Annotated in this window: 120 protein-coding genes and 5 pseudogenes (2 of these 125 cut by a window edge); 77 read left to right on the forward strand and 48 right to left on the reverse strand. The window is 35.6% G+C overall.

What is annotated here, in order from left to right; genetic code table 11:
* On the forward strand, positions 1-1,004 hold the 3' portion of the coding sequence (locus BGI23_RS05310) for an FtsW/RodA/SpoVE family cell cycle protein (protein ID WP_070805416.1). It extends 268 nt beyond the left edge of the window; the window shows 1,004 of its 1,272 coding nt (coding positions 269-1,272); the start codon falls outside the window, past its left edge; its stop codon occupies positions 1,002-1,004.
* Between the two features lie 101 nt (positions 1,005-1,105).
* On the opposite strand, the gene BGI23_RS05315 is transcribed toward BGI23_RS05310, so the two are convergent.
* The 4 genes from BGI23_RS05315 to BGI23_RS05335 form a co-directional block, all read right to left on the reverse strand.
* Complete coding sequence (locus BGI23_RS05315; RefSeq protein WP_070805417.1) at positions 1,106-1,669, reverse strand: hypothetical protein; 564 nt, start codon at positions 1,667-1,669, stop codon at positions 1,106-1,108.
* Between the two features lie 88 nt (positions 1,670-1,757).
* Complete coding sequence (helD, locus tag BGI23_RS05320; protein WP_070805418.1) at positions 1,758-4,091, reverse strand: RNA polymerase recycling motor HelD; 2,334 nt, start codon at positions 4,089-4,091, stop codon at positions 1,758-1,760.
* A 419-nt stretch (positions 4,092-4,510) separates the two neighbouring features.
* The gene (gene prsA, locus BGI23_RS05325) at positions 4,511-5,374 is read right to left on the reverse strand and encodes a peptidylprolyl isomerase PrsA (protein ID WP_000710070.1); all 864 of its coding nucleotides are present in this window, start codon (positions 5,372-5,374) and stop codon (positions 4,511-4,513) included.
* 425 nt (positions 5,375-5,799) lie between these two features.
* Positions 5,800-5,994: a hypothetical protein gene (locus tag BGI23_RS05335; RefSeq protein WP_000172692.1), complete on the reverse strand. Its 195-nt coding sequence runs from the start codon at positions 5,992-5,994 to the stop codon at positions 5,800-5,802.
* Positions 5,995-6,112: 118 nt separating this feature from the next.
* Between BGI23_RS05335 and BGI23_RS05340 the strand changes: the two genes are divergently transcribed.
* Positions 6,113-6,448: a DUF1878 family protein gene (locus BGI23_RS05340; RefSeq protein WP_000383651.1), complete on the forward strand. Its 336-nt coding sequence runs from the start codon at positions 6,113-6,115 to the stop codon at positions 6,446-6,448.
* Between the two features lie 5 nt (positions 6,449-6,453).
* On the opposite strand, the gene BGI23_RS05345 is transcribed toward BGI23_RS05340, so the two are convergent.
* The 3 genes from BGI23_RS05345 to BGI23_RS05355 form a co-directional block, all read right to left on the reverse strand.
* Positions 6,454-7,011 carry an HTH-type transcriptional regulator Hpr gene (locus tag BGI23_RS05345; RefSeq protein ID WP_000834918.1) on the reverse strand — a complete coding sequence of 186 codons (558 nt, stop codon included), beginning with the start codon at positions 7,009-7,011 and terminating at the stop codon, positions 6,454-6,456.
* A gap of 298 nt (positions 7,012-7,309) precedes the next feature.
* Complete coding sequence (locus BGI23_RS05350; protein WP_070805420.1) at positions 7,310-7,672, reverse strand: YtxH domain-containing protein; 363 nt, start codon at positions 7,670-7,672, stop codon at positions 7,310-7,312.
* Between the two features lie 178 nt (positions 7,673-7,850).
* Positions 7,851-8,285: an HIT family protein gene (locus BGI23_RS05355; protein ID WP_001016840.1), complete on the reverse strand. Its 435-nt coding sequence runs from the start codon at positions 8,283-8,285 to the stop codon at positions 7,851-7,853.
* A gap of 562 nt (positions 8,286-8,847) precedes the next feature.
* Between BGI23_RS05355 and ecsA the strand changes: the two genes are divergently transcribed.
* The 3 genes from ecsA to ecsC are packed head-to-tail and all read left to right on the forward strand — an operon-like array spanning position 8,848 to position 11,516.
* Positions 8,848-9,591 (forward strand): ABC transporter ATP-binding protein EcsA, encoded by a 744-nt coding sequence (gene ecsA / locus BGI23_RS05360; protein ID WP_001292602.1) that lies wholly within the window; start codon positions 8,848-8,850, stop codon positions 9,589-9,591.
* Entirely contained in the window at positions 9,584-10,795 is a 1,212-nt protein-coding gene (ecsB, locus tag BGI23_RS05365) for an ABC transporter permease EcsB (protein ID WP_070805421.1), read from the forward strand. Before ecsA ends, ecsB begins: the two co-directional genes overlap by 8 nt.
* Positions 10,796-10,808: 13 nt before the next feature.
* Positions 10,809-11,516, forward strand: coding sequence for an ecs operon protein EcsC (gene ecsC / locus BGI23_RS05370; RefSeq protein WP_000634125.1), 708 nt, complete (start codon positions 10,809-10,811; stop codon positions 11,514-11,516).
* 91 nt (positions 11,517-11,607) lie between these two features.
* On the opposite strand, the gene BGI23_RS05375 is transcribed toward ecsC, so the two are convergent.
* Together BGI23_RS05375 and BGI23_RS05380 are read right to left on the reverse strand one after the other, a co-directional pair.
* Positions 11,608-11,922 (reverse strand): hypothetical protein, encoded by a 315-nt coding sequence (locus BGI23_RS05375; protein WP_029437758.1) that lies wholly within the window; start codon positions 11,920-11,922, stop codon positions 11,608-11,610.
* A gap of 115 nt (positions 11,923-12,037) precedes the next feature.
* Entirely contained in the window at positions 12,038-12,367 is a 330-nt protein-coding gene (locus tag BGI23_RS05380) for a hypothetical protein (RefSeq protein WP_070805422.1), read from the reverse strand.
* Between the two features lie 65 nt (positions 12,368-12,432).
* On the opposite strand from BGI23_RS05380, the gene BGI23_RS28930 reads away from it, so the two are divergent.
* Positions 12,433-12,561 carry a hypothetical protein gene (locus BGI23_RS28930; RefSeq protein WP_000066505.1) on the forward strand — a complete coding sequence of 43 codons (129 nt, stop codon included), beginning with the start codon at positions 12,433-12,435 and terminating at the stop codon, positions 12,559-12,561.
* Between the two features lie 9 nt (positions 12,562-12,570).
* Positions 12,571-12,771: pseudogene (locus BGI23_RS28935) on the forward strand (lipase family protein); the annotation flags it as partial.
* A 55-nt stretch (positions 12,772-12,826) separates the two neighbouring features.
* On the opposite strand, the gene BGI23_RS05385 reads toward BGI23_RS28935, so the two are convergent.
* Positions 12,827-13,150 carry a hypothetical protein gene (locus BGI23_RS05385; protein WP_071729444.1) on the reverse strand — a complete coding sequence of 108 codons (324 nt, stop codon included), beginning with the start codon at positions 13,148-13,150 and terminating at the stop codon, positions 12,827-12,829.
* Positions 13,151-13,279: 129 nt separating this feature from the next.
* On the opposite strand from BGI23_RS05385, the pseudogene BGI23_RS28310 reads away from it, so the two are divergent.
* Positions 13,280-13,459: pseudogene (locus BGI23_RS28310) on the forward strand (peptide ABC transporter substrate-binding protein); the annotation flags it as partial.
* A 68-nt stretch (positions 13,460-13,527) separates the two neighbouring features.
* Here the strand turns inward: BGI23_RS28310 and BGI23_RS05390 are convergent.
* The 5 genes from BGI23_RS05390 to BGI23_RS05410 form a co-directional block, all read right to left on the reverse strand.
* Positions 13,528-13,851 carry a hypothetical protein gene (locus BGI23_RS05390; RefSeq protein ID WP_014481601.1) on the reverse strand — a complete coding sequence of 108 codons (324 nt, stop codon included), beginning with the start codon at positions 13,849-13,851 and terminating at the stop codon, positions 13,528-13,530.
* Positions 13,852-14,033: 182 nt separating this feature from the next.
* Entirely contained in the window at positions 14,034-14,363 is a 330-nt protein-coding gene (locus BGI23_RS05395) for a DUF1433 domain-containing protein (RefSeq protein ID WP_070805423.1), read from the reverse strand.
* Positions 14,364-14,582: 219 nt separating this feature from the next.
* Entirely contained in the window at positions 14,583-14,897 is a 315-nt protein-coding gene (locus BGI23_RS05400) for a DUF1433 domain-containing protein (RefSeq protein ID WP_070805424.1), read from the reverse strand.
* 110 nt (positions 14,898-15,007) lie between these two features.
* On the reverse strand, positions 15,008-15,337 hold the full coding sequence (locus BGI23_RS05405; protein ID WP_070805425.1) for a DUF1433 domain-containing protein: 330 nt from the start codon (positions 15,335-15,337) through the stop codon (positions 15,008-15,010).
* 181 nt (positions 15,338-15,518) lie between these two features.
* On the reverse strand, positions 15,519-15,857 hold the full coding sequence (locus BGI23_RS05410; protein ID WP_061688129.1) for a hypothetical protein: 339 nt from the start codon (positions 15,855-15,857) through the stop codon (positions 15,519-15,521).
* 66 nt (positions 15,858-15,923) lie between these two features.
* On the opposite strand from BGI23_RS05410, the pseudogene BGI23_RS05415 reads away from it, so the two are divergent.
* Positions 15,924-16,261 (forward strand): annotated as a pseudogene (locus BGI23_RS05415) (lipase family protein); the annotation flags it as partial.
* A 121-nt stretch (positions 16,262-16,382) separates the two neighbouring features.
* Here the strand turns inward: BGI23_RS05415 and BGI23_RS05420 are convergent.
* Positions 16,383-16,679 (reverse strand): hypothetical protein, encoded by a 297-nt coding sequence (locus BGI23_RS05420; protein ID WP_369805081.1) that lies wholly within the window; start codon positions 16,677-16,679, stop codon positions 16,383-16,385.
* A 91-nt stretch (positions 16,680-16,770) separates the two neighbouring features.
* On the opposite strand from BGI23_RS05420, the gene BGI23_RS05425 reads away from it, so the two are divergent.
* The 12 genes from BGI23_RS05425 (at position 16,771) to BGI23_RS05480 (ending at position 27,709) form a co-directional block, all read left to right on the forward strand.
* The gene (locus tag BGI23_RS05425; protein WP_070805428.1) at positions 16,771-18,021 is read left to right on the forward strand and encodes a lipase family protein; all 1,251 of its coding nucleotides are present in this window, start codon (positions 16,771-16,773) and stop codon (positions 18,019-18,021) included.
* A gap of 14 nt (positions 18,022-18,035) precedes the next feature.
* On the forward strand, positions 18,036-18,332 hold the full coding sequence (locus BGI23_RS05430) for a hypothetical protein (RefSeq protein ID WP_001137436.1): 297 nt from the start codon (positions 18,036-18,038) through the stop codon (positions 18,330-18,332).
* Between the two features lie 200 nt (positions 18,333-18,532).
* Complete coding sequence (locus tag BGI23_RS05435) at positions 18,533-19,114, forward strand: TetR/AcrR family transcriptional regulator (protein ID WP_000164851.1); 582 nt, start codon at positions 18,533-18,535, stop codon at positions 19,112-19,114.
* Positions 19,115-19,116: 2 nt separating this feature from the next.
* Positions 19,117-19,284, forward strand: coding sequence for a hypothetical protein (locus BGI23_RS28315; RefSeq protein WP_000783813.1), 168 nt, complete (start codon positions 19,117-19,119; stop codon positions 19,282-19,284).
* 79 nt (positions 19,285-19,363) lie between these two features.
* Positions 19,364-19,840, forward strand: coding sequence for a PH domain-containing protein (locus BGI23_RS05445; RefSeq protein ID WP_000371367.1), 477 nt, complete (start codon positions 19,364-19,366; stop codon positions 19,838-19,840).
* A complete protein-coding gene (locus BGI23_RS05450) occupies positions 19,833-21,284 on the forward strand; it encodes a PH domain-containing protein (protein WP_070805429.1) in 1,452 nt (483 codons plus the stop codon). Before BGI23_RS05445 ends, BGI23_RS05450 begins: the two co-directional genes overlap by 8 nt.
* Before the next feature lie 498 nt (positions 21,285-21,782).
* On the forward strand, positions 21,783-22,154 hold the full coding sequence (locus BGI23_RS05455) for a DUF1304 domain-containing protein (protein ID WP_070805430.1): 372 nt from the start codon (positions 21,783-21,785) through the stop codon (positions 22,152-22,154).
* 639 nt (positions 22,155-22,793) lie between these two features.
* Complete coding sequence (locus BGI23_RS05460) at positions 22,794-23,777, forward strand: hypothetical protein (protein ID WP_070805431.1); 984 nt, start codon at positions 22,794-22,796, stop codon at positions 23,775-23,777.
* 483 nt (positions 23,778-24,260) lie between these two features.
* Positions 24,261-25,124, forward strand: coding sequence for a hypothetical protein (locus BGI23_RS05465; protein WP_070805432.1), 864 nt, complete (start codon positions 24,261-24,263; stop codon positions 25,122-25,124).
* Positions 25,125-25,449: 325 nt separating this feature from the next.
* Entirely contained in the window at positions 25,450-25,746 is a 297-nt protein-coding gene (locus BGI23_RS05470) for a hypothetical protein (protein WP_000606816.1), read from the forward strand.
* Between the two features lie 75 nt (positions 25,747-25,821).
* Positions 25,822-26,298, forward strand: a complete 477-nt coding sequence (locus tag BGI23_RS05475; RefSeq protein ID WP_070805433.1) for a PH domain-containing protein — start codon at positions 25,822-25,824, stop codon at positions 26,296-26,298.
* Positions 26,291-27,709, forward strand: coding sequence for a PH domain-containing protein (locus BGI23_RS05480; RefSeq protein ID WP_070805434.1), 1,419 nt, complete (start codon positions 26,291-26,293; stop codon positions 27,707-27,709). Before BGI23_RS05475 ends, BGI23_RS05480 begins: the two co-directional genes overlap by 8 nt.
* A 187-nt stretch (positions 27,710-27,896) precedes the next feature.
* Here BGI23_RS05480 and hmoB read toward each other — a convergent pair whose 3' ends face one another.
* Positions 27,897-28,394 (reverse strand): heme-degrading monooxygenase HmoB, encoded by a 498-nt coding sequence (hmoB, locus tag BGI23_RS05485; protein ID WP_070805435.1) that lies wholly within the window; start codon positions 28,392-28,394, stop codon positions 27,897-27,899.
* Between the two features lie 127 nt (positions 28,395-28,521).
* Here hmoB and BGI23_RS05490 point away from each other — a divergent pair, with 127 nt between their 5' ends.
* The 4 genes from BGI23_RS05490 (at position 28,522) to hemY (ending at position 34,256) form a co-directional block, all read left to right on the forward strand.
* Entirely contained in the window at positions 28,522-30,639 is a 2,118-nt protein-coding gene (locus BGI23_RS05490) for a transglycosylase domain-containing protein (RefSeq protein ID WP_070805436.1), read from the forward strand.
* A gap of 179 nt (positions 30,640-30,818) precedes the next feature.
* Entirely contained in the window at positions 30,819-31,865 is a 1,047-nt protein-coding gene (gene hemE / locus BGI23_RS05495; protein WP_000252614.1) for a uroporphyrinogen decarboxylase, read from the forward strand.
* Positions 31,866-31,879: 14 nt separating this feature from the next.
* Complete coding sequence (gene hemH, locus BGI23_RS05500; RefSeq protein WP_000726775.1) at positions 31,880-32,815, forward strand: ferrochelatase; 936 nt, start codon at positions 31,880-31,882, stop codon at positions 32,813-32,815.
* Positions 32,816-32,834: 19 nt separating this feature from the next.
* Entirely contained in the window at positions 32,835-34,256 is a 1,422-nt protein-coding gene (hemY, locus tag BGI23_RS05505) for a protoporphyrinogen oxidase (protein WP_070805437.1), read from the forward strand.
* A 39-nt stretch (positions 34,257-34,295) separates the two neighbouring features.
* Here hemY and BGI23_RS05510 read toward each other — a convergent pair whose 3' ends face one another.
* Entirely contained in the window at positions 34,296-35,648 is a 1,353-nt protein-coding gene (locus BGI23_RS05510; protein WP_070805438.1) for a DUF4026 domain-containing protein, read from the reverse strand.
* A gap of 242 nt (positions 35,649-35,890) precedes the next feature.
* On the opposite strand from BGI23_RS05510, the gene BGI23_RS05515 reads away from it, so the two are divergent.
* The 3 genes from BGI23_RS05515 (at position 35,891) to BGI23_RS05525 (ending at position 39,554) form a co-directional block, all read left to right on the forward strand.
* The gene (locus BGI23_RS05515) at positions 35,891-38,257 is read left to right on the forward strand and encodes a DUF6359 domain-containing protein (protein ID WP_070805439.1); all 2,367 of its coding nucleotides are present in this window, start codon (positions 35,891-35,893) and stop codon (positions 38,255-38,257) included.
* A 140-nt stretch (positions 38,258-38,397) separates the two neighbouring features.
* The gene (locus BGI23_RS05520) at positions 38,398-38,700 is read left to right on the forward strand and encodes a hypothetical protein (RefSeq protein ID WP_000226522.1); all 303 of its coding nucleotides are present in this window, start codon (positions 38,398-38,400) and stop codon (positions 38,698-38,700) included.
* 17 nt (positions 38,701-38,717) lie between these two features.
* Positions 38,718-39,554, forward strand: coding sequence for an alpha/beta fold hydrolase (locus tag BGI23_RS05525; protein WP_070805440.1), 837 nt, complete (start codon positions 38,718-38,720; stop codon positions 39,552-39,554).
* A gap of 58 nt (positions 39,555-39,612) precedes the next feature.
* Here the strand turns inward: BGI23_RS05525 and BGI23_RS05530 are convergent, their stop codons facing one another.
* A complete protein-coding gene (locus BGI23_RS05530) occupies positions 39,613-40,467 on the reverse strand; it encodes a hypothetical protein (RefSeq protein WP_070805441.1) in 855 nt (284 codons plus the stop codon).
* Positions 40,468-40,695: 228 nt separating this feature from the next.
* Between BGI23_RS05530 and BGI23_RS05535 the strand changes: the two genes are divergently transcribed.
* The 7 genes from BGI23_RS05535 (at position 40,696) to BGI23_RS05565 (ending at position 48,213) form a co-directional block, all read left to right on the forward strand.
* Complete coding sequence (locus tag BGI23_RS05535) at positions 40,696-41,097, forward strand: BlaI/MecI/CopY family transcriptional regulator (protein WP_044792665.1); 402 nt, start codon at positions 40,696-40,698, stop codon at positions 41,095-41,097.
* Between the two features lie 2 nt (positions 41,098-41,099).
* Positions 41,100-42,998, forward strand: a complete 1,899-nt coding sequence (locus BGI23_RS05540; protein WP_070805442.1) for a M56 family metallopeptidase — start codon at positions 41,100-41,102, stop codon at positions 42,996-42,998.
* Positions 42,999-43,211: 213 nt separating this feature from the next.
* A complete protein-coding gene (locus tag BGI23_RS05545; RefSeq protein WP_000963375.1) occupies positions 43,212-43,784 on the forward strand; it encodes a TetR/AcrR family transcriptional regulator in 573 nt (190 codons plus the stop codon).
* A gap of 214 nt (positions 43,785-43,998) precedes the next feature.
* Positions 43,999-46,944 carry a YhgE/Pip domain-containing protein gene (locus BGI23_RS05550; protein ID WP_070805443.1) on the forward strand — a complete coding sequence of 982 codons (2,946 nt, stop codon included), beginning with the start codon at positions 43,999-44,001 and terminating at the stop codon, positions 46,942-46,944.
* A gap of 129 nt (positions 46,945-47,073) precedes the next feature.
* Complete coding sequence (locus tag BGI23_RS05555; RefSeq protein ID WP_070805444.1) at positions 47,074-47,289, forward strand: hypothetical protein; 216 nt, start codon at positions 47,074-47,076, stop codon at positions 47,287-47,289.
* 36 nt (positions 47,290-47,325) lie between these two features.
* The gene (locus BGI23_RS05560; RefSeq protein ID WP_044792668.1) at positions 47,326-47,631 is read left to right on the forward strand and encodes a DUF2087 domain-containing protein; all 306 of its coding nucleotides are present in this window, start codon (positions 47,326-47,328) and stop codon (positions 47,629-47,631) included.
* Between the two features lie 72 nt (positions 47,632-47,703).
* Positions 47,704-48,213 carry a GNAT family N-acetyltransferase gene (locus tag BGI23_RS05565; protein ID WP_070805445.1) on the forward strand — a complete coding sequence of 170 codons (510 nt, stop codon included), beginning with the start codon at positions 47,704-47,706 and terminating at the stop codon, positions 48,211-48,213.
* A 119-nt stretch (positions 48,214-48,332) separates the two neighbouring features.
* On the opposite strand, the gene BGI23_RS05570 is transcribed toward BGI23_RS05565, so the two are convergent.
* Both BGI23_RS05570 and BGI23_RS05575 read right to left on the reverse strand, forming a co-directional pair.
* Complete coding sequence (locus tag BGI23_RS05570; RefSeq protein ID WP_070805446.1) at positions 48,333-48,833, reverse strand: DinB family protein; 501 nt, start codon at positions 48,831-48,833, stop codon at positions 48,333-48,335.
* A gap of 84 nt (positions 48,834-48,917) precedes the next feature.
* Positions 48,918-49,859: a helix-turn-helix transcriptional regulator gene (locus BGI23_RS05575; protein ID WP_070805447.1), complete on the reverse strand. Its 942-nt coding sequence runs from the start codon at positions 49,857-49,859 to the stop codon at positions 48,918-48,920.
* Between the two features lie 197 nt (positions 49,860-50,056).
* On the opposite strand from BGI23_RS05575, the gene BGI23_RS05580 reads away from it, so the two are divergent.
* Entirely contained in the window at positions 50,057-51,070 is a 1,014-nt protein-coding gene (locus BGI23_RS05580) for a LacI family DNA-binding transcriptional regulator (RefSeq protein ID WP_000103718.1), read from the forward strand.
* Between the two features lie 39 nt (positions 51,071-51,109).
* Here the strand turns inward: BGI23_RS05580 and yhfH are convergent, their stop codons facing one another.
* Positions 51,110-51,238 carry a protein YhfH gene (yhfH, locus tag BGI23_RS05585; protein WP_000567010.1) on the reverse strand — a complete coding sequence of 43 codons (129 nt, stop codon included), beginning with the start codon at positions 51,236-51,238 and terminating at the stop codon, positions 51,110-51,112.
* Positions 51,239-51,418: 180 nt separating this feature from the next.
* Here yhfH and BGI23_RS05590 point away from each other — a divergent pair, with 180 nt between their 5' ends.
* The 6 genes from BGI23_RS05590 (at position 51,419) to BGI23_RS05615 (ending at position 57,003) form a co-directional block, all read left to right on the forward strand.
* On the forward strand, positions 51,419-52,153 hold the full coding sequence (locus tag BGI23_RS05590) for an MBL fold metallo-hydrolase (protein WP_070805448.1): 735 nt from the start codon (positions 51,419-51,421) through the stop codon (positions 52,151-52,153).
* Positions 52,154-52,162: 9 nt separating this feature from the next.
* Positions 52,163-53,152, forward strand: coding sequence for a lipoate--protein ligase (locus BGI23_RS05595; RefSeq protein WP_070805449.1), 990 nt, complete (start codon positions 52,163-52,165; stop codon positions 53,150-53,152).
* 252 nt (positions 53,153-53,404) lie between these two features.
* On the forward strand, positions 53,405-53,833 hold the full coding sequence (locus BGI23_RS05600; protein ID WP_001255262.1) for a hypothetical protein: 429 nt from the start codon (positions 53,405-53,407) through the stop codon (positions 53,831-53,833).
* A gap of 161 nt (positions 53,834-53,994) precedes the next feature.
* Positions 53,995-55,527: a fatty acid--CoA ligase family protein gene (locus BGI23_RS05605; RefSeq protein WP_070805450.1), complete on the forward strand. Its 1,533-nt coding sequence runs from the start codon at positions 53,995-53,997 to the stop codon at positions 55,525-55,527.
* Positions 55,528-55,639: 112 nt separating this feature from the next.
* Positions 55,640-55,891 carry a hypothetical protein gene (locus BGI23_RS05610; RefSeq protein ID WP_000435475.1) on the forward strand — a complete coding sequence of 84 codons (252 nt, stop codon included), beginning with the start codon at positions 55,640-55,642 and terminating at the stop codon, positions 55,889-55,891.
* 89 nt (positions 55,892-55,980) lie between these two features.
* On the forward strand, positions 55,981-57,003 hold the full coding sequence (locus BGI23_RS05615; protein WP_070805451.1) for an S-layer homology domain-containing protein: 1,023 nt from the start codon (positions 55,981-55,983) through the stop codon (positions 57,001-57,003).
* A 145-nt stretch (positions 57,004-57,148) separates the two neighbouring features.
* Here BGI23_RS05615 and cytK2 read toward each other — a convergent pair whose 3' ends face one another.
* Together cytK2 and BGI23_RS05625 are read right to left on the reverse strand one after the other, a co-directional pair.
* Complete coding sequence (gene cytK2 / locus BGI23_RS05620; protein WP_000830621.1) at positions 57,149-58,159, reverse strand: beta-channel forming cytolysin CytK2; 1,011 nt, start codon at positions 58,157-58,159, stop codon at positions 57,149-57,151.
* A gap of 158 nt (positions 58,160-58,317) precedes the next feature.
* Positions 58,318-58,863 (reverse strand): TetR/AcrR family transcriptional regulator, encoded by a 546-nt coding sequence (locus BGI23_RS05625; RefSeq protein WP_070805452.1) that lies wholly within the window; start codon positions 58,861-58,863, stop codon positions 58,318-58,320.
* Positions 58,864-59,032: 169 nt separating this feature from the next.
* On the opposite strand from BGI23_RS05625, the gene BGI23_RS05630 reads away from it, so the two are divergent.
* The 3 genes from BGI23_RS05630 (at position 59,033) to BGI23_RS05640 (ending at position 62,407) form a co-directional block, all read left to right on the forward strand.
* The gene (locus BGI23_RS05630) at positions 59,033-59,950 is read left to right on the forward strand and encodes an alpha/beta hydrolase (RefSeq protein ID WP_070805453.1); all 918 of its coding nucleotides are present in this window, start codon (positions 59,033-59,035) and stop codon (positions 59,948-59,950) included.
* A gap of 146 nt (positions 59,951-60,096) precedes the next feature.
* On the forward strand, positions 60,097-61,203 hold the full coding sequence (locus tag BGI23_RS05635; protein ID WP_070805454.1) for a metallophosphoesterase: 1,107 nt from the start codon (positions 60,097-60,099) through the stop codon (positions 61,201-61,203).
* 226 nt (positions 61,204-61,429) lie between these two features.
* Positions 61,430-62,407 (forward strand): HD domain-containing protein, encoded by a 978-nt coding sequence (locus tag BGI23_RS05640; RefSeq protein ID WP_070805455.1) that lies wholly within the window; start codon positions 61,430-61,432, stop codon positions 62,405-62,407.
* A gap of 39 nt (positions 62,408-62,446) precedes the next feature.
* Here BGI23_RS05640 and BGI23_RS05645 read toward each other — a convergent pair whose 3' ends face one another.
* Positions 62,447-63,565 (reverse strand): anti-sigma factor, encoded by a 1,119-nt coding sequence (locus BGI23_RS05645; RefSeq protein ID WP_070805456.1) that lies wholly within the window; start codon positions 63,563-63,565, stop codon positions 62,447-62,449.
* A gap of 5 nt (positions 63,566-63,570) precedes the next feature.
* A pseudogene (locus tag BGI23_RS05650) lies at positions 63,571-64,005 on the reverse strand (RNA polymerase sigma factor); the annotation flags it as partial.
* A 340-nt stretch (positions 64,006-64,345) separates the two neighbouring features.
* Here BGI23_RS05650 and BGI23_RS05655 point away from each other — a divergent pair.
* Entirely contained in the window at positions 64,346-65,248 is a 903-nt protein-coding gene (locus BGI23_RS05655) for an AraC family transcriptional regulator (RefSeq protein WP_000446822.1), read from the forward strand.
* 197 nt (positions 65,249-65,445) lie between these two features.
* Here the strand turns inward: BGI23_RS05655 and BGI23_RS05660 are convergent, their stop codons facing one another.
* Together BGI23_RS05660 and BGI23_RS05665 are read right to left on the reverse strand one after the other, a co-directional pair.
* Positions 65,446-67,188, reverse strand: coding sequence for a sensor histidine kinase (locus tag BGI23_RS05660; RefSeq protein WP_070805457.1), 1,743 nt, complete (start codon positions 67,186-67,188; stop codon positions 65,446-65,448).
* A 9-nt stretch (positions 67,189-67,197) separates the two neighbouring features.
* Positions 67,198-67,902 (reverse strand): response regulator transcription factor, encoded by a 705-nt coding sequence (locus tag BGI23_RS05665; protein WP_000272686.1) that lies wholly within the window; start codon positions 67,900-67,902, stop codon positions 67,198-67,200.
* Positions 67,903-68,043: 141 nt separating this feature from the next.
* Between BGI23_RS05665 and BGI23_RS05670 the strand changes: the two genes are divergently transcribed.
* The 13 genes and pseudogenes from BGI23_RS05670 (at position 68,044) to aceA (ending at position 80,217) form a co-directional block, all read left to right on the forward strand.
* Entirely contained in the window at positions 68,044-68,892 is an 849-nt protein-coding gene (locus BGI23_RS05670; RefSeq protein ID WP_001067973.1) for a CPBP family intramembrane glutamic endopeptidase, read from the forward strand.
* Position 68,893: 1 nt separating this feature from the next.
* On the forward strand, positions 68,894-69,256 hold the full coding sequence (locus tag BGI23_RS05675) for a hypothetical protein (protein ID WP_070805458.1): 363 nt from the start codon (positions 68,894-68,896) through the stop codon (positions 69,254-69,256).
* Between the two features lie 25 nt (positions 69,257-69,281).
* The gene (locus BGI23_RS05680) at positions 69,282-69,581 is read left to right on the forward strand and encodes a hypothetical protein (RefSeq protein WP_070805459.1); all 300 of its coding nucleotides are present in this window, start codon (positions 69,282-69,284) and stop codon (positions 69,579-69,581) included.
* An 11-nt stretch (positions 69,582-69,592) separates the two neighbouring features.
* Positions 69,593-69,781, forward strand: a complete 189-nt coding sequence (locus BGI23_RS05685) for a hypothetical protein (RefSeq protein ID WP_000949420.1) — start codon at positions 69,593-69,595, stop codon at positions 69,779-69,781.
* Between the two features lie 134 nt (positions 69,782-69,915).
* Positions 69,916-71,184 carry a M48 family metallopeptidase gene (locus BGI23_RS05690; protein WP_070805460.1) on the forward strand — a complete coding sequence of 423 codons (1,269 nt, stop codon included), beginning with the start codon at positions 69,916-69,918 and terminating at the stop codon, positions 71,182-71,184.
* Positions 71,185-71,319: 135 nt separating this feature from the next.
* Positions 71,320-72,099, forward strand: a pseudogene (locus tag BGI23_RS29040) (MCP four helix bundle domain-containing protein); the annotation flags it as partial.
* Between the two features lie 156 nt (positions 72,100-72,255).
* Positions 72,256-73,047, forward strand: a complete 792-nt coding sequence (locus tag BGI23_RS29045) for a methyl-accepting chemotaxis protein (RefSeq protein WP_472926141.1) — start codon at positions 72,256-72,258, stop codon at positions 73,045-73,047.
* A 210-nt stretch (positions 73,048-73,257) separates the two neighbouring features.
* Complete coding sequence (locus tag BGI23_RS05700) at positions 73,258-74,160, forward strand: DMT family transporter (protein WP_083322668.1); 903 nt, start codon at positions 73,258-73,260, stop codon at positions 74,158-74,160.
* Positions 74,161-74,244: 84 nt separating this feature from the next.
* Complete coding sequence (locus BGI23_RS05705; protein ID WP_070805462.1) at positions 74,245-74,916, forward strand: S-layer homology domain-containing protein; 672 nt, start codon at positions 74,245-74,247, stop codon at positions 74,914-74,916.
* Positions 74,917-75,327: 411 nt separating this feature from the next.
* A complete protein-coding gene (locus tag BGI23_RS05710; protein WP_070805463.1) occupies positions 75,328-75,987 on the forward strand; it encodes an S-layer homology domain-containing protein in 660 nt (219 codons plus the stop codon).
* A 339-nt stretch (positions 75,988-76,326) separates the two neighbouring features.
* Entirely contained in the window at positions 76,327-76,986 is a 660-nt protein-coding gene (locus tag BGI23_RS05715; RefSeq protein ID WP_000726288.1) for an S-layer homology domain-containing protein, read from the forward strand.
* A gap of 189 nt (positions 76,987-77,175) precedes the next feature.
* On the forward strand, positions 77,176-78,765 hold the full coding sequence (gene aceB, locus BGI23_RS05720) for a malate synthase A (protein ID WP_070805464.1): 1,590 nt from the start codon (positions 77,176-77,178) through the stop codon (positions 78,763-78,765).
* 174 nt (positions 78,766-78,939) lie between these two features.
* Positions 78,940-80,217, forward strand: coding sequence for an isocitrate lyase (aceA, locus tag BGI23_RS05725; RefSeq protein WP_000787354.1), 1,278 nt, complete (start codon positions 78,940-78,942; stop codon positions 80,215-80,217).
* Between the two features lie 318 nt (positions 80,218-80,535).
* Here aceA and BGI23_RS05730 read toward each other — a convergent pair whose 3' ends face one another.
* The gene (locus BGI23_RS05730) at positions 80,536-81,327 is read right to left on the reverse strand and encodes a phosphotransferase (protein ID WP_070805465.1); all 792 of its coding nucleotides are present in this window, start codon (positions 81,325-81,327) and stop codon (positions 80,536-80,538) included.
* Positions 81,328-81,679: 352 nt separating this feature from the next.
* On the opposite strand from BGI23_RS05730, the gene cspA reads away from it, so the two are divergent.
* Entirely contained in the window at positions 81,680-81,883 is a 204-nt protein-coding gene (gene cspA / locus BGI23_RS05735) for an RNA chaperone/antiterminator CspA (RefSeq protein ID WP_000301518.1), read from the forward strand.
* 336 nt (positions 81,884-82,219) lie between these two features.
* On the opposite strand, the gene BGI23_RS05740 is transcribed toward cspA, so the two are convergent.
* Together BGI23_RS05740 and BGI23_RS05745 are read right to left on the reverse strand one after the other, a co-directional pair.
* Entirely contained in the window at positions 82,220-82,438 is a 219-nt protein-coding gene (locus BGI23_RS05740) for a hypothetical protein (protein ID WP_070805466.1), read from the reverse strand.
* 308 nt (positions 82,439-82,746) lie between these two features.
* Positions 82,747-82,932, reverse strand: a complete 186-nt coding sequence (locus BGI23_RS05745; RefSeq protein ID WP_070805467.1) for a hypothetical protein — start codon at positions 82,930-82,932, stop codon at positions 82,747-82,749.
* Positions 82,933-83,216: 284 nt separating this feature from the next.
* Here BGI23_RS05745 and BGI23_RS05750 point away from each other — a divergent pair, with 284 nt between their 5' ends.
* The 6 genes from BGI23_RS05750 to BGI23_RS05775 all read left to right on the forward strand — a co-directional run bounded on the left by BGI23_RS05750 (position 83,217) and on the right by BGI23_RS05775 (position 92,939).
* Complete coding sequence (locus BGI23_RS05750; RefSeq protein WP_070805468.1) at positions 83,217-83,798, forward strand: competence protein ComK; 582 nt, start codon at positions 83,217-83,219, stop codon at positions 83,796-83,798.
* Between the two features lie 273 nt (positions 83,799-84,071).
* Complete coding sequence (locus BGI23_RS05755) at positions 84,072-84,665, forward strand: TVP38/TMEM64 family protein (RefSeq protein WP_000347516.1); 594 nt, start codon at positions 84,072-84,074, stop codon at positions 84,663-84,665.
* 56 nt (positions 84,666-84,721) lie between these two features.
* Complete coding sequence (gene lepB, locus BGI23_RS05760; protein ID WP_000751898.1) at positions 84,722-85,285, forward strand: signal peptidase I; 564 nt, start codon at positions 84,722-84,724, stop codon at positions 85,283-85,285.
* Between the two features lie 116 nt (positions 85,286-85,401).
* Positions 85,402-88,917, forward strand: coding sequence for a helicase-exonuclease AddAB subunit AddB (addB, locus tag BGI23_RS05765; protein WP_070805469.1), 3,516 nt, complete (start codon positions 85,402-85,404; stop codon positions 88,915-88,917).
* Entirely contained in the window at positions 88,914-92,639 is a 3,726-nt protein-coding gene (addA, locus tag BGI23_RS05770; protein ID WP_070805470.1) for a helicase-exonuclease AddAB subunit AddA, read from the forward strand. Before addB ends, addA begins: the two co-directional genes overlap by 4 nt.
* 12 nt (positions 92,640-92,651) lie before the next feature.
* Positions 92,652-92,939 (forward strand): RNA polymerase alpha subunit C-terminal domain-containing protein, encoded by a 288-nt coding sequence (locus tag BGI23_RS05775; RefSeq protein ID WP_070805471.1) that lies wholly within the window; start codon positions 92,652-92,654, stop codon positions 92,937-92,939.
* Between the two features lie 33 nt (positions 92,940-92,972).
* On the opposite strand, the gene gerPF is transcribed toward BGI23_RS05775, so the two are convergent.
* The 7 genes from gerPF to BGI23_RS05810 all read right to left on the reverse strand — a co-directional run bounded on the left by gerPF (position 92,973) and on the right by BGI23_RS05810 (position 95,234).
* Positions 92,973-93,188 (reverse strand): spore germination protein GerPF, encoded by a 216-nt coding sequence (gene gerPF / locus BGI23_RS05780; RefSeq protein WP_001141566.1) that lies wholly within the window; start codon positions 93,186-93,188, stop codon positions 92,973-92,975.
* A 42-nt stretch (positions 93,189-93,230) separates the two neighbouring features.
* On the reverse strand, positions 93,231-93,617 hold the full coding sequence (locus BGI23_RS05785; protein WP_000902334.1) for a spore germination protein GerPE: 387 nt from the start codon (positions 93,615-93,617) through the stop codon (positions 93,231-93,233).
* A 15-nt stretch (positions 93,618-93,632) separates the two neighbouring features.
* Complete coding sequence (gene gerPD / locus BGI23_RS05790; RefSeq protein WP_001052802.1) at positions 93,633-93,827, reverse strand: spore germination protein GerPD; 195 nt, start codon at positions 93,825-93,827, stop codon at positions 93,633-93,635.
* A gap of 6 nt (positions 93,828-93,833) precedes the next feature.
* Positions 93,834-94,448 (reverse strand): spore germination protein GerPC, encoded by a 615-nt coding sequence (gene gerPC, locus BGI23_RS05795; protein ID WP_001070747.1) that lies wholly within the window; start codon positions 94,446-94,448, stop codon positions 93,834-93,836.
* A 67-nt stretch (positions 94,449-94,515) separates the two neighbouring features.
* Positions 94,516-94,722 (reverse strand): spore germination protein GerPB, encoded by a 207-nt coding sequence (gene gerPB / locus BGI23_RS05800; RefSeq protein ID WP_001012508.1) that lies wholly within the window; start codon positions 94,720-94,722, stop codon positions 94,516-94,518.
* Between the two features lie 14 nt (positions 94,723-94,736).
* Positions 94,737-94,958, reverse strand: coding sequence for a spore germination protein GerPA (gerPA, locus tag BGI23_RS05805; RefSeq protein WP_001111188.1), 222 nt, complete (start codon positions 94,956-94,958; stop codon positions 94,737-94,739).
* A 96-nt stretch (positions 94,959-95,054) separates the two neighbouring features.
* The gene (locus BGI23_RS05810) at positions 95,055-95,234 is read right to left on the reverse strand and encodes an aspartyl-phosphate phosphatase Spo0E family protein (RefSeq protein ID WP_000462851.1); all 180 of its coding nucleotides are present in this window, start codon (positions 95,232-95,234) and stop codon (positions 95,055-95,057) included.
* 247 nt (positions 95,235-95,481) lie between these two features.
* On the opposite strand from BGI23_RS05810, the gene BGI23_RS05815 reads away from it, so the two are divergent.
* The gene (locus BGI23_RS05815; RefSeq protein WP_172801679.1) at positions 95,482-96,381 is read left to right on the forward strand and encodes a fumarylacetoacetate hydrolase family protein; all 900 of its coding nucleotides are present in this window, start codon (positions 95,482-95,484) and stop codon (positions 96,379-96,381) included.
* 35 nt (positions 96,382-96,416) lie between these two features.
* On the opposite strand, the gene BGI23_RS05820 is transcribed toward BGI23_RS05815, so the two are convergent.
* Positions 96,417-96,701, reverse strand: a complete 285-nt coding sequence (locus BGI23_RS05820; protein WP_070805472.1) for a hypothetical protein — start codon at positions 96,699-96,701, stop codon at positions 96,417-96,419.
* A 110-nt stretch (positions 96,702-96,811) separates the two neighbouring features.
* Positions 96,812-98,002, reverse strand: a complete 1,191-nt coding sequence (gene rocD / locus BGI23_RS05825; RefSeq protein ID WP_070805473.1) for an ornithine aminotransferase — start codon at positions 98,000-98,002, stop codon at positions 96,812-96,814.
* A 150-nt stretch (positions 98,003-98,152) separates the two neighbouring features.
* Between rocD and BGI23_RS05830 the strand changes: the two genes are divergently transcribed.
* Positions 98,153-98,518, forward strand: a complete 366-nt coding sequence (locus tag BGI23_RS05830) for a YisL family protein (RefSeq protein ID WP_000233491.1) — start codon at positions 98,153-98,155, stop codon at positions 98,516-98,518.
* A 60-nt stretch (positions 98,519-98,578) separates the two neighbouring features.
* Here the strand turns inward: BGI23_RS05830 and BGI23_RS05835 are convergent, their stop codons facing one another.
* Complete coding sequence (locus BGI23_RS05835; RefSeq protein WP_070805474.1) at positions 98,579-99,133, reverse strand: DUF2777 domain-containing protein; 555 nt, start codon at positions 99,131-99,133, stop codon at positions 98,579-98,581.
* Between the two features lie 238 nt (positions 99,134-99,371).
* Here BGI23_RS05835 and asnB point away from each other — a divergent pair, with 238 nt between their 5' ends.
* The 3 genes from asnB (at position 99,372) to katB (ending at position 104,045) form a co-directional block, all read left to right on the forward strand.
* On the forward strand, positions 99,372-101,219 hold the full coding sequence (asnB, locus tag BGI23_RS05840) for an asparagine synthase (glutamine-hydrolyzing) (RefSeq protein ID WP_070805475.1): 1,848 nt from the start codon (positions 99,372-99,374) through the stop codon (positions 101,217-101,219).
* 340 nt (positions 101,220-101,559) lie between these two features.
* On the forward strand, positions 101,560-102,519 hold the full coding sequence (hemH, locus tag BGI23_RS05845; RefSeq protein WP_070805476.1) for a ferrochelatase: 960 nt from the start codon (positions 101,560-101,562) through the stop codon (positions 102,517-102,519).
* Positions 102,520-102,578: 59 nt separating this feature from the next.
* Positions 102,579-104,045 carry a catalase KatB gene (katB, locus tag BGI23_RS05850; protein WP_070805477.1) on the forward strand — a complete coding sequence of 489 codons (1,467 nt, stop codon included), beginning with the start codon at positions 102,579-102,581 and terminating at the stop codon, positions 104,043-104,045.
* Positions 104,046-104,320: 275 nt separating this feature from the next.
* On the opposite strand, the gene BGI23_RS05855 is transcribed toward katB, so the two are convergent.
* Positions 104,321-105,553 carry an ammonium transporter gene (locus tag BGI23_RS05855; protein ID WP_070805478.1) on the reverse strand — a complete coding sequence of 411 codons (1,233 nt, stop codon included), beginning with the start codon at positions 105,551-105,553 and terminating at the stop codon, positions 104,321-104,323.
* Positions 105,554-105,766: 213 nt separating this feature from the next.
* Between BGI23_RS05855 and BGI23_RS05865 the strand changes: the two genes are divergently transcribed.
* Together BGI23_RS05865 and BGI23_RS05870 are read left to right on the forward strand one after the other, a co-directional pair.
* On the forward strand, positions 105,767-107,068 hold the full coding sequence (locus BGI23_RS05865; RefSeq protein ID WP_070805479.1) for an alpha-amylase family glycosyl hydrolase: 1,302 nt from the start codon (positions 105,767-105,769) through the stop codon (positions 107,066-107,068).
* Positions 107,069-107,384: 316 nt separating this feature from the next.
* Entirely contained in the window at positions 107,385-108,287 is a 903-nt protein-coding gene (locus BGI23_RS05870) for a helix-turn-helix domain-containing protein (protein WP_000397905.1), read from the forward strand.
* Between the two features lie 483 nt (positions 108,288-108,770).
* Here BGI23_RS05870 and BGI23_RS05880 read toward each other — a convergent pair whose 3' ends face one another.
* The gene (locus BGI23_RS05880; RefSeq protein ID WP_001040153.1) at positions 108,771-109,262 is read right to left on the reverse strand and encodes a YajQ family cyclic di-GMP-binding protein; all 492 of its coding nucleotides are present in this window, start codon (positions 109,260-109,262) and stop codon (positions 108,771-108,773) included.
* 246 nt (positions 109,263-109,508) lie between these two features.
* Between BGI23_RS05880 and BGI23_RS05885 the strand changes: the two genes are divergently transcribed.
* Positions 109,509-110,363: a CvfB family protein gene (locus BGI23_RS05885; protein ID WP_000281266.1), complete on the forward strand. Its 855-nt coding sequence runs from the start codon at positions 109,509-109,511 to the stop codon at positions 110,361-110,363.
* Between the two features lie 49 nt (positions 110,364-110,412).
* Here BGI23_RS05885 and prsA (BGI23_RS05890) read toward each other — a convergent pair whose 3' ends face one another.
* Both prsA (BGI23_RS05890) and BGI23_RS05895 read right to left on the reverse strand, forming a co-directional pair.
* Positions 110,413-111,270, reverse strand: a complete 858-nt coding sequence (prsA, locus tag BGI23_RS05890) for a peptidylprolyl isomerase PrsA (RefSeq protein ID WP_070805480.1) — start codon at positions 111,268-111,270, stop codon at positions 110,413-110,415.
* A gap of 130 nt (positions 111,271-111,400) precedes the next feature.
* The gene (locus tag BGI23_RS05895) at positions 111,401-111,532 is read right to left on the reverse strand and encodes a DUF3941 domain-containing protein (protein ID WP_001120845.1); all 132 of its coding nucleotides are present in this window, start codon (positions 111,530-111,532) and stop codon (positions 111,401-111,403) included.
* Positions 111,533-111,632: 100 nt separating this feature from the next.
* On the opposite strand from BGI23_RS05895, the gene BGI23_RS05900 reads away from it, so the two are divergent.
* A complete protein-coding gene (locus tag BGI23_RS05900) occupies positions 111,633-112,490 on the forward strand; it encodes a YitT family protein (RefSeq protein ID WP_000364453.1) in 858 nt (285 codons plus the stop codon).
* A 25-nt stretch (positions 112,491-112,515) separates the two neighbouring features.
* Here BGI23_RS05900 and BGI23_RS05905 read toward each other — a convergent pair whose 3' ends face one another.
* From BGI23_RS05905 to BGI23_RS05915, 3 genes are all read right to left on the reverse strand, one after another.
* Positions 112,516-112,713, reverse strand: a complete 198-nt coding sequence (locus tag BGI23_RS05905) for a DUF3813 domain-containing protein (RefSeq protein ID WP_000527392.1) — start codon at positions 112,711-112,713, stop codon at positions 112,516-112,518.
* Positions 112,714-112,854, reverse strand: a complete 141-nt coding sequence (locus BGI23_RS05910) for a competence protein (protein WP_070805481.1) — start codon at positions 112,852-112,854, stop codon at positions 112,714-112,716.
* A 105-nt stretch (positions 112,855-112,959) separates the two neighbouring features.
* Positions 112,960-113,769, reverse strand: coding sequence for a Cof-type HAD-IIB family hydrolase (locus BGI23_RS05915; RefSeq protein ID WP_001041237.1), 810 nt, complete (start codon positions 113,767-113,769; stop codon positions 112,960-112,962).
* 494 nt (positions 113,770-114,263) lie between these two features.
* On the opposite strand from BGI23_RS05915, the gene BGI23_RS05925 reads away from it, so the two are divergent.
* Together BGI23_RS05925 and clpB are read left to right on the forward strand one after the other, a co-directional pair.
* The gene (locus BGI23_RS05925) at positions 114,264-114,443 is read left to right on the forward strand and encodes a YjzC family protein (RefSeq protein ID WP_000531421.1); all 180 of its coding nucleotides are present in this window, start codon (positions 114,264-114,266) and stop codon (positions 114,441-114,443) included.
* Positions 114,444-114,653: 210 nt separating this feature from the next.
* Positions 114,654-115,343, forward strand: the start of a protein-coding gene (gene clpB, locus BGI23_RS05930) for an ATP-dependent chaperone ClpB (RefSeq protein ID WP_044792713.1). 1,911 nt of this gene lie beyond the right edge of the window; 690 of the gene's 2,601 nt are visible here — the first part of the coding sequence; it begins with the start codon at positions 114,654-114,656; the stop codon falls past the right edge of the window.

Raw genomic sequence — 115,343 nt, forward strand, 5'->3', positions numbered from 1 at the left:
TAGGGTTTTTGCCGGTTATAGCCTTTGGATACATGAATGATTTACTAATGGATAAGGTGATAGCTGTTGTTCTTGGTATTGCAACAGCGTTAGGGATGATGCTGATTGATTATCGGAAGTTAGAGAGATTAGGGTGGCTGTTTTACACAATTGGAGTACTTATCTTGTTAATGATATACTGTTTTCCGAACGATTCGATACTTGGAGAACCGATAATAAAAGTTGGTCCTATTGCAATTGATCGTTTAATGTCAGTACCGTTCTTTTTTCTGGCTTGGGCTTCTTTTTTCAATAACAATAGATTGAAAGTTAGGTATCTTGTAGTGTTGTATTTATTTTCTTTGTATTTATTCTTAATTGGCGCAGCTTTTTCAGTGATTTTTATTTATATCACGATGGTATTCGTTATGCTTTGGTGGAGTAAGTTAGGGAAGAAAAAGGCATTAATTATTACAATTGTACCAATCTGTTTATTGATTATAGGGGCCTATTTTTCCTGGGCCACAGTAAAAGGAGTTTATTTGGATAGATTTTTAGGGTATTTGAATCCAGAGCGTGATGCACAGGGCGCAGGATTTATGTATATACGTTTAAAAGAGGTAATGTCGTCAGCAGGGTGGTTTGGTACATATGGAGATGTAAAGCTCATCCCTAATCCAGATAGTGATTTTGTATTTGCAAGTTTGACTTATTATTATGGATATGTGCTTGCACTGGTCCTTGTTTTAATTCTTTCTCTTTTTGTAGCACGGTTAATGTTCATATCTTATACAATAAATGACCGGTATGGTAAATTGCTTCTCATTGGAGGAATGACTCTTTTCGTAGTTCAATTCCTTTATAACGTTGGTATGATTTTAGGTTTATTACCGATTACCGCTATATTATTACCTTTTATTAGTTATGGATTAACACCAACTGTATTTCATGCGCTTTTAATGGGAATCGTACTGAGTGTATATCGACGTAAAGATATGTCGTTTAGAATAAGAAAAACACCTTGATACTTATATAAATTGCATGTAAAAGATTGTATTATTATGATCAAGTATAGACATAAATAGAGAGCAGAAGAGGGGTATGATAAATAACCCTCTTTTCGTGTTTAAATAAGTGCACTCTCTTTAATAGAAATACATAATTCAGAACGAGAAATTGATTCAGCTAGCTGCTGTAAATAGGCGTATTCTTCCGCGTCTTTTTCGGAAGTGTTAGGATCCAATACAGGTGAAGAAAGAAGTACATCAATCGTAAGTATGTCTGCATCATGAGAAATGATGTTATAACCTGCAAATACAGGTTGTTTTAAGTCTTTTACTTTTTGAATCATCTGATGGAATTTCGTAACACTTATATGGATTTGTGCGAATGGAAAGCATTTTTGGGTAGGATTCCCGATGGTCTTTCTAATTTTATAATCGTATACATAGTAGTACTTTTCTTGCTGCTTGATTGTTTGCAACTCTTTCGTTAATAAGTGGTATTTGTCTGTAAGTTCAGTTGTAAGTACATCTTGTTCTTCGCCAACTAATAATGTGAAAGGTCTTGGTGAGGAGATTGAAATGGTGCGGACGTTTAGGTCAGTAAAAGTGTGCTTAGATTGTAAAATGGTATGTAATTTTTCGGCAGGAAATTCACCGTCATAAATAGCAATAAAATAATGGTTCATCTTTTCGCTCCTTAACTTTTTTCTAAACTGATATATTCTACTTTAAAGGTGTAAGTCCTGCATAAAAAAGAAAACACCTTGATTGTTATCAAGGTGTTGTAATAAGCTCAAAACTCTCCGAATCAGCCTCAAGAATAAAAGGACTAACCTCGCCAACGCTATAAAGTTGTAGTTCATGCATCGCGCGCGTACAAGCAGTATAGAACAATCTACGTACGCTCTCATCACTGTACACATCTTTAGAAGCATCGTAAATAATAACAGCGTCAAATTCGATACCCTTCGCTAAGTAAGCAGGGATCACAACGATGCCTTGCTCATACTCAGCTGAGTTACTCTTAACGAGTTTAATATTCTCGATATGACTAAGCGCTTCGTATGCAGCGGCACTTTCAGCTGCGGATTTACATATAATTGCGATTGTATTGTGCTGCTCTTTTTGCAGTTCAGCAATTTTGGCAGTAATACGTTCGTGCAGTTCGCTCTCATTTGATACTTTCGTTACTGTAGGTTTCTCGCCGTCACGTTCAAAGGCGTGAATGTTCTTGCCTTCCGGTACGAGAGCACGTGTGAACTCAATAATTGGTTTTGTTGAGCGATAGCTACGAGTTAAGTTAATGCCGTTTGTTTCGTCTGGCCCGTATAAATTCGTAAGTGTATCGAAATTCACTGTTTCACTCGCATGGGCAAATATCGCTTGGTTAAAGTCTCCGAGTACCGTCATTCTCGCAGCAGGGAAGAGACGTTTTAAAAACTCGAACTGAAACGGTGAATAATCTTGCGCTTCGTCTACGAGTACGTGTTTAATTGATCGGTTCGTTTGGAAGCCTTCAATTAACTCTTTTAAAAGTAAAAATGGAGTTGCATCCTCGTAATATAATTTTCCTTCATCGAGCATGTTCACCGTTAAAGAACAAATGTCATCCCAGTCTTTCGGTTTTTCTCCCGTAACCCATGATGCATCTGTGAATAGCTGTTTATATATGCCTGTGAAATTGATAAAGCGCAATGTTTGAACACCTTTGCGAAGTGGTTTCAATTTTTTACGGACAATCATACGTCCAAGTACTTTCGCTTCTTTCTCAAAATCGTTAAAGGAGTTGTCGTCGAACTCACCTTTTTTCTGTAAATATTTATAAGCCTTTTGATATTCATCTTTACTAAGTAATTCAATTTCCTCTTCTACCCAAGGCTTTTTCAGTTCTGTTTTTTCAATTTCATCTATTTGTTTATTTAGCCAATCCGTTAACTTTTCAATTCGATTATGGAAGCGGAGGGAGGAGTCAGTATTATAAAATTGCTCTGTAATTTCTTTCGCAGAGACAATTAGCTTTCCTCTAAATTTCATTCCTCTAAATAGCATGCCTGATGATTCAAGAGATTGTCTGTACGCTCGAATCATTTCGAAAAATTGAGTAGATGCTTTAAAGCGAATGCTTGCATTTCTTGTTTTATAGATAGGGCTATTTGTTTCAGTGAGCATATATTCTAATTGCTCGTATGGATCTTCCACGTCAAATGACTTACTTAGTCTATGATTTAAATATTCTTGGAATGTCACTTGCTGCATATTTTCTTCGCCGAGTTCAGGTAGTACGTTAGATACGTAGCTATTGAACATAGAGTTAGGGGAGAAGAGAATAATTTGATCTGCTTTTAGCCATTCGCGATATTTATATAGTAAGTAGGCGATTCGTTGCAGGGCAGCTGACGTTTTACCACTACCAGCAGCTCCTTGCACGATAAGGAGTCGGCCTTCATCGTGACGAATAATTTCATTTTGTTCGCGCTGAATCGTAGCGACGATACTTTGCATATGTTTGTTTGTACCTTTTCCGAGCGCTTGTTGCAAGATCTCATCGCCAATTGTAAGGCTCGTATCGAACATAGAATCAATCTCGCCATTTTGAATAATGTATTGTAATTTTTTCTCCACGTTACCGTGGATTACGCCTCCTGGTGTACTATATTCAGCTGGTCCTGGTGGATAATCGTAGTATACACTCGAAATAGGTGCGCGCCAGTCATATATAAGAAAGTTTTCTCCGCTAGCATCCGTAAGTGTAGCAACGCCAATATAAATTTGTTCCGCAGCAGATTCTCCTTCTTCTTTGAAATCAATTCGTCCGAAATAAGGTGCTTTATGCATGCGTTTTAGTGCGGCAAGTCGATTAAAGGTGTGCTTATGGGTAATTTGTGTGACAGCTAGTGACTGAGCTTGTTGTCTTAAGTTGATAACTGTTTCAAGATAATCATCAAAAGTATCAGTATTCACTTTCACGTCATCCCAAAAGTGTTTACGAATATGGATTACTTCTGCCCGGCGTCTGCCAGTTTCGTTTTCCAGTTTATCAATTTGCTGCGTAATCGTTTCGATTACGGTATCCAATCTTTTTTGCTCTAAATCAAGTTTTTTGTTCATACGGTAAGCACTCCTTTAAAAGTGAAAAATAGAGGTTGACTGAAGATGTGTTTTGGTGTAAAATTAAGATACGGATAAATACGTTCTTTATATTTAGTGAAACGTGTTTCTGTACTAATTTAACATAGTTTTTGAATTTAATCAATGATAATAAGATAAACCTTGGTTCCGTGTGGCGTGGATCAAGGTTTTTTTGTGTTTTAAGAGGGGTTCGCAGTTATTGTCAGTTTCTGTCGGTAAGTCGATATATTATGAAAATCGCCGATATAATTGGAGTTGTGGTCGATATATTTAAAAAATCGCTGATATAATTCATTCAGAGGACCAACTATATAATTTCATTTACCGAATCTAGATATAACTACCGAGAGAAGAGGGGATAAAAAAAGCTCGGGCCTAAGCCCAAGCTTTTTATTTCATTATTTCTTTTCTTCTTTTTTAGCGTCAGTTTTCTTCTCTTCGAAAAGATCTTTCAAATCTTTATCGTCAACTTTTACGTCAGCTTTTTTGATTTCTTTCATCATAAGATCGTTCATGAATGCGCCATCTTGTGCTTTCTTTTGAACGATTTCTTTTTTGATGTCAGCTTTAGATTGTTCGAATGATTTTTCTGGCTCTTTAATGTCTGTTACTTTAATGATGTGGTAACCGAATTGTGATTTCACAGGTTCGCTTACTTCATCTTTTTTCAGTTTATAAGCAGCCTCTTCGAATTCTTTAACCATTTTGCCAGGTCCGAAGAATCCTAAGTCTCCACCTTTTTCTTTTGAACCAGTATCTTCAGAGTATTGTTTTGCTAACTCTTCGAAAGATTTACCTTGTCCAAGTTCTTCTTTAACCTTTTTCGCAGTTGCTTCATCTTTTACAAGAATGTGGCTTGCTTTAATTTCAGGCTTGTAGTTATCTTTTAATTCTTTATCAGTGATTGTTTTCTCAATAGCTTTTTCTTGCGCTAATTGAGCACGTACACCAGTTTTTAACGTTTCTTCTTTAATACCTTGTTGTTTTAATAGTGTATCGAATTGATCACCGTATTGTTTTTTCATTTCATCGAACTTTTTGTCTACTTCTTTGTCTTCAACTTTGTAGTTTTTAATAAGTACTTTTTCCATAACCATGTTGTTTAGTACTTGTTTACCAGCTTGTGTCTTCATTTGCTCGTAGAATTCTTCTTTTGTAATGTCACCAGCTTTAGATGTAACGATTTTGTCTGATGATGATGTTCCACATGCTGATAATGCGATTACACTTGTTGCGGCTAAGGCAAGCATAGCTTTCTTCATTCGATAAACACTCCTACTATTATGTATTTTTAATTTATCCTATACCAATGAATTTTAGTTCATTAGAGCCCGATTAAGTCTCACTGATACTTTTGCTTTTTTTGTTGGTAAAGCTCGCTTAACAGGGCTTACCGAGGCTTTAGGATAAAGTTAAGATGCGTGTCATGTATTTCATAGTATAAGCAATATGTACAAAATTTAATATATCATATTTCGACGTGTTTTCATATTGATAAAGAAAAATTAACCAGTACGTGTCAGATTTTGAAGGTGTACCATATTGGGCGTATGCCGCATATACAGAATAGAGGAGGGGATGGGGATGAATTCTCAACTTATTTTATTACTTGTACTGTTTATTTTATTGGTTATAGTAGGTATAATTTGCTTATAGAGGAAAAAAGTGAGGAAGGGGCTTTCCTTCCTCACTTTCCATGAAATATAATTTCTATATAACTAGAAATTAATAAAATTGTTATACATACATTAATAACCCGAAAGACACCGGGTTGGCGGCTCGCAGATATTTGTTTTCGTTCACACAGTGTATGTGTCATGAAATTCGTGTAAAATATAACAAGAAGTGCGAATGCGACAAAAACAACTGTTATAAGTGTCATGAGGCGAGACCTCCTTTTGGCTAAAATACATATACTTTATATATTGTATCATACGATATTTTGTTCGTGTTATAAAATTCAGAAATAGAAGACTTTGTGTTAGAAAGTGAGGGAGAAAATGGACGTTGTTAGAAGATTAGAACAAGCTGAATACTACGTAGACCTACTATTTAAAATGATTGATGAAGAAAAGTGTCCATTTTATTCTTTGATCATAAAGAAAAAAGCTCGTAAAAAAGATATTGAACGTATACTAAATCTTTGTGAAATACTGAACGAACAATATGTAGTGGAGAAAGCAGAAGGACTTCTTTTGTTCGATGCGCTGTTAGATCAATTTGAAAAAGCGCTTCCACATCAGCTCGAAGTACACGAAACTGCGGAAGCGCTAGCAAAACAAGGTTTATTCAAACCGCTTATGAATGAATTCTTAAGCATGATTGCGAAAAAGTAAATAGATTACTTCTTAACTAACTTCTGATCGGATTCTGTAAAGTTCTCTTCAATATCTTCTAATGATTTCTCAAAAATATCGATGAAGTCTTGTCCGTAAATGTTGCGCAAGATAGCAATCAGTTCGATATTTTCTGGGAACTTCCCATAAAAATTACGAAGTGCAAGAGCCCCATTAAACACTGAATTATTTTCAGGATCATACTCCTCCATTAAGCGAAGTAGTAATTCTTCCCCTTTGTCTGTAATTTCAATGTACGTATTTCGTTTGTCATCTTCTTTTTTAGAGAATACAAGATACCCGCGTTCTTCCAGCTTTTTTGAGAAGTTAAACGCCGTTGATACGTGCATAACTCCAAACTTAGCAATCTCAGAAATAGAAGCCCCTTTTAAATGATAAGCGATTGTTAAAATATGATGCTCATTAATGTTTAAATCGTAAGGCTTAATCCACATCTGCCAATCTTTTTCTACACATTTCCATAACGCTTTCGATAATTGAGCAATGCGTTGGCTGAAAATCATCGCTTCTTTTACCGAGTAATCTTTTTCTCCACTTTTCATATACTCACCCACTTTAACATTCTTTTTCATTACTATCTATTATGCCAGTAAAATAAAAATTAATAAAGTCTTTTTGTGAGAATTGTGAAAATTTTTTGGAAAAATGACATTCTATACAAATCATGCATAACTATGGAAGCGTTTTATGAGTCGTGAATACATGTGTTGTCCATACATGTTAAGTGATAACATATATTGTAAATGCATAAAAACACGGCATACTTGTGTGATATGCCGTGTTAAGGTCAATTTATATAAAAAATATTTGTTATATGCAAAAAACTAAGCAGGAATTTGTTTACGCTTTTTCCGGAACAGCTTTTTGTAGTTTCTCAATTGATTTTTGAATGTCCAAAATCTCTTGCTCAATATGTCGTTTGTTTTGAGAAATATCTTGCTTCCAGTTAGAAAGTGTATCGTGCATGTCGTCTTTTAATTCTTGGAACACTTCTTTACCTTCTGAAGCAGTTTCAACGATTTGACGTTTTAATAATTTTGTATCAGCTGTAATATCAGCTAAAGTCTTTTTAATATCATTTCCTTTTTCTTTTAACTTACCGCGCATGTCTTTGCCAGAAGAAGGAGTTGAGAAAAGAACAGTTAGTCCAGCAACTGCTCCGCCGCAAATGACACCTGTAATAAAGGATTTAGCTTTTGACATAAAAGGAGACCTCCTTATTTTTTGTTCGTATTCATGATGTGAAAAAATATGCATATCTTTAAGACGAGGGAAAGGAAAATGTGCAGTCCCTGGCATCTTAAGTGGAGAAACAAGCCGTGCCATATTTAATCACTTTAGGAAAGTGGCTTGTTATGTATGACTACTTATTATAGTGTCACTATTTCACGCTATTTGCAATTGTACTTGCGATGTTTTGTAAATTTTCCATAGTGTATTCATTCTGATGTGATTTCCAAACAGCACCGAAACCATCGTTTTCACCGTAGCGTGGAATTAAATGAAGGTGGAAGTGGAACACAGTTTGTCCAGCTTTTTCACCGTTGTTGTTAAGTAGGTTAAAGCCAACTGGATTAAACTCTGCTTTAATCGCATTTGCGATTTTTGGAACGACAGAAAAAATATGTGATGCGATTTCTGGCGTTAACGCAAAAATGTCTTGTTTGTGAACTTTCGGAATAACAAGAGTATGTCCTTTTGTTACTTGACTAATATCTAAAAATGCAAGCACATGTTCATCTTCGTATACTTTTGAGCAAGGGATTTGCCCGTCAATGATTTTGCAAAAAATACAATTATCTGCTGTATGATTCATTGATCTCATCCTTTCAAATATCCTTAGCCGTATTTTACCATAATTACATAAGAGAACAAACACGAAAAACAGGAAGCTGACTCAGCTTCCTGTTTTCTGAAGAGGGATTGAAAAAAGCATTATCGTAATTTACGTTTCGCAGACACCTCATTTATTTTAAGAAATGCACGGTAAATCGGCTAAAGTTTCTGCCGTAGACACCCCATTTTCAAGTGAAATGAATTGCAATCTTTTATAAAATGAAATTGTTTATTTTTTAAAACAGTATATGCTCTTTCAGAGACACCCCGTTTCGAAAATGAAACAAATAATCTGGTTATGTGTAAATTTCTTTGTCCAACATGGACACCCCATTTCATGATGACTTCACTATGTTGTTGTACTCATCAATTGGTGGTCGCTTTTTCAATGTGTTCCTTCTTCCTTAATTATGATGTCCGCTTTCGTAAAAATATATGCGAACAAATTTAAATTTTTTTTGAATGCATCGATACTATGTAGTGCAGCGTAATTTTTGGTAAGATGAATATAGAACGAATATAAATGAAGAAAGTGGTGTCGTATGAGCGAGTTATTGCGTGTAGAAAATGTTACAGGAGGATATACGAAACGACCTGTATTAAAAGATGTTTCGTTCTCTGTGAATAAAGGCGAACTTGTCGGCTTAATCGGTTTAAATGGAGCTGGTAAAAGTACGACGATTAAACATATTATTGGTTTAATGGAACCGAAAAAAGGAACTGTCACAATTAATGGGAAAACAATTCGTGATGATATGACAGCGTACCGTTCTAGTTTTTCGTTCATCCCAGAAACACCGGTATTATATGATGAGCTAACGCTAGAAGAACATTTGAAGTTAACAGCGATGGCTTACGGTGTCGATGAAAAACAATATGAAGAACGTGTAGGACAATTATTACAAGAATTTCGTATGAAAAATCGTTTGAAATGGTTTCCGTCTCATTTCTCAAAAGGGATGAAACAAAAAGTAATGATTATGAGTGCGTTTTTAGTGGAGCCATCTCTTTATATTGTGGACGAACCGTTTGTTGGGCTTGATCCGTTAGCAATCCAATCACTCCTTCAAATGATGGATCAAATGAAAAAGAGCGGTGCAGGTATTTTAATGAGTACACATATTTTAGCGACGGCAGAGCGTTATTGTGATTCGTTCATTATTCTGCATCAAGGCGAAGTAAGAGCGAAGGGAACATTATCTGAGCTGCAATCACAGTTTCATATGCCAGGTGCAACGTTAGATGATATTTATATTGCATTAACGAAGGAAGAAGATTATGAATAGCGCAGCATTATGGAAAGAACGATTTCGTCACTTTCTACAAGAAGTTCGTACATATAGTAAATACGTATTTAATGATCATTTAAAATTTATTTTCGTATTCATCATCGGCGCAGGAGCGTATTATTACCAGCAATGGTTACAAACGTTAACACCTTTGTTTCCAACTGGGCTCGTTATGGCAGTGTTACTTGGACTCGTATTAACGACCGGATCCATTCAAACGTTGTTAAAAGAAGCGGATCTCGTTTACTTACTGCCAGTTGAAGAAAAGTTAAAACCGTACTTCACAAAGGCATTTCTTTTTACGTTTATGATTCAGTTATATATAATCGCAATCGTAGCGGCAGCGCTTGCCCCGTTATACTTCCAGCAAATGAAGCAAACAGGAGCGGCTTACATATGGATTGTACTTGCGTTTGTCATTGTAAAAGCGTGGAACTTATTCGTAGCGTGGGAAAAGTCATTTTTAACAGATCAAAATATACAAAGAGTCGATTGGTTCATTCGTTTTATTTTAAACGGATTATTTGTTTACTTCCTTGTAGAACGTACTTCCATTATGTTTATTGGCGGAATCGTCCTTCTGATGGTGTTATACCTTGCTATTCTGCATCAAATGGTGAAGGGGAAACCACTAAACTGGGAGTATTTAATTTCTGAAGAAGGTAAGAAGATGATGCTGCTATACCGCATCGCGAATATGTTCGTTGATGTACCAGCATTAAAAGAGAGAGTAGCACGCAGAAAATGGCTTGATTTCATTCTTTCGATGATTGGTGAAAAGCGTACCTATTTATACTTATATACGAGAACGTTCTTAAGATCTGGTAACTATTTCGGCTTATATGTACGCCTGCTCGCTCTTGGCGGAGTTATTCTTTACTTCATTCCGTTTTTATATGGACGATTTATTGTAAGCCTTATTTTCTTATACTTAATCGGTTATCAGCTATTAACTTTATGGAAACATCACCGCATGAAAATTTGGCTTGATTTGTACCCAGTAGGCGGAGAAGAGAAGAAAAAAGATTTTCTTACTTTATTAAATGCAATTCTTATTACAGGTAGCGTTATATTTACAATCATATTTGCACTTGCTACGAAAGATTTCATGATGACGGGAATTTTACTAGTCGTAAGCATAGTATTTAGTATCGGTTTCGTTTATCAATACGGGGCAAAACGTATTGAGCGTTTAAATTGAAGGGAAGGAACCTATGATTACATATGAAGAAAAGGTTATAAAAGAACTGGAGCAGTGGAAAGCTACATTCATGAAAGATTCTTCTATGATGACACGGTTCTCAAAGAAAGTGCAGACGAAAGTACAACAGCTTATTCCGGCGAAAGTGCAAAAAGTATTAACAGAAACGATTCGGATGATGGTGCAAACAATTAGTGCCGGATCAAACTTTATAAAGCCGAAATTAAAAGAGACGAACTGGTCGTTGCAAAGACGAGATGATGAAGTACGTAAAAAAATGGATGAGTATAAAAAAATAGCAGCGGCAGAAGGAGCGGGGACGGGAGCAGGCGGTATTCTCCTTGGCCTTGCTGACTTTCCGCTTTTACTCGGCATTAAAATTAAATTTTTATTCGATGCAGCAACATTGTACGGATTTGATACGAGCGATAAAGAAGAGCGCCTTTTTATCCTTCACGTTTTCCAACTTGCCTTTTCAAGTGACGACCACCGAAAAGAAATATGGAAAGCAATCGAAACATGGGATACAGAAGAAGAAAATCATATGGACTGGGAAAAGTTCCAAACAGAGTACCGAGACTATATCGATTTAGCGAAAATGCTTCAGCTCGTACCCATAATCGGTGCCCCGGTCGGCGCATATGCGAACTATCAATTATTGCAAAGACTCGGAGAAGTAACGATGAATTGCTATCGTATGCGATTGTTGAATAAGGATTAAAAAGAAAGCATCCTAAATTTGTGATTTAGGATGCTTTTTTGTTTTAATGATTAATGCTTGAAAAGAAGAAGGTATAATTCAGATTGTCTTTTTAGCGTTTTAGGCTGAAATTAGTAGTAGAGATAGAACCGATATTATAATCATCCTTATAATCAATTGAAGTAGTAAATTTTTTATTTGTATCATCTTTGATATGACCAGTTATAAAAATAGTTTCGATATCATTAGAAGGAAATCGATGATTCGTAATAGTCACTTCTAAATTCTCTTTTTCTTTGAAATACTGAATGGTTTCTTCTGTTGCTTTATTAACAATTTGTTGTTCCTCATTCTTTTGATCTATCGTACATCCTCCTAAAAGGATAAATGTAAAGATAAAGAATAATCTTATACCGTATTTTTTCATGAATAATCACTCCATAAATGTTGCGTTATATTTCTCTTTACTAAATTTTATATCGACAGAACATTGTGGGGCGAGGTATAAAGAAAAGGCACTTTAAAAGAGTGCCTTTTCTTTATTATTTTAAATGTAAATTTTCACTTGTAGAGATAGAACCTATTGTATATTCATCTCCACCGTATTCTATTGTAATATTAAATGTTTTGCTTTCATCATTTTTTATATAGCCGGAGATAAAGATACCTTGTAAATCACTTGGACCAAATCTATAATCAGTGATTACTACATCTAAGTCTTGTTTTTCTTTGAAGTATTGGATTGTTCTTTCTTCTGCCTGTTCAACTATTTGTTGTTCAGTATTTTTTTGATCTATAGTACATCCCCCTAAAATACTTGAAATAAATATAAAGAATAGAAAAAAACTAATTTTTTTGATTTTAATATCCATATTTATCCTCCATGAATGTTATCTTAATTATAAGAATATATCAAATGTTGTAGGAGAAAAATGTTTTGAGTAACAAAAATGAAATTTTAGATTCTACTTTCTATCAATTAGCAGACACAACGTATAAATCTGATAAAGATATTGAAGAAGAAGTTGTTATTACCAATAAAGAAGGTCGAAGTTTACAAGCATAGGAAAAGGGAGGAACATTCCACGACAAACAAACCGGAATAGACGCAGTAGTCTTTGAACGAGATGTTGATGGGAAAAAGCAAGTTATGGTATCTTTCCGAGGAACAGAAGGGGATAAAATTATAGAGAAAAACTCTTTAGGCATTCCGGTGAAGCCAGGGGAAGGTATGAAGGATTTAAAAACAGATACAAATCATTTTGTTAAGAAAAAAATTCATATGCTAAAATATTTTACGTAAAAAAGACACTCTAGTGAGTGTCTAATGATTATTCTTTTAATTTTAGATTTTTAGAGTATGATCTAGAACTTATATTATACTCTCCACCCCCATATTCTACACCTACCCCAAACGTTTTGCTTTTATCTCCTTTAACGTGTCCATCTATAAATACAGTTTGAAAATCATTGGGGGAGAACTCATGTCCTGTAATTACTACATCTAGCTCCTCTCTTTCTTTAAAATATTTAATGGTTACCTCTTCTGCCTTTGCTACTATTTCTTTTTCTTCATTTGTTTTATTATTCATACTGCATCCTCCTAAAAGGATAAGTGTAAGGATAATGAATAATCTTATACCATTTTTTTTCAATCAAAACCCCTCCATTAATGTTATTCTATATTTAGAATATATTAAATTATCTGGGAGTGGGATGTTTTGAAGGAAAATGATAAAGTTTTAGATTCTAGTTATTATTAGCTGTCAAGGTTTGCTTATCGTGGTGATGAAAAAGCATGTTGGGAAGCGATGATACAAAAGGAAAAAATCTTGTTAGAAGATGGTGCAGTAGCTCCTTTCTATCAAACGGGACGCTCATACTTATAACAATTGTCTATTAAAGTGCTTGTGACGAATGATTTTGGGGGAGAATTTAATTTTAAATGGACTGAAGTTAAATAATGAAATGACATTGCTGTATGATGGTAACTAAAAAGAGCCTCTAGTGAGTATCTAATGACCTAGTTTTTTCATTCTAGACTTTCAGAATATGTTCTAGAAGTGACTCTATAATCACTATCTCCATATTCGACATGCAATGTAAATGCTTGAGTTTTATCGTCTTTAACATGTCCTTTTATAAAAACAGTTTGAAAATCACTCGGAGCAAATTCATATCCAGTAATTACTACATCTAGATTTTCTTTTTCCTTAAAATATTTAATGGTTGTTTCATTTGCTTTTTCAACTATTGGTTGTTCAGTATTTTTTTGATCCATAGTACATCCCCCTAAAGTACCTAAAATAAGTATAAATAATAAATGAAAACTAAATTTTTCAATTTTAATATCCATATTTGTGCTCCAATAATGACATCTTGATTATATAAAATATCGTGATAGAAGGAATGTTTTTAGTGAAAAAAGCACTCACTTTTTCTGGTAGCAGGTGTTTTTTAGTTTTTCTTTCTTATAAGGGACACTCCTGAATGAAAGAAGCAAACTTAAATAGTTATGTTGAAGTGAAACTATTAGATTTAGTAGTTTAAATCAAAACCTTCAGATGTGGAAATGGAACCGATGTGATAATCATTAGCGTATTCAACATCTGCTGAGAATTTTTTATTTTTATCATCTTTCACATGCCCTGAAATCCAAACACTTTGAAAGTCCTTCGGGGCAAATTTATGTTTAGTAATCACTACGTCTAGATTTTCTTTTTCTTTAAAATATTTAATAGTTGCTTCTGTAGCCTTATCTATTATTAGTTGCTCTTCTTTTTTATTATCCACAGTACACCCTCCTAAAGTAGTAAATACAAAGATTAAAAGGAAATAAAAACTAATTTTTTTGAATTTAATAACCATTTTCTCCCTCCAATGATGTTATCCTAGTTATTAGGATATAACATTTTTTACAAGGAGGGAATATTTTGAAAGAAAATAATAAAATTACAGATGAAACCTTTTTTCGTTTATCTAAATAGGAATTGATTTGTTTTATAAAAAAGACATCCTAATCACACATTTAGGATGTCTTTTTGCTCTAATGATTAATGTTTAAAAGGAAAATTTCAGATTGTCTATTCAGTGTTTTAGGCTGAAATTAGTGGTAGAGATAGAACCGATATTATAATCATCTTTATAATCAATTGAAGTAGTAAATTTCTTATTTGTATCATCTTTGATATGACCAGTTATAAAAATAGTTTCGATGTCATTAGAAGGAAATCGATGATTCGTAATAGTCAATTCTAAATTTTCTTTTTCTTTAAAATATTGGATTGTAGTTTCTGTTGCCTTATTAACTATTTGTTGTTCCTCATTCTTTTGATCTATAGTACATCCTCCTAAAAGGATAAGTGTAAAAATAATGAATAACCTTATACTATATTTTTTCACGAATAATCACTCCGTTAATAGTGCGTTATATTCCTCTGCAATAAATTTTATATTCACTGAACATTGTGTGGTGAAGCATAAAGAAAAGGCACTCTAAAGTGCCCCGATTATTAGTTTTTAAGCTCTAAATTTTTGGTAGTTGAAATAGCGCCTATATGATAATTATTTGCGTATTCAACTGAAGCGGTAAATTCTTTCGTTTTATCATTAGTCACATAGCCTGATATAGAGATAGTTTGAAAGTCTTTTGATCCAAATTCTTGATCAGCAATTGTTACATCTAAGCCTTCTGTTTTTTTGAAATACTGAATGGTAGTTTCTGTTGCTTTATTAACTATTTGTTGTTCAGTATTTTTTTGATCTATAGTACATCCTCCTAAAATACTTGAAATAAATATAAAGAATAGAAAAAAACTAATTTTTTTGATTTTAATATCCATATTTATCCTCCAGTAATGGCATCTTGATTATATAAAATATCGTGATAGAAGGAATGTTTTTAGTGAAAAAAGCACTCACTTTTTCTGATAGCGGGTGCTTTTTCGTTTTTTTTCTTATAAGGAATACTCCTGAATGAAAAAAGCAAACTTAAATAATTATGTTGACGTGAAACTATTAGATTTAGTGTTTAAAATCAAAATTATTAGATGCTGAGATAGAACCAATATGATAATCATTAGCATATTGGACTGAGGCGGTAAACTTTTTACTTTTGTCATTTGTTACATAACCTGAGATAAGGATAGTTTGAAAATCTTTTGGTCCAAATTTATGTTTGGTAATTGTTACATCTAATCCCTCTGTTTCTTTGAAATATTTAATAGTTTCTTCTTTTGCCTTATCAATTACTTGTTGTTCTTGTTGTTTTTCTTGTTTATTTTCCATAGTACATCCTCCAAAAATGGTAATTAAAATCATTAATATCAAAGAAAATAAAACTTTTTTTCTTTTTATTTCCATGATTATCCTCCGAAAAATGTTATTCTAATTTTTAGAATAACCTAAATTTTACGGGAGGGGAATGGTTTGAACAATAATAATCAAGTATTAGATGTTACGTATTATGAATTAGCCCAGAGGGCATATGATGATGATGAAACACTTCAAGGTAAAGTTGTGCTTAAAGATAGTGATAAAAATCTGATTCAAGAATGGAAGGTAGAAAAAACATTCCACGACAAACAAACCGGAATGGACGCAGTAGTCTTTGAACGAGATGTTGATGGGAAAAAGCAAGTTATGGTATCTTTCCGAGGAACAGAAGGGGATAAAATTATAGAGAAAAATTCTTTAGGCATTCCGATGAAGCCAGGGAAGGTATGAAGGATTTAAAAAGAGATACAAATTATTTTGTTAAGAAAGAAATTCATATGCTAAAGTACTTTACGCAAAAAAGACACCATAAGGTGTCTTCAATAGACTTGGTAACCAAACTTTATATATTATATTAATCTTAAGTATTATTAAAGTTTTTTAGATTTATTATTAATAATTTAATTTAAAGTTTTCAGAACGAGATATAGAACCGACCCTATATTCCCCATCACCAAATTCTACATCTACTGAGAATTCTTTACTTTTATCATTCTTAACATAACCATCTATAAATACAGTTTGAAAATCATTTGGAGGAAAGCTATGCCCTGTAATTACTACATCTAAATTATGTTTTTCTTTAAAATATTGAATGGTTGTTTCTTCTGCTCTATTAACGATTTGTTTTTCCTCATTTTTTTTATCCATACTACACCCTCCTATAAACATTAATATAAAGACCATCATTAATCCTAAATAATATTTTTTCAATCAATAAGCCTCCTTGAATGTTATCATATATTTAGGATATCTTAAAATTCTTGGGAGGGGAAATGTTTTGAGTGAAAATGATCAAGTATTAGACATAAGTTATTACCAATTAGCAAAAGGGGCTTATCGTAATGATAAGCAATTAAAAAAAGAATTTGATGTTAAAGATACTCATGATAATATTGTCCAAACATGGAAAGTAGGAGAAACATTCCACGATAAACAAACCGGAATGGACGCAGTAGTCTTTGAACGAGATGTCGATGGGAAAAAGCAAGTTATGGTATCTTTCCGAGGAACAGAAGGGGATAAAATTATAGAGAAAAATTCTTTAGGCATTCCGATGAAACCAGGGGAAGGTATGAAGGATTTAAAAACGGATACGAATCATTTTGTATTACGAGAAGGTGTTCATGAACCGGCAGCACCTCCAGTAGCAGGGACTGAGAATGAAGGTTCAAAGAAATATTGGAATGAAGAGAATCAGCGCTGGGAAACACATAATCAATTTGAACAAGCTGAAAGGGTCATGAAACAAGTAACGGATACATATAAGGACAGGGATGATGTGGAGATATATACGACGGGGCATTCATTAGGCGGCGCCTTAGCTGAATATGCAGCGGCATCTAATGACAATGTAAGGTGTATGTCATGGAATGCACCGAGTGCAAAACATTTGTTACCGCCTGATTTACAAGAAAGAGCTAATAATGGAGAATTTAAAGGTAGAATTGTCTCGATTGTTCACGGATCAGATTCAATCGGTTATGGTCCTTTTGGTCCATATGATGGTCATATAGGTTCAACTTATGCTGTTACACCACCTGTTACGAAAGAAGACCTTTCTAAATTACCATTGGAACAAAGAATATTGTTTGAAGCTAATCGCTTTTTGGACTCCGTAAAAGATAAACCTGGATTTCATTATCAAAATAATAAGTATTTCAAGATGGGGAAAGATGGGAATTTGTCGAGTTCCTATCTTTTGAATTTAGATACAGGGGAAAGAGTATATGATTCACCTGGTAAGTTATTAGGCGGGGGAGAAATTCGTGTAGTTGTAGAGAATCTAGAACAAGCTGTAAGAGATATGAAGCGAAACGCACAAGAATTTCAAGATAGAGTACCAAGGTTAATTTCTAATATGATGACATTATTAGAAACGGCTGAAAGTAGACGGGTAGAGGCTAAAGTAAATAATATACGTGCACATGTAGAGCATTTAAGTTTTTGGTACATACGAACAGCAACGGAAATTTCAGATTTTATTGAGAAGAAAGCCGATGATTATAAGAAGACGGATCAACAATATTAAGGGAGAAGATTAGGATGCCGAGAATCTACTTAAATGAAGAAGCATTGAACCAAGCTTTACAACAATTTGACCAGATGATTCAAGACTTAAACCATAATAAAAGGGTTGTAAGTAATGTACATAATTTACTCTTATCAAGCTGGTCTCAACTTGGAGTAGGGAAAAAAGCCATTAGCGATTTAGAATCTTTCAAAAAAGATATTGAAAGAAGAATGGAAGAATTAGAGTCTGATAAAAGAGAGTTAAAGGGTGCGATTGATTTATTAAAAGCGTTAGATCAAAGTTATGATTACATGGGGCCTAAATATTAGATTACAACAAGCACTCACAACGGTGCTTGTTGTAGTTTAATTGGATGAAAGATTACTGTAGTAATTATGGAGGAATATGATTCTGATTCATAAAGTAAATGGAGAAAGTAATATGTAGTTTTAAATCAAACTTGCAAACGATAATTTTTTATTTTACAATTTATTTACCGACCGGTAAGTAAAAATAAGTGAGGTACAGTATGACAAAGAATTTACAAACATCGCAAAACATTGTAGAGGCGTCATTTAAACTTATGGCAGAGCACGGTATTGAGAAAATGAGTCTTTCCATGATTGCGAAAGAGGTAGGTATTTCAAAACCGGCTATTTATTATCATTTTTCTTCTAAAGAAGCGTTAGTGGACTTTTTATTTGAAGAAATTTTTTCTGGGTATCATTTCGTGAGTTATTTTGATAAAGAGCAATATACGAAAGAAAATTTTGCAGAAAAGTTAATCGCAGATGGTTTACATATGCTCTCTGAGTATGAAGGACAAGAAGGAATACTACGTGTTATAAATGAATTTATCGTAACTGCGACGCGAAATGAAAAGTATCAGAAACGCTTATTTGAAATACAAGAAGAGTTTTTAAATGGTTTCCACGAATTATTGAAGAAAGGCGCGAGACTAGGCGTTGTGTCACAGCATGCAACAGAAGAAAACGCTCATACGTTAGCGCTTGTAATTGATAATATGAGTAATTACATGCTCATGGGATTTCAGTTAAAGTATAAAGAAATTTGGATTCGAAATGTGAAAAACGTCATGAAGGAGGAATAAAAGTGAAAATGCAAAAAAACTGGTGGCTCGGTTTTCTTGGATTTATTGGGGTGTATAAAATTCCAGGCATGATAGAAGCTTTTCAAGCGGATGGAAATTGGATGAAGTTAATCGGTTTCATTTGGCTACTTTGGTTCGGATATTTTATACCTGAGAAGAAAGAAGATTGAATTTCAATTTTCTGTAAGGTTACGTAAAATATAGATTGAGACTATTCGTATATTAGATTACTAGATTTGGAGTGGTTACATGGATCCATTGAAAAATGAAATTCACCCTGACATGGTCAAGGTGTGGAAAGTTCGGGCTGTAATAGAAGAAGGGATCGGTATTCTCGTCATGTTAACGTACCTTTTTCTCATGATAAAGTTTGATTGGTGGGCATGGATTTTGTATGTGATGATTGGGCTAACAGTTGTGTTCGCACCATTTTCGTACTTCTTATTCCCGAAATTACGTCAACGTTATTACAGCTACCAACTAAATGAAGAAGAACTTGAAATTCAGCACGGCCTTTTCGTCGTAAAGCGCGTATTAGTACCGATGATTCGTGTGCAGCACGTGACGATTGAACAAGGGCCGATTATGAGAAAATATGGTTTAGCAGAATTACACATTTCAACAGCAGCAACTTCTCACAGCATCCCAGGCTTAACGATGTATGAAGCAGAAATGTTGAAAACGAAAATCGCAGAATTAGCGAAAGTGAGTGATGAGGATGTATAAGAGACAGCATCCGATCACGATGTTATTAGAATTAAAAATAACAGACTTTATCCCACTCATTATTTTCATGTTTAGTTTAAACGGAAAATTTCCGTTTTGGTATTTAATTCCCGCTGCATTCGGTTTACTCACCGTTTTTTCAGCGTTTGAAAAATGGTATTACACAACGTATTGGGTTGAAAATAACGTATTACATGTGAAACAAGGTCTCTTCGTGAAGAAGGAGAGCTACTTAAATAAAGAACGTGTTCAAACAATCAATACAAGCTCTAACGTGTTATATCAAATGCTTGGCTTAAAGAAAATCCAAATTGAAACCGCTGGCGGGGGCGATGATGCGGAGGTTAGCTTAGCCGGTATTACAGTAGAAGAGGCAACTGAGCTTATTGCTTTGCTAAATGAGCCAACTCCAGAAGTGAAAGCAGAAGGAACGATAGACGAAGCAATAGAAAATACAGTAGAAAAAGAAATCGTTACAGAAGAAAAACAAACGACAGAATATAAATTGACTTGGAAGGAAATTTTATTAGCCTCTGTTACATCGGGTCAGTTTGGGCTATTATTCTGGTTAATCTTTTTCGTGTATCACCAAGTAGATGAGTATATTCCGAAATGGATAGAGAATAGCGTAAAGTCGTATGTAATGAAACATGATATATATGGCTGGATTTTCATGGTAGCTATTTTGCTTGTCCTTTCGTGGATTATATCTACAATCGGGTATGCGCTAAAACATGGAGATTTCACAGTAAATCGAAGAAATGACGAAGTCCGCATTTCACAAGGATTACTTGAGAAAAAAGAACTTGTCCTAAAGTTACATCGTATTCAAGGGATTACGATAAAAGAAAGTATTTTACGTCAGCCATTCGGTTATTGTGCTGTGCAAGTAGAAGTGATTCAAAGTAAGGGAACGGGTGACGAAAAAGAAAAAGTTACACTCCACCCAATCATTCGAAAAGATCGAGTACAACAGTTACTCGCGCATTTACAATTACCATACGAACTTCATACAAATATTATTTCATTACCAAAAACAGCATTACGTCGCTATCTCATTGATAGCTTCATCTTCTTCGCAATGATAGCTATCCCGCTTATTGGAATAAGTATATACTTTGAAAAGCACTTCATCATGTGGGCACTCATTCCGCTTGCGATCCTCATCTTTACACTTGGATACGCAACATTTAAAACAAATGGTTACGGTGTAAACGGAGAGCAAATTACGCTTGTATATCGCAGCGTTGGCAAATATACAGGACTTGTTAGAAGAAGACACGTCCAATCAATGGAGAAGACGCAATCCTATTTCCAGCGCCGCGCGGATTTATGTACGTATAAGTTCTCTAACGCATCATCGAATTATAAATTAGAGCATACGAGAGTAGAAGATGCGGAGAGAATGCAGGATTGGTATAAGAAGAGAATAATTGAGAATTAAGTGGAATGGCTCGTCTTTTGCGGAAGGCGGGCTGTTTTTTATGTGAAAATAATGAATAATATATTTTGACGATATAGCTGATTCCTTTTATAAACAGTATAGTTTCTAGGGAGCTAACATAGGATTTGAATTGATTTAAAGATGATGGAACAAAATAAGGTGAAACTTTAATCAGTGTGGGTTTTCTTCATCCGCACTGATTATTAGTTGAATTAATCGGACTTTAATGGGCAGTTGATCCCCACCTAAATTCTTTGCTCTCGCTGAATTTTGAGATGGGGGTCTTACTGCCCATTAAAATGGGATAAAACGAATTGAGCAAAAAAACTTGCAAAACTAAAAGAGGAGTTGTATATTAATTGATGCATCAAATATTGATATATCAATTAATGTTTTAATAAGTAAGAAGGAGGAATTTTCGAAAACGTGTTATTCAGACGATGTCGGATTTTTATATAAGCTATAAGATTAAAGCGAAGATAGAGGGGGCACAACACTGTGGAAATAATCGCAGCTATTTTAGTCGGGATCGTAGCATTAGAACATTTATTTATCATGATCCTCGAAATGTTTTTTATGAATTCAAAAGTGGCAAAACGTGCTTTTCAATTACCGGAGCATTTAGAAGGAGATCGAAACGTAGCCATTATGTTTGCAAACCAAGGTTTATATAATGGATTTTTAGCCGTTGGTCTCATTTGGGGACTTATACTTGGTCTCAATTCAATTGGTTATATGGTTCAATTATTCTTTGTAATATGTGTGGTAGTAGCAGCTCTGTTCGGTGGTTTCACATCTAATAAATCAATTATTGTGAAACAAGGGCTTCCAGCTATATTAGCGTTGATTGCCCTTTTAATTGTGATATAGAACTAAAGCGTTTGTATAAAAGAACTCATTTTTGAAAAATACGTTATTCTTTCTTCCTATAGGCTCATAGGAAAGAATAGCGTATTTTTTCTTTTTAAGGGGGTATATCCTTCAATTTAATCAAAAATGTAAATTCTTTTTTTAGCGCGATTGTTATGAAAATACGTATTACATTAAGGATTAGAACCGGATTAACGCTTTAAAACATAGAAGGTGGGGAAAATAATGTAAAAAAACTATTGTATGTTTAAAAATCATGTGTTACATTTGTGTTACAAAATAGTTACAAACTGTAACTTATGTTGCGGTTTGTTTTCTTTTGTTTTTCGGTATGTTACAAATCGGAGTACGTATCGAATCGTCAGAAGATATATAAAGTTCAAAAAGTTTTTTCTGTGTGTATAAGAGTGTGTGTAGTAAAGAGCCTGGTGAGAACTTTGCGCACATTATTAAAATTCCTTTCTGTCTTTAAAAGAAGAAAACCAACTACCAACTATTTAGGAGTTTTAAGTAATGATAGTAAATGAAATGTACTTCCTTTCCCGCACACAAAGTACATATTTACGCTCAGTCTAATTACTACACAGACTTTTATACATATAAAACTATTGTTTTAGGGGATATATAGGAGGAGAAAAAATGAAAAAGTTATTAATGGTAATTGGACTTACATTTTTAATGTTAGCTGGATGTAGTAATGGGAATTTTGACAAAGCAATGGGTGAAGGAAAGACCGCGTTAACGAATAAAGAGTATAAAAATGCCTTATCATCATTTGAAAAAGCGCTAGATGAGAAGAAAGATGATTCAGATGCAAAGGTGCTTGTAGAACAAACGAAAGTAATGATTGAAGCTGTGAAGTTAAAAGAAGAAACAAAGGTAGAAGAATCAATCAAGTCATTTGAAAAAGTAGAGAACATGAAGAATGGAAATAGTACGTTAGTAAAACAAGCGAAGGAAGAACGAACAGCATTATTAGCTATCGTCGAACAAAAAAAGAAGTATAGCGAGCAACTGGTGAAAAGTGAAGAGTTAATAAATAAGAAAAATTACGCAGAAGCGAAAGATATATTAAATAAGCTAGTTTCAGAAACAAAAGATAACAAAAATCTTGAAGAATATAATAAAAAAGCTTCAGGATTAATTACTAAAATTGGTGAAGCAGAAAAGAATGCAACGGTAGCGAAGGCAGAAAAAACTAATGTAGCAACAAATCAAAAGGTAACAACAGAGAAGCCTCAAAAGGTAGAGACAGAAAAGAACCAAAAGGTAACGACAGAGAAGCCTCAAAAGGTAGAAGTAGAAAAGAACCAAAAGGTAACAGCAGAGAAGCCTCAAAAAGTAGAAACAGAAAAGAACCAGAAGGTAACGACAGAGAAGAACCAAAAGGTAGAGACAGGAAAGACTCAAGATGCATTTACTTTTGAGAAAGCGAAAGAATATATTAAAAATGAATATAAAGAAGACTATGATTATACGCTAGAAAATACGCAAGTAGAGAATGGAAAGAAATATTATCAAATTAGAGTGCGTACGACATATAAAATAGAAGGCGCAGCTGGATCAGGATTTACGGGCGTATTTAAAGTATTTGAAGATGGTACGATTGTTGAAGTGCACTAAATTGATGAGATGATCTTTATATTTCTAGTAAGAATCAAGTATATTTTATGAGTGAAAATTGTTATTTAAGTATGTGCAGTAAGCTGTATCATAAATAATGACAGACGAATGTGAAAAACATTTTGGTAGTTATAATGATTTGTAAATACAATAGATAAGAAAAGAAGCCTAATGATTAATCTGTACTCTTTGTAAAGAACATTTTGAAAAAGGTTATGCAACATAAAGAGGATGATTTCTGTATTCGACAGAGGTCATCTTTTTTTAGTTCCATTGAAATCTATAATGATTGTAATACGTCATGTAAGATGTTTAATTGGAAGAATTGTCCATCCTACAGAGAGGCCAAAACTTGTAATTCTATTTTAATTTAGATTCTATCAATAAAAGGCTTGGAGAGATTGTAAATTTATATAATGTTATAAAATAATGTTATGATTGTTAAGTTGGAAGAAATATTTATAATAGTGGGGGAGAGAAAGTATGAAGACTAGAATTTTAGGGATTATATGTTCATGTTTTATTTTATTAGCTGGATGTGGAGATAAGACAGCTAACAAGGCAATAGAACAAGGGAAATTGGCACTAGCTAATAAGGAGTATGACAAGGCTTTAGCATCATTTAGTTTAGCATTAGATGAAAAAAGTGACGAAGCAAAGGTTTTACATACACAAACGAAAAAATGGATGGATGCAATGAAGGCAAAGGATGAGCAGAACTGGGATGAAGCGAATAAGCTTTTTGGAGAGGTAGTGGAAACTAAAGGTGGTATAAGCTCCCTTAAAGAAGATGCAAAAAAAATGAAAGGCGAGCTAAAGTCTAATAAGGAGACTTTGGATACGTACAATAACAAATTATCTCAAGCGCAAGAACTAATAAATAATAAATCTTTAGATGAGGCTAAGCAACTATTGAGTACTGTTCAGCAAGAAACCGCAACAAATGAGAAATTAAAAGAGCATAATCAAAAAGTCACGAAATTAATGGCGACAGTGGATATGGAACTTACAAAAATAGAGGATGAAAAGAAACAAAAAGAAGTTAAAGAAAAAAAACAGGCTGAAGAGAAAAAGCAAGTTGAAGAAAAAAAACAGGTTGATATAAAAAGTGATGAGGAAGCAATACCATATGTACGGAAAGCATTAGAGAAATATTTAGCAGGTAATCCATTAAGTAAAGCAGATATAAGAATTATGCCAGATTCAGGTATGAATACAGAACAAGGTTACGGTGGTGGAATATATGAGAACAAGGAAACTCATATAACACATATTGTAGATTATCATGTCAAATTTAATGGTTCTGTTACTTTAATGACAACAACTGGAGAAACGTATCAATATTAGTTAAAACTCCAACTATCACAGGAGTGACTAATATGCGTAATGTTAAATTAATAGCTGTTAAAATTGGTCTTTCAATTCTAGCAGCTATTTTTATTTGAAGATATTTTGAGGATACCTTTTTAGCATAAAAAAAAGCATCTAGCAAAAGTACTAGATGCAAATAAAAACACAAGGGAAGACAAAATTCTTCCCTTTTCCCGTAAGTAATTATATCAAAAAATTTATAAAAAACTAGCTTTATTTTTAATATAATTGATGTGTGAAGCTATGAAAGTATAAGATTACACTATTTTTGTAGTGTTTTGTTGAAAAAGGAGCCACGTATATGATTAATTTTAAACCAGAAAATTTGAACCAACTATTAAAAGTAATGTTAATTAGTGCCAATAAGTCTTATGATGCGATTAAAGAGTATGAATGTACGGGAGAAGCAGTCGTATTCTGTGTAGACTTCGAGTATATTGACGTTTCTCTTATGATTGTAGATATGCTAGGAAGATCGGCTTCTAGATTTAACATTTTGCCATTTGCTAAGCCAGATACGAATGAGATAGATTACATTCAGTTTCAAGTGTATTCCATTAATGAAGGGAATTTTAAAGAAGTTCTCGATACGATGTAAAAAAACTATAATTTTACAAAAATGTATATACCAACTAATATATAAGTAATACATTCATATAATTGGAGTGATGAGATGCAGCCGTTAGAAAGGGAGATTCATTCTAATATGCTGAAAGTGTGGCGAATTCATGCTTTAATTGGGGCGGCAGTTATACTAGCAGTCGTAATTGCATATTTCTTTTTTATGATCAATTTTAATTGGTGGGGTTGGTTGTTTGGCTTGTTAGTAACAGGCGCTATTACATTTATCCCGCTTGATTATTTTGTGTTTCCAAATTTACGTCAACGCTATTATAGTTACAGATTAAATGAAGAAGAGATTGAGATACAAAAGGGAATGTTCGTTGTGAAACGCGTACTTATTCCGATGATGCGCGTGCAGCACGTAACGATTGAACAGGGCCCGATTATGAGAAAGTATAATTTAGCAGAATTACATATTTCCACAGCGGCAACTTCTCATAGTATTCCAGGTTTAACGAAAGAAGAAGCAGAGCAGCTGAAAAGACAAATTGGAGAACTTGCGAAAGTGAGTGATGAGAATGTATAAGAGGCAACACCCGATCACAATCTTATTAGGTATTCGAATTGCGGGTTTATTGCCTTTTATTTTTCTTGTTTTATTTAAACCAGATGGTCAAGTAAAACCTTGGTATTTCTTTCATCTCGTTCTTTTGGCTATATTATTTATTATGGCAATTTTTTCAGCTATAAAATGGTATTTCAAAGTGTACTGGGTTGAAAATAATATTGTACATATAAAGCACGGTGTGTTCGTTAAGAAGGAAAGCTACTTAAATAAAGAACGTGTGCAAAATATTAGTACGTCTTCTAACATCATTTATCAAGTGCTCGGACTGACGAAATTAAATATTGAAGTGGCAGGCGGCGGTACTGAGCCAGAAGTGATGTTAGCTGGCATTAGAGAAAGTGAAGCGAAGGAACTGATTTCTTTATTACATAAAGAGAGAAGCATTGTGAGTGAAGAACCGCCTGCGGAAGAAGGAAGTAAGACGGTTTATCAGTTAACAGCGAAAGAAATTTTAGCAGCATCTATTACATCTGGTAGATTTGGATTAGTATTTTCTATGTTAGTCATCCTTTACACAGAGTTTAATCAATTTCTGCCAGAGTGGCTTATCAATAAAGTAGAAGCGTATGTGATGGATAACGGTGTATACGAATTAATCGTTATGGCGGCGGTTTTAATGGCAGTGTCGTGGGTCATTTCAACAGCTGGTTATGCGTTAAAATATGCGAACTTTAAAATAGAGAGAAAAGGAAATGAAATTCGCATCGTACAAGGGTTATTTGATAAGAAAGAGTTCGTTTTAAAATTACATCGCATTCAAGCGATTACGGTGAAAGAGGGAATTCTCCGCCACCCTTTCGGTTATTGTTCTGTTGAAGTAGAAGTCATTCAAAGTATAGAAGCGGCTGGAAATGAAGTAATGCTACATCCCTTTATGAAAAAGAAAGGTGTCCAGCAGTTACTTACGTATTTGCAGTTACCGTATGAAATGGAAGAGGAAATCGTTCATTTACCGAAGGCTGCATTACGTCGTTACATCATAATGGGCTGGATTACAAGTGCAGTGCTTGCTGTGCCGATCGCCGGCGCGAGTATATACTTTAAGCAAAATATTGCGTTATTCACCTTGATACCACTATTTATCATATTTACGTTACTTTCATACGCCCGGTATAAAAGTGGCGGATATATGATACGAGGCGATCAGTTAATCATGGTGCACAGAGGTCTTGCGAAATATACAGGAATCATGAGAAGAAGGCATGTTCAAGCAGTAGGATACAATCAATCGTATTTTCAAAAGAAAGACGAGTTATGTACAGCTGTCGTATCAGTAGCGGGGCATGTATATAAAGTGAAGCATATGCAAAAAGAAGATGCGCTTCGTATATATAATTGGTATAAAGAAAAAGGCAACACCGGTGCGTAACGGTGTTGCCTTTTTTTGTGTCGTGATTTGTCGATAAGTCGATATATCTGAAAAATCGCTGATATAATTTGAGTTGCGCCGATATATTTCAAAAATCGCTGATATATTTCGAGTTGCGCCGATATATCCGGAAAATCGCTGATATTAATTTCATGTACCGACAACCGCGAACTCCAAACTCCAAAACTTAAACTACCACATCAAAAGTAGTCACAAATGACGGACGAGAGAAAATACTCTTTTGCTGTTCTGCATGTGGATGCGCCGGAGCTTGTCCTTCTGCTTGGGCAGGACGTTTTTTATGAGCATTTTCGAATGAACGTGATTCTGTCCAGTCTTTAAAGTTTTGCTCTGTTTCCCACATTGTTAAGATGACATATGTATCGTTACTTAATGGGCGTAGAACGCGGATTGCTTGGAATCCTGGTTCGTTTTCAATAAGGCCTGCGCGGTTTTTAAAACGGTTTTCAAATACTGGGCGACCTTCATCTGTTACAGAAATGTTGTTACAAACGATATAGCCAGGTTGTCCTTTAAATTCGCCAACAGCGTCTAGTACGTCATACTGAAGAGAACCTTCTACAGATTCTTCTGTATTTTCTTTATAAAACATATTTTTTTCATTATTTTTTGCAGTGAAATGTGCTTGTTCTAGAGGTGTTTCGTATGAAATAATAGCCTTCATTTTAATGCCCCCTTAATCGTTTGTTTCTATTATATCAACTCTCTTAAAAAACTTCGAAGATTATATACATAAAGATACTTCTTTTTCAAATAATAAATGTACCATCATTTGGAAAGAAGGCCGATGTATGAAGAAAGTAAAGTGGACTTTATTAGGTGGGTTAGCAACGCTTGTATTAGCGATTGTACTTTATAAACTAATTGTGTTAGCTGGTGGCTATATGATGGATGAAAAACAGCTCGTTTTCCACTCTTCATCACGTATCGTTGACCAGAAAGGGAAAGAAATTACGAAATTATATGTAGAAAATAGAGATCTCGTACCAATCGAACAAATTCCAAAATACGTGCAGCAGGCGTTTGTTGCGGTAGAGGATTCTCGTTTTTATGAGCATCAAGGAATCGATTATCCGTCTATATTCCGCGCTCTGTATAAAGACACGTTAGCTGGAGAGAAGGTCGAAGGCGGCAGTACGATTACGCAGCAACTTGCTAAAAACGTTTTTTTAACTCGTGAAAAAACATTTACGCGTAAGTTGAAGGAAGTCGCAATTTCCCTTCAATTAGAGCAAAAATATACGAAACAACAAATTCTTGAAATGTATATGAATCATATTTATTTTGGCCATGGAGCTTACGGTATTCAAGCTGCAGCAAAGTTGTATTTTAATAAAAATGTAGAAGATTTAACAGTAGAAGAAGGAGCAATGCTTGCAGGTCTTCCGAAGTCGCCAAACGGTTATTCACCTTATTTTTCTCCAGAGAAGAGTAAGGAGCGTCGGGATCTCGTATTGTCACTTATGCATAAACAAGGCTATTTGACTGCCGAAGAAAGCGTACGTTATCAAGGAAAGACAATCGCTCTCTATAAAAACTTAGATGAGAATGAGCTCGCATATATGCCGTATATTGATATGGTCATAGATGAAGCAGCACGTTTATACGGATTGTCTCATCAAGAAGTACTTCGCGGAGGGTATACGTTTGTTGTACCGATGGATGAAAAGATTCAAAAGGTAGCATATAACCAGTTTCAAGATGCAAGGAATTTCCCTGGGAAAGAAGAGGGAGCGCAAGGTGCTTTTTTATTAATGGATAATCGTACAGGCGGCATTAAAGCGGCGATTGGCGGAAGAAAGTACGTTCCGAGAGGGTTCAATCGTGTTTTTGCAAAAAGACAGCCCGGTTCTGTGCTAAAACCACTTATCGTTTATGCGCCAGCACTCGAAACGAAAAAGTATAATCCGTATTCTTTATTAAAGAATGAAAGACATTCTTTTGAAGGGTATGAACCTCGAAATTATAACCATGAGTATTCGAAAGAAATGACGATGTACGATGCGATTGTAGAGTCAGCAAATGTACCGGCAGTTTCTTTATTAAATGAGTTAGGGGTAGAAGAAGGAAAGCAATATTTAGAGAAAGGAAATGTTCAGATTGCTGATGCCGGCTTAAGTACAGCGCTTGGCGGATTGAAAAATGGTGTTTCAACATTTGATCTTGTGAAAATGTATCGTGCGTTTTTAGCAAATGGCGCTATTATTGAGCCGCACGTTATTGACAAAGTGTTAAATAGACACGGCGCAGTTATTGGAGAATCGCCAAAAGTAGAAACGAAAATTTTCTCGAAACAAACGGCATGGTATATGACGAAAATGTTAGAAGGAGTTGTAAAGGAAGGGACAGCGAAAGCCGGTGTATATAACGGAGCGTTAGCTGGGAAAACAGGTACAACTTCCTTACCAAATGACGATAATGGGGCGAGGGATATGTGGTTCGTTGGCTATACGCCAAATCTAGTAGGCGCTGTTTGGATTGGTTATGACCGCATAGATAAAGAGCATCAGTTGCAAGGAGAAAGTGCATCAGCAACAAAATTGTTTAAGAAAATTTTAACGAAAGCAAATGTAGAACAGAAAGAGCAGTTTAGGAAACCGGAAGGTGTGGAAACAATCGGTGCTCCAATTCGGCTGCGCAAGATTGAAGATGTGAAAATGAAATTAGCATTTAGCCCTTTCGGTTTATTTAAAGCGAAATTAAGCTGGACACCACTTCCAGATGAAAGAATTATGTATCGTATTTATAGAGTGGAAAATGGAATTCATACGCATGTAGGTACTGTAAATGGTGCCGGGGAATATGAGGAAAAGTTCGTTAACATCTTTTCAAAACCGAGTTTTTACGTTGTACCATATAACACACAAACGAATCGCGAAGGAGAAAAGTCAAAAGTAGCTAAACCATAGTTTTTCTATGTGTTATAATAAGAATGTTGTGAAAATAGTAAGCGTTTTTAAGAATGTTTGTGTCAATTTAATGAACAACGTACATAATATTATGCATTTTGTTTTTACAAGCTGTATAGTAAAAAAAGATAAATATCGAACGTATTCGAAGCATTGTGGTAAGGAAAGGAGCTAGGGTCTTGGTAAGAACTATAAATGAGACATTTTTAAAAGCATGTAGGGGGGAACGTACTGATTATGTACCAGCATGGTATATGCGTCAAGCAGGTCGTTCGCAGCCGGAATATAGAAAGATAAAAGAAAAGTATTCTTTATTTGAAATTACACATAATCCAGAGTTATGTGCTTACGTTACAAAACTGCCAGTTGATCAATATAACGTAGACGCAGCAATTCTTTATAAAGATATTATGTCACCACTACCTGCAATTGGCGTGGATGTAGAAATTAAATCAGGTATTGGCCCAGTTATTGATAATCCAATCCGTTCTTTACAAGACGTAGAAAAACTAGGGGAAATCAATCCAGAAGATGACGTACCGTACATATTAGATACAATTCGTTTATTAACGACAGAAATGTTAGACGTACCGTTAATCGGTTTTTCAGGAGCTCCATTTACATTAGCGAGCTATATGATTGAAGGCGGTCCATCTCGTAACTACCATAATACGAAAGCGTTCATGTATGCAGAGCCGAAAGCTTGGTTCGCATTAATGGATAAACTAGCAGATATGGTTATTACATATTTAAAAGCGCAAATTAACGCAGGAGCAAAAGCAGTTCAAATTTTCGATTCTTGGGTTGGAACAGTAAACGTAGCAGATTACCGCGTATTTATTAAACCAGCAATGGAGCGTATTTTTGCAGAAGTTCGCACGATGGGTGTACCGATGATTATGCACGGCGTAGGAGCTGCACACTTAGTAAATGAATGGCACGACTTACCGCTTGATGTAGTCGGTTTAGACTGGCGTTTACCAATTGAAGAAGCACGTGCACGCGGCGTTCACAAGGCAGTACAAGGTAATATGGATCCTTCGTTCTTACTTGCACCATGGTCTGTTATTGAAGAACATGTAAAAGGTATTTTAGATCAAGGGATGAAACAGCCGGGTTATATCTTTAACTTAGGTCACGGTGTATTCCCAGAAGTAAATCCAGATACATTAAAACGTTTAACTACATTTATTCATGAATACTCTAAAGGGCAGTTAGCGAAGTAAAGGAGAATTGCTGTATGAAAAAGAAAATTGGTTTGCTTGTAATGGCATACGGAACGCCATATAAAGAAGAAGATATTGAACGTTACTATACACATATTCGCAGAGGAAGAAAGCCAAGTCCTGAAATGCTAGAAGATTTAACAGAGCGTTACCGTGCAATTGGTGGTATTTCTCCTTTAGCTACTATTACATTAGAGCAAGCTAAGAAGTTAGAGAAGCGTTTAAATGAAGTACAAGATGAAGTCGAGTACCATATGTATCTTGGCTTAAAACATATTGAACCGTTTATTGAAGATGCGGTGAAAGATATGCATAACGACGGTATACAAGATGCAATCGCACTTGTTCTTGCTCCGCACTATTCTACGTTTAGCGTAAAATCATACGTTGGACGAGCACAAGAAGAAGCTGAGAAACTTGGAAACTTAACAATTCATGGCATCGATAGCTGGTATAAAGAACCGAAATTTATCCAGTACTGGGTTGATGCAGTGAAAGGTATATATAACGGTATGTCAGACGCAGAACGTGAAAAAGCAGTATTAATCGTATCAGCTCATAGCTTACCAGAAAAAATTATCGCAATGGGCGATCCATATCCAGATCAATTAAATGAAACAGCGGACTATATTGCAAGAGGCGCTGAAGTAGCAAACTATGCAGTAGGCTGGCAAAGTGCAGGAAACACACCAGATCCTTGGATTGGTCCAGATGTACAAGATTTAACGAGAGAACTAAATGAAAAGCACGGTTATACTTCATTCGTATATGCACCAGTTGGATTTGTTGCGGAACATTTAGAAGTTTTATATGACAACGACTTTGAGTGTAAAGTTGTAACGGATGAAATTGGCGCGAAATATTATCGTCCAGAAATGCCAAATGCATCGGACGCATTTATTGATTGTTTAACAGATGTTGTATTAAAGAAAAAAGAATCTGTACTGTAAGAAGAAAGGAGGAGCCTGCTTGAGGAAAAAAGTTGTGATCATCGGCGGAGGCATCACTGGATTAACAGCAATGTATAACTTACAAAAAAATATTCATGAAAAAAACTTGCCGATTGATACATTACTGATAGAAGCATCGGGTAAACTTGGCGGAAAAATTCAAACCGTTCGAAAAGATGGATTTACAATTGAACGCGGACCGGATTCTTTCTTAGCACGAAAAGAAAGTGCAGCTAGATTAGCGAAAGAATTAGGTCTTGGCGATGAACTTGTAAATAATGAGGCCGGTCAATCATTTATCCTCGTAAACAATCGGTTACATAAAATGCCGAGCGGATCAATGATGGGAATTCCAACGCAAATTACGCCGTTTCTATTCTCCGGGCTGTTCTCCCCAATTGGTAAACTAAGAGCTGGTTTTGATCTATTAATGCCGAGGTCAAAGCCAGTATCTGACCAATCACTCGGGCACTTTTTCAGACATCGCCTCGGAAATGAAGTGGTTGAAAATTTAATAGAACCGTTACTATCGGGTATTTATGCAGGGGATATTGATGAAATGAGCTTAATGTCAACATTCCCGCAAATGTATCAAATTGAGCAGAAACATCGCAGTATTTCACTCGGTATGCGTACGCTCGCTCCGAAAGAAGAGAAAGCTGAACCGAAAAAAGGAATCTTCCAAACAGTGAAAAAAGGTTTAGAATCTATCGTAGAATCTCTCGAAGCAAAGATGCATGAAGGTACGATAATAAAGGGAACTCGCATTGAAAAAGTTGCAAAACAGGGTGATGGCTATACGATTACTCTTAGTAACGGAAAAGAAATAGAAGCGGACGCGGTCGTAGTGGCAAGTTCACATAAAGTATTGCCATCTATGTTTGCACAGTACAAGCAGTTTCGTTTCTTCCGCAACATTCCGTCCACATCAGTTGCGAATGTAGCAATGGCTTTCCCGAAATCAGCCATTCAGCGAGATATTGATGGTACAGGATTTGTTGTCTCTCGAAATAGTGATTACACAATTACAGCATGTACGTGGACGCATAAGAAGTGGCCACATACAACGCCAGAAGGAAAAATGCTACTTCGCTGTTACGTTGGACGACCTGGTGATGAAGCAGTTGTAGAACAAACAGAAGAGGAACTCGTGGAGCTTGTACTAGAAGACTTACGAAAGACGATGCATATTACAGAGGATCCAGAGTTTACAGTCGTAAGCCGTTGGAAAGAAGCAATGCCCCAATATACAGTAGGCCATAACGAGCGAATGAAGAAACTCACAACATTTATGGAGAAAGAGTTGCCAGGTATATACTTGGCAGGTAGTTCTTACGCTGGTTCTGGTCTGCCGGACTGTATTGATCAAGGTGAGAGGGCTGCAAAGCGTGTACTCTCTCATTTGGAGAAAGTAATGAATACGGAATTAATCGCACAATAAAGAGAAACGCCTTCAATCATATTGAAGGCGTTTTGTTACTTATTCACCAATAAACATATATAAGTTATTTGGCTTTATAACGGCATCTCCTGCATAAATAACCCATTCTGTTAAGTCATCAAAATCTAAATGATAACTATTTCCTTCACTCATATCTTCTATAAAATATGGTTCATTAATGAGTATTCCTTGAATAAAGTCTTCTGTAATATGTTGCATTTCAAACCACATATGTTCACTTTTTCCCTCTTCGTAGGAAACGCCAAACTTAGCGAGAAAACGAAATTCTTCATTTGATTTTTCAATTTGAAAAATGTTGTTGAAATACCCGAAAGTATTCTTCGCATTGTAAGCCATACGAGCCGTTTCACTATTTGTTTTATAAAACATGAGCCCTGTAGCTTCCTCGTGTTCTTTGAAAAAGCTTTCGATACATTCTTCTGAAGTATCAAATTTGAACAAGAGAACAGATGGCGATTGATGGTATTCATCTCGGTCATCCATCCCGCCTAAGAATGTGTTTTGTGCATCTATAGGTTGTAGTTTCACTTCTTCATTCTCAATTGAAGATAATTGATCCATACTCGTTTTATGCCCAATATAAGATAATCCTTTTTCCCACGGAACAGCTACTGTATGTATAGAACCTTGCTGACTATGCGCGATAACGATAGGCTCATTCATAGGGACTTGTCCATTCTCAACGGCATTATTCGCAAATGTTTGAAAGAGGTCACCAATGCCGTAGTAGGAAGAAATGCGATTTGGAATAATTAATTCTATTTCTGTTACGCCCGCTCTTAAAAGGCCGTGTGTATGAAACCAATATTGCGTAGGCTCGCCTTCTTTATCGTCTTCATAAACAGAATGAATAACGTACAAGTCAGGAATGTCAGGTAATAATTCATTTTCAACGTGATATTCAATATAGCTTCTAGATATTACCTTCATTGCTGCACTTGAATCGATTACAAATAACAAATCTGGGGCGAGGTTCCATAAAAACTGTAACTGCTGGAAAAAGCATTCCAGTACATCGCCTACAAATAGCGTACGGGTGAAAATTTCAGTACCGAAAGCCGCATCTTCAAAATGACGATCTACGATTGTAGAATCTTGTCTATTGTACATTTTATATTCTTCTGGGTCATTTGCCTCATCGATATGCAGTTCATACGGTATGACTTTATCGTCCATATGTAACTCCGCGATAAGGCTTGTCTCATCACTATAAACAATTTTTAACTCATCAACTTTAGTAGCGATAGTTTCTAGCCGCTGTTTTAATTGCTCAATTGTAATTCTAGTCGGTATAACAGCAATCATATCTGAAAAATGACGTTCTAATGTTCCATTCATAGCTGCGCGGTATGTTTCTGTTTGCACTTCCATCCAATCACTCCTATTCAAATGAATTCATTTTCCATGCCAATAAAATTTCGATATTTTCTGTTTTTTGCTCTTTCATATTATAAAACGCATTTGTAGAAAGTGTAAAATTATTATTTTGTATGATAGTTTGAAAACGAGTAAATCAGATTAATTTTTTGTAAAACTTGTCGAAATACCATTCTATATAACGAATCATTTGTTATGATAGAAATGCTGAGAAAATATGAAATAGAGAGAGGAAAATGGCTGTGAAGAAATTGTTAAGTATCTTTTTATCATTCTTGCTATTGCTTTCATTTACTGGAACTTTAGCAAAGGCAGAAGAAACTACTTCTATGTCAGTAGAAAAAGCAATTCAAGTATTTAAGCAGCAAGGGAAAACGAAGGGGGTAGTGGGAGGATATATTGTCGGATATACGCAAAGTCCTTCTAAGTACACGAAGGATCCGGCTAAGTTTGACGACACAAATGTGGCAATTGCCGATTCGCCAAATGAAACGAATCCAGACAAAATTATGCCTGTTCAGTTGCCAAAAGGCGATGTGAGAGCGGCAGTAAACGTAAAAGATCATCCTGAAAATATTGGGAAGAAAGTTAGTTTAACAGGGACGCTTGAATTATATTTTAGTAGCCCAGGTTTAAAATCAGTAACAGCTCATAAGTTTCAAGGAGAAGGACAAAACCGTGTTAGCGATGTAGTAGCTTCACCTAGTGGCGGAGAAGTTGCGAAAGGAACAGCGATAACGTTAACAACGAATACAGAAGGAGCAACAATCTACTATACGTTAGATGGCTCAAACCCTACAAATAAAAGTGTTCGTTATAACGGACAAATTATGGTGAATGAAAACAGTGTGATTAAAGCAATTGCAGAGAAAGAAGGGCTTACTTCTTCAGCAATTTCAACTTTTTCATTTGTTATCGTAAACAATGAACAGGTTCGTATTCATGATATTCAAGGGAAATCACATCTTTCTCCTTACAACGGGAAGAAAGTATACAATGTGGAAGGCGTTGTAACAGCGCTTGATAAAAATGGTTTTTATATAGAAGATAATCAGCCAGATAATGATCCAGCTACTTCAGAAGGTATGTATGTGTACAAAAAAGATGCGAATGTAGCAGTAGGAGATCTTATTCAAGTTGATGGAGTAGTAGAAGAATATGTTGGGCCTGGATATGCAGAAAGGTTTGACACAGACTTAACGACGACTGAAATTAAAGCGAGCCGCGTTGCTGTAATCGCAAAAAATCAAGATTTACCAGCACCGATTGTACTTGGAGAAAAAGGTGTGAAAATTCCTGATCAAATTATCGATAATGATGCATTTGGTTTATTTGATCCAAATGAAGATGCAATCGATTTTTATGAAAGTATAGAAGGTATGCGCGTTACGATGCCAACGCCAAAAATTATTGCACCTCAGAAAAACGGGAATTTATATGTAACCGTGAAAAATGGCGGGAATAAAGTCGTAACGAAATATGGTACACCTGTATTAGATGAAAATCAATTAAACCCAGAGCGTCTTTCTGTAAAAGTACCTCGTGATTATGTAGCAAAAGTAGGAGATACTTTCACTGGAGATATAACAGGAGTAGTTGGATATGATTACGGTGCGTTCCGCATTGCGCCAATAACGGAATTACCATCTGTAGTAGACGGCGGATTTAAGCAAATAGGAGCAAATATTCAGCCGCGTCTTGATAAATTAACGGTTGCTACATATAATATTGAAAACTTCTCGGCGAATAAAAAAGAAACAACAGATGAAAGAGTAAAAGCGTTAGCGTATTCTATTAAGTACAATTTAAAAATGCCGGATATTATCGGTGTAGAGGAAATGCAAGATAATAACGGAACGGTTAATGACGGTACAACAGATGCTTCGTTAAGCGCAAAACGTATCATTGATGCAGTGCTAGAAATTCGCGGGCCAAAGTATGAGTATGTAGAAATTGCTCCGAATAATAATCTAGACGGGGGAGCACCAGGAGCTAACATTCGCGTCGGGTTCTTCTATAACCCATCACGCGTGAAATTAGCGAAAGTACCGAAGTTGCTTGATAAAAATGTCGTTCGCATTGGAGACGAAAATCCATTGTTTGAAAGTACACGTAAACCGTTAGCGGCAGAATTTACGTTCCAAGGACAAAATTTAGTTGTTGTTGCAAATCACTTAAACTCAAAAATAGGAGATGCAACACCATTTGGAAAAGTACAGCCGCTCGTATTAAAAAGTGAAGAAAAACGAATTCAATTAGCGCAAGAGGTGAATCAATTCGTACAAGATATTCAGAAAAAGAATACGAATGCACCAGTTGTTGTGTTAGGGGATATGAACGATTTTGAGTTTGCTAAACCACTAAAAGCACTAGAAGGAACAATCTTAAAAAATATGTTAAACACAGTGCCGAAAGAGAACCGCTACACGTACATTCATGAAGGAAATGCACAAGTGCTAGATCATATTTTAGTAACAAACAACATCGCACCGCACACAATCGTAGATCCAGTACACTTAAACACAAACATTATGAAAGAGCATGGACGTGTAAGTGATCACGACCCAGTACTTGCTCAAATTGATTTGAAGAAGGCATCTTAAAGTAGAGGAACGCTTAGGTAACTAAGCGTTCTTTTTTGTTTTTGCATCGTCATATAATTACAAAGAGAGAATCCCTTTTTTTGTAAAATGGCATATGGTTAATTGAATATTCAGAGTTATATAAAGGGAGGTGTACATGTATGGTAGCCCAACTAAACGGGAAATTAATGAATAAACTAGCGATTTTTTTTAGTATTTTTATAATCATTAAGTTTGTAGCTGATGTAACAGGTCTTACGCAATTGCTAGGTATGTATTATTTAGGCACACTAAGCACAAACATCGTTTATACGTTATTCGGTCTAGCGGTGATTTGTACTATATTGGGCATTAAAAAGGAATTAAGTAAGTATGCAATTATTTCAGTATGTTCAGCGATAGGGATTCAAATCCTATACGCAGTAGTTTTTGTGATTTTATGGATGGTGGCAGGGACGCCTTAAAGGGGGGGGATGATTATATGAGTATCGAAAATATAAGATTGATAAATGTAAATGGTAATAATCTTTTTGTAAAAATATTAGGACAAGGTGAGCCTATTGTGTTTCTTCATGGAGGACCTGGAAGTGAACACCGTTTTTTTCTTCCCTATATGGCTCCACTAGCAGAAAAATTCCAACTAGTTTTTTATGATCAAACAGGTTGTGGAGAATCGGATGAACCAAAGAATAATCAATATTCTATGAGAGATGAGGTTGAAAACTTAGAAACATTGCGTGTGCAATTAGGGTTTGAAAAAATAAATGTATTAGGTGAATCATGGGGATCGATGCTTGCATTATTATATGCAACTACATATCCCGAACGAGTGAATAAGTTACTTTTAACTGCTGCGATAGGAGTTAATGTAAAGGGATTAGAAAGATTTGGTGAAGAACTGCAGAAGAGGTTAACGGAAGAAGATAAAGTAATCATTTCTGAAGTAAGCGAGAAGATTAAAATAGGAGAGGCTTCTATATACGAGATGTTACAAGTGTTAGATCCGTATTATGTATTTGCTACGAAAACTTTAACTTATAAACAGAAAACAACTTTTAGTAATGAAGTTAATACGATACTAGGTGCAGATATGGTGAAAAATTATGATGTGACTAAACATATAAAAAAGCTCTCGAAAATTCCAATATTAATTGCACAAGGAAGTCATGATATTTTAACTCTTGCTACTATAAAAGAACATTTTACAGAATATATACCTCATATAGAGTTTGTAGAGATTGCAAACTGCGGACATTGGACGGTAGTGGAACAGCCAAAACAAATGTGTAATATCGCATATAGTTTTTTTGAGAACTAAGAATAAGAGCGTAACTCCCATATAACTCAGGGAATTACGCTCTTATTCGTTCAATGATTTAGTCTGAAATTACTTGAAACGCTTTTCTACATCGATCTCTTTTTTGCAGTCTTCTTTTATATTTTTTTCTATCACGTTTTACTCCTTGTATATACATAAGTAAGCTAACGAAAAAGAAGAAAGCACATTGCATCATTAAAATATATGGTGACATGCCTTGCAATGGTTGCTTTGGGTCATATAAATGAATAGGTGCTCCGCCTATTGTAGGGAATATTGTATTTAGCAGGACGTACGGAATGGAGTTAACAGCAAATGGAAATAGAATCGCCATATAGTCCTTTTGTGACCATGCAGATGCAGCGAGTCCTAAGAGGGCCATTAAACCTGCAAATAAAAAATTAATTCCGATATATACCGTAATGTAAGTGAGAGGCGCATCTAAATATAGGTTTGCGAACATTCCATCATCATTTATGATGCCTGAACCAGCTATAGGTTCTCCGTCTGGAATTGTTAATTTGCAAAATAATAATGATAAGATGAACGGAAATGTATAAAGAAATCCTCCGCAAAAAAACGTAACGATATATTTCGTTACTGAATAAGGAAATAAAGAAATTCCTTTGCTCACGAACGGTTTAAAACCATCTGACTTATCGGAATTGTAACTTGTACTAAAGGGGAAACTCGCAATAACTGGCATTAATAATAAATAAACATCCATTTCATTATCACGAAATCCAATCCATTTTATATCTGTTGATATAGGTCCGCTCGCAGCGTCTCCTAAATAACGAATGACATAATAATAATGATAAATACAAATAAGAACGAATCCACTAAACATAATAATTAAAGAAACACGATTACAAAAAGCTTGCTTTATATTTAAACGAAGTGCACGCATCATGACTGAAAAAGCCTCCACTGTTTTGATAAACTTGTCTATTTTCTATATTACTATTAAATGTAAGGATTTTCTTGTTTTTTTATTTGATTATTTGAAAAAAGGGAAATTCGTTGTCGTTAAGTAAGGTTTAACTGAAACTTTATTTTCTAAAATATGGTTGACAATTAAGTATTACATTTGTAATCTTAATTGTAGATTACAAATGTAATACGAAGGAGTGAAATGTTTATGACAAATCAATTACCTAAAATATCTGAAGCTGAATTAGAAATTATGAAAGTACTTTGGTCTAATTCTCCACAAACAGCGAATGAAATTATAGAAGAACTAGAAGATGCAATGGACTGGAAACCGAAAACAATTCGCACATTAATTAATCGGTTAGTACAAAAAGAAGCAGTTTCTTACCACCAAGATAAAGGGCGTATGTATGCTTATTATCCGTTAGTATCACAAGATAATTATTTACAAGTTGAAACGAAATCTTTGCTGAAGCGTTTTTGCGGTGCAGCGTTCAAGCCATTACTTGTTAATTTCTTAAAAGAAGAAAAATTGTCTTCAGATGATATTAATGAACTGAAACGCATTTTAGATGAAAAGACAGAGGAGAATAAGAGGAAGGATAGATAACAATGATAGACATGCTAATGAATGTATACCTTCCCCATTTTTTTGATTGGCTTATAGAAACGTCACTTATGGCCAGTATATTAGTTGGAATTATTTTATGTATAAAAGTGCTATTCAAAAATAAGTTAACGCCCCGGTGGCAATATATGCTGTGGATCGTACTAATGATACGACTCCTTTTACCATGGTCACCAGATAGCTCTTATAGCATTTATTCATTACTTTCTTATAGTTCTAGTGTGTCGGAAGTGATTCAAAAAAATACATCTTCCCCTGAGAATGCAGTGAATAACGAGATAAAACAGAAAGTAGAATTAGAAACAAATTCTGAAACTGTGATCAAAAATAGTGAACCTGAAGTAAACGCGAGTGCGGAACAACAGACTACACTTTCTTTATACAAAATCGCTCTATATGTTTGGTTAGCTGGAGTAATCGTATTAGCAGTCATCACGTTTATTACAAATAGACGTTTATATTCTTACATAAAGAAACAACCAGATATTACGGATGAACAAGTCGTTACAGTGTTTAATCGCTGTAAGCAGTCTATGAAAATGAAGAAGGCAGTTTCATTACGTTTAGCAGGAAAGATTGCGAGTCCAACTGTGTTTAGTTTCTTTCGCCCGAAAGTATTACTATCAAAAAAACATATGAAAGTATTAAACGAGCAACAATTACAATATGTCTTTTACCATGAGTTAGCTCATATTAAGAGAAACGACGTAGCTGTAAATTGGATTATGTACAGCTTAATTCTATTAAATTGGTTCAATCCGATTCTTTGGTACGCCTATTTTTGTATGCGAGAAGATCAAGAATTAGCCTGTGATGCATATGCGCTTACTTTTATAGATAAAGAGGAGCAAATTGCATATGGTCATACAATTATTACCCTTTTAGAACACTACTCCTATCAAGCACCAAGTCTAGCAAATTTAAGTAGAAATAAACGAACACTAAAAAGGAGAATCGTTATGATTAAAAAGTTTCAAAAGAAATCGTATCGTCTTTCTTTACTCGGAGTTATTGTCATAGTTGCTATAGCATCTCTTTCTTTATTCAATGCACGTACAACGGAAGGAAAGGAAAAGCAAGAGGATAAAGTAGAGCAGTCAAAGGATGCTTTCCAAAATGCTGTAGATATGCTGTATGGTACAGAAGAAAATGCGAAAAAAGAATATCATTATTCAGCAAGAGTGTATGAAGAAAAGACAGATTACTTATATTTAGCTGAAAAAGCTTTAACAAAAGATGAATTCCAGCAGTACATAAAATTATCTAAAAAAATTATTAATATACAGAAAAAAGGTGCTCCGAGAGATTCTGACTACGAGTCAACAGTTTTTAGAGAAGAGCGTTTATCAAAAGCTGATCGTGACAAATTATATGCACTTTATGATCAAGCAAAACCATTTGATGACAAAGTATACGAATCTTTAAATTACACGGTAAAGGAAGCGCAACAACATGTTGATTTTCAAATTAAGAAGCCAACGTACACAATTGAAGGATACAATCTGAAGGATGAAAAGGTAGGTTATTTTATTAAGAGAAGACCTGAATTAATTATTGAATTAGAGTATACAAACGGAAAAGGAAACTATACAATTTATCAATCACAAGTATTTGGAGAAAGTAAAGATCCATTTAGTCCCCAGTTTGTAGTACCTGAAAATATAGAACAGTACGAATTAGAAGGGAATCAAATATTCTACGCTACTGATCACTCGGATAGTAATTTACAAGGTATGAAGATGATTGTTCCAGCAAAAGGGAAAAATAGTGCATACCAAGTTGTTATTATTAATCATAGTTTAGAGCGTCAAGGAGAAGCAGTATTTGATAAAAATGTAAATAAGGAAGAGTTAGAGAAGATTATGATTTCTATGTTGAAATAATAAAAAGGTGTTCTAGAGATGTATATCTTAAGGACACCTTTTCCTTTTCTCTTTTCTTCTGATAAACTATGGACAGTATGATATAACTTGACTGGAATTTTTTATACTGGAAATAATAAAAAAGAGAACTTGTATACAATGTAAGCGTGTGGTAATATCAAAGATGTACTGATTGACTATATTATCCAATTGGTCATTTTTGGAGGTGAAGATGTGGCGATAGATCGAAAACGTTCTATTATTGAGGCTGCAACAAAGTCTTTTTCAGCATTCGGTTATAAAGCAACAACGATGGATCAAGTAGCGAAGTTAGCGAATGTAGGAAAAGGAACGATTTATACTTTTTTCAAAAATAAAGAAGAGCTATTTGGCGAGATTATTTCTAATTTAATTACAGAAATGAAGCAAGTTGCAGAAAATGCAATTCGTTCAGATGTTTCATTTTTTGAAAATGTACATAGAGCATTATATAGCATATTAGAATTCAGAAAAGAACATCAGCTCATGATTAAGTTAATTCAAGAAGAGCGCGATATGGGAACGAAAGAAGTACAAGAAGTGATGCAACAAGTAGATGTGGAAATCGTTTCTGTCATTCAATCGTATTTAAAGATTGCGATTGATAAAGGTGAAATTAGCAAATGTGATCCAGAAATTACAGCATTTATTATGCTTCGCTTATACGTATCTCTTATTTTTGATTGGGAAAAAAATCATGAACCGCTAGAAAAAGAAAAAATTGCAGAATTATTTGAACTTTATTTATTAAAAGGATTGTCAAACTAAGATAATCCTTTTATTATTATAAAAAGTGACCAATTGAACGAAATGGTCATACATTTGATTTAGGAGGGATAATAGAAATATTCACTTCATATTAAGAAACAGTTGCATAGTATAAATTCGGAGATAAGGCATATGTATGAATCAGTATAGCCTTTTTGTTTGGGTAAAAATGACCGATTGAACAATTTGGTCATTTTAAAAAGGGGGAGAAATGATGAAAGGAAATCAGTTACTTCGTAAAGAGTTCACACAAATTATAAAAAGTAAAAAAATATTAATTCCAATTATCGCGGTTCTATTCGTACCAATTTTATATGCAGGTATGTTTTTATGGGCCTTTTGGGATCCATATAAACAGTTAGATGATTTGCCAGTGGCGGTAGTCAATTTAGATAAAGGTGCAGTATTTGATGGGAAACCAATTGAGGTCGGAAAAGGGCTTGTTGATAATTTAAAAGATAATACCAGTTTTAAATGGGAGTTTGTAAGTGAAAAAGAAGCGAAAAAAGGAATGGAAGGCAGAAAGTATTACATGTTAGTACGCATTCCAGATGACTTCTCAAGTAACGCTACAACATTATTAAAAGATGAACCAAAACCATTAAACTTAGAATATATTCCAAACGAAAGCTTAAACTTCTTATCTTCACAAATTGGCGGAACAGCCATTGAAAAAATTAAAGGTGAGGTAGCAAGTACGTTAACGAAAACATATGCAGAGAAAATGTTTGATTCCATTCAAGATGTCTCAAAAGGATTAGCAGATGGGGCGGAAGGTGCAAGTAAACTACACGACGGATCAAGTGAGCTACATGATGGTTCAAGTAAAGTGACGGATGGCCTTCATACACTTCAAGGGAAGTCTGGAGAGATGAAGGATGGAGTTCAGAAATTAGCAGATGGATCTAATAAATTAGTAGATGGGTCAGGAAAAGTAACAAATGGTTTAAATACGCTAAATAGCAAGACAGGTGAAATGCAGATAGGTATCGGGAAATTAGTAGACGGATCGGGAAAAGTAACAGATGGTTTACATGTATTAAATAGCAATGCAGGTATCGGAAAATTAGTAGACGGGTCTGGAAAAGTAACGAACGGTTTAAATACGTTAAATAGTAAAACCGGTGAGATGCAGACAGGTATCGGAAAATTAATAGATGGCTCTGGAAAAGTAACAGACGGTTTAAATACGTTAAATAGCAAAACAGGTGAAATGCAAAAAGGAATTGATGAATTGCATGATGGATCTGAGAAAGTGACCGGGGGTTTGAACAAATTAGTAAGTAAATCCGGTGAATTAAAAATAGGAACAACTGGCCTATCAAATGGTATGGAAGCACTTGTTGAAGGGCAAAGACAATTAGAAAAATGGTCTCAAGAGATTCAAAAGGGATTGCAAGATTTAAGTAGTAACGTACAAAAATCTACTGCAGCTTTAGAGGAAATGCAGTCAAAAGACCCTGCTATATTGAGTACAGTAAATGAGAAAATAGATGGAGCTGGGGCGAATGTAAATCAGTTAAATGAACTTACACAATCAACAGCAAGAGATGCAAAAAATGCAGCGCAAGATGTAGCGGATTTACAAAAGCAAATTGAAAGTTTACCAAAAGAATATCAAGAGCAGTTACAACCATTCGTAACAAGTGCCATAAAAAATACAACAACAGTTCAGCAGAAAGCTGCTGGAGTAGCAGGCGGAACAAATAAATTAAATGAAGAAGTAAAACAATTAAAAGGTGAAATAAATCAAAAAACAGGTAATGGACAAAGCAAATTACCGAATCCAGCAGAATTACAATCTTTAACTGTTGGTATTGAGCGATTATCCAGTGCACAAACAGGGTTTGTTGAAAAATTCCAAGGGTTTGGTGTGAAATTAAATAATGCTAAAGAAGGGGCAAATACATTAAAAAACGAATCAGGTCACTTAATTGATGCGATAAATCAATTAGCAGATGGCTCGGATAAAGTAACGGGTGGATTAGGTGCATTATCTGCAGGAGCAAATCAAATGGCAGGTGGTGTAAATCAGTTAGCAAATGGCTCAAGCCGAGTAACAGGAGGTTTAGGAACATTATCTGCAGGGGCAAATCAAATGGCAGGTGGTGTAAATCAATTAGCAAATGGCTCAAGCCAAGTAACAGGTGGTTTAGGAACATTATCTGTAGGAGTATCCAAATTAGCAGATGGCTCAAAGCAAGTAACAGGAGGTTTAGGAACATTATCTGTAGGAGTAAACCAAATGGCAGGTGGAGTAACCCAATTAGCAGATGGCTCTGGTCAAGTAACAACTGGCATAGGTACGCTAAATGGTGGTCTAAATAAAATGTCAACTGGCTCAACCCAGCTAATCGACGGCGTAAATAAACTAGCAGACGGATCAGGAAAAGTAACGGATGGCCTTGTAAAAGTAAACGACGGTTCAGGTGAACTTGCTGAGAAACTTGGCGAAGGAGCAGAGAAAACTGGTGAAGTAAAAGGAACAGATAAAACGTATGATATGTTTGCAAGTCCTGTAAAAGTGAAGACGGAGAAAATGGCGGAAGTTCCTAACTACGGAACTGGATTTACACCGTACTTCTTATCACTTGGTTTATTCGTTGGGGCATTATTATTATCTATCGTATATCCATTACGTGATACAGTGGGCGTTCCAAAATCAGGATTTAGTTGGTTTATTAGTAAGTTCGGTGTGTTACTATCAGTCGGTATTATTCAAGCGGTAGTAGCGGATGTGATATTACTATTCGGATTAGGTGTAGAAGTACAAAGTATTCCGTATTTCATACTCTTTAGCATCGTTACAAGTTTAGCGTTTATCGCATTAATTCAATGTTTAGTAACAGCATTTGGTGATGCAGGACGTTTTATCGCCATCATCACATTAATTATTCAGCTTACAACAAGTGCCGGAACATTCCCGCTAGAATTGATTCCGAAGTTTTTACAACCATTCAATGCTTGGTTACCGATGACATACTCTGTATCCGGATTGAAAGCAGTCGTATCAAGTGGAGACTTTAACTTCATGTGGCAAAACATAGGAATACTCATGATTTTCATCGTTGTATTATCACTTGGAACAATTGCCTCCTTAACTTGGATGCACAAACGACAATTTAGAAATATTGCGGAAAATCAATCGATTGAAGCGTAGAAAAAAGCACCTTTTCGGTGCTTTTTTATTGTAATGCAGGGCATTTTTTTGTAGTTCGGCTATGAATCAAAAACGAAAGAAAAGGATTTACAACAATTTATAGAGAAAATTAGATATAGAGGAGTTGATATGATGAAAGGAAATCGTACTTACTATTTTATCTTAAATCCGCTAATCATCTTTCTTGTTTACGCCCTTTCACCTATCTTGTTTCATAAAGAAAAATATATAAATATGAAAGATGCACTAGGAATACTTGTAGTTTACTATGTGCTTATTAGTGGGTATTACTTTATGGATGTTGTAAGTGAAAGAATGAAGAAGAATAGTAAGGACAAACAATAAAGTCTTATTGTATAAAAATTAATGGAGGACAATAAAATGACTGACAGTGAAATGAAATTTAGGGATGCGACCATTCGTAACTTTTTTGATAAAGAGGACCGTTTAAAATCGATTCCAGGTCAAAAGAAGAAAAAACTAGTATTGTTAGAGTATTTAATTAGCAAGTTAAATGCGGAGAATCAGTATACGGAAAAAGAAATCAATGCATTCATCAAACAATATCATGACGATTTTTGTACGATTAGACGCGAGTTTATTGTACACGGGTTTATGGATCGTGAGGATAATATGTACCGTATAAATGGGAGAGAAGTTTGGACGAAGTGGGAGGAGTTAAAATAATGAATCAGAAGGGGAATCCTTACGTTATCTATTTTTCTTTGTAGCTTTTAGAAAAAGGTATGAGGTGATTCAGTGATACGCTTAGCAAAAGAGATTGATGCGGAATCAATTATAGATATTAGAAAAGAAATTATATTATCGAAAACTACTACAAAGTTTTTTATAGTATCTCCAAATAAATTACAAAATGATATTGATGCAGAAAAAGAAAAGATACGGAAAAGCAATGAAAAGGGTAATCTTTACATAGTTTATGAAGTAGATAAAAAAGTGGTTGGCTTTTTAATTTTCAATCGATATGAATTAGACCGCTTACGACATGCAGGTACAATGGGAATGGGGATTAGAGAGGCGTACTGTAATCAAGGCATTGGTGCAGAACTAATTGAATTCCTTATTAGCTGGGCTAAAGGGCAGGAAGGTTTAGAGAAAGTTTGTTTAGGTGTAGTTTCTATTAATGACAGGGCGATTAAGGTGTATAAACGTATGGGATTTGTAGAAGAAGGAAGACAAAGGAATCAAATTAAATATGAAGATGGATCTTATGGAGATGATGTATTGATGGGGTTTTATATTGAATGAAACAAAGGAGTTTTCTATTGATAGCACGTGGGATTTTATGAGTAATTGTATAGGCGATGCATACGTTAGTGAAGAGACTGCCAATATTGGCAGTCTCTTTTTAGTGGGAATGTTAACACTTAGCAAACCTTAAGCTCCAATCTTTCTTTCTGACGAAGATGATGAGCAAAATGCATAGAAATAAGTTGAAACCATTCTGCTGCATGTAAGTAACCAAGCCCAGGATGTTCGATTTTACAATCACTTGGAATAGAAGAAAGTGTTGGCTCAATGTCTTTAACAACTGTAATTAATTCTAGCATACGTTTTTGTATTTCTTCTTTATTAGAGGGATTTTCAGGTGTATATCCAGGATGATTTGGTACTTTGATTTGTATATCCGGGAAAGCACCAAGTTTATATACTTTTTCACCCATATCCGTTTTCTTGTTAGTTGCTGATGGTGTTTCAGTTTTACATTTCGCGATTGCATCTAACTGCATATATGTAGAGGCAATTAAATGACTATACATTTGACCGAGGGACCATTCTTCGCTAGACGGCTTCGTCCTAAATTGTTCTATAGAGTACCTTTCTAATTCCTCTATGTAATACGTAGCTAATTCCTCAAATTTCTTCATATTGCTAACTCCTTTTTATGAAAATGTATTTGTTAATACCTACTATAAAGGAGGGATACTGACAACATTATGTCAGTAGTGAAATTAAAGTTTTAATATTTTTTTTGCTTCATCACGAATTTTTTCAGAAAGAATTTTTGGTTCAAGTATTTGCACTTGGCTTCCCCAGCTCAATACCCATTGAAACACTTCGTCTATGTTTCTTGATTTCAAAAAGACGTGAAAATCGTTATCTCTATGTTCATATGAATCTATAAAAAAATATCGTGATTCAATAATTTTATGTGCAATATGAGATGGAAACAACAAATGAATCATAACAGTACGATTGCTTTCAGGCTTATAGTTTTGTAAAGAAAAGTCTTTCGGTTTTGTGAAAAATTCTTGTTCTTGCTGTAACGTATCCATACGATCTAAGCGGAAATTGCGTATTTGTTTTCGAAGTAAACAGTGGGCAACGATGTACCAAATTCCTGAAATATTGACTAAGCCATAAGGATGAACGGTCCGCTTTATTTTTGTAGTTTCTCTCGGTTTCCGATAAGAAAAAGAGATAGCTTGTTCTTTTTGAATAGATTCTTGCAATAGGAGAAGTTGATTTTCTAGTTTTTCTTGTTCAGATTGCTGATGTGAAAATATAGGAGAAAGGAAACGAAAAGTTTCTCGTAATTCCTGGGCTTTCTTTTGTTGATCAGCAGGGAGAACAATTTCAAGTTTCTCTTTTGCTGATCGTGCATGTACAGAAAAAGAAGAAGTGAAAGTTTTCTCGATATAATCACCGCCTAGTAAAAGAGTAACAGCCTCTTCAGGCGTAAGCTGAATGGGGGGCAAGAAATAACCATCCATTAATGAATAACCGTGACCAGGCATTGAATAAATAGGAACACCCGATTCGTTAAGTGCATCCATGTCTCGATAAATAGTCCTTATACTTGTTTCGAATTTTTCAGCTAAGCTTTTTGCTGTAACAGTTTGTCTTCTTTGTAATTCAATTAATATAGCTAATAAACGATCGGTCCGATTCATGAAATATCTCCTTTTATATTTAATAAATATGCCTCCTGTAAACTTCTAAAAGTAATATAAATTCCCCTCCCATTAACATACTTTTCACTATGTATAATATTAATATAGTAAAATCATAAGAAGCCGTATTGCAGTTTCCAATAATATACTATATAATCAATTTAAGAAAACGTTTTCATGCAAAGGGGGAGAATTTCGTGTCGACTATAGAGGACGTGGCGAAATTAGCGGGGTTATCAAGGACAACGGTTTCTAGGGTGATTAATAATCATCCATATGTTTCAGATGAGAAGAAAAAAAGGGTTCAATTAGCAATGAAGCATTTAGGCTTCGTTCCTAATTCTGCGGCGAGAAGGCTTCGTAAACAAAAGACGGAAACAATTGCGGTGCTAGTTCCAAGGATTACAAATCCTTTCTTCAGTAGATTTATCGAAGCAATCGAGATTGCTGCTTCTGAACATAAATATAAACTGATTATTTGTCAAACAAGATATTTACCGGAAAAAGAGATGGAGTATTTACAATTATTATCTACGAAACAAGTAGATGGGATTATTCTATGTTCACTAGAAAATCCGTGGGAAGATGTAGAGCCATACTTACAACACGGTCCAATCGTGTTATGTAATGAATATATTGAGGAAGCAAATATTCCAACAGTGAAGTTTGATCATGCGCAAGGAGCATACATAGCTGCTAAGCATGTGTTAGAACAAGGATATCGTAATCTTATTTTTTGCCGTGGTAACGAAACCAAAGTCGTTAGCCAACAGCGAAAAATGGGCTTTTTACGTGCAATAACGGAGAAGAGCCGCCAAGTAGAAGCGATTGATTTTCTTGAAAACGCTTTCTCTTGGGAAGATGGAAAACGAATATTCCATGAAGTATTAAAGGACAAAAAAAATCCTACCGCGATTTTGGCAGGAGGCGATGAGGTAGCAGCTGGAATTATTTCAGAGGCGAAACGCCATGACTGGAGCATTCCAGATGATCTCGCTGTTATCGGTTTTGATAATCAAATTTTATCACAGATTACAGAGCCAGGTATTACGACAATTGAACAGCCAATCGATGAGATGGCCCGAAAAGTTGTCGACCTGATGATGGATAAAATCCATACGAAAAATTATCGAAAAAAAGAATTGTATGAGTTTGAACTGGAGCTCTTGGTGAAAGGTTCAACGATGAAGGATACGATGTTATTAGCCTAGTAGACTATGTCTGCTAGGTTTTTTTCTGTTCACAAACTACTATTCTTCGTGAACGCAGTCATCACATTTGTTATGGTATGCTTCGTGTTGCTCATCAATTTCTTTCCCGCAGTGCGCACAAGTTTTCGTCGGTAAATTTCTGAAAAACTCCATTGGTTGATCGATCATGTCAATCCCTCCATTTCCATTTCTTACTATCATTGTATTAGTACAAAAAACAAAAGTCAACAACTGTTTTATAACAAAATTGAAAATTAATGAAAAAGTTTAGGAAATGGATTATAGTTAACAATGTAGAATGTAAGTGAAACATGCATTTCTACTCGGTTTTAGAAAGGATGGATACATATGAAAATGACTGTTGTCGGCTTTTGGGGCGGCTTTCCAGAAGCGGGAGAAGCAACGTCGGGGTATTTGTTTGAACACGATGGTTTTCGTTTACTTGTAGACTGTGGTAGTGGTGTACTAGCACAGCTTCAAAAATATATAACACCATCTCATATAGATGCAGTTGTACTTTCGCACTATCATCACGATCATGTTGCAGACATTGGGGTATTGCAATATGCGAGACTAATTACGAGTGCGACAAAGGGACAACTACCGGAACTACCAATATACGGTCATACGTTTGATGAGAGTGGATTCCATTCTTTAACGCATGAACCGCATACGAAAGGAATCGCGTACAATCCAGAAGAAACACTTCAAGTTGGACCGTTCTCGATCTCATTCTTAAAAACTGTTCATCCTGTTACATGCTTTGCGATGCGTATTACAGCAGGTAATGACGCTGTAGTATATAGCGCAGATTCCAGTTATATTCCTGAATTTATTCCATTCACAAAAGATGCTGATCTTTTCATTTGTGAGTGTAATATGTATGCACATCAAGAGGCTGCAAAAGCAGGGCATATGAATAGTACAGAAGTAGCAAGTATTGCGAAAGATGCGAATGTAAAAGAACTTTTATTAACGCACTTACCGCATACAGGCAATCCAGCTGATTTAGTAACAGAAGCAAAACAAATTTTCAGTGGCCATATTACGCTAGCGCATAGTGGCTACGTATGGAACTCATGAGGTGATACGATGTTATTTATTGATAATAAAGGGATTACAGATCCTAGAATAAACTTAGCGATTGAAGAATATTGTGTGAAGAATTTAGATATTAACGAAACATATTTACTGTTCTACATTAATGAACCTTCGATTATCATTGGTAAAAACCAAAACACAGTAGAAGAAATTAATGCAGATTACGTAAAAGAAAAAGGTATTCATGTCGTTCGTCGTCTATCAGGCGGAGGCGCAGTATATCATGATTTAGGAAACTTAAACTTCAGTTTTATTACGAAAGATGATGGAGACAGTTTCAGCAACTTCAAAAAATTCACAGAGCCTGTAACGAAAGCGCTTGGTAAATTAGGCGTAAATGCAGAACTAAGTGGTCGTAACGACATTTTAGCTGAAGGCAGAAAAATTTCAGGTAACGCGCAGTTCTCAACGAAAGGTCGTATGTTCAGTCACGGTACGTTACTATTTGACTCTGAAATCGATCACGTCGTATCAGCGTTAAAAGTAAAAATGGATAAGATTCAATCAAAAGGTATTAAATCAATCCGTAGCCGCGTTGCGAACATTACAGAATTCTTAAACGAAAAAATGACGACAGAAGAGTTTAGACAACTTCTTCTAGAAACAATTTTCGAAGGGGAAACAGAAATTCCGACGTACGAATTAACAGAACATGATTGGACAGAAATCCATAAACTTTCTGAAGAGCGCTACCAAAATTGGGATTGGAACTACGGAAAATCTCCGAAGTTCAACTTACAACATTCACACCGCTTCCCAGTTGGACAAGTTGACGTTCGTCTTGAAGTGAAAAAAGGAACAGTAACAGAATGCAAAATTTACGGTGACTTCTTCGGTTCACTCGATGTGCATGATATTGAAGAACGTCTAACAGGCGTACAATTTGATAAAGATGCATTCACTGCAGCTTTAGAAGGCGTAGATATCGCACGTTACTTCGGTAATATTACAACAGAAGATTTCTTACATTTGTTCTTCTAAAAATAAGGGAGGCTACCGTAACTGGCAGCCTCTTTCTTTTTGCGTAGATTGTCGCGTTTTGTCGGTAAGTCGATATATTAGAAAAATCGCTGATATATTTCGAGTTACGGTCGATATATTTGGAAAATCGCTGATATAAATTGAGTTGCGCTGATATATCTGAAAAATCGCCGATATAATTCCATATACCATAAAATCACAGGACATTTGCCTCTCATAAAGGAATATATATTCAAAAGGAGGCGGATCGAAATGAGAAGGGTAATGTACGTTGTAGTATTGCTTAGCTTTGTCATCGGAATGACAGCCTGTAACGATGAAACGTCTTCAAGTCGCACACTTTTATCTATTGGAAAACCAGCGGAGGATAATGTCATATATTTTACGCATACAGATAACAGACGAAAGATACAGGAAATACAAGACATGTTTCAAAATAAGAAGTGGAAAAGAAATGAAACATTCAGCACTGTTAATAAGACACCAGATGTCGTCTTTTCAATAGATGAAGACAATGCAGGGTTACCGACATTATATGTTACGGTGTATTTTCATGAAGATGGAGCGGACGCGATTAACTTGTTTGGAGAGCATACGACGTTAAATAAAGAGGAACTTACTAAACTTAGAGAAAAGATGAGTGCATATTATCCTAAAATGATTTTTGGTCTAGTTTCATAAATTACTTGTAAATAAAATTCCCTTATCCTTCCAAAGTAAATGAAGAGGAGGTGATCTGTTTATATGCAGTTAATGGAATAACACTTGCCACTTTAATTTTCTTTTAATATAATTAATTTAGAATTTTTAAATATTCTAAATTTTATAAAGGTGGGGTTTGTGTGAATCTCGTTCAATCTTTGGCTGAAACGGCGAAAAAGAAGGGGGATAAACCGGCTTATATATTTATGGATCAGTCGGTCTCGTATGACCAATTAAACAAAATGGTCACAAGGTTTTCTAGCAATTTAGCAGAAATGGGCATTGGAAAAGGGGACAATGTTGCATTAGTTGTTGGAAATTCACCACATTTTTTGGTCGGTTTATACGGAACAATGAAAGCTGGAGCAACTGTTATTCCAGTTAATCCAATTTATACAGCAGACGAAATGCATTACATTTTACAAAATGGAGATGTAAAAACAATCATCGTACTCGACGTCCTTCTACCTGTTATACAATCTCTTACAACTAGACTTCCTTCACTTGAAAACATCATCATATGCGAAACCTCATCAGATTTTAACCATACAGAAACTGAAAAAATGAAAACGTTTACTAGAATGATAGGGGCTGGAGATTTAACTTACGAAGGCCCAGAACTAGATGAAGAAGATGTAGCGGTTATTCTATACACTTCGGGCACAACCGGAAAACCGAAAGGCGCTATGTTAACGCATAAAAATTTATATAGTAATGCGAGCGATGTGGCGTCGTATTTACAATATACGGCTGATGATCGCGTCGTTGCGGCACTGCCAATGTTCCACGTATTCTGTTTAACAGTGGCGGTCAATGCACCGATTGTGAACGGGGCAACGATTTTGATGTTACCGAAATTTAGCCCGAAAGAAGTATTCCGTATTTGCCGCACGTACGAACCGACGATTTTTGCCGGTGTACCGACAATGTATAATTATTTATATTTATTCGAAGAAGCAAGCGCAGAAGATGTGAAGACGCTTCGTCTTTGTATTTCAGGTGGTGCTTCAATGCCTGTTGCTCTTCTGCAAAACTTTGAACAACGTTTTGACGTTATCGTTTCAGAAGGATACGGTTTATCAGAAGCATCACCAGTTACTTGTTTCAACCCGCTAGATCGTCCGCGTAAGCCAGGATCGATCGGTACAAATATTTGGCATGTAGAAAATAAAATTGTAAATGAACTTGGGGAAGAAGTACCAGTTGGTGCAGTCGGTGAATTAATTGTTCGCGGACCTAATGTTATGAAAGGATATTATAACGCACCAGAAGATACAGCTGCGACATTAAAGGACGGCTGGTTGTATACAGGAGACTTAGCGAAAATGGATGAAGAAGGTTACTTCTATATAGTTGATCGTAAAAAGGATATCGTCTTAGTTGGCGGTTATAACGTATACCCTCGTGAAGTAGAAGAAGTATTGTATACACACGAATCTGTAGCAGAAGTTGTCGTAATCGGTGTTCCTGATGAAAACTTAGGAGAAGCAGTGCGAGCGTACGTCGTTCTGAAACAAACGAACGTAACAGAAGAAGAACTTATGCATTACTGTGCGTTACATTTAGCGAAATATAAAGTACCAAAGAGTATTGAATTTTTAACAGAACTGCCGAAGAATACGACAGGTAAGTTGCTGAGAAGAGCTTTAAGAGAAAAAGCGATGCAAGTTTAAATATAGGGGCAACCATCTTTATGAAGATGGTTGCCTTTCTATTTTTTAGCATTGGTTAAGCTATGGTGCCATATATTTAAACCGTAATATGACTAAAAAGGAGGAGATATAAGTGGAACAGAAGGAATTACGTTTACGGCGAGTGCAGTATCTTATTTGTGACATTATGGATGAAATGAATGCTGAAAGTGAGAAGAACAACTTAGAAATACTGCAGCAAGTCATTGATCACCTTTCAGGAGCGATAGGTGATTTAGTGGATCCATCGAGCACGTATTCTATCGATTATTTGGAAAGGAAAGTTCATACAGCGCATTATTTACTTTTTAAAAATGAGCGGAAAGCGTACTTATGTAGGAAATAATAGTATTATTTTTATTTGACATTGATAATCATTATCAATAAGATAGTTGTGTTAAGTATATTTATATAAAGGGAGATGTCATATTGATAATGATTAAGAAAAAATATATGAATGCATTCGTTATAGCAGCAACGTTAGCAGTTCCATTTAGCGGTATGATGGCACCGATTGCGAAAGCAGAAGCGGTAGTAGAAATGAAAGCAGCTAGCAAATTAGCAGATGGTACGTATGACGTTATTTTAAAGACTTATAAAGATCAAACGAATGATACATCAGTTGCTTCTACATATTTAAAAAATGCAAAAGTAACGATTCAAGGTGATAAAAAAATCGTTACGTTAACAGTTCAAGATAGTAGCTATTTTCAGTATCTTAGAGTAGAAGATCCAAAAAAATTAGGGACATTCCATGATGTAAAAGTAATTTCCGAAGATAAAGCAAATAACGGTACGAAAGTTGTTCAATTTGAAATTGGTGAGTTTTCGAAAAAATATAATATGCAAATGCATATATTAATTCCAGCAATTAAATATGATCATAAATATCAAGTACAGTTTGAAATCGATGCGAGTGCAATTGAACAGAAGCCTAAATTCTCTGACGTACCAGCATGGGCACAAGAATCAGTTCAATATTTAGTAGATAAAGAAGCAGTACACGGTAAGCCAGACGGTATATTTGCACCAGCTGAAAATATTGATCGTAGTTCCGCTGCAAAAATAGTAGCAACTGTTTTAGGTTTAGAAATTAAGAAAGATGCAAAGCCATCATTCCGTGATGCACAAAACCACTGGGCAACGCCATATATTGCTGCTGTTGAAAAAGCAGGTATTGTAAAAGGTGATGAGAAGGGAAATTTTAATCCGAGCGGGTTAATTAACCGTGCATCAATGGCTTCTATGTTAGTAAATGCATATAAATTAGAAAGAAATGAAAATATAAAACTACCGAAAGAATTTGCTGACTTAAACAATCATTGGGGTGCGAAGTATGCCAATATTTTAATCCAAGAAAAGATTTCAATTGGAACAGATAATGGCTGGGTTCCAGATAAAGCGGTAAGCCGTGCGGAAGCAGCACAATTTATTGCGAAAGCGGATAAGTTGAAATAAAGTACCAATATTAGCTTTAAGTAGAAAGGCACATGAATCTTTCCATAAAGTGAAAAAAAGTCTGTTTATGTTGCCGAAAGAACTAAAGGAGTTTTTTATTTCAATAAAAAACCGAACCACCATCTAAATGGCAGTTCGGTTTTCTTTATTTTTTCTCTACTAGCTTTTTATTCTTCCAATCTAGTGTAAACGATTTATTAAATGTTTTTTGATCAACGTCTTTTACGTTGTTTCCAACCCAGTTTGCAGTTCCGAATGTGTAGCCTGGACGAAGTTGGTAGTCGTCGGCATGTTTCGTATAAGCGACTTGTAGGTTAGATTGGTCTGTATTTTTTTCAGAGATAACAACAGCGATCATACCAGGAGAGAAACCACTATTTGTTAGCGCTGGAAGTTGATCCATCGGTATTAAATTACCTTTTGCATCAGATTCATATAAGTATGTGCGAGAGTACATGAACAGTTGGTTTCCATATAAAGAATGGTAGGAATCACGTGTGTAAATACCCCAGTTTTGATTGTTATATCCGTTAAAGAATACGTTCCATTTTACGTTTTTATTTGTTTGGTCAATTAAGTTTGTTTTATAACTAGTTTGTTTATAGCTTACAGAATCAGACCAAGTTACTTGGCCAGTTGCACCCGCTTCAGCGCTAGGTCCATTTGGCGTTGCAGAAGCTTTAACAGAACCGCCAAGTTGATAAGATACACTAGAGGTTACAGTCGTTTCTTCTACAGCATTTGTAGGTGCTACGTTAAAGAAACGAGCGCTGTTATCTTGAAGATTAAAGGCAATATCATATTGTGAAGGATAGCGTAATGTTGCACTAGCGCCAGGGATTGGGTAGTTATCAATAGGCGCACTACTTATAGTAGGATTTGCTTTTAGAAAACTACCAGTTGTATTAATAACGGCAATCTGTTTATCAGCGCTTGGATCATCGATGAAAGTTACCTTTAAAGACATTGTCATATTATCAGTTTGATCATTATTAAATGTATTATAGCTCGTATGTGTTTTTGCATTTTGTCCGATATCTGTTACAACTTGTGACGTCGTTTGAGCGTAAGCAGCAGGTGTTGAAAGCACTAAAGCGCTACTAGCAAAAACAGCGGATAATGCTAAACATTTTAAATATGTTTTAGAGCGTTTCATACAATCACTTCCTTTTATTTTTTGTCGATATATGTCGTATTTCGTTTATATCGTAACATGAAAATAAAACGGAAGGGATGGTTATGCATAATTGCATAGGTAAGTTTTAGATAGTGAAATTTTATGAATCCTTCTCAAGGGAATCATCGCTGTATTGTTTATATATTCCTCTTCATCAACTCCCCAACTTGCGTCGCAACAAACGCAACATCACTATCAATTTCGTCTAACACGTACGATTCCAAAATGCCCATTACAGCTGTTCCTAAAAACTTTAAGATGATATGTTTATCGATGTTTTTATTTACTGATGTATTTGTGTTTAGTTTTTTCTCTATTTCACCCATAATGAAAATTAGTAATTTTTTTTGAAATGATAAGGTGCTGTTACTGTTAAATAACGCCGCGAAAAATGGTTTGTGTTCTTTGAAGTATTCAAACCATATGATTGTTCCTTCTATAAACGCTTTGTTTTGCTTCTTGTAGCATATTTCTTTTAATTGTTCTAAATGATCGTCCACAATTTTATCTAATAAATTGTATTTGTCTAGGTAGTGTAAGTAGAATGTTTTTCTGCCGATGTTTGCTTTTTCTGTAATGTTTTTTACTGTAATTTCGTCAAAACCATCTGTAATTAACATCTCTATAAATGCAGATTGAATGGCGTTTTGTGATTTTATAATTCTTCGATCGATTTTCTCCATATGGTGTTCCTCCGTTGTTGATACACATATTTCTGTATGTGTGTATTATCACCCAAATGCGTAAATGTGGTCATTGAAACAAGGTGCTACTCATTTTATTATAAATATACACGTGAGTAATAACTCTCGCAAGTGTAAAATTCAAAATAAGATAAGGGTGGTTTTATATATGGCAGTTACGAAGAAAAATGTAAGATTTTATGCAAGAAGTTTACAAGTTGCAGGTATTTTGAACATTCCTGAAGGTGCTGAGGAAAAGAAACAAAATCCAGCGATTGTTTGTGTGCATCCAGGTAGTAGCTGTAAAGATCAAACAGCAGGATTGTATGCCGAGAAGTTAGCGGAACAAGGATATGTAACGCTTGCGTTTGATGCATCATATCAAGGTGAAAGTGAAGGTGCGCCGAGGTATATTGAAGAGCCAGCTGCGCGAGTTGAGGATATTCGCTCAGCAGTAGATTATGTAACTACCCTTCCTTATATAGATGAAGAACGTATCGGTGTGTTAGGGGTTTGTGCAGGCGGTGGTTATGCAGTAAATGCTGCGATGACAGAGCGCCGCATTAAAGCGGTTGGTACAGTTGTTGGTGCAAATATCGGTCGTTTAAATCGTGAGTCTAACCCGATTGGTGTGTTAGAGGCAATTGGTAAACAACGTACTGCTGAAGCACGCGGAGCAGAGGTAATGATTACAAATTGGATTCCTAAAAATCAGGAAGAGTTAGCGGTAGCAGGTATGACAGATATAGATATTGTAGAAGCAGTTGAGTACTATACAACACCGCGAGGGCAAAGTGTTAACTCTCCAAATAAGTTAAACTTTACGAGTATGGGATCGGTAATTGGTTTTGATGCGTTCCATTTAGCAGATACGTTATTAACGCAGCCGCTGCAAATTATTGTCGGCAGTAAGCAAGGTGCATTCGGTTCTTATAAAGATGGTCATGAGCTTTATGAGAAAGCAGCTTCAGAGAAGAAAGACTTACTTGTTGTGGAAGGTGCGAGTCATTACGATTTATATGACCAACCAGAACCAGTAAAAATTACAGTTAAAAAATTAACAAGCTTCTATAACGAAAATCTGTAAAAGTAATGTTGTTTTGAATTGCACCTCTAATTGTTAGGTTTGCATCTAGCAGTTAGAGGTTTTTATTGTGAAGATTGCTGTGCTTATTATTTACGCTATAAGTGCATAACAAGATATAATAGAAGAAATGAATAAGGAGGCTAGTTGTGAAGAATCTTCGTTATCTCAATATATTTACGATATTAATTATATACACACTACTTATGTTTTACATTGGCTGGAACGGCTGGGTTTGGCTTCATGCGGTATTTGGCTGGGAGTCTTGGGGATATTACGCTTTCATAGTTGGCTTCATTTCGTATGCGTACATTCTCGTGCAAGTGTTTAAGTTTTTGCCTTTCCTACGAACGATAGGTTCAATTTGGTTTGCGGTTATACAATACGCGCTTATGTTATTGCCGTTAGCAAATATTACAGTCTTTCTTTTACAGTTTTCAGTAGAGAAAGAAGCGGCAATTATTTGGACAGGAGCGGCTGTATTAGCTGCATTTATTTTTATCTTTGCGTACGGAGTATTCAACGCATATAGCCCAGTAGTTAGAAAGTACGAGGTGCACATCCCGAAAAAAGTAGAGGGACGTAAAAGTTTACGCATTGCGATGGCTTCTGATATGCATTTCGGTAAATTATCTGGCGTTTCGCATTTGAAAAGGCTTGTTCGTCATGTAAATGAAATGGAGCCTGATATTATTTTACTGCCAGGTGATATTATCGATGATCATCCAGGTGTGTTCATTCAAAAAAATATGGGACATATTATGAAACAAATGACAGCTCCACTAGGCGTATATGGTGTGTTAGGAAATCACGAATATTACGGACGAGCAGTTCCAGAATTTTTACAAGAGATGGATAAGATCGATATTCGTATTTTGTTAGATGAAGTGATTACCATTGAAGATGCCTTTTATCTCGTTGGAAGAAGAGATAAAACAGAACGAGACCGCCAAAGTTTTGAAAATCTTATGAGTACGGTAGATAAAACGATGCCAGTTATCGCAATGGATCACCAACCCTTTGAGTTAAAACAAGCAGCGGATGCTGGCGTAGATTTACTATTATCCGGTCACACGCACCGCGGACAAATGGCACCAAACCATATTGTAACGAGAAGAATGTACGAACTAGACTGGGGATACGTACAAAAAGGTGCATTCCACGCAATTGTTTCTTCTGGTTTCGGATTTTGGGGACCACCGCTTAGACTTGGAAGTAGGTCGGAGATTGTGCGGGTGGAGGTTACGTTTGAATAAATTTATGTAATAGAGAGCTAATGGCTCTCTATTTTTACAAATAAAAAAAGGCTCCATATAAGGAGCACTCAATAAAAATAAATGAATTAAAACAAATAACAGACATGTATAATATACAATATTTATAATTTAATATCAATATATTTAGATTTAAAATATTAATTAGTTTCGATTTTATAAAAGAGGTATGATTATAAGAGACGGCTGAGATAAAGGGGGATTACAATTGATCATATCAGATGTACTATACGGAGAACTTGAAGTGGATCAAGTGTTAGAAGAATTAATTTTAAGTAAGTCTGTGCAAAGACTTAAAGGTATTCATCAAACTGGCGCAAGTTATTTAGTAAACAAGGAATGGAATGTAACGCGCTTTGATCATTCAGTTGGCGTTATGTTGTTAGTGAAGAAACTCGGTGGTTCAGTAGAAGAACAAATTGCAGGTTTACTGCATGACGTATCACATACTGCTTTTTCTCATGTGATTGATTACGTTTTTGATAATAGAAATGAAAGTTATCATGAAGAGATATTTAGTTCTGTCGTGAAAAACTCAGAAATTCCAGCGATTCTTTCAAAGTATGGTTATAACTATGAAGATATTTTGTTAGATGATTCGAAGTGGACGTTACTGGAAAGGTCAGCGCCCGAATTATGCGCAGATCGAGTGGATTATACGTTACGAGATATGTATACATATGGGTACATTTCTTTAGAAGAAGCTCACAGTTTTTTAGAGGATCTCATCGTAGTAAATGGGAAAATGGTCCTTCAAAATATCGAAATGGCAGAGTGGTTTACAGAAACGTATTACAAAGAAGTCATCGATTTCTTTATGCAACCAATGAATAGTTACGGAAATGATATGTTAGCAAAAACGCTAAAGTTAGCTCTACACAAAAAGGTTATTCATGCAGATGATTTCCTTCTTGAAGACGATGAGCTTATTTCGAAATTGCAGCAATGTAGTGAGCCAGAAGTACATGCTTTATTAAGAAAAGTTCATCCGAATGTAATAGTAAAAGAAGATAGAAGCGATTATGATTTACATCAGAACAATAAAGTACGCCTTATTGATCCTCCGTTACTTCGTGAAGGGGAAGTCGTTCCATCGTCTGTTGTGTCAGAAAACATAAGACGGATGAGTGATAGAGCTTATGAAAAAGCAGTGAGAGGGATGTATGTGAAAGTGATTTCGGATTAAAAAGTAGAGCATCTAGGAGTGATGCTCTACTTTTTCACATCACTGATTAAACCAATTCCAAACCTCAATATCTCCAAGAGTCGCATAACGCACATTCGGTGAGTTTTGTAATTTTAATAACTCTTTCGACGGTCCGGTAATGACCATGCCGTATACTTTCACACCGTTATCTTTTACATACTCATAGCGCTTATCTAAATTCAGTTCTTTTTCAGGAGTCCGAGTAGTTTTACTTACAGTTTTTTTATGCTCAGAAAGAATGCGCATCATTTCGATTACTTCATCTTCTTTTGTCTTCGGTCGTTTTGCTTCATTATCGGGAAGGTTTATATGTTCTGGAAATCCGATAACCTCTCCGCTATGCAAAATAAAATCTTCTTCATCTATTCTTTCTTGTCCTGTGTCTAAAGCGTACCATATAGGAGTGGGCGGCATTTCTTGTGCTTCAAATGCGCTATATAGAATGGATTCTAACTCTTGTAAAGTGTAAGGTTTGTCAAAAGATAACGCTACTTCTGCAACGGTGCCCTCATGTATCTTCCCAAGTGTATCCCAAACTTTTTTAGAGATTTCTTTCAAATGATCATCTTGCTTTATTTTTGGGTGAACAAAGGAAAGTTTGTTGGAATAGGGTTTATTTGTCCATGATTGATTTGTGTCAGTTACAGATGATAAGAAGCTACGCGTTGTTACTGTACCAATTGGAATTTCTTTTTTGCCGACCGTTTTAACTAAATTCATTTCATTTTCTGTACGGAAAAAGGGTTTAACCTTCGTACTGCCTCCAGTGGAACGACTATTTGGAATTGTTGCTTCAAGTGCGAGTGCTGGAATTTCATCTACTTCGACTAACTTTTTCATATTATAGAAGTAAAGAGAAGACGAAAAATGGCCGACAAAATAGATTGCAATACAAACGGCAAGGACAAAACTAACGGTTTGCCAACGTTGTTTCCATTTTATTTTCCAAAACGGAACTTTCAGATTTTGTGGTGGTAGTTTTTTCTTTATTGTTTCACTTTTTGAAAGCAATTGATCTAAGTAAGCCTCGCATTCTTCACATGTCTCAATATGATTTTCTAACAGTTCTTGTTCATCATGCGTGAGCGTTTCGTTTTCGTATCTCTCCCATAGTTTTTTAAATTCTGTACAACCCATCTGTATCACTCCTTTATGCTTTTCATTTCTTTTCGACCACGGTGTAATTCAATTTTCACTTTTGCTAGTGAGAGAACCGTCATTACTGCTATTTCCTTATAAGAGAATCCGTAGTAATCTCGTAGTAATAGAACATTTCGTCTCTCGAGCGGAAGAGAAGATAAACTGTCTAACCAACTAGCAATCTCATGTTTTATGAAATAAGAGTGCTCTGTACTTGGCACGTTTGGTAAATGGAATTCTGTAATTGTCGTCGTTTTATATCTTTTTTCTTTTCGATACCAATCGATAAAGGCGTTGTAGGCAATTGTAAATAACCAAGGCCTAATTTCTTCTCCTTTATAATAGTCAATATGGACGAGCATTCGATAAAAGGTTTCTTGCATGAGATCTTCAGCAAAATGGGAATCTCCGGTTAGGGAGAGAAGATAGCGAAATAAAGTGAAACTTTAATCAGTGGGGGTTTTCTTCATCCCCCACTGATTATTAGTTGAACCAATCGGACTTTTATGGGCAGTTGATCCCCCACCTAACTTCTTTGCTTTCGCTGCATTTTGAGGTGGGGGTCTTACTGCCCATTAAAGTGGGATAAATCTTGCATATGTTCTGAGTAAATTTCTTCTAATGATTGTTTACGTTTCACTACATTTCCCTCCCTTCATACATAACAACGAAAAACATATAAAAAAGTTACAATTTTTTATGGAATTATAGTAAAAAACGTCAAGAATTGGATAGGATTCTCTTTTATCATAATACATATAAGGCGGGTGAACAGAGATGGAAAGCTATGAAACACAAATTCAAAGGTCCATTGATTATATCGAGGAAGATGTAATGGAAAAACAGACGCTGCGTAAGTTAGCTCGCATTGCAGGTTTTTCTGAGTCGCATTTTCATCGTGTATTCCAGGCGTTAGTAGGTGATACGGTAATGGAGTATGTTCGGAAGAGGAGGTTAGCCCGGGCAGCTTATCAACTTTCTCATACGGATGAAAAAATTATTGATATCGCATTTGAACATGGCTTTCAATCTCACGAAACGTTCACGAGAGCCTTTAAAAAATTATTTCAAATGACACCGAGTGAATATCGAAAGCAAGAAATAGAAACACCGATGTATTACAGCGTGAATGTAAAGCAAAGAAAATTAAATCCGTATTTAGGAGGCATACAAATGGAATATCGTATTGTAAATAAACCAGAATTTTTAGTGGCAGGTTATGAACTGAAGACGACAAGTAAAGAAGGGAAAAACCATCAAGACATTCCAGCATTTTGGCAAGAATATTTACAAAAAGATCTTGGAACAACGATTCCGAATCGTAAAGATACGAGCCAATGGGTAGAGCTTGGATTATGTACTGATTTTAATTTAGAAACAGGGGACTTCACTTATATTATTGGAATGGAAGTTACAGACTTTGAAAATGTACCAAATGAAATTGCAAAGCGTACGTTCCCAGCAGCGACATATGCTGTGTTTACAACGCCGAAAGTTCCTCATGAAGAAATGGTATCGTCTATTCACCAAACGTGGAATGCAGTATTCTCAGAGTGGTTCCCGCATTCAGGATACGAACATTGCGGCGTTACAGAGTTTGAATTATACGATGAGCGTTGTCACGAAGATAAAAGTGAGTTCGCTCAAGTAGAGCTTTGGATACCGGTGAAGAAGAAATAATAGAAAGAAAAGCGAGCCACTGAGTGGTTCGCTTTTATCATATAGGTTGCGGTATATGCCGATTTTTGTCGGTAAGTCGATATATCTTGAAAATCGCTGATATAATTCGAGTTGCGCTGATATATTCAGAAAATCGCCGATATAATTTCAATTACCGACTCCCAAGAAAAAAGAAAAGACGCCACATAGCGCCTTTTCTACGAACGAAACGGAAACACAAGTATAATTGTCGTTCCTTTTCCAAGTTCGCTATCAATAGAAATCGTTCCGTTATGAGCATGAACGAGCTGTTTCGTAATAGCGAGACCAAGTCCCGTTCCGATGTTGCTTTCTTCTGTATTTGTTCCTCTGTAATATCGCTCAAAAAGAAGTTCTTTCGTTTTATCATCCATTCCTTTTCCGTTATCTGAAATAGAGAGTGTAAATGAATTTTCATTTTGCGAAAGTTTTACGATGACGTTTGTCGTTTCATTATTATGTTTTACAGCGTTTACGAGTAAGTTTTCGATAATACGCTGGAACCATTTTTCTTCAATAAAATATTGAATTTTGTTTGAGCTTGGTACGAATTCAATATTTTGATTTTGAAGTGTCGGATTATTAATGAATTGTAATAATACTTTTTGAACGAATTGATTCATTTCAATGTTTACGTGCTGCGCAGGAAGACTGTTATTTTTTAATTGATACGTTAAGCTTAAGTCATCAATTAATGTCGTCATATATTGCGATTTCTCTTTCATAACGCTGCCGAATTGTTGAATGTCACGATCAGTCCAGTTGTACTGCTTTGATTCTAGTAATAATGCGTAGCCATATATAGAGCTAAGTGGTGTTTTTAAGTCATGGGTGAGACCGGTAATCCATTCTTCACGAGTTTGCTGCAGTACTTGCCTCATCGCATCATTTTTTTTGAGTGTAATAGAAAGGTGCTCTAGTGAATTTGTAACATCGCTAAATAAGCGGAATGACCATTTTTCTTTACCAGATTTCCTGAACCTAATAGGTTTTCCTTTTTTACTAACAGGCTCTTCGTATTTTCCACCAGCTATGTTTTTAAGCCAGCGCATCGCATGTAATAACGGTTTTCCAAATTTATTACCGTACCAAATAGAAAGAATGACTAAATAAACAAATACGATAAGAAGGATTAATCCGCATCCGATTAGAAACTTTTTAGCAAATACATCGTCTATTTCATCATCTGGGTAGTAGTACTCATTTTTGGCAGTTACAACGAGAAGATGATTGCTATTTGTGTCATAAAAGCTAGACGTGTTTTCCTTATGATTCCACGGCTCTTTTTCGCTAAGAGCGGCTTGTATAACAGAAAATGTTTTTTTCTTTCCGTTTGGATAGGAGAATACTTCTTCGCCAACGCTATTAAAGATTTGAAGTGTTGCTTTTTCTTTAGAAAGTAACTGTTTTTCTTCTTCTGTTAATGTGAACGAATCTGTAGATACAGAAGGGTGCGTTTTCTGGATTGTTTTTAGTAATGCATTGCTTTTTAACATACCACCGTAAATAACAAGTACGTTTTTTTCTTCTAATTCAATTTCCCAATATGTAAATGTATAAGGACTTTCTATGTGATTCTGTATATACGAGAATAAAGATGTTTTCGTATAAGATGTCGGTACGTCACTAGGTGTATTAAAGTGATAGAGAACTTTTCCGTTTTCCTCTACAACTTGAATCCAATCATTTTTCTCTTTAATTAAGTCTTTTACTTCAGCTTTTAACGAAATATCGCCATCTTCTGAAGAAATGTATCTTGCAATCATAAAATTTTCAGCATCTGGAATGTTCGGTTCGTATGAAGTACTCGTAACAAGAAAAATTAAATACGTGAATGCAGCTACTACAGCAATCAGTAATGTAACTAAAACAAATACGTGTTGCATGATAAACTGGATAATAAGTCGTTTATTAAAGTTCATATCGTCACCCTACTTTGTAATGAACTTATAGCCAAGCCCGCGAACGGTTTTTATATATTCTGGTTTACTTGGGTCTTGTTCGATTTTTTCACGTAGTTTTCGAATGTGGACCATAACGGTATTGTCATCGCCATTGTAGGCAGGTGCTCCCCAAACTTTCTCGTATATTTCTTCTTTTGAAAATACGTAGTTCGGATTCTCGCAAAAGAAGAGTAATAGCTGAAATAGCTGGGCGGAACATTCGACAACACGCCCATTTACTGTAAGCTCTGCGGAATATCGATCAATTTCAAATCTGCCAAATGAACTAGAGTGTGCTTTTTGTTCGTGTGGCATGACTTGCTTCATATGTCTTCGGAGTTGTGCTTTCATACGAGCTACCACTTCAAGTGGGTTAAATGGCTTCGTAATATAATCGTCTGCACCGTGTGAAAATCCAGATATTTTATCTAAATCAGATGTTTTAGCTGTGAGGAAGAAGATAGGGCAATCTGTTTTTTGGCGAATGATTGGACAAATATCAAAACCAGATTGTCCAGGAAGCATGACATCTAAAATAATTAAATCGTAATCGTTTTGTTGAGTAAGAGATAAAGCTATTTCAGCGGATGTTGCAGTTGTAATATGAGAAAAACCTTCTTTTTCAAGAATGGTAGTTAGTAATTGTAAAATTGCTGTTTCATCATCAACGAGCAAAATATTTGCTTCATACATAAAAAATCCCTCCTAATTTCCTCGAATATCATATCATCTTTCGGTAACTTATGGAATTTTTAAGGAAATTTTAAGGTTTTCTTTCTCAAAAAATTAAGAATCAAATGATATGATAAAAGTAACATAGGGGAGGAGATGAGTGTGAATCCGTTTCAAACGATGCGAGCTAGATATTTTTTAATTGTATTTGCACTATTAACTGTAGTTGCAAGAGCCAGTAATGAATTGATAGAAAATACATTTCATATGCAAAATTCTACTTTTATAAATATTCTTATATTCTATATCCTGCCGATTACGTGGATTTATTTTGAGTATAAAAAACACCGTGTTGCATTTTCATTATTTATTAATAGAAATGAAACATTTAACCTGGTGCAAGTTTTATACATTACGATCATGTTATGCGTGTTTAGTTATGGATATCTTATTTTGTACATGTATAGCTTTGCATGGATTACACCGACATTTATTATGAACGCATTACGCGAACCGATTATGGATAGCACTGGAGGATATGTTTATCAAGTTATTATGGTCGTATTCATCGCACCAATTATTGGGGAATTTGTTTTTCGCGGATTTTTACTGCAACGCTTCGCAGCAAAATGGGGAACGAGTATAGCAATCATCGTTGTAGCGATATTGTTTGCATTGTTACACGTTGATTTCCTAGGTGCAATTGTATTTAGCGTTGTACTATCAATCGTATATATTCGTACGAATAGTTTACTCATGCCAATCGCTATTCACATGTTAAACAATGCATTTGTAATCGGTGCTTCTTTTTTAATAAATAAAGAAGAGATAATGAGTTTTGCAGATTTCTCAAATTATACGACGTTCTTTCCAGGACTTATTATTTTTATAACAGGATTAAACTTAGTACTCATCTTTTTATTTGTTAACCGCAAATATTGGAGTAAAGAAATGCCCGCTATATATGTAGAGCAGGAAAAAAGCTTTTCAGACGTAGTGGGGAGTAAATGAGATGAAAAAGACGATTGAAAAAATATTGAAAGATATTATAGATTCTACGTCTATTACAGATATATGTGATAAAAGCGTTTGTCATTGGCTGCAACCTGTAGTAGATACGATTGTGTTTCCGGAGTATTACTTATTTTCTAGTACGCATGTAAAAGAAAATATTATTTCTCTTCTCATTGTGTTAGGAGTTTTACTACTATTTGGTCTAATTGTAGAAGAAATGATGAAGCGCATCTTCAGAAAAAATGAAGAGAAGTATATGTGGATTCATAAAATATTCGAGAAAGTAATAGTGGCTTTCCTTTTGTTTTATAGTATGAAAACAATCATTTACTTTATAGCTTTGAAACATCATTCATTCTAAATTTGAAAGGGATGTATAAAATTATATGAATGAAACAATATCATCAAATAAGTTTTTTTATTTGATTGTGCTTAGTATAGTGCTAATAACGACAGTCAACGTTATTCTTCGCTGGGCGGAAGCTTATTTTTTTATGTATTTAGCACTCCATTTGTTAGGAATTTTATGTATTAGTGGCGGTGTAGTTGCTGAAAAAAAGAGTGAAGAAAACGTTAATTATATGTGTGTGACCGGTCTTATTTTACTTTTAGCTGTACAAGGGATTATGAAATATAGTTCTTTTTCTCTGCAAGATTTTAGCTTATTAATGGATGTACTTCCTTAAGGAGGCACGTTATGTTATCTAAGAAGCAAATAGGATATGTACTAGTTTTAATTGGATTTTTTACGCTTATTGTAACGACGTTATTTTTTCAGGACTATGAATATATACGCTATATAAAAGGCGCTGGTTTAATATGCTGGGTTGTAAGTACGTTTCTTATCCCAGAGTATGAACCGAAGAAAGCGTCTAAAGGTAGGTAAAACTCTTCTTTATATAGAAGAGTTTTTTTATGTAAATAGAGGGTTCTTGAGCAATTTGCATAATAAGCTTGTTCTAATTTAGCATGTACGAACTTACAATAATAATAGACAGGCAGCATAGAGGAGGGAATAGCGTGAGGAAGGTTATTGGGTGGTCGCTTTTTTTGTACGTTGGGTTTGCGTTATTTATATATTGGTATTTATTTGGATGGAGTCATGAATTGATTCCGGACATGTATAAAGGAACGAGTGCAGATCCAGAAACATTTATGAATGCAAGAGAGCTTACGCTAAGCCAAGATTATTCGCGCGTGAAAAATTTATTGTACTTTTTAGCGACGCCTCTTGAATGGATTATTTTATTATTTGTACTTGTGCTCGGTATTTCAAAAAAGTTTGAGAAATGGTCGAAGGAAACGACGAAAATAAGTATCCTGCAAGTTGCGATTTATTTCTTTTATTTATCATTACTTACAACAGTTCTTGCCCTGCCAATGCAATGGATTAGCCGAAAAGTTTCTGTTGATTACGGTATTTCAACGCAAAGTACACAAAGCTGGATAAAAGATCATGTTATCGGTTTTTGGGAAAGTTATGCAACTATGTTAATTGTAGTTACGGTTCTTCTATGGCTTATTCGCAAATTCCCGAAGAGATGGTGGTTAGCAGGGTGGGCACTCTCTGTTCCGTTTACAATCTTTTTAACATTCATACAGCCTGTCGTGATTGATCCACTGTATGACGACTTTTCGACGCTAAAAAATAAAGAGTTAGAAACGAAAATTTTAGCGATGGCAGACAAAGCCGATATTCCAGCAAAACATGTATATGAAGTCAATATGTCGGAAAAAACGAATGCGTTAAATGCATATGTAACAGGAATAGGACCTAATTCACGTATTGTAATGTGGGATACAACGCTTAAACAATTAAAAGATAAAGAGATTTTATTTATAATGGCCCACGAAATGGGGCATTATGTTATGAAACATATATATTGGGGCGTTGCCAGTTATGTGTTGCTATCGTTTATAGGAATGTACCTCATTAGTCGTATTATAAATAGGTGTATTCGAAAATGGGGGGATACGCTGCAAATTTCAAAAGCAGCATGTTTCTCAATTTTACCGTTATTTTTCTTAATTTCTTCTGTACTCTCTTTTGCATCACAGCCAGCAACAAACTATGTTTCTCGTATAGAAGAACGAGCGGCAGATCAATACGCTCTAGACATGACGAAAGACGGGAAATCTGGTGTAAAGACGTTTCAATATTTATCAAAAACGAGTTTAAGCCAAGTAAATCCGCCTGCTTTAGTAAAGTTTTTCTTATATACACACCCACCAATTTTTGAAAGAATTCATGCGTTTGAACAATATGAGAAACAAAGCAAAAAGAAGTAGCTATTATGCTACTTCTTTTTTATAGAGATATAAGTTTTATATTGGGAATATTTATCATTGCTTTTTATTGTGATTTTGTAAATAATAAGCTATAAAATTCTAAAAATCTATATATAAAGGAATAAAGGTGAAAAAATGTATTTTTTACAAAATTTAAAAGTGAAATATAAATTATTATCGCTTATTTCATTAGCAGTTTTGAGCATGGTAATTATGAGCGGTGTAGCAATTCATTCTATTAATAAGATTAAGCACAATACAGAGGTTGTAGTAGATGACTATCAATATTCTACAATTTTATTAGAAGGAATGCTTCGTACACAAAATTCATTAGAATATAACTTATTAGAATTAATTACGGCATCACAAAATGAAGGGACAAATAAGGCGGAGATAATTGATAATATTGAAAAGGATCTAAAAAAATATGATTCTTTATTAAAAGAATATGATGATGGCTTTAATTTAAGTAAGCAAGAGGATGAACTGTTTCAGAAGATGAAGAAATCTTTGCCAAGTTATATGGGTACATATAAAAAATTGTTTGAAAAGGCGAAGGTAACAACTGAGTCACAAATGGTAAACGAATTTCAGAAGGAATTAAAACCGAAGGGAGTAGAGTTAGCTGGATATGCAGTGGATCTAGAATCGTATGTTTCAAACTTAGCTGATCAAGTATTTAAAGATTCTCAAAAAATGATAGATCGGTCAGTTATTACTTTTATCATTCTCGTAGTAGTTACTACAATCGTTATATGTATAGTAAGTTATATTATTAGCAAGCTTATAGTTGCTCCTTTACAAACTGTTAGTCGTATGATGGAAAGAGCAAAAGATGGGGATTTAACTGTACGTGGTGAGTATAATGCTAAAGATGAATTAGGTGTATTAGTAAGTGATTTTAATGAGATGATTACAGGGCTAAGAACAAATATGAAAGAAGTAGATAATAATATTCAGCTTTTATTCCAACATGCAGACGGAGTGGTATCTGCATCAGAAGTATCTAGCAGTGCGGCGAAGAAAATAACGATGGATATTGAAGAAGTTGCTAATGGTGCAGAGAGCCAAATGCAAGCAATGGAACAAACTGCAGGTGCGATGGAAGAGTTGACACAAGGAATGCAGAGTATAGTGAATACATCATCATCTGTAAATGAATTGTCTGCTCAGTCAGCATTAGATGCAGAGAGTGGTAATAAGTTAATGAAACAAATGATTCAACAGATGAATATAATCCAAAATTCAGTACATAGCGGTGTTAAACAAGTAGAGACTATGAAAGAACAATCAGAAGAAATTGTTAAAATCATTGATGTTATGCAAGCTATTGCCTCTCAGATTAACTTATTAGCATTAAATGCCGCAATTGAGGCCGCCCGTGCTGGGGAAAGTGGTAGAGGGTTTGCAATTGTGGCAGATGAAGTACGGAAATTAGCGGAACAATCTAGTAATTCTGCAAAACAAATTGAGAAGCTTATTACTCAAGTTATGGGAACAACGAGCCATACCGTAGATATGATGGGGAAAGTAGATAATGAGGTACAGGCAGGTACACAAGTAGTAATGCATACAGAAAAAGTATTTGGAAAAATTACAGAAAAAGTACAGCAAGTGTCTGAGCAAATTCAAACGGTATCTATGTCTACAGATGAAATTGCAGCGAGCAGTGAGGAGATTTCGGCTTCTGCAGAAGACATAGCTCAAATTTCCCAAAGATCATCTGACCGAACTGATAGGGTAAAAGAGTCTATTCAACAACAAGAAAAATCTGTTCAAGAGATTTCGGTTTCAATTGGACATATGCATAACGCAGCAGGAGAATTAAAACAAATAGTTTCCCAATTTACTCTTCAAAAGTAGTAGTATATTTAAGTTTTAATATAGAGAAATTCCTCTCAATAATAAAAAAATCATCCTATAAAAAAAGGATGATTTTTTTATGGGAATTTTATGCGGATTTCACTTGTTATATTCTAATTTTTTACAATTTTCCGATTGTAATATATAATAATACGTAATGTTTTGGAGAGTATTCATTTGTAAAAGATAGTTTATAGGAGGAGAGAAAGGGTGTTCAATAAAAGATCAATGCCGGCTATAAAAATGATCCTTTCGATGTCTATTTTCGGATCAATTGGATTTTTTTCTGTTCAAACAGGTTTACCGTCTTTCGAATTAGTATTCGTTCGTTGCATTTGTGCGACTATATTTTTAGCATTATGTTGGCTCGTAACAGGACAATATAAAAGTGAGCAATGGAATAAAAAAGAAGTCATGCAAATATTAGCATGCGGTGTATTTCTCGTTTTTAACTGGGTATTTCTATTTAAAGCATTTGAAGTTATGTCGATTACAATTGCAATTTCAGTTTATCATCTAGCACCCATTATCGTATTAATGATTGGTAGTATCGTATTTAAAGAGAGACTTACAATGTTTGCTGTTTTGTCCATTGTCATTTGTTTTATCGGTACAGTGTTAGTGGCTGGAGTAGATGGAAGTCTATCACTTGAAAAACTGATGTCATCTGGCATGGTATGGGCACTACTTGCGGCACTATTTTATGCTTTTACTACTTTACTAGGAAAAGGAATTAAGCATACGAGCGCATATGCGATGACATTTTTACAAACATTTTTAGGTATATTTTTATTGCTACCATTCGTAGACTTTGGCAAGTTTCAAGGGTTAACAGAGATGAACTGGATGATGATTACAGCGACAGGTCTTATACATACGGGATTTGTATATTACTTATTTTTTGACAGTTTAAGAGATTTATCGACGAGATTAATTTCTGTATTAGTGTTTTTAGATCCTGCGGTTGCAATACTATTAGATACAGTCTTTACCGGGTTTAGACCGACTAGTATGCAAATAGTAGGAATTGTTCTTATATTTGTTGGAATGGCATTTACTTTTCGAAAAACGAAGGATGAAAAAATAGTAGTAGAAGAAAAATTATATTCTTAATTGTAAATAATTAGGTTGAAATGAATTTATAATTTTCAGATTCATTGTATAATATAATTTGCAGGGAAATAAAGGAAAAGGTAGATGAGAGAGATGAAAAAGCTAGTAAAGATAGCGACATCGTTAGCACTAATGGGAGGAATATTTGTAGGTGCAAATGGTGTGTCTGCAAATACAGGTATTATCCAAAAATCTAGTCCTAATATTATGATAAAGTTTGATGATGTAACAACAGATCATTGGGCATATGATGAAATTACAAATTTAGTACATCATCGCATTATGTATGGCTATGGAAATGGTAAGTTTGGGACGGAAGATAATATAACACGTGAACAAGCGGCAGCAGTATTGTACCGCGCACTTCATGTGAAAAGAAGTGCGACTATTGGAAATCCATATGGAGATATTAGTGCGAAATCAACCATGTTTCTTTACGAAATTTTACGCTTAACACAGCTTGGTATTTTTAAAGGAGACGAAAATGGGAATTTCCGTCCGAAAGATACATTGACTCGTGCAGAATTAGCACAAATTTTAACGAAAGCATATGAGTTGAAAACAAAGAGTCCACATACATTTACAGATATACCAGAAAATCATTGGGCAAGGGATGCAATTAGCGCATTGCAGTCTAATAAAGTAGCGGTAGGAACAGGAGATGGCAAGTTCCAGCCTGAAATGCTCGTTACACGTGGGCAATTTGCAAAGTTTTTACAACGATCAATTGATAATTCTCCAGGGAAAATGGAATAGATAAAGAGAAAGCTCATAATTTGTGGAAGAGGTATCTTTCGCTCATTATGAGCTTTTGTTAATAGAGAGGCTACTATTGTCGTATGTTGTAGTTAAGTCGATATAATTGCATTTTTTGTCTAGAAAATGAACTCTTAAAACGTGAAGGATTTCTTTTGAAAAAAGTAGAATATTTATATTATAGAAACACCTTTACATGAATACAGGAAAGAAAATTAGTTTGCGTACAATTCGGTATAAAAATTGAAATTGAGAGCGAATTGGCTCTCCTTTAGTAGTGATTTTCACAATAATAGATTTTTTAAATGTAATATATTGCATAAATGGTGCAAAGGCAACATATGTAATATTGGAAAGGATTTCAGTCTATTATTTTCCGTTTTTTAAAATGGAGGTAAAGGGGAGAGGGCAATGAAGAAGAACATGTTACGTATAATGGCAACGGTAACTATTATGGGTGGTTTGTTTGTAAGTACGAATGTTCCCAACGTAAAAGCAGAAGAATATCCAGAAATGATTGTGTTTGATGATGTTCCAGTAAACTACTGGGCATATGACGATATAATGGATGTAGTATACAATAAAGTAATGTTAGGGTATGGAAATGGTAAGTTTGGTGTAGGTGATAATGTAACAAGAGAACAAGTAGCAGCAGTGCTGTATCGTACATTGAATTTGAAAAGGGAAGGACCTTTAAAAAATCCATACAAAGATATTTCTGAGAGAGCAACAATGTTTTTAGATGAAATTTTAGTATTAACAGAGCATGGTATTTTTAAAGGTGATGAAAAAGGAAACTTTAGACCAACTGCACCAGTAACACGCGCAGAAATGGCACAAATTCTTACGAATGCATTTACATTTGAGGTGAAGAAGAACCATACATTTAAAGATGTACCAAATAATCATTGGGCAAAAAATGCGATTAGTGCACTACAGTCTAATCATGTCATAGTAGGAACAGGAAATGGGCAATTTGAACCGAATAAAGTTGTAACACGTGAGCAATATGCAACGTTTTTAAATAGAGCTGTTTTTTATTTTCCAGTAAAAGATGAAGATTATGAATGAAAGTTAAAGTATAAGGACGTTTAAGTTATATTAATATAATATATATTAAGAAAAAAGCGCGGGAATTCCACGCTTTTTTCTTATTTAAAATTATTTGTAATTATATCGATTTTCTATTCGTAATTTAGTTTTTCGATTTTAGTGGATAAGAAGAGATTGAATAAAGTGACTTTTTATTGTTTAAATATACGTTTTAGTAACTTTATTGTTAATAAAGTGTAAATAAAAGTATATGAAATATAGTTCATAAATTAGACAAAAATCACATGGAAATAATATTGTTACGCTTCCATTAATTCTTTATATTAGAAAAAAATATGTTTTTAGGGAGAGAATACTTTGAAGAAAAAGTTTTTAAAAGTAGCAACAGCTTTAACAATTATGGGTGGAGTGGCATTTAGTGCTGAAGGGACAACAGCAAAAGCTGAATTAGCTGCAAAGCCACAGCAAGCAAGTCAGGCATTCTTTAAAGATGTACCAGCAGGACATTGGTCTTATGAAGCAATTCAAACTTTAGCAGAACAAGAAATTATGCTTGGTTATGGAAATGGTGTGTTCGGTTTTGGACATAACGTAACACGTGAACAAGTAGCCGCTTTAATTTATCGCACAATGGATTTCAGTGAAGTATTCGAGGAAGGCGATATTCTTGAAAATCCATATAAAGATATTAATGAAAGATCAACAATGTTCTTAGAAGAAATTTTAGTATTAACAGAATTAGGTATCTTTAATGGTGATGGAACTGGAAACTTTAGACCGAAAGATACATTAACACGTGCAGAAATGGCACAAGTGCTTACAGTAGCATATGAGTTAGAAGTAAAAGAAACAAAAGGATTTAAAGATGTACCAAAAGGACATTGGGCAGAAAATGCGATTAATGCAGTAGGTTCAAATGGTATTTCGGTAGGAGATGGAAAGGGTAACTTTGCTCCAAACATGAAAGTAACACGTGAACAATATGCGCAATTCTTATTTAAAACAATTTTTGAATAAATAATAGAACAAGAAGCTGGTGTTGTATAACACCGGCTTCTTTTTTATGTGTAATACCGGTGGAAGAATACAGTTTTACAAAAAAACAATTAAATTTTCAAAAAAAACTTCCTTTTCTGAAGATTTGTTATATAATATAAAACATAAAATCAAATCTGTTATAAAACAGTTTAAAAAGGGGATGCTAATATGTCGACGCAAACTTCACGGGTTACATTGCCCGGAGAAATGTTGCCAGCGTACAACGAAATATTGACACCTGAGGCGCTTAGTTTTTTGAAGGAACTACATGGAAATTTCAATGAGCGCCGCATAGAACTTTTACAAAAGCGTGCGGAGAAACAAAAGAGAATTGATGCAGGGGAGTTTCCGAAGTTTTTAGAAGAAACGAAGCACATACGTGAAGCTGATTGGACAATTGCTAAATTGCCAAAAGATTTAGAGGATCGCCGCGTAGAGATTACTGGCCCAGTAGATAGAAAGATGGTTATTAACGCTTTAAATTCAGGAGCAAATCTTTTTATGGCGGATTTTGAAGATTCGAATTCACCAACTTGGGAAAATACGATTGAAGGTCAAATAAACTTACGAGATGCAGTAAAGGGAACGATTTCACATAAAAATGAAAACGGAAAAGAATATCGTTTAAATAGTAAAACAGCAGTATTAATTGTGCGTCCAAGAGGATGGCATTTAGAAGAAAAACATATGCAAGTTGACGGAAAGAATATGTCTGGTAGCTTAGTAGATTTTGGACTTTATTTTTTCCATAATGCGAAAGCTCTTTTAGCAAAAGGAAGCGGTCCATACTTTTACTTACCGAAAATGGAAAGCCATTTAGAAGCAAGGTTATGGAATGATGTTTTCGTATTTGCTCAAAAATATATCGGTATTCCAAACGGAACGATTAAAGCAACAGTATTATTGGAAACGATTCACGCTTCGTTTGAAATGGATGAAATTTTGTATGAACTTAAAGATCATTCTGCTGGATTAAATTGCGGAAGATGGGATTATATTTTTAGTTTTTTAAAGGGTTTCCGTAATCATAATGAATTTTTACTTCCAGATAGAGCGCAAGTCACGATGACGGCGCCGTTTATGCGCGCGTATTCTTTGAAAGTCATTCAAACGTGTCATCGTCGTAATGCACCAGCTATTGGAGGAATGGCAGCACAAATTCCAATTAAAAACAATCCAGAAGCAAATGAAGCAGCTTTTGAAAAAGTACGTGCGGATAAGGAGCGCGAAGCTTTAGACGGTCATGACGGGACTTGGGTTGCCCACCCGGGACTTGTACCAGTCGCGATGGAAGTATTTAATCACATTATGAAAACGCCGAATCAAATTTTTAGAAAACGTGAAGAAATACATGTTACAGAAAAGGATTTATTAGAAGTACCAGTGGGAACGATTACAGAAGAGGGTCTTCGTATGAATATTAGCGTAGGTATTCAATATATCGCATCTTGGTTAAGCGGACGGGGAGCAGCACCAATTTATAACTTAATGGAAGATGCAGCAACAGCGGAAATTTCTAGGGCACAAGTATGGCAATGGATTCGCCATGAAGGTGGAAAATTAAATGATGGCCGTAATATTACACTTGAATTAATGGAAGAGCTAAAAGAAGAAGAGTTAGCAAAAATAGAAAGAGAGATTGGTAAAGAAGCCTTTAAGAAAGGGAGATTCCAAGAGGCGACAACGTTATTTACAAATCTCGTTCGGAATGATGAATTCGTACCATTTTTAACATTACCGGGTTATGAAATTTTATAAAGTGAAACTTTAATCAGTGGGGGGAGGGGTATCCCCCATTGATTATCAGCCCTCACCAATCGGACTTTTACGGGCAGTTGGCTCCCACCTAACTTCCTTGTATTCGCTGAATTTTGAGGTGGGAGTCTTACAGCCCGTTAATGTGGGATGAAAAATGAAAAGGGGATGGAACAAATGAAAAACGAAAGAATCGAGAAATTACAAGAGAGCTGGGAGTTAGATACGCGCTGGAAAGGGATCACACGTCCATATTCGGCAGAAGATGTAATTCGCCTGCGCGGGTCAATTGATATTGAACATACGTTAGCGCGCCGCGGTGCTGAAAAGCTGTGGGCGTCGCTTCATACGGAAGATTATATTAATGCACTTGGCGCATTAACAGGAAACCAAGCGATGCAGCAAGTAAAGGCTGGGTTAAAAGCAATTTATTTAAGTGGATGGCAAGTAGCAGCAGATGCAAACCTTTCTGGACATATGTATCCAGACCAAAGTTTATATCCAGCAAATAGCGTACCTGCTGTAGTAAAACGAATTAATCAAACGCTTCAACGTGCGGATCAAATTCAGCATATGGAAGGAAGCGGTGATACAGATTATTTCGTACCAATTGTAGCAGATGCAGAAGCTGGATTTGGCGGACAATTAAACGTATTTGAGCTAATGAAAGGTATGATTGAAGCAGGCGCATCTGGTGTACACTTTGAAGATCAATTATCTTCAGAGAAGAAATGCGGTCATTTAGGTGGAAAAGTATTACTACCAACGCAAACAGCGGTACGTAATTTAATTTCGGCACGCCTTGCTGCAGACGTAATGGGAGTGCCGACAATTATTGTTGCAAGAACAGATGCGGATGCAGCAGATTTAATTACGAGCGATATCGATCCTGTTGATAAAGCGTTTATTACAGGAGAAAGAACACCAGAAGGATTTTACCGTACGAAAGCAGGTCTTGATCAAGCGATTGCACGTGGTTTAGCATACGCTCCTTATGCAGACCTCGTTTGGTGTGAAACATCTGAACCAAATTTAGAAGATGCAAAACGATTTGCGGACGCAATTCATAAAGAGCATCCAGGGAAATTGCTTGCATACAATTGTTCACCTTCATTTAACTGGAAACAAAAACTAGATGAGAAAACAATTGCGAGCTTCCAAAAAGAAATCGCATCTTACGGTTATAAGTTCCAGTTCGTAACACTTGCTGGATTCCACTCATTAAACTACGGCATGTTCGAATTAGCACGCGGCTATAAAGAGCGCGGCATGGCAGCGTACTCTGAACTACAACAAGCAGAATTCGCAGCAGAAAAACACGGCTACTCTGCAACTCGCCATCAACGAGAAGTAGGAACAGGTTACTTTGATGAAGTAGCACAGGTGATTACAGGTGGTACTTCATCAACGACAGCATTAAAAGGATCTACAGAAGAAGCACAATTTACGAAATAAAGTGAAACTTTAATCAGTGGGGGTTTTCTTCATCCCCCACTGATTATTAGCCCTCACCAATCGGACTTTTAGGGGCAGCCCGACCCCCACCTAAATTCTTTGCTTTCGCTGCATTTTGAGGTGGGGGTCTTACTGCCCATTAAAGCGGGATAAAAGGAAGGGGCCCCCTTTTTGAAGGGTGCCCCTTATTATTTTTCGAACGATTCGAGGAGTAAATAAAAATATATCGACGATTTTTTCGATATATCTATCATAACTTAAAATATATCAACGATTCGAAAAAGGATATCGACTTACCGACAAAAAAAGACAATATGATTAAATCCACTCAGCTCCATAATCACGAATAAACTGCATATCTTTCTCGTAATGCTCTAAATGTCCTTCATCAATCATTCTTTGGAAATTTACGTCGCCTTCTTGTGCTTTTCTTTTCATATACGTACATAACGCTTCTAGGCGTAGTAGTACCATACCTATGTAATCTTCGTCCATACTTTTCCCGTAGGACTGAACAAACAATTTCACTCTTTCTTTCATGCGATCAGCATGTTGCGGCGATTCATAATGAACTGCCTCGCCTGATTCTGTATAATACACTCTACTTAAAGGCACACAAGTATACAGTGTATAAGCGATATCCCAAATTCTTGGTCCGGGAGCAGCAACATCGAAATCAATAATACCTACTGGTTTCTCGTTATTAAATATAATGTTATATATAGCAAAATCATTGTGGCATAAAACCTCAATGTTATTTGGGGTATGGTCCATAGGTTTCCAATCATCTAATAACGGAAAGTCACTTACAGCATCATGATAAAGGCGAAGCATCTTTGCTATTTCTTTTAACACATCATTAGATCGCATATATTCTTTTAAAGGATAATTTCCAGCATCTCCTTCAATAAAAGATAAAATCTCTCTATTTTTCTCATCTATACCTAAAAACTTTGGAGCATGATGAAACCCTTTCTTTTCTAAGTGTTGTAATAACGTATGGATTTTTGAACTGCCTGGCTTTAATTCTCTCCGAACAGTATTTTTAGAACGATATACGTTTGATACGTTTCCACCAGTTAGTTTTTCTTCGTTGGCGTAGTTTGACATTTCATCCCCTCCAGTAAGTGCTGTCAGATTACATTTTAACACTTAGAAAAAGGAATATAGTGGCATTCGAAAGATTTGTTTATTTTTATTCAAATAAGATATTGATAATTGCATACGTGATTTAATTTGTCAGTTATTTTCAAAAAAGATTGTACATTTTATTTTAATGTGCTATGATAATGTCAGTTGAATAGTTAAATTAAGCAATCCATATATTATCAAGTGCTGGAAACGAACGAGAAAAAGTATGTGAGAACTAGTTTATGTTTCGTATTTGATAATGTGTGGATTCTTTTTTTAGATAGGAAAACTAAAAATTTAAAAAAATGTATTTTCTTAGGAGGAAATAATTATGGCAGTAACAGGACAAGTAAAATGGTTTAACAACGAAAAAGGCTTCGGTTTCATCGAAGTTCCAGGCGAAAACGATGTATTCGTACATTTCTCTGCAATCGAAACTGACGGTTTCAAATCTCTAGAAGAAGGTCAAAAAGTTAGCTTCGAAATCGAAGATGGCAACCGTGGACCACAAGCTAAAAACGTAATCAAACTATAATTTTATAGTTTATTATGGAAAAAAGGATGGCTGCTGCCATCCTTTTTTTGTTGTGGAGAAAGTCTTTCCATCTTAAAATTCGACGGGAGACCAACTGCTTGTTAACGCTCAATTATTGAGGGCTGAATAAAGTTTTACTTTCTAAACGAGAAAGTAAAACTTTATTTGTTCTTAATTTTTTCTTTGCAATTCATTTTTTATCCCGCTTTAACGGGCAGTAAGATCCCCACCTCAAAATTCAGTGGAAGCAAAGAAGTTAGGTGGGGGATCAACTGTCCGTAAAAGTCCGATTGGTGAGGGCTGATAATCAGTGGGGATGAACAAAACCCCCACTGATTAAAGTTTCACTTTATTTGTTGTTCTGTCTATATCTGAAATGGGTAAATCTGCGCCATATAGGCTTTGAGTATCATCTTTTTTGTTAGCATTGTTGTTAGAATTTTGTTCGTCTTGAGATGATGTTTCTAACATTTGTTCTTGCTCCTTACTAGGGGTATTCAGAGCATCTGATGGGACGCTATTAATCTGTTGGCTTAATAGACTTTTTTTCTCCATATTATACAGCTCCTTTTTGGAATTAGATAAAAAACGAATGTAATCATAAATAATCACTTACATATTTTGTGTTTTGAAGTGGAATTATATACAAAACTTATATTGCAGATTTAACGAGTTAAAAAGTTGCTAGTGATGTATAAAGGTGAAGTTCTTAATAAAAATGGGTAACACGTACAAGTACTTTTTAACGTAGTGGATCATTTTTAATCATGTTTTTTGTATGTATTAATATTAAAAAGGGGATACAAGCATACCCGGAAGAAAATAGGAAGAAGAGCAAAAGGCTTTCCAAAATAGAAAGCCTTTTACTCTTCTTTTTCAACTTTTTTCTTCTTGCGTTTCTTACATTCAGAGCATTTCGATTTACGAAAAGGCTTTACAAAAAATAATAGAATGAAAAATAAAGCGAATATAATGCTAGCTGAGTTGTTCACGATCACAATGCTGCTATTTTTCATGTGAATCGTTGGTTGCATTTCTTTTTCTTTCATAGTGGACCTCCATATATTGGATTTTTATTTTAATTATAGCAAAGTTAATTGTCTTAATGATGCGAAATGAGGAAGTAGTTGTAAATATTTATAGGTAGTATAAATAGATTTTGTATAGGTTTATTTTTATAAAAACAATATATTTTTATTTTATAATTTAAAAGGTGTTTGACAAATAATAAAGTATTGTAAAAAAGCGGAATCTGTAAGCCATTTCCTTTTCATAGATGCTAAAATTATACATGCAGCTGCTAATATAAATAGAAAAAAGGAGATAGTGGAATATGGAAAGTAAAGTAGAACGCTACGTCGAAAACTATGTTGTAAATAAAAATACAATGGCCTTACTTCCTGTAATTCTCAGTGAAAAGAAAATTGTTACGCGAGTTGTTGAAGTGCAAGACTCTTTTTTCGTATTTCAAAAACCTCTAGATATTATAGAAAGAAGTTGTCGCAAGCATGGTTCTAGTTTCTTAGGCAGAAAAGAAGGAACGAAAGAGTTAACTCACATTACACATAAAGCACCAATTGCGATTAGTCCGACCGATCAACTTTATTTTTTCCCTACCTATTCGTATTCTAGAAAAGAGTGCGCGTGGTTATCTCATTTTTATATTGAAAGCAATAAAGAATTAAAAGATGGAAACCTTATTATTCGATTTATAAATGGCTTTGCGGTGAAGTTAGAGATATCGAAAACTAGCTTTGAAAATCAACAAAATCGTACAGCAAAATTGCGTACTGAGTATGAAGATCGTAGGAAAAAACAAGGGAATCCTTGTTTTAAAGAGGTTGATAAAAATGAAGAATCTAGATTAAAACCAGCATATGAGAGTGTGTATTTTGTGAAAGAAGAAGAGGTGTGAAAGGATGGGGAACCCCCATCCTTTTTATTTCTTAGTAAGTGGATATATTGGAGAAATCGCAAATGCAAAAAAAATCCATTTCCTAAATAACCAAGTTCACGACACGTCCTGTCGAATATTGATAGATTATCATAGCATAATAATGAAGGAATTCTAATGAAAGATATGGAAACTTAATAATTACATCTCCATATGTCGTATCTACCATTTCCTCTTTCATATAGGCAATGATACAGTAGAGGTAGTACTTAGAGTAAAGGGGTAAAGTGTAGAATGGATTTTCAGACAATCAAAGAGTATTTTTCACCAGAAAATATGGATCATATTGTTGAAAGCTATAAAGCGTTCGGACCACTTCTTGGTATTGGGTTACCGATGATAGAGGCGCTAATTCCAGCATTGCCACTTATCGTATTTGTACTGGCGAATGCTGTTGCATTTGGATTTTGGCTCGGTTTTCTTTATTCTTGGCTTGGATCAGTAATGGGTGCCTTACTTGTTTTTTTCATAATCCGCCATTTTGGCCGAAGTCGTTTCTTTTCTTTTGTGAATAAGCATGAGAAAGTACGAAAGGCAATGGGATGGATTGAAAGGAAAGGGTTCGCGCCGATTTTCGTCATCTTTTGTTTTCCGTTTACACCGTCTGCGCTTATAAATGTTGTTGCTGGTCTATCACGCATTAGTGTAAAACAGTTTGGCCTTGCGCTCGCGTTCGGAAAGCTTGTGATGATTTTTATTTTAACGTATATCGGTCATGATTTAATGTCATTTATTCATAATCCGGTAAAATCAGTCATTGTAGCGATTGGTATTTTTATTTTATGGTATGTCGGTAAGAAAATTGAAGTAAAGTTAGAACTGCATTAAGAATAGTCTTCTTTGTAAAGGAAAGCTTCATTATTAAAGGATAAGGGGAGAAGCGGATGAAGAAAACTTTGAAAAAAGAAGGCATAGAGTGGATACGAACAATTTTAATTGGTGTATTATTAGCTGTATTTTTTCGAACGTTTTTCTTTTCAACGTATGTTGTAGAGGGGAAGTCAATGATGCCGACATTGCAAGATGGCAATATGCTCGTTGTAAATAAGGTGAGTTATCAAGTGGGGGACTTGAATAGGTTTGATGTTGTTGTATTTCATGCGAACAAAAAAGAGGACTACGTAAAACGAATTATCGGTTTACCTGGGGATCATATTGAATATAAGCATGATAAACTATATATAAACGGACAATTCGTGGATGAACCTTATCTAGAGAAATATAAGAAAGAGATACATGGACGACAACTAACAGGTGACTTTACGCTAGAAGAGTTAACGAAGGAAAAAACGGTGCCACCTGGATATATTTTTGTAGTAGGTGATAACCGCCTCGGGAGCTGGGATAGTAGACATTTTGGTTTTGTAAAAGCTGATACAGTTGTCGGTAAAGTTGATTTACGATATTGGCCAATTCAAGAGGTGCAAACGAATTTTTCAAAAGGTTGATATAATAGGTGGAAGTATAGAAAAAGACAAACTACTCCGTTTGTCTTTTTTCGTGTCCTATAATACAATTATAGTAGCAAACTAACGTTCGTTATGTAAGTGAAAGGTGGGGTTACATGTCACTTCGATTTGTGATTGGTAGAGCGGGAAGTGGAAAAAGTACACTTTGTTTACACGAAGTGCAAGAAGAGTTAAAGCAGCGTCCAAGAGGGGAAACAATATTATATCTTGTGCCAGAACAGATGACATTCCAAACGCAGCAGGCGTTAATTGGTAGTGAGGATGTTAGAGGTTCTATTCGGGCACAAGTTTTTAGTTTTTCACGATTAGCGTGGAAAGTATTGCAAGAAGTTGGCGGAGCGAGTCGTCTTCACATTGATGAAGCGGGCGTACATATGTTACTTCGTAAAATTGTAGAGTCTCGTAAAGATGGATTATCGGTATTCCAAAAAGCAGCGGAGCAAAATGGTTTCTTTGAACATCTTGGCAGTATGATTGCGGAGTTTAAAAGATATAACGTGACACCATCAAACGTATATGAAATGTGGCAACAATTAGATGCACATAGTAGCAGTGCTGAACAAAAGCTATTAGCGAATAAAGTGTATGATTTACAGTTATTATATGATGATTTTGAACGTGCTTTAATCGGAAAGTACTTAGATTCAGAAGACTATCTGCAATTGCTAGTGGAAAAGCTTCCGCAGTCTGAATATGTAAAGGGAGCTGAAATTTATATAGATGGCTTCCATTCGTTTTCACCGCAAGAACTAGAAATTGTAAGACAGCTTATGATTTGCGGTGCGAGAGTGACAATTACATTAACGATAGATGAAAAAACGTTAGCGCAGCCAGTAAATGAACTAGATTTATTTTATGAAACGACGTTAACGTATGAAAAAATAAAACAAGTAGCGCGTGAAGAGAAAATAGAAATTGAAAAAACGATTCCGCTTATGGAACAACCGCGTTTTCATTCTCCAGCATTAGCGCATTTAGAAGCTCATTATGAAGCGCGTCCGAATGAGAAATTTAACGGGGAAGCAAGTGTAACGATTCATACAGCCGCGAATTTACGAGCTGAAGTAGAAGGCGTTGCTCGTGAAATTCGTAGACTTGTGGCAGATGAAGACTATCGTTACCGAGATATTGCAGTTCTTCTTCGGAACGGAGAAAGTTATTACGATGTAATGCGGACTCTATTTACAGATTATAATATCCCGCACTTTATCGATGAAAAACGCCCGATGTCACATCATCCGTTAGTAGAATGCATTCGTTCTGCACTCGAGATTATTAGCGGGAATTGGCGTTATGATGCAGTATTTCGCTGCGTGAAAACAGAGCTTTTATATCCATTAGACGTAAGAAAAGAAACGATGCGCGAAGAAATGGATGAGTTTGAAAACTACTGTTTAGCATACGGTGTACAAGGGAAAAGATGGACTTCTGAAGATCCGTGGATGTATCGCCGCTATCGTTCTCTTGACGATACGAACGGGATGATTACAGACAGTGAACGTGAAATGGAAGAGAAAATAAATCGATTGCGTGACGTTGTAAGAACGCCTGTTATTCGTATGCAAAAAAGACTGAAGCGTGCGGGAACGGTTATGCAAATGTGCGAAGCTGTTTACTTATTTTTAGAAGAGCTTGACGTTCCGAAAAAATTAGAAGCATTACGTATTCGTGCAGAAGAGAGCGGAGATTTCTTATTTGCGACAGATCATGAACAAGTATGGGAAGAAGTAATGAGTCTTCTTGATACGTTCGTTGAGATGCTTGGCGAAGAAAAAATGTCACTTTCTATGTTCACAGACGTTATGTCGACAGGTCTTGAGGCGCTTCAATTCGCAAACATTCCGCCGTCATTAGACCAAGTGTTAATTGCGAATATTGATCGTTCTAGATTATCAAATGTGAAAGCAACATTCGTCATTGGAGTGAATGAAGGTGTGATTCCAGCAGCACCGATGGATGAAGGTATGCTTTCTGATGAAGAAAGAGATGTTCTTAGCGCTGCAGGTATTGAACTCGCACCAACGACGAGACAAACTTTATTAGAAGAACAGTTTGTTATGTACCAAATGGTAACGAGAGCAACTGAGAAATTATACATTTCATGCCCGCTTGCAGATGAGGAAGGAAAGACGTTACTTGCTTCTAGCTTTATTAAGAAAATAAAAAGAATGTTCCCTGATGTGAAAGATACATTTATTACGAACGACGTAAATGATTTATCACGTTCGGAACAAATTTCATATGTAGCAACACCAGAAGTAACGTTGTCATATGTTATGCAGCAACTTCAAACGTGGAAGCGATATGGATTTGAAGGCAACTTAGACTTTTGGTGGGACGTATATAATTTCTACGTTACTTCAGATGAATGGAAGCAAAAAAGTAGCCGCGTATTATCAAGCTTATTCTACCGAAATCGTGCGCAAAAGCTAAGTACAGCTGTAAGTAGAGATTTATACGGAGATAAAATAAAAGGAAGCGTTTCTCGTATGGAATTATTTAACCGTTGTGCGTACGCTCATTTTGCGCAGCACGGTTTATCGTTAAGAGAGCGTGATATTTTCAAACTGGATGCGCCAGATATCGGAGAGCTCTTCCATGCAGCGCTGAAGAAAATTGCGGACAGGCTATTACGTGAAAATCGTACTTGGGCGGATTTATCAATAAAAGAGTGTGAGCATCTTTCTGCTGTAGTAATAGAAGAGATTGCACCGTTATTACAAAGACAAATTTTATTAAGTTCAAACCGTCATTTCTATTTAAAACAAAAACTACAACAAATCATTTTCCGTACGTCAATCATTCTTCGTGAGCACGCGAAATCGAGTGGTTTCGTACCAGTTGATTTAGAAGTACCATTCGGTATGGGCGGTACAGGATCGCTTCCGCCAATGGAATTCTCATTACCAAATGGTGTGAAGATGGAAGTAGTTGGCCGTATTGACCGTGTTGATAAGGCAGAAGATGAAAATGGAACATTCCTACGTATTATTGACTATAAATCAAGCTCAAAAGCGTTAGACTTAACGGAAGTGTATTACGGATTGGCACTTCAAATGTTAACGTATTTAGATGTTGTTACTTCAAATGCACATACGTGGATGAAAAAAGGCGGTACAGCATCACCAGCGGGTGTATTGTATTTCCACATTCATAACCCAATTGTTGAGGTGAAAGGTGACGCATCTGAAGCAGAAATTGAAAAGGAAATTTTAAAGAAATTCAAAATGAAAGGTCTCGTATTAGGAGATGCTGACGTTGTTCGTTTAATGGATAACAAACTTTCAACAGGAAGCTCTGATATTATTTCTGCTGGTCTGAAAAAAGACGGTAGCTTTAGTGCGCGTTCAAGTATTGCAAGTGAACAAGAGTTTAACGTCCTGCAAAAATATGTACACCATACGTTTGAAAATATCGGAAAAGACATTACAGAAGGTGTGATCGATATTGCCCCTTACAAAAAAGGAAATAAAGCGGCGTGTACGTTCTGTAACTTCAAATCGGTTTGTCAGTTCGATGAATCACTTGAAGATAACCAATTCCGTACGCTAAAAGATATGAAAGATAGCGAAGCGATGGAGAAAATTAGAGAGGAGGTTGGCGGAGAATGATAGAAAATTGGCCTAAAAAACCAGAAGGTAGTCAGTGGACAGATGACCAGTGGAAAGCCGTTGTAGCGAACGGGCGTGATATTTTAGTTGCGGCTGCAGCAGGATCAGGGAAAACAGCAGTATTAGTTGAACGTATTATTAAAAAGATTATTAATGAAGAGAATCCAGTCGATGTCGACCGCCTGCTCGTTGTAACATTTACGAATGCAGCGGCGCAAGAGATGAAAAACAGAATTGGGGAAGCGTTAGAAAAAGTATTAATTGATGAGCCTGGCTCTCAGCACATCCGAAAGCAGCTGAGCTTATTAAATAAAGCTTCCATTTCAACGATCCATTCCTTTTGTTTACAAGTTATTAGAGGATACTATTACATGCTTGATGTTGATCCTCGTTTCCGCATTGCGAATCAAACCGAAAATGAATTGTTAAAAGAAGAAGTGTTAGATGACATATTAGAAGAAGAGTATGGAATAGAAGATAATACGATATTCTTTGAACTCGTTGATCGTTATACGAGTGACCGTAGTGACGATGATTTACAACGTATGATTTTAGCGCTTCATACAGAATCAAGAGCGCATCCAAATCCGGAAAAATGGCTCGATAAATTAGTAGAAGCATATGACGTAGAAGGAAAGACAATTGAAGATTTAGTGTATGCTTCTTATTTATTAGAAGATGTAAGATTCCAGCTTGAAACAGCGGAACAGCATATTCGTAAAGCGACGGAACTCGCAATGCTTCCTGACGGTCCAGCGCCTCGCGTTGAAACGCTGCAAGCAGATTTAGCTTTACTTGGAACGTTATCATCAGCTGCTCGTGAATCGTGGACAAGCGTGTATGAAGCGATGCAAAACGTATCGTGGCAAACGTTAAAGCGCATTAAGAAAAGCGATTATAACGAGGATGTTGTGAAACAAGTAGACTCTCTTCGTAATAAAGCGAAAGATGAAGTGAAGAAATTACAAGAAGAGCTATTTAGTCGCAAACCTGAAAGTTTCTTACGAGATTTTCAAGATATGCATCCTGTATTAGAAAAGCTCGTTCAACTTGTAAAAGTATTTACAGAGCGTTTCCAAGCGATGAAGCGAGATAAAGGCATGGTCGATTTCACAGATTTAGAGCATTTCTGTTTACAAATTTTAAGTGAGCAAAGTGAAGATGGTGAAATGAAACCGTCAGCTGTAGCACTTCAATATCGTAATAAATTTGCTGAAGTATTAGTCGATGAATATCAAGATACGAACTTCGTACAAGAATCAATTATTAAATTCGTAACGAAAGATTCTGAGAGTGAAGGAAACTTATTCATGGTTGGTGACGTGAAGCAGTCGATTTATCGTTTCCGACTAGCAGAACCAGGATTATTCTTAGGAAAGTATAAACGTTTCACACAAGAAGGATTAGGCGGCGGAATGAAAATTGACTTAGCGAAAAACTTCCGTAGTCGTCATGAAGTGTTAGCGGGTACGAACTTTATTTTCAAACAAATTATGGGCGAAGAAGTTGGAGAAATCGATTACGATGCTGACGCTGAATTAAAGCTAGGTGCTAGCTATCCAGAAGGTGAAGATGTAGCAGCTGAACTATTGTGCATTCAGCAAACAGAAGAAGAAGTAAGCGATGGTGAAGAAGGTGCGGAAGTAGAAAAAGCACAGCTTGAAGCACGTCTTATGGCGCAGCGCATTAAAGCGATGGTTGATTCAGGTTATGAAGTGTATGATCGTAAAACGGATAGTATGCGCCCTGTACAATACCGTGACTTCGTTATTTTACTTCGATCCATGCCGTGGGCACCGCAAATTATGGAAGAGTTAAAATTGCAAGGAATTCCAGTATACGCTGATCTTGCGACTGGTTACTTTGAAGCGACAGAAGTAAATATTATGATGAACGTATTCCGCGTTATTGATAATCCGATGCAAGATATTCCGCTTGCAGCCGTACTTCGTTCCCCAATCGTTGGATTAAATGATGAAGAACTTGCAACGCTTCGTGCTCATGGGAAGAAAGGATCGTTTTATGAAGTAATGAGCTCATTCTTAAAAGGGGCACCGCTTGAAGAAGAAAAAGAACTACATGATAAATTAGAGTGGTTCTATAACTTACTGCAAGGATGGCGTGAATTTGCACGCCAACAGTCACTTTCTGATTTAATTTGGAAAGTATACGGTGAGACAGGTTATTACGATTTCGTTGGCGGTTTACCAGCTGGAAAGCAAAGGCAAGCAAACTTGCGTGTACTATATGACCGCGCAAGACAATATGAAGCAACGTCGTTTAGAGGATTATTCCGCTTCTTGCGTTTTATTGAGCGTATTTTAGAACGCGGTGATGATATGGGTACGGCGAGAGCTTTAGGTGAACAAGAAGATGTCGTTCGCATTATGACAATTCATAAAAGTAAAGGACTTGAGTTCCCAGTCGTATTTGTAGCTGGACTAGGTCGTCGCTTTAATACACAAGACTTAATGAAACGTTTCTTACTGCATAAAGACTTCGGTTTCGGTTCACAATTTATTGATCCACGTAAACGAATTAAATATACGACATTATCGCAACTTGCGATTAAGCGTAAAATGAAAATGGAATTAATTGCGGAAGAAATGCGCGTATTATACGTAGCGTTAACACGTGCAAAAGAGAAGTTAATTTTAATTGGAACAGTTAAGGATGCAAATAAAGAAATGGAAAAATGGCTTGATGCGAGGGAGTATAGTGAATGGTTATTACCAGATCACATACGTGCCGGAGCGTCCTGCTACTTAGACTGGATTGCACCTTCATTATATAGGCACCGTGATAGTGAAATACTTCTTGAATTAGGACAAGGAAGTGTTCCAGATGAAATTTATGGGTATGACACTAGCTGGAAAGTAGAAGTTGTTGACGGTAACACGTTACTCGCGCCAGAACCGGTTCAAGAAGAGAAACAAGAATTGTTAGAAGCACTTCGTGAGAAAAAGGCCGTTCCCCTGCAAAGTGAACGGAAAGAAGAGGTGTACGATAGATTAATGTGGAAGTACGGATATGAGGAAGCGACATCTCATCGTGCGAAGCAATCTGTTACAGAAATAAAGAGAAATTATCAATCTGAAGAAGGTAGCGATAATGCCTTTATTAAAAAATTACGTGCACCAATTCAAACACGTCCTCGTTTTATGGAGAAAAAGGGATTAACATATGCAGAGCGCGGAACAGCAGTACATGCCGTTATGCAGCATGTTGATTTGAAGAAGCCGATTACAGAAGAAGTGATTCGGGAGCAAATTGCTGGAATGGTAAATAAAGAATTATTAACATTCGAGCAGGCGGAAGAAATTGCGATTGAAAAAGTAATTTCATTCTTTGATAGTGACCTAGGTAAAAGGGTATTAGCGGCGAAAAGTGTTGAGCGTGAAGTACCATTTACGATGATGCTTGCAGCAGAAGAAGCATATCAAGATTGGCAAGGGAAGAGCGGGGAATCCATTCTTGTTCAAGGGGTTATCGACTGTATGATCGAAGAGGAAGACGGTATTACTTTAATCGACTTCAAAACGGATACGATTGCAGGAAAATTCCCAGGTGGATTTGATCAAGCGAAACCAATTTTAGAAGAGCGATATAAAGTACAACTTTCGTTATATGCAAAAGCGCTCGAGAAAAGCTTACAACACCCTGTGAAAGAGAAATGTTTATACTTCTTTGATGGCAATCATGTTGTAAAAATCGAAGAATAGAGGAACTTGAAAATGGCAACAGAAAAGACGTTAAGAATGTGTGAAAAAGGACATGAATACTACAAAAGTAGCGATTGTCCAACTTGCCCAACCTGTGAGAACGAGAGAGCGCCGAAAGAAGGTTTTCTCGCTCTTCTTTCAGCACCAGCCAGAAGGGCACTAGAACATCATGGAATTCATACTGTAGAAGAACTCTCGAAGTATAGTGAGAAAGAAATTTTAAAACTACATGGTATGGGACCAGCATCTTTGCCAAAGCTTAGAAAGGCTTTGGAGGAGAGCGGGTTATCATTTAAATAAAAGAAAAAGTAGGAGATATTCTCCTACTTTTTTTTACGCTGTTCCAATCTGGTCTTGATCCGCCACATCAGAATCAAACGTATTTGTTGCACTAACACCGTTAAACGTATTCACGACAAATCCAACATTGGAAGCTCCAGATCCATTATAAGCTTTCGTATTTTCTTTCGGAGAAACGTTATAAAAATCCCCTAAATTGAAAGAACCATTACTGTTTTGCACGACGAGATTTCCAACAACAGAAGGCATACCATCCACCTACTTTACTAAACTTTGTAATTACTATATGAATTATTGTGCGGAAGGTTCATCTGTAATATATTGGCGAATTTGCATAATACGAGAGTTATTAAAAACATAATCAACATTTCCAATTTGAAATCCACCAGAGTTTAAAAGTGTGCGCAATTCAACGTTATTCACTTCAATAAAAGGACACTCATTTATAATGTTTAATTTTACATCTGTCGTTCGTTTCGGGATTGTAATGTATTCATCTGTAAAGATTTCAAATGCATCTAAGCGACCTTCGTCTTTTATATAACAAGGGAATTCCCGGTGAACGGCAAGAGCTCTACTTTTTAATTCCATTTGATTTGCATCCCCAACTTGAAATACGGCAGCAATCCCTAACGAAACAATAGAAACATTTTGGACAATAGACACGTGATGTAACATAATTTCTCAGTCTCCTTAACCTGGAGTAGGAGGGACATCTGTTACTAATGGCACAAATGGACCCTCTGTAACAGTTTCAAACGGCGTATCAAGAATAGAAGATAGAATGAGGAAATTTGCATCCCCAATTAAAAAGAGTGCGGACGACGATACACCGTTCATTTTAATCTGTCCGACTTTGAACTCGCGGTTTACAACGTTAAGGTTCATACATACTTACTCCTTTCGGAAATTGCCCGGTATGTGTTGAATAAAAGAGAGGAAGGCTTTGTCGATATCATGTTTCATAGCTTGAATAATGATATCTCGTAAATAATCTGGATCTGTTGAAATCCCTTCATGTGATTGTGCTTGTGATAAATAATAAGGAAGTCTATGCTCCATCTGTTTCTTTATGTCGTCAACCATCATTTGTCGATACATTTCATCGAGCGGCGTTCTCTCTTCTTGTTCAAAATGGAGAATTCGATTATATGCTTCTTCATCTAAGTAACGATGCATTTCCTGAAGGATACCTTGGTAAAAGTCTGGGTTTGTATCTGTTTCAGGATTGACCTTCAAAGTTTCCGTGTCAACTTGAAAATCCTCAATTTGTTGTCCTTTTGTTGAAAATGGATTTAATCCAATATTTAAAGTGCCATTTAAATTTTCTACTTTTAATTGATCGAATTTATATTCCACTTTTCCTATAGAAGAGGAGGGGCGACTTTTTAATTCATTAAGCTCTTCTTGTAATTGACGAACTTGATCTTCTAAGTTAAGAATGGTCGCTTGTTGTGCTTGAAGAGCTTGTTGAAGTTGGTGTAAGTAAGTATATATATCTTGATTCATTTGTGAAACCTCCTTTTCAATAGGGAGGGTAAATATATTCCTACTATATATTTATGACAAGGATGTCTTAAGAAGAACTAGTTGATGGTTTGATAGAAATAATTTGTCCTTTTGCCTGTAATGGGCGAAGGGGTTCTGTAAATCCGCCAGTATTTGAGAATTTAGATAGGGCTTTAATACTTCCGGCAGTACCAATTTGGAATACAGAAGAGGTTGTAATGCTATCAATTTTAATACTGTTAATGATGATGCTTTGGTTTACATAAAAATTCAATATAATCGCCCCCTTTAAGTTGAACCAATTATCGCTTGATCAACGACATCTGAATCATTAACAGTCGTTGCGCTTTGATAATTGTAGACAGAAACGTTATCTCCAACGTTAAAAGAGCCGGCCCCCGCGAAAGCGCGTGAATAACTAATAGGTCTAATCGCAAATACATCTCCAATATGAAAAATACCACTTGATCCAATATTGACGATACGAATATGTCCGACCATAGCTGGCATACAAAACACCTTTCGTTTTTAAAATTTTCTTTTCTATTATTGTATGGGCGTTTTCAATAAAATGTGTGTTTTTTTGAAATAAAAGAAACACACACGTTATTGCGTGTGCGTATCGAGTGTTTGGTTAGGGTGAACATCCGTATGTACATGCCAAATTACATTTAAGAGCCTGTCCAGTTCTTGGCTACAATCCACTGTTTTTTGAGAAGTCATTCCGTAGCGTTCAGCAAAATAAATCATTTTTTCACGTTTTTTTTCAATCGCTTGCTCAAACATTGAAATCGGCTCCATCTCTAAATGAAATTTTTTGTATATATGTAGTACATATTATACAAAAACTTCATAAAAAAGAAATGCATTCGCTAAAAAAAGTAAAATTTCTACATTTTATGCCAAATGATAAAGGAGTAACGAATAGGGTATGAGAAGAATATTGTAAAAATTAGCGTGTATGAGAAGGTTTTTTTCTTACGGATGCGAATACAATTAAAAGGTATGAGTTTTAGGATGGAGAGTGGAAATATTGCGTTTGGTAACGGCGAAAAAAGAAGAAAAGGTATTTGTAGGTATTGTGGATGAAGAGGAAGAAAAGGTATTGCACTTAAGAGAAGCGCAAAGGCAAAAGGGAGAAAAGGTTACAATCCCCATTACAATGTTAGAGTGTATTGAAAGAGGAACTGAATGTTTTGAAAAAATATGTGATATTTTAAATTGGGCGAAGGAAAATGAAGGGGCGGCGTATTATCCGTTAACTGAAGTGAAAATATTAGCTCCAATTCCAAGGCCAAGAAAAAATATTTTGTGCGTTGGAAAAAACTATCGTGAGCATGCGATAGAAATGGGCGGAGTAGAGTCAATTCCAGAAAATATAATGATCTTTACGAAAGCGCCAACGACAGTTATTGGAATGGATGAAAAAATTAATAGTCATCCCCACGCAACGAATGAATTAGACTATGAAGGAGAACTAGCTATTGTCATTGGTAAGCGAGGGAAACAAATAAAAAAAGAAAAAGCGCTTGAGCATGTTTTTGGTTATACCATTATAAATGATATAACTGCTCGCGACATTCAAAGGAAGCATAAACAATTTTTCCTTGGAAAAAGTTTCGATACATTTTGTCCGATGGGACCGTATTTAATTCATAAATCGATGATTAGTGCGCCAAATGCGTTACACATTGAAACGATAGTAAATGGGGAAGTAAGGCAAACTTCAAATACAAATAAAATGATTTTTTCAATAGAAGAAATCATTTCAACGATAAGTAAAGGAATGACGTTAGAACCAGGAGATATTATCGCAACAGGAACGCCAGCTGGTGTTGGCAAAGGTTTCACGCCACCGAAGTTTTTGCATGCGGGTGATGAAGTGGTCGTTACAGTAGAAGGAATTGGTACTTTGCGAAATGTAGTGAAGTGAAGAAAAGAGCTATCTTATGAAAAGATAGCTCTTTTCTATGGTCTTGGGTGATAGAGGTAATCGATAACGGAAAAAGTGTAAAGACCAATGACTGCAAGTGTACAAATGCCAAATAGTATAACCGTAAGTGCGCTTTTTTCTCGTCCAAAACCAATAATAGTAAGAATAACAGTAGTCCAAAATGATGCTTTCAGTAGTGTGAATGTAGTGGGAGTTGAGTAGTGACTAAGCAATGTTACAGAAAGTAGGAAGCCAAAGAATGTAACTAAAAGAAAAGATGTAGCTAAATAGTTAATATGTTTGCCATATCTTAATAACATATCGCACCTCCTTTGTGATTTTAAAATACAGAAAATTACAATTTAATTTTAGTATAAATCAATATAAAAAGAAAGAGGTTGTCCTAACGTGTAGAACAACCTCTCTATTATTACGATAATACAGCTTTAATTTTTTGGAATGCCCACTCTAAATCTTCTTCAGAGATTACTAGAGGTGGTGCGATACGAATTACATTTTCGTGTGTTTCTTTACATAACAGTCCAGCTGCTTTTAGTTGTTCACAGTAAGGACGAGCTGGTTCGTTTAATTCGATACCGATAAATAAACCTTTACCGCGAACTTCAGTGATCATTGGGTTATCAATCTCTTTTAATTGTCCAACTAATTTTTCACCTAATTGAAGAGAACGCTCTGTTAATTTTTCTTCTTCTAACACTTCAAGAGCTGCGATAGAAACAGCACATGCAAGTGGGTTACCACCGAATGTAGAACCGTGAGAACCTGGCTCGAATACACCTAAAATGTCGCGGTTTGCTGCTACGCAAGAGATTGGGAATACGCCGCCGCCAAGTGCTTTACCAAGTATGTACATGTCAGGAGTTACACCATCCCAGTCACAAGCAAATACTTTACCAGTACGGCCTAAGCCAGTTTGGATTTCATCTGCTACGAATAAAACGTTTTCTTTTTTACATACTTCAAGAGCTTCTTTTAAGTAACCAGCTGGTGGGATGTTAATTCCTGCTTCACCTTGGATTGGCTCTAAAATGAATGCAGCTGTATTTGGTGTAATAGCAGCTTTTAACGCTTCTAAATCACCGTAAGGAATTACAACGATGCCAGGAAGCATTGGACCGAATCCGCGCTTGTACTCTTCGTTTGAAGACATAGAAACAGAACCCATCGTACGTCCGTGGAAGTTATCTTCACAAACGATAATTTCAGCACGGTTTGCTTCTACTTTCTTCACATCATAAGCCCATCGGCGAGCTGTTTTAATTGCAGTTTCAACAGCTTCTGCACCTGTATTCATTGGAAGTACCATTTCTTTATTAGTTAGTTTCGCAACTTTTTCGTACCAAGGACCTAATTGATCGCTATGGAAAGCACGAGAAGTTAACGTAACACGATTAGCTTGGTCAATTAAAGCGTTAATAATTTTTGGGTGACGATGCCCTTGGTTTACTGCAGAATATGCACTTAATAAGTCCATATAGCGATTTCCTTCAGGATCTTCTACCCAAACGCCTTCCGCTTTAGAAATAACGATTGGAAGTGGGTGATAGTTATTTGCTCCGTATGTGTCTGTAAGTTCGATAATATCCTTAGTTTGAATCATGATTGTTCCCCCTTTTGTTATTACAAGAAGTTTGTAAATACTCTAAATATTATATCATTTAAATGTAAAAAAGCGAAACATTTCCTGAAAATAAATGAACATGTTATCATATAGAGTGAAAAAGTGTGAAAAGAGGAGGTAAGGGATACGATGGTACATATGCATATTACAGCATGGGCGTTAGGTTTAATTTTATTCTTCGTTGCGTATTCACTTTATTCAGCAGGAAGAAAAGGGAAAGGCGTACATATGGGGCTTCGTCTTATGTACATTATCATTATTGTGACAGGTTTCATGTTGTACATGGGTATTATGAAGACTGCAACAAGTAACATGCACATGTGGTACGGTTTAAAAATGCTAGCTGGTATTTTAGTTATCGCTGGAATGGAAATGGTTCTTGTGAAAATGAGTAAGAACAAGGCAACGGGGGCATTCTGGGGATTATTTATTATCGCGCTTGTAGCGGTATTTTATCTAGGACTGAAATTACCGATTGGTTGGCAAGTATTCTAATAAAGAAAATAAAACCACCTTATAATCTCAAAGACTTGGGAGATAAGGTGGTTTTTTATTTTATGTCGCATCGATATGCAGCTCTTCTCCGTTTACTTTCGTAAAACGAAACATATTTTTATTTGACGTAGCGTGACGAACGAAATGGTGCTGCAATGCACAAATCATCTCTTCGTTATCAAATAAAAGAATATTTACTCCTTCGCATGCCTCCTCTTTCGGTAAGAAAGATAAATAATTATGACAATACATGCAATCATATAAAGAGTAATGAAGTGATTGCAATGCCTCTGTTAATAAGGCAAAGACAGAGTCAGGTAACTCCTCAAGCCATTCCGTATAACTAAGAAGTAATTTTTTTCGAATTCGTATCATTTCCCCGTTTTGCAGGTGGTGCTGTTCGTTGGCGATTTGTAATATATCTTGTTCATAGAAACGAGCTGGTAGCCAGTTGTTGTTATATAAAATTTCAAAGCCATCACCGGCAATATCTTCTAATAAAAATGCTTCCTCATTTTCATCATCAAAGAATACCCATTCATTGTTTATATATTCTACATTACCGACTGTATGAGCGCGGGGCTGGTTATATAAAATATGTTTACGTTGTATCATACACGATTTCTCCTTTATGAAAAGTAGTTATCTCTGTTATAGACAGTTCGTGCATTCTTTATAACTAGACACATCCGGACATAGGCGGGCATACAATAAAACACGTTTTACTGAGTGAAAATGCTATTCCATATGTGGATAGTAGGTTATCGTCAAGTTTGTCATTTTTTTGATCCGCACTTTTAGAGTGGGGTTACTGTACGTTCAAGAAAAGAAATAAGATGGAAGGATGATTTATATGTGCGGGATTACAGGATGGGTGGATTATAAACGCTCATTAGAAGGAGAACGGGACGTCGTTACGAAGATGGCTGAGACGTTAGCGAAGCGTGGCCCAGATGATAATAAAGTTTGGATTAAAGGCAATGTCGCATTTGGGCATAAACGGTTAATCGTTGTTGATCCTGAAGGTGGTAAACAGCCGATGACTTGTTTAAAAGATGAAGCAAATTATGCAATTTGCTATAACGGCGAACTTTATAACACGGAAGACATTCGAAAGGAACTATTAAGAAGAGGATATACGTTCAAAGGTCACTCTGATACGGAAGTATTGTTAGCTTCTTATATCGAATGGAAAGAAGAATGTGTCGATCATTTAAACGGTATATATGCGTTTGCTGTATGGGATGAACAGAAAGAACAAGTGTTTATTGCGCGCGATCGATTAGGGGTAAAACCACTATTTTATAAATATGACAGTGGGCGATTACTATTTGGTTCAGAGTTAAAAGCGATATTGGTGCATCCAGATGTGAAGGCGGAAGTGACGTTAGAAGGATTATCTGAAATATTCGGCCTTGGACCATCTAGAACGCCTGGTCACGGTATATATGCTGGTATAAAAGAATTACGTCCAGGTCATGCGATGACATTTTCAAAGAACGGTTTATGCATATGGAGATATTGGAATGTAGAAAGTAAAAAGCATGAAGATTCCTTTGAAGAAACAGTAGAAAAAACACGCTTTTTATTACAAGATTCGATTACAAGGCAGCTCGTTTCTGATGTACCATTATGCACTTTTTTATCAGGCGGTGTAGATTCAAGCGCTATAACAGCAATTGCTGCAAAAGAATACGAAAGATCGGGAAAAGGTCAATTACACACGTATTCGGTTGATTACGAAGATAATGACAAATACTTTAAAGCAAATGCGTTTCAGCCAAATTCAGATGCACCATTTATTCATTTGATGACGGAGACGTTTCAAACGATCCATCATCGCTGCGTCATTTCAAATGAACAATTAGCGCAGTATTTAACAGAAGCAGTACTCGTTCGTGATTTGCCTGGTATGGCAGATATCGATTCGTCATTATTATGGTTTTGCCGCGAAATTAAACAAGATTTTGTCGTCGGTTTATCTGGGGAATGTGCAGATGAAATATTTGGTGGTTATCCGTGGTTTTATAGAGAAGATGATTTACAATCGAGCGCATTTCCGTGGATGCGTTCTACAGAAGCGCGTGAACAATTGCTAAAGAAAGAATGGAGAAATAAATTAAATTTACAACAATATGTGCAACAACGTTATGAGGAATCGATTCAAGAAGTTCCTATTTTAGATGGGGAAAGTCCGCTAGAAGCGAAAAGACGCCAATTATTTTATTTAAATATGGTATGGTTTATGACAACATTATTAGACAGAAAAGACCGTATGAGTATGGGGGCGAGCTTAGAAGTACGTGTTCCATTTGCAGATCATCGTCTTGTCGAATATGCGTGGAATATTCCTTGGGAAATGAAAATGTATAAAAACCGCGAAAAAGGTCTATTGCGTAAAGCGTTAGAAGGGTTACTTCCAAATGAGATATTATATAGAAAGAAGAGCCCGTATCCAAAAACACATAATCCGCACTATACGAAAGCAGTAACAGTATGGATACAAGATTTATTAACAGATAAAGGCTCGATTTTACACGAGCTATTTGATAAAGAACAGCTGAGTGGATTAATTGAGTCAGGCGGCAGTGCATTCCAAACGCCATGGTATGGTCAATTAATGACTGGGCCACAACTTTTAGCTCATTTAGCACAAATTCACGTTTGGTTTAAAGAATATGGAGTAAATATTAAAGAATAGGAGAAAAGCGACTTACTTTATAAGTAAGTCGCTTTTTATTAAATAAATTGTCATATAAAATTCAAAATCATATTAGAAAAAATACTTATTTAGAATAATTATCTTTACGGACTTATTATTAGTTGTTATAATTGGAAACAAATGTTCTTGAAAAAGATTCTCATTTATCCCGCTTTAATGGGCAGTAAGACCCCCACCTCAAAATTCAGCGAAAGAAAAGAATTTAGGTGGGGGATCAACTGCCCATAAAAGTCCGATTGGTTCAACTAATAATCAGTGGGGGATGAAGAACCTCCCCACTGATTAAAGTTTCACTTTATAAAATTGAGGTGTTATATAGATGAAAAAGAAAAAAATGGGTTTACTCGTAATGGCGTATGGAACGCCGGATTCATTAGATGAAGTAGAGGCATATTATACACATATTCGTCATGGGCGTAAGCCATCAAAAGAAGCACTCCAAGATTTAATTGGACGCTATAAAGCGATTGGTGGAATTTCACCGCTTGCAAAAATTACGAAAGAGCAAGCGCATAAATTAACAGACTCAATGAATAATATGTTTACAGAGTATGAATTTAATTGTTACTTAGGCTTAAAACATACTGCTCCGTTTATAGAAGATGCAGTAGAAGAGATGAAGCGCGATGGAATTGAGCAAGCAATTAGTATCGTATTAGCGCCGCATTATTCTACCTTTAGCATTAAGGCATATAACGAGCGTGCAATTCGTCTCTCGGAGGAAATAGGTGGTCCTGTTATTGAACCAATTAAACAATGGTATGATGAACCGAAGTTTATTTCGTATTGGGCAGATCAAATAAAAGAAACATTTACAAAAATTGAAGATAAAGAGAAAGCGGTCGTAATTTTTTCAGCGCATAGTTTACCAGAAAAAATTATTGCAGTAGGTGATCCTTATGTGGAGCAATTGCAGCATACAGCGGATTTAATCGCAGCAGCTGCAAACATCCAAAACTATACAATTGGTTGGCAAAGTGCCGGAAATACACCTGATCCATGGATTGGACCGGATGTGCAAGATTTAACGAGAGATTTATTTGAAGAGCATAGATATAAATCTTTCATATATTGCCCAGTTGGTTTTGTGGCAGAGCATTTAGAAGTTTTATATGACAACGATTACGAGTGTAAAGTTGTGACGGATGAATTAAATGCTGCGTATTTTAGACCAAATATGCCGAATGCACAATCTACATTTATTGAATGTTTAGCTACAATTGTTTCCAGAAAAATGAAAGAAATAGTTGACAAAGAACTAATTTTAAATAATAATTAATTTATAATAATTTTAAATAAATAATAATTACTATGAAAGAAAGAGGAGGATCCCCCTAGATGAATCCAAATAATCGCTTAACAACAAACCAAGGTGCTCCGGTCGGAGATAACCAAAATTCTCGTACAGCTGGTCGCCGTGGACCAGTATTATTAGAAGACTATCATTTAGTAGAAAAACTAGCTCACTTTGATCGTGAACGTATTCCAGAGCGTGTTGTGCATGCACGTGGTGCAGGTGCTCACGGTGTATTCGTAACGAAAAACAGCATGAAGAAATATACGAAAGCAGCATTTTTACAAAATGAAGGAACTGAAACACCTGTGTTTGTTCGTTTTTCAACGGTTATTCATGGTCAAGGTTCTCCTGAAACAGCACGTGATCCACGCGGTTTCGCTGTTAAATTTTATACAGAAGAAGGAAATTACGATATTGTAGGTAACCATTTACCAGTCTTCTTCATTCGTGATGCAATTAAATTCCCTGATATGGTTCATTCTTTAAAACCAGCACCTGATACAAATATTCAAACACCAGATCGTTACTGGGATTTCATGACGTTAAGTCCAGAATCTACACATATGATGACATGGGTATTTTCTGATTACGGTACACCAGCAAGCTATCGTGAAATGGAAGGTTTCGGTGTACATTCATTCAAATGGATTAATGCAGAAGGTAAAATCGTCTACATTAAATATCACTGGAAACCACAGCAAGGTGTACGTAACTTAAGTACAAAAGAAGTGCAAGAAGTACAAGGAAAAGACTTTAACCATGCAACTCGTGACTTATTCGATGCAATCGAAAAAGGAAATTATCCGAAGTGGGATTTACACGTACAAGTGATGCAACTAGAAGAAACGGATTCTTTAGATTTTGATCCGTTAGATCCAACGAAAGTTTGGCCAGAAGATCGTTTTCCATTAATAGAAGTAGGGACAATGACGTTAAATCGTAACCCGAAAAACTTCTTTGCTGAAGTAGAACAAGTGGCGTTCTCTCCAAGTGCAACTGTAAATGGTATTGAACCATCTGAAGATAAATTATTACAAGGTCGTTTATTCTCTTATCCAGATACACAGCGTTACCGCCTTGGTGCAAACTACTTACAAATTCCTGTAAACTGCCCATACGCAGCTGTTCATAACCAACAACGTGATGGTGCGATGCAAGTGGGTCAAAACCCATCTACAATTAACTACGAACCGAGCCGTCATGCTGAAAATCCAGTTGAAGACCCAGCTTACCGCGATTCAACTATGAAAGTAGAAGGCTACGTATCTCGTGAAAAAATTGACAAACCAAATGATTTCAAACAAGCAGGTGAGCGTTACCGTTCATTCTCTAAAGAAGAGCAAGACAACTTAATTGCAAACTTAACAAATGACTTAAAAGACGTAAATGAACGTACGAAATTACTAGCTGTATGTAACTTCTTCCGTGCAGATCAAGAGTACGGTATGCGTTTAGCGCAAGCATTAAACGTTGATATTACGCAATATGTAGGAAATGCTCCGAAATAAATTGGAAAAGACGACTGTTATGAAACGGTCGTCTTTTTTGTTTATGTAAAGTTACACGCGGGTATTCTTCAGTTTCGTTATGTCGGAATTTGTTGGTAAATCGATATATCGTGTCGAAACGTCGATATATTGAAATAATCGCTGATATATTTGAAAAATCGTCGATATATCCGAAGAATCGCTGATATATTTATATTAATACCGCTCAGGGTATGCTGCCGGCAAGTCTAATAAAAAGAGATGCAATCTACTATCAAATAGATTGCATCTCTTTTTTAGTTCACTCGCTCAGTATATTCATAAGCTTTCTCCCCATGCATTGAAATATCAAGTCCCATATGTTCCTCGTGCTCATCTACCCGGACAGGGAGGAAGAAGTTAATTGCTTTAATAATCGCGTACGTCATTATAATTGTGAACGCATATGTTGCGCCGATTGCTATAAGTTGTTTAAACAGCAGCGCGGCGTTTCCGTAAAATAATCCGTTAGCGCCATCACTGTTTACGGTGGTAGTTGCAAATAGTCCTGTCGCAATGCCGCCCCAAGTTCCGCCGATGCCGTGACATCCAAATGCATCGAGTGTATCGTCGTATCCGAATTTTGTTTTTAAGAAAAAGACTGCTCCGAAGCATAATACGCCGCCAATTGCTCCGATAAGAAGAGCTGAGAAAGGTGTAACGAACCCGCAAGCTGGTGTAATAGCGACTAGACCGGAAACAACGCCGCAAGCAGCTCCCATCGCGGTCGGTTTTGATTGGAAGAACCACTCTGAAAGCATCCAAGTTAATGCGGAGGCAGCGGCAGCTATATTTGTATTAATAAATGCAGTTAAAGCTACATCATTTAAAGATAATGCGCTTCCGACGTTAAAACCGAACCAGCCGAACCATAGTAGCCCAGCGCCTAACATTGTAAATGGTAAATGATGAGGAGACGAACCGTTTATGTTTTTGCGTTTTCCAAGGAAAATAGCTAATACGAGGCCAGCCACGCCAGATGTAATATGAACGACATTACCGCCAGCGAAGTCTAATGCGCCAAGTTCTCTTAGCCATCCGCCAACGCCCCATACCCAATGAGCGACAGGATTGTAAACGATTGTTGTCCATAGAAGGATGAAAATAAGGAAAGCTGAAAATCGCATTCTTTCGGCAAATGCTCCTGAAATTAGAGCGGGGGTTAGAATAGCAAACATGAGTTGAAACATCATAAATAAATTGTGAGGAATAGTAGATGAGTAGTCTGGATTTGGTGCGTAGCTAACTCCGTTTAAACCGAACCAATCGAATGTGCCGATAAGTCCGTGCCAATCTGGTCCGAATGATAAAGAATAACCAATTACAATCCATTGAATCGAAACGATAGCCATTGCGCTATAACTATGCATTGTCGTACTGAGTACGTTTTTACTGCGAACCATACCTCCATAAAAAAGTGCTAATCCTGGTGTCATTAACATGACCATTACTGTCGCTACAAACATAAAAACTGTATCTCCTATATTCATTCTCTCTCCTCCTATAATGTTAGAAAAAATAACATCAATTTGTTATGTTTCATATCATATTCGAAATAAAAAGAAAAATCAACTAAAAATTCAGAAAATTTTATATGTAATGTTAGAAAACTTAACATGTGTTAATTTGATAAGAATGAAATCAAAGTATGCGATTCGTTTGGATAATTGGTATAATATTCTTACAATTAAAATACATGGGGGATGCGTGTGGGGAAAATACATACTAGGAAACTATTCATTTGTTTTTGTTTAGCTGTCGTTTTGTTTGTACCAATACATACATTTGCAGACGAAAAAAGAGAGTGGCGAGACGAAGTCATATATTCCATTATGATTGATCGTTTTAATAATGGGGAACCGAAAAATGACAAACAGTTAGAAGTTGGCAATTTAGAAGGATATCATGGCGGAGATATAAGAGGTATTATAAAAAGACTGGATTACATAAAAAAAATGGGATTTACTACTGTTATGCTTTCGCCGCTTTTTGAAAGTGTAAAATACGATGGGTTAGACGTGCGCAATTTTCAGAAGGTAAATGAACATTTCGGAACAGAAAATGATGTGAAAGAACTTGTGCAAGAAGCTCATGCAAAAGGAATGAAAGTTGTATTTCAATTTCCGCTTGGAGAAAACGAACAACAAGTAATCGACTCGATGAAATGGTGGATCAAAGAAGTTGATTTAGATGCAAGTTATGTAATACATAGTGAAAAAAAGTCGCCTGCTTTTTGGGATGATGTGCAAAAAGATATGCAAGTGATAAAGAAAGATTTTCGAGTTATGACAAAAGAAGATAGTGAATACAACGAAAAAATAGTAGATGCGTTTTCCAAAGCGGACGTATCGGTGAAACCTTTATATGATGTAAGTAAAAAAGACGGAGCAGCCGCTACATTTTTAGATAATCAAGATACAAAAAGATTTGCTCGTATTGCAAAAGAGAATATGAATTATCCACCATCTCGTTTGAAACTAGCTCTTACATATTTATTAACAACACCAGGTATTCCGAATTTTTATTACGGAACTGAAATTGCATTGGATGGAGGAGGTACGCCAGATAATAGACGATTAATGGACTTCAAATCAGATGAAAAGTTTATGCAACACATAACGAAACTCGGTGAGCTTAGACAAGCGAGGCTATCTTTACGCCGCGGTACGTTTGAGCTTCTATACGATAAAGATGGAATGAGTGTACTAAAGAGAAAGTATAAAGATGAAGTGACAGTAGTAGCGATTAATAATACGAAAGAAACACAAAAAGTTGCTTTACCTGCAAGTGCGATTGGTGAAAAACAAGAGCTAAGGGGATTGTTAGAAGATGAAATTATAAGAGAAGAAAACGGAAAATTTTATCTCGTTTTAAAGCGTGAGGAATCGAATGTGTATAAAGTTAACGGGGAAACAGGTGTGAATTGGCTATTTATTTCTTTAATCGTCGGTGTGAACGTATTGTTTATTGCTTTTTTAATTGTGGTTAAAAAGAGGCGGAAATAAGGGGATATTCTCTTTTGTGTTCAATTAAAAGTGCGTGATGGGGTGAGATGTTTAAGTCTTCTTATCGTATTCGTAATTCTGTATTTTGGGGATAACAGTGACGATGGGAAATTTGTTTGGTGGGACAGGCTAAGGAGAAAACTTTCTCTCTAGTCTGTTTTTCTTTGAAGTAAGACTCTCACCTCGAAATGCAACTGAGCAAAGAAGTAAAAAAATCGATAGAAGCAACAATAATTGAAAATATACTAATTTTACATTACATTAAAGGGTGAAAAGTATTTTGTTACTCATTGAGGGCTATATTTGAGGAGGAAAAATGGAATTTTACGATTTGGGTATTACCATTAAAGAACTTAGAATGAAAAAGAATATATCACAATCTGAATTGTGTCATGGAATATGTTCGCAAAGTCAAATTAGCAAAATAGAAAAAGGTATGATTTATCCATCTAGCGTATTGTTATATCAATTATCTGAAAGACTTGGTATTGATCCAAATCATATTTTCGCACTAACTCAAAACAAAAAACTAAAATATGTAGAAAATGTAAAATGTGTAATGAGAGATTGTACAAAACAAAAACAATATAATGAACTTTATGAAATAGTGAAACAAGAGAAAACCGAAAATAATTTCCAGTTAAAAGAAGATAAACAATTTCTAATATGGCATGAAGCGATTGCTATATTTTATGTGAATAAATCAATAAAAACTGCTTTAAATCTTTTAAATAATGCACTAAAACTAACTGTAACGAATGGTGATTTTTTATCGGAAAGAGAAATAGATATTATGCAGTCGATGGCTATATTTCATTGGGCAAATAAAGAATATGAAAAGAGTATTACTATATTAAGAAGATGTTTAACTAATTTTAATAAGTTAGATTTCCCTAGAGATAAAGAGGTTAAATTAAAAATCATTTTTAATTTAGGGAAAATGTTAGGTCATGCAAATCAACATGAAGAGGCAATAAAATACAATGATATGGGTATTAAATTAGCTATTAATCTAAATACTTTATATTTATTAGGCGAATTATACTATGGGAAAGCTTGGAACATGCTAAAGCTGAAACAATGTAATGAAGAAGATGTAGCTGATAATATGAAAAAAGCATTATTTATCTTTGAACTAACAGAAAAAGAAGATCTGATAAAAATAGTTAAAGAAAAATATTTTGAACAACAAAATAAAAAAATCACTCATAATTTCTGATGAACATCTTATTATTCTCTATAAAAAAAGCACCTTATGGTGTCTTTTTTATGACTTATATCATCGATTATTACAGTTCGTAGGTTTCTTATACCAAGCTTTGTTGATGTATTTACAATTCGCAGGTGTTGAAGTTTTAGATGTATCCCCAGGTGTAGTTATATTATTAGAACACCCTGCAATATATAGACAGAATGTAGTTAATAAAAAACATAGTATTAATTTCTTCAAATAACCACTTCTAACTCTTTTTAATTAACATTTTTCATAAAATAAATTCCTTACTAATTTTACATTACAGGAAAGGGTGGAAAATATTCATATACTCATAATTTGTTACATTTGATTGGGGAAGGAGGTTTTTGTTCCGATTTTTAAAAGGGTCTTCTTCATTTATGCATAAAATTTATCCGATTGCCCGTAAGCTTAGACTTTTACCCGCTAAAAAGAAAAACATCCTCTACATAGAGGATGTTTTTCTTTTTAGCGGTAGTTAATAAATTGTACGTCAATCGGTAAGTCAGCGCTACGAACTGCTGCGATAACTGCTTGTAAGTCATCACGGCTTTTCGCTGTAACACGTACTTGATCATCTTGTACTTGTGTTTTTACTTTTAATTTCATTTCTTTAATGATGTTGTTAATTTTTTTTGCGTTATCTTTATCGATACCTTGTTGAAGTGTTGCGCGTTGGCGAACAGTGTTACCAGCCGCCGCTTCAACTTTTCCGTAATCTAAGTTCTTAATTGGAACGTTACGTTTTACGAGTTTAGAAATAAGAACGTCTTTTACTTGCTCTAATTTGAACTCATCGTCAGAAGTTAAAACAAGTACTTCTTTCTCAAGTTTAATATCACTTTTACTTCCTTTAAAGTCATATCGGTTTTGGATTTCTTTTAATGCAGTGTTAATTGCGTTTGTTACTTCAGGTAATTCTACTTTCGAAACGATGTCAAAAGAACTATCTTTTGCCATAGTTAGCACCTCCAAATAAATTTCTAATCTTTTTATGTACTGTACATACTAAAGTATAGCTGAAAACGAGCTTAGACTTAAGTGTTTTCATACTTATAATGATGTAACCTCATTTTATTATAGTGAATTTTGGGCAGTTGGACAAATAAAGAGAAAATCGTGTTATAATTAACTTTTGTTTGGAATGATAAAAATATAAAAAGTTAAAAAGTTCATTTTATATATATAGAAGGGAATTAAAAAAATATGTATTTACAAATAGGATCGATTGAACAGGTAACTGTTTTACGCGAAACGGAAATCGGATATATGGTTGGGAATGAAGAAGAAGAAATTTTCCTACATAAAAATGAAGTAGCTGGAGAAATTGAAGAAGGCGATACGATTGACGTATTCTTATACCTTGATCACCAAAATCGTATTTCAGCAACAATGAAGGAGCCAATTATTACAACGTATGATTGGAACTGGGTAAAGGTTGTAGAAGTTATTCCAAGTTTAGGTGTGTTTGTTGATATTGGTGTATCAAAAGATATACTAATTCCAGCTGATGAATTCCCAATTTATATGCCAGTATGGCCAGAAGTTGGAGACGAATTATATTGTACGTTAAAATTAACGAATCGTGATCGTTTAATTGCTCTTCCAGCAAGAGATAGTGATATGCAAGAAATCGTTGTAGATGCGACACCATCTATGCGTAATAAAAACGTAAACGGACGTGTGTATCGTTCACTTCAAGTTGGTTCGTTCGTATTAACAGATGAGCATTTCCGTGCATTTTTACATCATACAGAAAGAAAAGAGCAAGTTCGTATCGGTCAACGTGTAACGGGACGAATTATTGATGTAAAAGATGACGGTACAATTAACATCTCCCTTCTTCCTCGTAAAGAAGAAGGAATGGAAGATGATGCTGCAGTGATTTATGCATATATGGAAGAACGAGGCGGAGCAATGCCGTTTTGGGATAAGAGCTATCCAGAAGACATTAAAGAACGTTTCAATATGAGTAAAGCTGCATTTAAGCGTGCACTTGGTAAGTTGATGAAAGAAGAAAAGGTTTACCAAGAAGAAGGTTGGACGTACTTTAAGAAATAAAGGAAATAAAAAGCACCACCTTATATTTTACCTATAAGGTGGTGCTTTTTTAATTCCCTTGCTCATGTACAAGAGTAAACGTATCTTTCAACTCACTATCGTTTATTTTAATATTTGCTTTTTTCAATTCATCTTGCAATAGTTTTTTGCCGAATATAGGGTCAGAGATACGTTCTTCTTCTAAGTTTTTACGAATAGAGTCTTTCACTTCATCATAGGGTTTTAATTCTTTTTTATCAGTTAATTTAATAATATGATAACCGTTTGGTGATGTAACGGGATTGCTAATTTGTCCGACCTTTAGTTTATAGGCAGCAGTTTCAAATTCAGGTGCCATTCTACCTGAATTGAAATATCCGAGGTCTCCGCCTTTTTCTTTTGATAGTAGGTCTTGCGATTCTTGTTTTGCTAGTTCTTCAAATGAAGCACCAGCATCTAATTTTTTCTTTATTTCTTTCGCTTCATTTTCGTCACTTACTAAAATATGGCTTGCTTTAATTTCTGGTTTATAGTGGTCTTTCACGTCTTTTTCTGTAATACTTTTCTTAATCGCTTCATTCATAGCAAGTTTGAACTTAATTTGATTTTTGAAATCAGCTTCATCTTTTAAACCATTGTTTTTCAATACGTTTTTAAATTGGTCTCCGTATTGATTTTTTGCTTTTTGTAATTCTTTATCTACATCATCGTCAGATACTTTATATTTTTTCGTGATAACGTCTTGCGCCATCATTTCGTACAGCATGTCTTTTCCGTAACGATCTTTCAACTGTTTTTCGAAGTCGCTCTTCGTAATGGTTGAGTCTGTTGCTGTAGCGACTGTATCTGAGTCGTTTTTTTGTCCGCAAGCAGATAGCATTAATATACTTAGTAGTGCAGTAATAATGAAAATGTGTTTTACTCTCATGCTAACACCTCATCCGAATATGTTATCGCTATTGTAGAATATAGAAGTGAACATGAAGTGAATTTTTAATGTTTTTTCCCTGTAAACTGTAAAAAAAGTACACCAACAATATTGTTGGTGTACGATGGAATCAAAGGTGATCGGTCTTTTTAGAATAGGCACGCTTACCTTGCTCTATATTCTTTTGTTCTTGCTCATTTTTTTGCGCGCGTTTTGCATTATTATCGCGTGCTTTTTTGTCGTTATCACTCGTATGTGGCATATGTATCAACTCCATTTCTAAACGTTGTACGTTTATCATTTCCTTTTTCGTAAAGACTATGTATAGCAGTGCATTCATGAATAATAAGGGTGGATTAGAAATGGATTTGAAGTTGAATTATACCGAACTTATAAAGAAGTTAATCGTTGTAATCGTCGCAGGTTTGTTAAATGCGATTGGAATGAATTTATTTTTAACGCCAGCGAAAGTGTATGCAAGTGGCTTTGCTGGATTGTCTCAATTGCTATCACAAATATTAGGTGATTTTTTATCTATTCACATATCAACCGGGGTATTATTTAGCTTGTTTAACATTCCAGTCGTTATTTTAGCCTGGAAAAAGGTTGGAAAGGCCTTTACTTTCTTTAGTTTTCTTTGCGTTATCTTTATGACTATGTTTTTAGAAATTATCCCAGTTAGAGCAGTTTCAAACGACATCATATTAAATGCGATTTTTGGTGGGCTTATTTCAGCAATCGGGGTAGGGATTGCGTTGAAGTGGGGGGCTTCTACAGGTGGTTTAGATATAATCGCCATGATTTTATCAAAGATTAAAGACAAGCCTGTCGGTACGTATTTTTTCTTCTTTAATGCACTGATCATTATCGCTGCCGGCTATGTGTATGGATGGGAAAAAGCATTATATACTTTAGTGACTTTGTATGTGTCAACGCGAATCATCGATGCAATTCATACGCGTCATGTGAAGATTACGGCATTAATCGTTACGAAGAATGGGGCGGATGTACGAAAGGCGATTCACTCACGCTTAGTGAGGGGGATTACAACTATACCAGCAACTGGTGCTTATACGAATGAAAATAAGGAAATGTTAATGATTGTTATTACCCGTTACGAACTGTATGAATTGGAGAGGGTTATTAAACAAGTGGACCCAGGTGCATTTACAAACGTACTGCAAACAGTTGGGGTGTTCGGATTGTTTCGAAAAGATTAAAGAGGACCAAAGCTGGTCCTCTTTTTTAATGTGCATTCGTAATGTTTTGCAACTGCTCTTGCATTTCACGTAGCTGAACTTTTTCAGCTGTTGAAGAGTTTGCGTAAGCAGAGTGCAAAGCGTTTTTTGCTCTATATACGAGATCTTGTTGCTCGGCGCCACTTGAACAAGATACGGCATTTGCAACAGCATCTCTAGCTTGTTGAAATAGTAAGTTCCCCATTTAGACCCCTCCAAAAGAAGAGTTACTTCTCACTTTTTCTGCCTCAGCTAATGTACCTCTGTACGGGAATCTTGCATCATGCTTCATAACAGCATCGGCTCCTTGTTGGATAAAACGTTTTGATTTATTCTTTTTACCCATTCGAAAAACCCCCTTTATTTAGCTGAAAACAATCGACGCGCTAACTTTTGCGTCTAATGATAGTATGAGCGTTTGGCGAGAAACTATAAGCAGGGAATTTTTAGATTACAACCCAAGAACCTCTTCTAAATATAGTGCAATACCATCTTCTTCGTTCGTTAACGTCGTATGGTTTGCAAGTGATTTTAATTCAGGGATGGCATTTCCCATTGCGATGCCGTGACCAGCAAATTCAATCATTTCAAAGTCGTTATCTTCATCACCGAAAGCGATAATTCGCTCTTGTGGAATGTTGTAATGACTAGAAATTTTTTGTAGTCCAACAGCTTTATTTAATCCGCTTTTTACAATTTCAATAATCGGCCAAGGTGCGCCCCATTTTCTATGGTCGATTACCTCAGCGTGCATATCAGTTAAATGTTGACGAATTGCAGTAGAATGCTCGTCATGTGCGTCAATTAATAAGCAAGTTGGATGATCGTTTAAAATATTTAATAAGTCTCCTGTAAAAATGTTTGGAGAACCGAATTCAAAAATATGTTTTTTATCTTCATCAATTTCACGAACATACACATCATCCATTACTTCAGCGTATATATTTTTTACGCCAAAATCAAAGCAAGCTCGGACAATTTCTTGTGCGGTTGCTAGCTCAAGAGGAGAGTGATGTGTGCCCCACTTTGAATCAAGAGGATGATGTACGTAAGCGCCATTAAAGTTTACGATTGGTGTATTTAAACCAAGTTCTTTATAGTAATCATAACTAGCGCGGAATGGACGACCTGTTGAGATAACAACAATATGTCCTTGTTCCTTTGCTTTTGCAATTGTATGTTTCGTTCGAGTGGAAATTATTTTGTTGTCTGTTAATAAAGTGCCGTCTAAGTCTAGTGCGATTAAATGCTGTTTGTTCATAATTTCACCTCTTATAATAATTTATTTTTGTTTCGATCTGTATTTCCGTTTTAATATGCAGAAATAAGAGGTTAAGCTGGGTGAGACCACCAAAGATGGAAACTTCACTATATATCCATCTTACGTCGCAAAGTGTTGCGGTGTCTACTATTTCTCGCTGGAAATTAAGAAAAGTCAACATCTTTTTAGAAAGTTCAAACAATGTTTCTTTCATTATGGACAAATTGTGAAAAGGGTTACATTGTTCGTAGGATGAGGCTTATAATGAACATGTAATCTTCTCGTATATGTTTGACTCTCCTTTGAAACTGGCCTATAGTAGGTTGGTTTCTTTTTTTTCTACAAATAGGGAAGAAATCCCTGCTTTAAGCTTGTGTCATTCATGTATATGTACAAGAATGAAATGTAGTACTTGTTTCCTAAACATGACAGACAAGCTTTCTTTTAAAATGGATATACTAATGAGGCAAAGACGTCATGGAAGGAGAATGGAAATGGGACAAAATCGCAGGTTTCGTTCTGGACAAAAAGCGCCGAATGATGGCATTTACGTAGAAATTGGTGAAACGGGAAGTATGGTGAAAGACCCGCAAATGGTGAAACTAACTGCCGGTGAAAAGTTTCCAGATAACACAAATCATAACCGTCAGTGGACATATAAAAGAAAACCGTAACAGAAGCCGCAATCGTTATTGCGGCTTTTTTTCATCACACATTAGAATTTCATTTACCGTACTTTTTTAAGCAGCATAATGAATTTTCCCTTTTTCTTTTTCCAATAATAAGTTTGAAAATACATAAGCAAAATTATTGTATAAAAAAGTCAGTTGGCGTATAATCAAATCAAAGGTCAAAGAAAGTCAAACATTTGGAGGACTGTAAAGATGGACTTAAATCAAATGACAACAAAAACACAAGAGGCGATTATGAGTGCTCAATCTTTAGCGGTATCTCATCATCATCAAGAAGTAGATACTGTTCATCTCTTGTTTACATTATTAGAAGAGCAAGATGGGTTAGCAGTACGTATTTTTCAAAAAATGAACGTCGATATAGAAGCATTAAAAGAAGGCGCCGAAAATTTAATTAAGAAAAAGCCTTCCGTAACGGGGAGCGGTGCAGAAGCAGGTAAATTATATATAACAGGTGCTTTGCAACAACTGCTTGTAAGAGCAGGAAAAGAAGCAGAGAAATTGCAAGATGATTACATTTCAGTTGAACATGTATTACTTGCTTTTACTGAAGAAAAAGGCGATATAAACCAATTATTTACAAGATTTCATATTACGAAAGATAACTTATTACAGTCTTTAATGACAGTTCGGGGGAATCAAAGAGTGACTAGTCAAAATCCAGAAGCAACTTATGAAGCGTTAGAAAAATATGGTCGTGATTTAGTGGCGGAAGTAAGAGCGGGGAAAATTGACCCTGTTATCGGCCGCGATAGTGAAATTCGCCGCGTAATCCGCATTCTTTCACGTAAAACGAAAAACAACCCAGTTTTAATTGGTGAACCAGGTGTTGGTAAAACAGCAATTGTTGAAGGGTTAGCACAGCGTATTGTGAAAAAGGAT

It is taken from the genome of Bacillus sp. ABP14 (genome assembly GCF_001831375.1).
GTDB classification, from domain to species: Bacteria; Bacillota; Bacilli; order Bacillales; family Bacillaceae_G; genus Bacillus_A; species Bacillus_A paranthracis.

Coding starts and splice junctions, on each gene's coding strand:
- BGI23_RS05680 (WP_070805459.1), top strand. CDS start 69,282: ATGAATGAAACAATATCATCAAATAAGTTTTTTTATTTGATTGTGCTT.
- BGI23_RS05710 (WP_070805463.1), top strand. CDS start 75,328: ATGAAGAAGAACATGTTACGTATAATGGCAACGGTAACTATTATGGGT.
- BGI23_RS05475 (WP_070805433.1), top strand. CDS start 25,822: ATGCAGCCGTTAGAAAGGGAGATTCATTCTAATATGCTGAAAGTGTGG.
- prsA (WP_070805480.1), bottom strand. CDS start 111,270: ATGAGAGTAAAACACATTTTCATTATTACTGCACTACTAAGTATATTA.
- BGI23_RS05570 (WP_070805446.1), bottom strand. CDS start 48,833: ATGAAGAAATTTGAGGAATTAGCTACGTATTACATAGAGGAATTAGAA.
- BGI23_RS05660 (WP_070805457.1), bottom strand. CDS start 67,188: ATGAACTTTAATAAACGACTTATTATCCAGTTTATCATGCAACACGTA.
- BGI23_RS05855 (WP_070805478.1), bottom strand. CDS start 105,553: ATGAATATAGGAGATACAGTTTTTATGTTTGTAGCGACAGTAATGGTC.
- BGI23_RS05615 (WP_070805451.1), top strand. CDS start 55,981: ATGATTAAGAAAAAATATATGAATGCATTCGTTATAGCAGCAACGTTA.
- gerPD (WP_001052802.1), bottom strand. CDS start 93,827: ATGAACCTTAACGTTGTAAACCGCGAGTTCAAAGTCGGACAGATTAAA.
- BGI23_RS05445 (WP_000371367.1), top strand. CDS start 19,364: ATGGATCCATTGAAAAATGAAATTCACCCTGACATGGTCAAGGTGTGG.
- BGI23_RS05555 (WP_070805444.1), top strand. CDS start 47,074: ATGATGAAAGGAAATCGTACTTACTATTTTATCTTAAATCCGCTAATC.
- BGI23_RS05915 (WP_001041237.1), bottom strand. CDS start 113,769: ATGAACAAACAGCATTTAATCGCACTAGACTTAGACGGCACTTTATTA.
- BGI23_RS05665 (WP_000272686.1), bottom strand. CDS start 67,902: ATGTATGAAGCAAATATTTTGCTCGTTGATGATGAAACAGCAATTTTA.
- BGI23_RS05430 (WP_001137436.1), top strand. CDS start 18,036: ATGCCGAGAATCTACTTAAATGAAGAAGCATTGAACCAAGCTTTACAA.
- BGI23_RS29045 (WP_472926141.1), top strand. CDS start 72,256: ATGCAAGCAATGGAACAAACTGCAGGTGCGATGGAAGAGTTGACACAA.
- BGI23_RS05575 (WP_070805447.1), bottom strand. CDS start 49,859: ATGAATCGGACCGATCGTTTATTAGCTATATTAATTGAATTACAAAGA.
- BGI23_RS05490 (WP_070805436.1), top strand. CDS start 28,522: ATGAAGAAAGTAAAGTGGACTTTATTAGGTGGGTTAGCAACGCTTGTA.
- BGI23_RS05405 (WP_070805425.1), bottom strand. CDS start 15,337: ATGGATATTAAAATCAAAAAAATTAGTTTTTTTCTATTCTTTATATTT.
- aceB (WP_070805464.1), top strand. CDS start 77,176: ATGTCGACGCAAACTTCACGGGTTACATTGCCCGGAGAAATGTTGCCA.
- cytK2 (WP_000830621.1), bottom strand. CDS start 58,159: ATGAAACGCTCTAAAACATATTTAAAATGTTTAGCATTATCCGCTGTT.
- aceA (WP_000787354.1), top strand. CDS start 78,940: ATGAAAAACGAAAGAATCGAGAAATTACAAGAGAGCTGGGAGTTAGAT.
- yhfH (WP_000567010.1), bottom strand. CDS start 51,238: ATGATCGATCAACCAATGGAGTTTTTCAGAAATTTACCGACGAAAACT.
- BGI23_RS05835 (WP_070805474.1), bottom strand. CDS start 99,133: ATGATACAACGTAAACATATTTTATATAACCAGCCCCGCGCTCATACA.
- BGI23_RS05885 (WP_000281266.1), top strand. CDS start 109,509: ATGTATTTACAAATAGGATCGATTGAACAGGTAACTGTTTTACGCGAA.
- BGI23_RS05340 (WP_000383651.1), top strand. CDS start 6,113: ATGGACGTTGTTAGAAGATTAGAACAAGCTGAATACTACGTAGACCTA.
- BGI23_RS05450 (WP_070805429.1), top strand. CDS start 19,833: ATGTATAAGAGACAGCATCCGATCACGATGTTATTAGAATTAAAAATA.
- helD (WP_070805418.1), bottom strand. CDS start 4,091: ATGAACAAAAAACTTGATTTAGAGCAAAAAAGATTGGATACCGTAATC.
- BGI23_RS05335 (WP_000172692.1), bottom strand. CDS start 5,994: ATGACACTTATAACAGTTGTTTTTGTCGCATTCGCACTTCTTGTTATA.
- gerPA (WP_001111188.1), bottom strand. CDS start 94,958: ATGCCAGCTATGGTCGGACATATTCGTATCGTCAATATTGGATCAAGT.
- BGI23_RS05355 (WP_001016840.1), bottom strand. CDS start 8,285: ATGAATCATACAGCAGATAATTGTATTTTTTGCAAAATCATTGACGGG.
- BGI23_RS05740 (WP_070805466.1), bottom strand. CDS start 82,438: ATGGAGAAAAAAAGTCTATTAAGCCAACAGATTAATAGCGTCCCATCA.
- asnB (WP_070805475.1), top strand. CDS start 99,372: ATGTGCGGGATTACAGGATGGGTGGATTATAAACGCTCATTAGAAGGA.
- BGI23_RS05870 (WP_000397905.1), top strand. CDS start 107,385: ATGGAATTTTACGATTTGGGTATTACCATTAAAGAACTTAGAATGAAA.
- BGI23_RS05705 (WP_070805462.1), top strand. CDS start 74,245: ATGAGAGAGATGAAAAAGCTAGTAAAGATAGCGACATCGTTAGCACTA.
- gerPF (WP_001141566.1), bottom strand. CDS start 93,188: ATGCCTTCTGTTGTTGGAAATCTCGTCGTGCAAAACAGTAATGGTTCT.
- BGI23_RS05750 (WP_070805468.1), top strand. CDS start 83,217: ATGGAAAGTAAAGTAGAACGCTACGTCGAAAACTATGTTGTAAATAAA.
- BGI23_RS05785 (WP_000902334.1), bottom strand. CDS start 93,617: ATGTTACATCACGTGTCTATTGTCCAAAATGTTTCTATTGTTTCGTTA.
- BGI23_RS05590 (WP_070805448.1), top strand. CDS start 51,419: ATGAAAATGACTGTTGTCGGCTTTTGGGGCGGCTTTCCAGAAGCGGGA.
- BGI23_RS05520 (WP_000226522.1), top strand. CDS start 38,398: ATGGTAGCCCAACTAAACGGGAAATTAATGAATAAACTAGCGATTTTT.
- addB (WP_070805469.1), top strand. CDS start 85,402: ATGTCACTTCGATTTGTGATTGGTAGAGCGGGAAGTGGAAAAAGTACA.
- BGI23_RS05625 (WP_070805452.1), bottom strand. CDS start 58,863: ATGGAGAAAATCGATCGAAGAATTATAAAATCACAAAACGCCATTCAA.
- cspA (WP_000301518.1), top strand. CDS start 81,680: ATGGCAGTAACAGGACAAGTAAAATGGTTTAACAACGAAAAAGGCTTC.
- BGI23_RS05530 (WP_070805441.1), bottom strand. CDS start 40,467: ATGATGCGTGCACTTCGTTTAAATATAAAGCAAGCTTTTTGTAATCGT.
- BGI23_RS05820 (WP_070805472.1), bottom strand. CDS start 96,701: ATGTTATTAAGATATGGCAAACATATTAACTATTTAGCTACATCTTTT.
- BGI23_RS05470 (WP_000606816.1), top strand. CDS start 25,450: ATGATTAATTTTAAACCAGAAAATTTGAACCAACTATTAAAAGTAATG.
- hemH (WP_070805476.1), top strand. CDS start 101,560: ATGAAAAAGAAAAAAATGGGTTTACTCGTAATGGCGTATGGAACGCCG.
- prsA (WP_000710070.1), bottom strand. CDS start 5,374: ATGAAGAAAGCTATGCTTGCCTTAGCCGCAACAAGTGTAATCGCATTA.
- BGI23_RS05880 (WP_001040153.1), bottom strand. CDS start 109,262: ATGGCAAAAGATAGTTCTTTTGACATCGTTTCGAAAGTAGAATTACCT.
- BGI23_RS05865 (WP_070805479.1), top strand. CDS start 105,767: ATGCGTGTGGGGAAAATACATACTAGGAAACTATTCATTTGTTTTTGT.
- BGI23_RS05900 (WP_000364453.1), top strand. CDS start 111,633: ATGGATTTGAAGTTGAATTATACCGAACTTATAAAGAAGTTAATCGTT.
- rocD (WP_070805473.1), bottom strand. CDS start 98,002: ATGATTCAAACTAAGGATATTATCGAACTTACAGACACATACGGAGCA.
- BGI23_RS05730 (WP_070805465.1), bottom strand. CDS start 81,327: ATGTCAAACTACGCCAACGAAGAAAAACTAACTGGTGGAAACGTATCA.
- BGI23_RS05630 (WP_070805453.1), top strand. CDS start 59,033: ATGGCAGTTACGAAGAAAAATGTAAGATTTTATGCAAGAAGTTTACAA.
- BGI23_RS05775 (WP_070805471.1), top strand. CDS start 92,652: ATGGCAACAGAAAAGACGTTAAGAATGTGTGAAAAAGGACATGAATAC.
- BGI23_RS05375 (WP_029437758.1), bottom strand. CDS start 11,922: ATGAAAAAATACGGTATAAGATTATTCTTTATCTTTACATTTATCCTT.
- BGI23_RS05465 (WP_070805432.1), top strand. CDS start 24,261: ATGAAGACTAGAATTTTAGGGATTATATGTTCATGTTTTATTTTATTA.
- BGI23_RS05540 (WP_070805442.1), top strand. CDS start 41,100: ATGATAGACATGCTAATGAATGTATACCTTCCCCATTTTTTTGATTGG.
- BGI23_RS05560 (WP_044792668.1), top strand. CDS start 47,326: ATGACTGACAGTGAAATGAAATTTAGGGATGCGACCATTCGTAACTTT.
- BGI23_RS05755 (WP_000347516.1), top strand. CDS start 84,072: ATGGATTTTCAGACAATCAAAGAGTATTTTTCACCAGAAAATATGGAT.
- BGI23_RS05745 (WP_070805467.1), bottom strand. CDS start 82,932: ATGAAAGAAAAAGAAATGCAACCAACGATTCACATGAAAAATAGCAGC.
- ecsA (WP_001292602.1), top strand. CDS start 8,848: ATGAGCGAGTTATTGCGTGTAGAAAATGTTACAGGAGGATATACGAAA.
- gerPC (WP_001070747.1), bottom strand. CDS start 94,448: ATGAATCAAGATATATATACTTACTTACACCAACTTCAACAAGCTCTT.
- BGI23_RS05830 (WP_000233491.1), top strand. CDS start 98,153: ATGGTACATATGCATATTACAGCATGGGCGTTAGGTTTAATTTTATTC.
- BGI23_RS05480 (WP_070805434.1), top strand. CDS start 26,291: ATGTATAAGAGGCAACACCCGATCACAATCTTATTAGGTATTCGAATT.
- BGI23_RS05435 (WP_000164851.1), top strand. CDS start 18,533: ATGACAAAGAATTTACAAACATCGCAAAACATTGTAGAGGCGTCATTT.
- BGI23_RS05350 (WP_070805420.1), bottom strand. CDS start 7,672: ATGTCAAAAGCTAAATCCTTTATTACAGGTGTCATTTGCGGCGGAGCA.
- lepB (WP_000751898.1), top strand. CDS start 84,722: ATGAAGAAAACTTTGAAAAAAGAAGGCATAGAGTGGATACGAACAATT.
- ecsB (WP_070805421.1), top strand. CDS start 9,584: ATGAATAGCGCAGCATTATGGAAAGAACGATTTCGTCACTTTCTACAA.
- BGI23_RS05925 (WP_000531421.1), top strand. CDS start 114,264: ATGGGACAAAATCGCAGGTTTCGTTCTGGACAAAAAGCGCCGAATGAT.
- BGI23_RS05410 (WP_061688129.1), bottom strand. CDS start 15,857: ATGGAAATAAAAAGAAAAAAAGTTTTATTTTCTTTGATATTAATGATT.
- hemH (WP_000726775.1), top strand. CDS start 31,880: ATGAAAAAGAAAATTGGTTTGCTTGTAATGGCATACGGAACGCCATAT.
- BGI23_RS05525 (WP_070805440.1), top strand. CDS start 38,718: ATGAGTATCGAAAATATAAGATTGATAAATGTAAATGGTAATAATCTT.
- BGI23_RS05895 (WP_001120845.1), bottom strand. CDS start 111,532: ATGCCACATACGAGTGATAACGACAAAAAAGCACGCGATAATAATGCA.
- BGI23_RS05380 (WP_070805422.1), bottom strand. CDS start 12,367: ATGGATATTAAAATCAAAAAAATTAGTTTTTTTCTATTCTTTATATTT.
- hmoB (WP_070805435.1), bottom strand. CDS start 28,394: ATGAAGGCTATTATTTCATACGAAACACCTCTAGAACAAGCACATTTC.
- BGI23_RS05810 (WP_000462851.1), bottom strand. CDS start 95,234: ATGTTTGAGCAAGCGATTGAAAAAAAACGTGAAAAAATGATTTATTTT.
- BGI23_RS05550 (WP_070805443.1), top strand. CDS start 43,999: ATGAAAGGAAATCAGTTACTTCGTAAAGAGTTCACACAAATTATAAAA.
- BGI23_RS05645 (WP_070805456.1), bottom strand. CDS start 63,565: ATGGGTTGTACAGAATTTAAAAAACTATGGGAGAGATACGAAAACGAA.
- BGI23_RS05395 (WP_070805423.1), bottom strand. CDS start 14,363: ATGGTTATTAAATTCAAAAAAATTAGTTTTTATTTCCTTTTAATCTTT.
- BGI23_RS05460 (WP_070805431.1), top strand. CDS start 22,794: ATGAAAAAGTTATTAATGGTAATTGGACTTACATTTTTAATGTTAGCT.
- addA (WP_070805470.1), top strand. CDS start 88,914: ATGATAGAAAATTGGCCTAAAAAACCAGAAGGTAGTCAGTGGACAGAT.
- BGI23_RS05345 (WP_000834918.1), bottom strand. CDS start 7,011: ATGAAAAGTGGAGAAAAAGATTACTCGGTAAAAGAAGCGATGATTTTC.
- katB (WP_070805477.1), top strand. CDS start 102,579: ATGAATCCAAATAATCGCTTAACAACAAACCAAGGTGCTCCGGTCGGA.
- BGI23_RS05390 (WP_014481601.1), bottom strand. CDS start 13,851: ATGGATATTAAAATTGAAAAATTTAGTTTTCATTTATTATTTATACTT.
- BGI23_RS05420 (WP_369805081.1), bottom strand. CDS start 16,679: ATGATGGTCTTTATATTAATGTTTATAGGAGGGTGTAGTATGGATAAA.
- BGI23_RS05655 (WP_000446822.1), top strand. CDS start 64,346: ATGGAAAGCTATGAAACACAAATTCAAAGGTCCATTGATTATATCGAG.
- BGI23_RS05675 (WP_070805458.1), top strand. CDS start 68,894: ATGAAAAAGACGATTGAAAAAATATTGAAAGATATTATAGATTCTACG.
- BGI23_RS05535 (WP_044792665.1), top strand. CDS start 40,696: ATGACAAATCAATTACCTAAAATATCTGAAGCTGAATTAGAAATTATG.
- BGI23_RS05905 (WP_000527392.1), bottom strand. CDS start 112,713: ATGGGGAACTTACTATTTCAACAAGCTAGAGATGCTGTTGCAAATGCC.
- BGI23_RS05600 (WP_001255262.1), top strand. CDS start 53,405: ATGAGAAGGGTAATGTACGTTGTAGTATTGCTTAGCTTTGTCATCGGA.
- BGI23_RS05685 (WP_000949420.1), top strand. CDS start 69,593: ATGTTATCTAAGAAGCAAATAGGATATGTACTAGTTTTAATTGGATTT.
- BGI23_RS05910 (WP_070805481.1), bottom strand. CDS start 112,854: ATGGGTAAAAAGAATAAATCAAAACGTTTTATCCAACAAGGAGCCGAT.
- BGI23_RS05510 (WP_070805438.1), bottom strand. CDS start 35,648: ATGGAAGTGCAAACAGAAACATACCGCGCAGCTATGAATGGAACATTA.
- BGI23_RS05515 (WP_070805439.1), top strand. CDS start 35,891: ATGGCTGTGAAGAAATTGTTAAGTATCTTTTTATCATTCTTGCTATTG.
- BGI23_RS05595 (WP_070805449.1), top strand. CDS start 52,163: ATGTTATTTATTGATAATAAAGGGATTACAGATCCTAGAATAAACTTA.
- ecsC (WP_000634125.1), top strand. CDS start 10,809: ATGATTACATATGAAGAAAAGGTTATAAAAGAACTGGAGCAGTGGAAA.
- BGI23_RS05315 (WP_070805417.1), bottom strand. CDS start 1,669: ATGAACCATTATTTTATTGCTATTTATGACGGTGAATTTCCTGCCGAA.